The organism is Streptococcus mitis subsp. hohhotensis (assembly GCF_020089495.2).
GTDB classification, from domain to species: Bacteria; Bacillota; Bacilli; order Lactobacillales; family Streptococcaceae; genus Streptococcus; species Streptococcus hohhotensis.
Genome location: NZ_JAIRCA020000005.1, coordinates 1 through 111,596, shown reverse-complemented (window position 1 = coordinate 111,596; position 111,596 = coordinate 1). Strand labels below are relative to the sequence as shown.

Genomic DNA, 111,596 nt, shown 5'->3' with positions numbered 1-111,596 from the left:
TAGTAGACCTCATTTCTAACTCAAACGTCTCACACTTAATTCCACCATAAAAATCCGTTTTAGACTAATTTCCACTTTGGTCAGGTGAGTGGAAGTTACTTTGAGAAGTTACCCATTCCAAATTCCCCAAAACATATTCTATTTTAGGTTTGTGAAAATCACTTTTTTATGGTAGAATGTAAAAGAATGTATGTCATTCGGAATAACAATAAAATGAGGTAAAAACATGGAAATCATGTCGCTTGCGATTGCTGTTTTTGCCGTCATCATTGGTTTAGTCATTGGATATGTCAGCATCTCAGCCAAGATGAAATCATCTCAGGAAGCTGCAGAGTTGATGCTTTTAAATGCTGAACAAGAAGCAACTAATTTACGTGGACAAGCTGAGCGTGAAGCGGATTTACTTGTTAATGAAGCCAAGCGTGAAAGTAAGTCTCTTAAAAAAGAAGCACTATTGGAGGCCAAAGAAGAAGCCAGAAAATACCGTGAAGAAGTGGACGCTGAATTCAAATCAGAACGTCAAGAACTCAAACAAATCGAAAGTCGTTTGACAGAGAGAGCTACTAGCCTTGACCGTAAAGACGACAATTTGACGAGTAAAGAACAAACACTTGAACAAAAAGAACAAAGTATTTCTGATAGAGCGAAAAACCTTGATGCGCGTGAAGAGCAATTAGAGGAAGTCGAAAGACAAAAAGAAGCAGAACTAGAGCGTATTGGTGCCCTGTCTCAGGCAGAAGCACGAGATATTATCTTGGCTCAGACAGAGGAGAACTTGACCAAGGAGATTGCCAGCCGCATTCGTGAAGCTGAGCAAGAGGTCAAGGAACGTTCTGACAAAATGGCCAAGGACATCTTGGTTCAAGCTATGCAACGTATCGCTGGTGAGTATGTAGCGGAGTCGACAAACTCAACAGTTCATCTGCCAGATGATACTATGAAGGGACGCATTATTGGTCGTGAAGGTCGTAACATTCGTACCTTTGAAAGTTTGACAGGGGTCGATGTGATTATCGACGATACACCAGAAGTGGTGACCTTGTCAGGTTTTGACCCGATTCGTCGCGAGATTGCCCGTATGACTATGGAAATGTTGCTCAAGGATGGTCGTATCCACCCAGCTCGTATCGAAGAGTTGGTTGAGAAAAACCGTCAAGAGATTGATAATAAGATCCGTGAATACGGTGAGGCCGCTGCCTATGAGATTGGTGCGCCAAACCTTCATCCAGACTTGATGAAGATTATGGGACGTTTGCAGTTCCGTACTTCATATGGACAAAATGTCTTGCGCCATTCGATTGAGGTTGCTAAGTTGGCTGGTATTATGGCTAGTGAGCTTGGCGAAAACGCGGCTCTTGCCCGTCGTGCTGGATTCCTTCACGATATCGGGAAAGCTATTGACCGCGAGGTTGAAGGTAGCCACGTTGAAATCGGTATGGAATTGGCCCGTAAGTACAAGGAACACCCAGTTGTGGTGAATACGATTGCTAGTCACCACGGCGATGTAGAAGCCGAAAGCGTCATTGCAGTTATCGTTGCTGCAGCAGATGCCTTGAGTGCAGCCCGTCCAGGTGCTCGTAGTGAGTCTCTTGAAAGCTACATCAAGCGTCTTCATGATTTGGAAGAAATTGCTAACGGCTTTGAAGGAGTACAAACTAGCTTTGCCCTTCAAGCAGGACGTGAAATCCGTATCATGGTCAATCCAGGAAAAATCAAGGACGACAAAGTCACAATCTTGGCTCACAAAGTTCGTGAGAAAATTGAAAACAATCTCGATTACCCAGGAAATATCAAGGTAACCGTGATTCGTGAGCTTCGAGCAGTAGACTATGCCAAATAAATAAGAAAGAGCAGTTGAAAAATTACTGCTTTTTTGTTACACTAGATAGAAAGACTGTAAAGGATAATCTGGCTTTTTGCCGTTATTCTAGAGAAATGTTATTTCACAGACTGACTAAAAGGAGACACAATGGCAGACCGAGGCTTACTAATCGTATTTTCTGGTCCTTCAGGGGTTGGAAAAGGAACGGTTAGAAGAGAGATTTTTGAGAGTTCTGAAAACCAATTTCAATACTCTGTATCAATGACGACACGCGCACAACGTCCTGGAGAAGTGGACGGTGTTGATTATTTCTTCCGTACTCGCGAAGAGTTTGAGGAGCTGATTCGTCAAGGACAGATGTTGGAATATGCAGAATATGTCGGCAACTACTATGGAACTCCTCTGACCTACGTAAATGAAACCTTGGACAAGGGAATCGATGTCTTCCTTGAAATTGAAGTTCAAGGAGCTCTTCAGGTCAAGAAAAAGGTTCCAGATGCTGTCTTTATCTTCCTGACACCACCAGATTTGGATGAATTGCAAGATCGTTTGGTAGGACGTGGAACAGACAGTGCAGAAGTGATTGCCCAACGAATCGAAAAAGCCAAGGAAGAAATTGCCCTCATGCGTGAGTATGATTACGCGATTGTCAACGATCAGGTGCCCCTAGCCGCTGAGCGTGTCAAACGTGTTATCGAAGCAGAGCACTTCCGTGTGGACCGTGTCATTGGTCATTATCAGGAGATGTTACCAAAGTCTCCAACTAGCCGATAAAATTTAGAAAATAGGTACAAGCAAATGATGTTAAAACCCTCTATTGATACCTTGCTCGACAAGGTTCCTTCAAAATATTCACTCGTAATCTTGGAAGCAAAACGTGCCCACGAATTAGAAGCAGGTGCGCCAGCAACTCAAGGTTTCAAATCTGAAAAATCAACTCTTCGCGCTTTAGAAGAAATCGAATCAGGAAACGTTACGATTCACCCAGATCCAGAAGGAAAACGTGAAGCAGTGCGTCGCCGTATCGAAGAAGAAAAACGCCGCAAAGAAGAAGAAGAAAAGAAAATCAAAGAGCAAATCGCTAAAGAAAAAGAAGATGGTGAAAAAATTTAAGGTTGGGGGGACTCAATCTTATTTTTTCTATTGCAAGAATGTACTGACAAGGAGGAGGTGAGAAGATGGCCATAGCCAAGATTATTGTAGATGTGCCTTTGATGCAGACGGACCAGCCCTATAGTTACAGGATTCCGGAGGAATTTATGGGAATGTTGGAAGTTGGGATGCGGGTTCATGTGCCTTTTGGTAAGGGGAATCGCCTGATTCAAGGGATTGTTCTTGGTTTGGAGACTCAATCGGATGAAGAAGAGGCAAATCAAGATTTAAAAGATATTGCTGAGGTACTGGATTTTTCTCCTGTACTCACGCAAGAACAACTCTGGCTGGCTGAGGAGCTCCGCAAGTCCGTCTTCTCCTACAAAATCTCCATCCTTAAGGCTATGTTACCGGGATTTCTGAACTCCAGCTATGACAAGATTCTCTATCCTCTGGCAGGTCTGAGTCAGGAAGATCGAGAGCGTCTGTTTGGTTCAGAAGATTCGCTAGCCTTTTCTTCTCTGGATTTAGGTAAGCAAGCAGAAATGATGCGTTTAACTAGAAAAGGCTTGCTTGGTCTGGAATATCAGGCGGTCGATCAAAAGAAGGTCAAGACCCAGTCTTGGTATGAGATTGACCTTGTTCAGTTAGAAGGTGTCGAGATTTCTACACGCGCCAAGAAAAAGTTAGAACTGAGAGACTATCTGCTGTCTCATCCAGAGAGTGCTTCCTTGGCTAGTTTGTTAGAGTCCTACTCGCGGGAGCAAGTCAACTTCTTTGTCGAACAAGGTGCTGTGACCATAGTCCAAAAGGAAGTTCAACGCTCGGCTGCTTATTTTGAAGGCATTGAGGCAAGTCAGCCTTTGGAGTTGAATCCAGAGCAAAGACAGGCGCGTGATGTGGTTATCAGTGCGATTGGCAGTCACCAGCCTCCCTTCCTCCTTCAAGGGATTACAGGAAGTGGGAAGACCGAGGTTTACTTACAGATTATCCAAGGGGCCTTGGACAAGGGCAAGACAGCTATTTTGCTGGTGCCTGAGATTTCCTTGACTCCACAAATGACGGAGCGTTTTATTGCTCGATTTGGTGAGAAAGTGGCTATTCTTCACTCAGGCTTGTCTAATGGTGAAAAGTATGATGAATGGCGCAAGGTAGAACGCGGCGATGCTCAAGTTGTTGTGGGTGCTAGATCGGCCATCTTTGCTCCGCTGAAAAATCTAGGTGTTATGATTATCGATGAGGAGCATGAAGCGACTTATAAGCAAGACAGTAATCCCCGTTACCATGCTAGAGAAGTGGCCATTTTACGGGCTCAGTACAATCAAGCTGCCCTGGTACTTGGTTCAGCAACTCCTAGTCTGGAAAGCCGTGCTCGGGCTGGCAAAGGCGTCTATCAACACTTACGTCTGACCCAACGCGCCAATCCTTTGGCTACAATCCCTGAGGTTCAAGTGATTGACTTTCGAGACTATATCGGACAAAACGAGACGTCAAACTTTACGCCTCCTTTGCTAGAAGCTATTCAGGAATGTCTGGTTAAAAAAGAGCAGGTGGTTCTCATGCTCAATCGCCGTGGTTATTCTAGCTTTGTCATGTGTCGGGAGTGTGGGACCGTTGATACGTGTCCCAACTGTGATATTTCTTTGACCCTGCACATGGATACCAAGACCATGAACTGCCATTATTGTGGTTTTTCTAAGGACATTCCTCAGGTCTGTCCTAACTGTAAGAGTCGCAGTATTCGTTACTACGGGACGGGGACACAGAAGGCTTATGACGAGCTGGCAGAACTCTTTCCCCAGGCCCGTATTCTGCGCATGGATGTGGATACGACTCGTAAGAAAGGTAGTCATCAAGCTCTGCTTGACCAGTTTGGTAGAGGGGAAGCAGATATTTTACTTGGTACTCAGATGATTGCCAAGGGATTGGATTTTCCCAATGTGACTTTGGTCGGAGTGCTCAATGCGGATACGGCCTTGAATCTACCAGATTTCCGTTCTTCTGAGAGAACCTTCCAGCTCTTGACTCAGGTGGCAGGTCGTGCAGGTCGAGCTGAAAAAGCTGGGCAGGTCTTGATTCAGTCTTACAATCCTCAGCACTACGCTATTCGATTTGCAAAAGACCAGGACTACGAAGGTTTTTACGCTTATGAAATGGGAATCAGACGACAACTTGGTTATCCACCTTACTATTTCACCATTGGCATTACCCTTTCTCACAAGAAAGAAGAAGAGGTGGTCAAACGTGCCTATGAAGTTATGAACATTTTGCGGTCAGGATTGTCAGAGACCAGTAACATTCTTGGGCCAACGCCCAAACCCATTGCTCGTACCCACAACCTCTATCATTATCAGATTTTGATTAAATACCGTTTAGAAGATGAGCTGGGGCCGACCCTCAACCAGGTCTTGGCCTTGACTCAAGAACGGGAAAATAGTGAGCTCCGTCTCAGCATTGACCATGAGCCACAGCAATTTTTATAAGAAGGAGAAGATATGACAAAATTAATCTTTATGGGGACCCCCGACTTTTCAGCAACAGTCTTAAAAGGACTTTTGACAGATGACCGTTACGAAATTCTAGCCGTTGTGACCCAGCCAGACCGTGCTGTCGGACGTAAAAAAGTTATCCAAGAAACCCCAGTCAAGCAGGCTGCCAAAGAAGCGGGTCTTCCAATCTACCAACCTGAAAAATTATCTGGAAGTCCAGAGATGGAAGCTATTATGAAGCTAGGAGCGGATGGGATTGTGACAGCTGCTTTTGGGCAGTTTCTCCCAAGTAGACTCCTTGATAGCATGGACTTTGCGGTCAATGTTCATGCATCTCTTCTTCCTAAACATCGTGGTGGAGCGCCAATCCATTATGCCTTGATTCAAGGGGACGAGGAAGCTGGTGTGACCATTATGGAGATGGTTAAGGAAATGGATGCAGGGGATATGATTTCTCGTCGCAGTATTCCTATCACGGATGAGGACAATGTTGGCACCTTGTTTGAGAAATTAGCTCTTGTTGGTCGCGATTTGCTTTTGGACACTTTGCCTGCCTACATTGCTGGTGACATCAAACCTGAACCGCAGGATCCAAGTCAGGTTACTTTCTCGCCAAATATCAAACCCGAGGAAGAAAAGTTGGATTGGAATAAAAGCAATCGTCAACTCTTTAACCAAATCCGTGGAATGAATCCGTGGCCTGTTGCCCATACTTTCCTTAAGGGAGACCGCTTTAAGATTTATGAAGCCCTAACAGTAGATGGTCAGGGAAATCCAGGAGAGATTCTCTCTATCGGCAAGAAAGAATTGATTGTCGCAACGGCTGAAGGAGCTTTGTCTCTCAAACAAGTGCAGCCAGCTGGTAAACCTAAGATGGACATTGCTTCCTTCCTCAACGGTGTTGGACGTACATTGACTGTAGGAGAACGATTTGGTGATTAAAGTAGAAACAGCTAGAAGTTTAGCCCTAGCAGTATTAGAGGATGTTTTTATCAATCAAGCATACTCAAATATCGCCTTAAATAAGCATCTCAAGGGAAGTCAACTTTCTGTAGCAGACAAGGGCTTGGTGACAGAGATTGTCTATGGAACGGTAGCCCGTAAACTGACTCTGGAATGGTACCTATCCCACTTTATCGAAGACAGAGACCAGTTAGATAGTTGGCTTTATGTCCTTCTTCTCATGAGTGCCTACCAGCTCCGCTATTTGGACAAGATTCCAGACCATGCTGTGGTTAATGAAGCAGTGGAATTAGCCAAAGTCCGTAAAAAAGGCAGTGAAAAATTGCTCAACGCCGTCCTTCGCCGTATCTTGCGTGAAGGCTGGCCAGATATTGCTAGCATCAAACGAAAAAACAAGCGTGATTCCATTGCCTATTCTCTCCCAGTTTGGCTAGTTGCCAAGCTCAAGGAAGAATACGGAGAAGAGCGAGCGCAAGCTATCTTTGAAAGCATTTTGGTGCGAAACAAGGCCAGCATTCGTGTAACAGACTTAGGACGAAAAGAGGAAATCCAAGCCTTGTTGGAGGCCAGTGATTCATCCTTGTCTCCTTCTGGTTTGGTTAAGGAGCAGGGGCATTTTGCAGGCCATGATTTGTTTGCGGAGGGAGCCATTACCATCCAAGACGAGTCCAGTCAGCTTGTTGCTCCCACTCTTGATTTACAAGGTGATGAGCAGGTTCTAGATGCCTGTGCGGCTCCGGGTGGGAAAACAGCCCATATAGCCTCTTATCTCACGACAGGTCAGGTTACTGCTCTGGACTTGTACGACCATAAGTTGGACTTAATTCAAGAAAATGCCCAACGTCTATGGGTTGCAGATCGGATTCAAACGCAAAAATTGGATGCCAGAAAGGTACATGAGTTTTTTGGTCAGGATTCATTTGATAAGATTTTGGTAGATGCTCCCTGTTCAGGAATTGGTCTTCTGCGACGCAAACCAGACATCAAATACAATAAAGAAACGGCAGATTTCGCGTCCTTGCAGGAAATTCAGCTAGAAATATTAGGTAGTGTTTGTCAAACACTACGCAAAGGTGGTATAATAACTTATAGTACCTGTACTATTGTCTCAGAGGAGAACTTTCAAGTCGTACAGGCATTTTTAGAAAGTCATCCTGAATTTGAGCAGGTAACACTAGAACATGAATGTAAGAATATCATGAAAGACGGCTGTATCCTCATTACACCTGAATTGTATGGAAGTGATGGATTCTTTATCAGTCAATTTCGCAAGATATCAGATTAGGAAGGAACTAACACATGGAAATTTCATTATTAACAGATGTTGGTCAGAAACGAACAAATAACCAAGACTATGTCAACCACTATGTCAATAGAGCTGGGCGTACCATGATTATCCTAGCTGATGGTATGGGAGGTCATCGCGCAGGGAATATCGCTAGTGAGATGGCGGTAACAGACCTGGGTGTAGCTTGGGTTGATACACAAATCGATACGGTTAATGAAGTGCGTGAATGGTTTGCTAACAACCTTGAGATTGAAAATCAAAGGATTAACCAATTGGGACAAAATGAAGCCTATAAAGGAATGGGAACAACCCTTGAGGCTTTAGCCATTATTGATAATCAGGCTATTTATGCCCACATCGGAGATTCTCGTATCGGTTTGATTCGTGGAGAAGAATACCACCAGTTAACGAGCGACCATTCTTTGGTCAATGAATTGCTTAAGGCTGGTCAATTGACGCCAGAAGAAGCTGCTAGCCATCCACAGAAAAATATTATTACTCAATCTATTGGTCAAAAAGATGAAATTCAGCCTGATTTTGGAATAATCACCCTTGAGCCTGGGGACTATCTCTTACTCAATAGTGATGGCTTGACAAATATGATTTCAGGAAGTGAGATTTCTGATATTGTAACCAGCGATATTTCTTTGGAAGATAAGGCAGCAACCTTGATCCGTTTTGCCAACAATGCAGGTGGTTTAGACAACATCACAGTTGCCCTTATTGCTGTTAATGAGGAGGAAACAGAATGATCCAAATCGGCAAGATTTTTGCCGGGCGGTATCGGATTCTCAAACAGATTGGTCGAGGAGGCATGGCAGATGTTTACTTGGCTAAAGATTTGATTCTAGACGGGGAAGAAGTGGCGGTAAAGGTCCTGAGGACCAACTACCAGACAGACCCGATTGCTGTGGCTCGTTTTCAGCGGGAAGCGAGAGCCATGGCAGATTTGGACCATCCTCATATCGTTCGGATTACAGATATCGGTGAAGAAGAGGGACAACAGTATCTCGCAATGGAATATGTTGCTGGATTAGACCTCAAACGCTATATCAAGGAACATCACCCTCTTTCAAATGAAGAAGCGGTTCGAATCATGGGACAAATCCTCTTGGCTATGCGCTTAGCCCATACTCGAGGAATTGTTCACAGGGATTTGAAACCGCAAAATATCCTTTTGACCCCAGATGGGACTGCCAAAGTTACAGACTTTGGGATTGCAGTAGCCTTTGCAGAGACGAGTCTAACTCAGACCAACTCAATGCTAGGTTCTGTGCATTATTTATCACCAGAGCAGGCGCGTGGTTCTAAAGCAACTGTGCAGAGTGATATCTATGCCATGGGAATTATTTTCTATGAGATGCTGACAGGTCATATTCCTTACGATGGGGATAGCGCAGTGACCATCGCCCTCCAGCATTTCCAGAAACCACTGCCATCGGTTATAGCCGAAAATCCATCTGTGCCTCAGGCTCTAGAAAATGTTGTTATCAAGGCAACTGCTAAGAAATTGACAGATCGCTACAAATCAGTCGCTGAAATGTATGTGGATTTGTCGAGTAGTTTGTCTAATAATCGTCGTAATGAACCAAAGCTAGTCTTTGACGATGCAACTAAGGCAGATACTAAAACTCTTCCTAAAGTTCCACAAAGTACCTTGACTTCTATTCCTAAAGCTCCGGTACAAGAGGGAAGACCTCAGCCTAAGCCCCAGCCTCATCAGACAGAAAAACCAGTACCTAGTCCAAAGCCAACCAAACGGCGTCGCCTGAAAGCACGTTATCCAATTTTATTTGCGACCTTCTTGTTGGTTGTGGCATCCTTAGTATGGATTTTATATAGAACGCCTGCTACCATTGCCGTTCCAAAGGTGGCAGGTCAGACGGTTGCTGAGGCTAAAGAAGCGCTTAAGAAAGCCAATTTTGAGGTTGGTGAAGAAAAAACAGAGGCTAGTGATAAGGTTGAAGAAGGTCGTGTTATTCGTACCGATCCTGACGCTGGTACGACACGCAAAGAAGGAACAAAAATTAATTTGATTGTGTCTTCTGGTCAGCAATCTTTCCAACTTGGAAATTATCTTGGACGAAAATCTAGTGATGTAGTGGCAGAATTGAAAGGCAAGAAGGTTCCAGAAAATCTAATTAAGATTGAGGAAGAAGAATCCAACGAAATCGAAGCCGGTACAATCATGAAACAAAGTTTACCGGAGGGAACAACCTACGATCTTAGCAAGGCAACTCAAATAGTTCTGACTGTTGCTAAAAAAGTAAATTCTATTTCAATGCCAAGTTATATTGGTTCAAGTCTTGAATTCACTAAAATTAATTTGATTCAAATTGTTGGGGTGAAAGAGGCTAATATCGAAGTTGTAGAAGTGTCTAAAGCTCCTGAAGGAACTGCTGAGGGGACTGTTGTAGAGCAAAGTCCAAAAGCGGGTGGAAAAATTGATTTAGCCAGCACACGTATTAAAATTTCGATTTATAAACCCAAAACACCACCATCAAGTTCCTCTTCAACGTCAGTTCCACGTGGTAACCAAGGTTCACCTACTACTCCAAATCAAGGGAATCAACAAGGTGGCCAGCAAGGAAATCAACAAGGAACGGTTCCTACTCCGACTCAACCAAATAGTGAAGGAAACCACGAAAATTCTCGTGATTAAACGAATCTTTGTCATGATTTCATGGCAAAGATTTTTTTTGACTCCAGATTTGTGATAGAATAGAGAGAGTTGATAAAAGGAGGCAAGCATGGAAGAATCAAGAGAATTAAATGCCGTCATCGATGTGATTATGTTAGCTGGAACCATTCTTCTCAAAAGTGGCTCAGAGATTCATCGTGTAGAAGATACCATGATTCGAATTGCGCATTCGCAGGGGATTGTGGATTGTAATGTTCTTGCCATGCCTGCCGCAATCTTTTTCTCCATTGAAAATACCAATATTTCGCGTATGAAGCGCGTGACTTCCTCTTCTTATAACATCGAAAAAGTCTGCGATGTGAATCAGATTTCTCGTCAGTTAGTAGGTGGAAAGCTTGATTTAGAAACAGCCTTTAAGCAATTGACGGCCTTGCAAGCTCAACCTCTTCCCTATACTAAGTTGCAGGTAACTTTGGCTGCGACCTTTAGTGCTCCTTTCTTTTCAATTATGTTTAGTGGAAATATCTACGACGCACTTGGGGCAGGAGTGGCTACCTTATTTGGTTTTGCCTTTTCCCTCTATGTGGAGAAGTTTATCCGAATTCCCTTTGTAACGGCCTTTGCTGGAGCCTTTGTCTTTGGGATGATTGCCCAGTTTTGGGCTCGCTACACAGGTTTTCCTTCAACGGCAGATTTGATTATAGCTGGTGCGGTCATGCCGTTTGTACCAGGGATTGCCTTGACCAATGCGGTCCGTGATATTATGACTAACCACATAAACTCTGGTATGAGCAAGATGTTTGAATCCCTGCTCATTACCCTTGCTTTAGGGGCAGGAACTTCTGTCGCCTTGGTATTGATGAATTAATATGACACTAACAACCTTTTTATTACAAGCAGTAGCAAGTCTTCTTGCTATTATTACCTTTCTAATCGTACTCAATGTTCAGCGGTCCATGCTCTTACCAGGAGGAATTTTGGGCATGGCTGTCTGGCTGATTTATCTCTTGCTCAAGGAACCGACCAATGTTATTGTGGCTACTTTTATTGCAGCCATTATCGGTTCTTGTGTCAGCCAGATTTTAAGTATTCTTTATAAGACACCTGCTGTAGTCTTTATCTTGGCCATCTTGGCACCTCTGGTTCCGGGTTATCTCTCCTATCGGACAACTGCCTTTTTTGTGACGGGAGATTACAGTCATGCCATTGCTAGTGCAACCTTGGTTGTTATGCTGGCTTTGGTGATTTCCATTGGAATGGCTAGCGGAACAGTGATTCTCAGACTGTATTCTCACTTACGAAAACAGCATAAAAGTTAGATTCATAAGGGACTTGATTTGGTGAATCAAGTCTTTTTTCTCTCTTTTACTGCCATTTGTGATAAAATAGTATAGAACGATTTTTTACAATGAATGATAAAACAGAGGTAAATATGACAATCGGTATTGATAAGATTGGTTTTGCGACCAGTCAATATGTCTTGAAATTACAAGACTTAGCAGAAGCGAGGGGAATTGACCCTGAAAAATTAAGCAAAGGACTCTTGCTCAAGGAATTGAGTATTGCGCCCCTAACTGAGGATATCGTGACCTTGGCGGCCAGTGCAAGTGATTCTATTTTAACTGAGCAAGAAAGAGCAGAAATTGATATGGTCATTGTGGCTACTGAGTCAGGAATTGACCAAAGTAAAGCTGCGGCCGTCTTTGTGCATGGTTTGCTGGGCATCCAGCCCTTTGCTCGTAGTTTTGAGATTAAAGAAGCTTGCTATGGAGCGACAGCGGCCCTTCATTATGCAAAACTGCATGTGGAAAATTCTCCAGAGTCCAAGGTCTTGGTCATTGCCAGTGATATTGCCAAATATGGTATTGAAACTCCAGGAGAACCCACTCAGGGTGCTGGAAGTGTGGCCATGTTGATTACACAAAATCCGCGCATTATGGCCTTTAATAATGACAATGTAGCTCAAACCCGTGACATCATGGATTTCTGGCGTCCAAATTACTCGACAACTCCGTATGTAAATGGTGTTTATTCTACCCAACAATATTTGGATAGTTTGAAAACGACTTGGCTTGAATACCAAAAACGCTACCAGCTTACTTTGGATGATTTTGCGGCGGTTTGTTTCCACTTGCCTTATCCTAAATTAGCGCTAAAAGGCTTGAAAAAAATCATGGATAAGAGCCTGCCTCAAGAGAAAAAAGACCTCTTACAAAAGCATTTTGACCAGTCTATTCTCTACAGTCAAAAGGTGGGGAATATCTACACTGGTTCCCTCTTCCTTGGGCTTCTATCTCTCTTGGAAAATACAGATAGCTTGAAGGCTGGAGATAAAATTGCCCTTTATAGTTATGGAAGTGGGGCTGTGGCTGAGTTCTTCAGTGGTGAATTGGTTGAAGGATATGAAGCTTATCTGGATAAAGACCGTTTGAACAAGCTCAACCAACGAACTGCCCTGTCTGTTGCAGACTATGAAAAAGTCTTCTTTGAGGAAGTAGACTTAGATGAAACAAATTCTACCCAGTTTTCTGGCTATGAAAATCAAGATTTTGCCTTGGTTGAAATTGTTGACCACCAACGCCGTTATAGCAAGGTTGAAAAATAATGAAGATAAGTTGGAATGGATTTTCTAAAAAATCATACCAAGAGCGCCTCGAGTTGTTACAAGCTCAGGCGCTCCTTAGTCCTGAGAAGCAAGTGAGTTTGGAGCAGGATGAACAGATAAGTGTGACTGTGGCAGACCAGCTGAGTGAGAATGTGGTGGGAACTTTTTCTCTGCCTTATTCGCTGGTTCCAGAGGTCCTTGTCAATGGTCAGGAATACACAGTTCCCTATGTGACAGAAGAACCGTCCGTGGTTGCTGCGGCCAGCTATGCAAGTAAAATCATCAAGCGAGCAGGTGGCTTTACTGCTCAGGTTCATCAGCGCCAGATGATTGGGCAGGTAGCTCTTTATCAAGTTGCTGAACCTGAACAAGCTCAAGAGAAGATTACAAACAAAAAGACTGAGCTCTTGGAACTTGCCAATCAGGCCTATCCTTCTATCGTCAAACGTGGAGGTGGGGCGCGTGATTTGCATGTAGAGCAGATAAAAGGCGAAACTGACTTTCTCGTTGTTTATCTCCATGTCGATACCCAGGAAGCCATGGGTGCTAATATGCTCAACACCATGCTGGAAGCCTTGAAACCAGTCTTAGAAGAACTCTGTCAGGGACAGAGTCTCATGGGGATTCTGTCAAACTACGCGACCGATTCTCTGGTGACAGCAAGCTGTCGCATCGCCTTTCGTTACTTGAGCCGCCAGAAGGACCAAGGACGAGAAATTGCGGAGAAAATAGCTTTAGCTAACCAGTTTGCGCAGGCTGATCCTTATCGTGCAGCTACTCACAATAAAGGGATTTTTAATGGTATTGATGCCATTTTAATTGCTACTGGTAATGACTGGCGTGCCATCGAATCCGGGGCCCATGCCTTTGCCAGTCGAGATGGACATTACCAAAGTCTTAGTCAATGGACGCTGGACCTTGAAAGAGAAGAATTGGTGGGCCAGATGACCCTGCCCATGCCTGTAGCGACCAAGGGTGGTTCAATTGGTCTCAACCCTCGTGTAGCTCTCAGTCATGAACTACTGGGGAATCCTTCTGCCAAAGAATTAGCCCAGATTATCGTGTCTATCGGACTTGCCCAAAACTTTGCGGCCCTCAAAGCCTTGGTGAGTACAGGGATTCAGCAAGGTCACATGAAATTGCAGGCCAAATCCTTAGCTCTCCTAGCTGGTGCTAGTGAGTCTGAAGTTGCTCCCCTGGTCGAGCGCCTCATCGCAGATAAAATCTTTAACTTAGAAACTGCCCAGCGTTATCTAGAAAACTTAAGATCATAAAAAAACTCAGACCGATCGGTCTGAGTTTTTCTTGTGCTTATACTCTTCGAAAATCAAATTCAAACCACGTCAGCTTCGCCTTGCCGTACTCAAGTACAGCCTGAGGCTAGCTTCCTAGTTTGCTCTTTGATTTTCATTGAGTATTAAATACTTTTTCCTGGTAATAGTGTAACTGGTAAAAAGTAGCCTGTTGTGGCAACTTCCTTGCCTTCGATCTTCTGCAAGAGGAGGTCAACAGTGAGGCAGGCAATCTCTTCCAAGGGTTGCTTAATAGTAGCTAGTTGAGGGTAGTAATTCTCGATAAAGTAGGTACCATCGTAACCGATGACCTTGAGCTCTTCTGGTACAGAAATTCCCAGTTCCTGAGCAATTTTAATGACTAGAATAGCGGTCAAATCATCCGAAGCAAAGATGGCATCTGGTTTTTGATGGGTCAAGATATTCTTGATTTCCATTTCTTTTCTGACGGGCGAAAAGTCACTGGAAACATTGATAATAGGAGCTTTTGGGAGTACAGATGCAAAACCAGCGTGGCGTAGTCCAGTTGGCGAGTTAGAATTGTCATTCCCTGTAATCATAATGATAGACTGGGCGCCTGTCTTAACCAAGGTCTGGGCAGCAAGGACCCCACCAGCATAGTTGTCAGAGGAAACGACAGGAATGTCTGGCGATAGGTTTCGGTCGAAGGAAATAATTGGTGCCGTCACGCGATTGTAGTCTTCGATTCCCAAGTTGTGACTACCCGAAATGATGCCGTCCACCTGATTGGCTTCCAACATTTCGATGTATTCGCGTTCCTTTTCAGAATCGTGCTCACTGTTGCAGATGATGGTCTTGTAACCATTCTTAAAAAGTTGGTGTTCCAGCTTATCAATCAATTCTGCATAGAAAACGTTGGAAATATTGGGGAAAATCAAACCGATTAACTTAGCTGATTTTCCTTGCAAGCTACGAGCTAGGTTGTTGGGTTTATAGCCCAATTCTCGCATGGCTTCATTGACTTTTTGGATGGTTTTCTCAGAGAGATACCCTTTTTTATTGATAACCCGAGAAACGGTAGTAGGGCTGACGCCTGCAAGTTTGGCGACATCAGTTAGTTTTGCGACCATAATCTAATTCATAGTAAGTTCCAGTTGGGTTTCCAGATTTAATCAGGATACCATTTTGGTCCGCATGTGGGAAGACACGACCAGAAAATACTTTTTCTCCTTTATTGATGAAAATTTCAAAGACAGAGTTATCGATGAAGATTGTAGCAGTAGTAGCCTGGTTATCGATTGGGCAAGAACGAGTTGTACCAAATTCTTGGGCATACTGTTCTCCAGCCTGGCTACGATCTACTGTCACTTGACCATTTACAAGGTCAAAGTTGATGGAAAGTCCCTTGCCTTCTTTATCAGCAAGTAAGACAATCTCGCTCTGGCTATTAGCTTCCAAGTTGAGTTCGAGTTCGTAAGTGTTATTGGTTTGAACACGGTTTGAGAAGGCTTCTTCAGAAGCACGAAGGTCCTTGATAGTTGCGACTGGGTATTGGTAGAGTTTGCCGTCTTTGATAGTGAGTTCCTTGACCAAAGAGAAGGTTCCTTGGTGGTCAAAACGGTCAGATGGGTAAGAAACATCTGGCAAGCCAAGCCAGCTAACAGCTAGAGCACGTCCATCAGGAGCGTTGAAGGCTTGAGTAGCATAGGCTTCGAAACCGTAATCCATGTTTTGAAGTTGAGATACATCTACCATTTTGGCATTTTCAGGGTCAAAGGAAGCCCCGATTTTATACATATTTGGATAGATATTGTCGTAGTCTAGAACTTCTTTATCCAATCCTTGTGGGCAGTAGAGAAGCACAGGTTGCTCTCCTACAAAGACCAGATTTGGACATTCCATCATGTAGGCAGTACGGTCGTTAGCAAAGTCAAGGTCGCCAACGGCTTGCCAGTTTGTATAGTCGTTGTCTACAGCCTTGTAGAGACGGACGAAGCCTTTTTTCTCCAAGTCCTGTCCACCGACGATGGCATAATATTGACCTTTAAAGTTAAAAATTTGCGGATCGCGGAAGTGGTCAGTAGAGTCTGCTGGCTGGTCGATCAAGATCTTGTCAATCTTCGTAATCTTGCCATCCTTGTCCATCAAAGCACCGATTTGGTAAGGGTGACGGATCCAGTTTTCATCACGAACATTTCCTGTATAAAATAGGAACAAGTTATCGCCAAACTGCATGGCAGAACCAGAGTAGGCACCGTGGCTATCTAATGGAGTATCTGGTAAAACTTTAATTCCGGTTTCTTTAAAGTGAATCAAATCATCACTTTCTAGCTGTGCCCAAGATTTCAAACCGTGGGCTGCACCAAAAGGAAAATTCTGGTAAAAGAGGATCCATTTGCCATCAAAGTAAGAAAAGCCATTTGGGTCGTTGAGAAGTCCTGTTTTTGGCTCAACATGGTAATGAGTATGCCATGGAGATTGTGCCATATTTTCCTTAATATTTTGAATTTCTTCTTGCGTCCAATCTTCATAGGGTCTATAACGACGCTCAGTTGTCCATTCCATTTATTTTATTCCTCCAAAAATCTTATTACTTTTAATAGTAACCGTTTTCGGTTGAAAAAGCAAGTTTTTTATGTTAAAAAAGAGAAAAAACTGTTAAACGTTTATCACAAATCAAAACCAGAAAATCAATCAACTTTTCAATAAAAGATGAAAGATAATGAAATAAAACCTTTTTAACCAAGACTTTAAACTTATTTTTTTAAGGAACACCTGATAAAACAGTCAAAAACAATCAATCTAAAGCAAGCTTACTAAGTGGATAGAATATTTTTTCTGCAAAACGCTTGACATATTTCTAAAACATGATAAAATAATAGTCGTAGGGCGAATAAAATCGCTTTCAAACAAGAACAAAATTTTATATAAGGAGATTTTTGCAAATGAACAATCAGGAAATTGCAAAAAAAGTCATCGATGCCTTGGGCGGACGTGAAAATGTCAACAGTGTAGCTCACTGTGCGACTCGTCTTCGTGTCATGGTCAAAGATGAAGGAAAAATCAATAAAGAAGTGATTGAGAACTTGGAAAAAGTTCAAGGTGCTTTCTTTAACTCAGGTCAATACCAAATCATCTTTGGTACAGGTACAGTTAACAAAATGTACGATGAAGTTGTTGCACTTGGTTTGCCAACATCATCTAAAGATGACATGAAAGCAGAAGCTGCTAAACAAGGGAACTGGTTCCAACGTGCTATCCGTACTTTCGGTGACGTTTTCGTTCCAATCATCCCAGTTATCGTAGCGACAGGTCTCTTCATGGGTGTGCGTGGTCTTTTCAATGCTCTTGAAATGCCACTTCCAGGAGACTTTGCAACTTACACACAAATCTTGACAGATACAGCCTTCATCATCTTGCCAGGTTTGGTTGTGTGGTCAACCTTCCGTGTATTCGGTGGAAATCCTGCCGTTGGTATCGTTCTTGGTATGATGCTTGTTTCTGGCTCACTTCCAAACGCTTGGGTAGTCGCTTCAGGTGGTGAAGTAACGGCTATGAACTTCTTTGGTTTCATCCCTGTTGTTGGTTTGCAAGGTTCCGTTCTTCCAGCCTTCATCATCGGGGTTGTCGGAGCAAAATTTGAAAAAGCTGTCCGCAAGGTCGTTCCAGATGTCATTGACCTCTTGGTAACACCATTTGTGACACTTTTGGTGATGTCTATCCTTGGACTCTTTGTCATCGGACCAGTCTTCCACATTGTTGAAAACTATATCCTTATTGGTACAAAAGCAATTCTTGGCTTGCCACTTGGTCTTGGTGGTTTCTTGATTGGTGGGGTTCACCAATTGATCGTCGTGTCAGGTGTGCACCACATCTTCAACTTGCTTGAAGTGCAATTACTCGCTGCTGACCATGCTAACCCATTCAACGCTATCATCACTGCGGCTATGACAGCTCAAGGTGCTGCGACTGTTGCGGTTGGTGTTAAAACTAAAAATCCAAAACTGAAAACACTTGCTTTCCCAGCTGCTCTTTCTGCCTTCCTCGGTATTACAGAGCCTGCTATCTTCGGGGTGAACTTGCGCTTCCGTAAACCATTCTTCCTCTCATTGATTGCTGGTGCAATCGGTGGTGGATTGGCTTCTATCCTTGGACTTGCTGGTAATGGTAGTGGTATCACCATCATCCCTGGTACAATGCTTTATGTTGGTAACGGACAACTTGCCCAATACCTTCTTATGGTAGCTGTATCATTTGCACTTGGTTTTGCTCTTACTTACATGTTTGGTTATGAGGATGAAAAAGAAGTTGCTACTGAAGTAGCGACAGAACGTTTGGTCCAAGAAGAAACAACTGGTAACATTCCAGCAGCTCTTCAAAATGAAACACTTGTAACTCCTATCGTTGGTGACGTTGTAGCTCTTGCTGATGTCAATGACCCAGTCTTCTCAAGTGGAGCTATGGGACAAGGTATCGCTGTGAAACCTAGCCAAGGTGTGGTCTATGCACCAGCTGATGCTGAAGTTTCAATCGCCTTTGCAACAGGACACGCCTTTGGTTTGAAAACAACTAATGGTGCTGAAGTCTTGATCCACGTTGGTATCGACACTGTAACAATGAACGGTGAAGGTTTCGAACAAAAAGTTGCCCAAGGTGACAAGGTGAAAGCAGGCGATGTTCTTGGAACATTTGACTCAAACAAAATCGCTGCAGCTGGTCTTGATGATACAACAATGGTTATCGTTACAAACACAGCTGACTTCTCTTCAGTAGCTCCAGTCGCAACAGGTTCAGTTGCGAAGGGGGATGCTGTGATCGAAGTGAAAATCTAATCAATCCTCTCTAATGTGAAAACGAACAAATGACATGTTTGTTCGTTTTTGCTTGAATGGTAAGATTTACAGAGGAAAATCTAAAAAATAGAGAAATTTAGACTTTCCAAATATGCTATAATAAAGAAAATAAAAACAAGAGGTTTATCATGACAAAATTATATGGAAGCTTGGAAGCGGGCGGTACAAAGTTTGTCTGTGCTGTCGGTGATGAAAACTTTAACGTTGTAGAAAAAACACAATTTCCAACAACAACTCCAATCGAAACAATCGATAAAACTATTGAGTTCTTCTCAAAATTCGACAACCTTGCTGGTCTTGCAGTTGGTTCATTTGGTCCGATTGATATTGATAAAAACTCAAAAACTTATGGCTTTATCACAACGACTCCAAAACCAAACTGGGCAAATGTGGAATTGCTTGGTGCCCTTCGTCGCGCCCTAAACGTGCCAATGTACTTCACTACAGACGTAAACAGTTCTGCTTATGGTGAAGTGGTTGCCCGTAACAATGCTGGTGGTCGTATCGAAAACTTGGTTTACTACACAATCGGTACAGGTATCGGTGCAGGTGTTATCCAACGTGGTGAGTTTATCGGCGGTGTGGGTCACCCTGAAATGGGTCATTACTATGTGGCTAGACACCCAATGGATATTGAAAAAGAGTTTAAGGGTGTTTGTCCTTTCCATAAGGGATGTCTGGAAGGCTATGCAGCTGGTCCAAGTTTGGAAGCTCGTACAGGTGTTCGTGGGGAAAATATTGAACTCAACAACCCTGTTTGGGATGTTCAAGCCTACTATATCGCTCAAGCTGCGGTTAATGCGACAGTGACTTTCCGCCCAGACGTGATTGTCTTTGGTGGAGGGGTCATGGCTCAACAACACATGCTGGACCGTGTCCGTGAGAAATTTACAGCTCTTCTCAATGGTTACCTACCAGTACCAGATGTACGTGAATATATCGTGACTCCAGCAGTCGCAGGAAATGGTTCTGCCACACTTGGGAACTTTGTCCTTGCAAAAGAAGTTTCAAAATAAACCACAAAATCCGCTTGGGAAACCAAACGGATTTTTTACATGTCAAAGCATTTGCCAGAAAAAGTCAATAATATAGGTCAGACCGTAGGTATAAACCACGAGGGTAAAGGGCTTAGTCAGAATGATGATGGTCATATAGCGCTTGAAGCTCATCTTGGTCAGGGCAGCTAGCATACAGAGAAAGTCAGCTGGACTAATGGGCCAAATCATCATAAAAATAAAGAAACGGTCAAAACGATTGCCCTTATCCAACCAACCGATATACTTGTCATAGGTGCGCTTGCTGACGACAGACTGGACAAAGGCAGCCCCATAGAGGCGCACCAGATAAAAGATAATGGCACAGCCAATCACGATACCGATATAGTTGTAGATAGTCCCGATGATGTGCCCGTAGATAAAGACCCCAGCCACCGAGGTCAAGGCCCCAGGAATGATAGGGACGACCGTCTGTAAAATCTGTAAAAAGATAAAGAGGGGTGGCCCCCAGATACCTGCCTGCTGGATAAAGGCAGAGAGGGTTTCCTTAGACTGTAAAATCCCAGCCTGATAAGCCCAAATACAGAAAATCAAACTCCCAACCCCACCGACAATCGATGAGATATTGATAATTTGCTGCAGAAGGGGAGAAACAGCTTTCATTTGTGTATCCTGTGACATGTAAACTCCTCATAGATAGTATAACTCTACTATACCATATTTTGGAGGAGAAAGGGGAAGATTGCTTTTGCAATGGGAAGAGTGATGGATTTTGAGGCTAAACATGCTATAATAAAGGGAGCAGGCAAGTAGCAAAGGAGAGAGTATGATACAGGTAAAACCAGAACTGGAGATAGAAAAACAGCTGATCAACCAACTGGTGACTGGGGAGAGTCAATGGACTTACAGAGATGACCTTAAAACAGAAGAGCAATTATGGGAAAACTTCTTTGAAAAGCTAGCCCAGAACAATGTGGCTCTATTGGCAGATCATCCCCTGACAGAACAGGAAAAACGCCAGATAAAGAATCAACTGAACTTTGTTAGCTACTATGATGCGGCCAAGTGGTTGGTCGGCGAAAATGGCATTGCCAAGGTTGAGGTTCAAAGAGAAGATGCTAGTTTAGGGACTATCCGTTTATCCGTCATCTGGCGAGACAATATCGCAGCTGGTAAGTCTAGTTATGAGGTTGTCAACCAAGTCGAGAGAGATAAGATAAATCCTCAGGATCAAGACCGCAGGCTAGATGTGACCCTCTTGATCAATGGCCTTCCAATGATTCAGATCGAGCTTAAAAGTCCCAGAGTTGCTTTTCTAGATGCCTTTCATCAAATCAAGAAGTATGATAGAGAAGGAAAGTTCCGTGGTATTTACTCTAGCTTACAGATGTTTGTTGTGACCAATAAGGTAGACACACGCTATATTGCTGCAGCTAGGGAAAATAAACTCAACAAGCAATTTCTAACCAAGTGGGTGGATAAAGACAACCAACCCATAACGAGCTTAACCAGCTTTGCCCACGAAGTCCTTTCCATCCCTCGTGCCCACCAGATGGTTATGCAGTATTCTGTCCTTGATGATAGCAAGAAGGCTCTCATCCTCCTGCGTCCCTACCAGATCCATGCAATCGAAGCAGTGCAAGAAGCCTCTCGCCAGCAAGCATCAGGCTATGTCTGGCACACGACAGGTTCAGGTAAGACCCTGACTTCTTATAAGGTAGCTCGAAATCTCCTCCAGATTCCATCCATCCAAAAGACGATTTTTGTCGTTGACCGCAGAGACTTGGACCAACAGACTACCTCGTCCTTTCTCTCCTATGCGACCAATGATGTCATTGATATTGATGAGACGGATAATACTCATGATTTGGTCAAGCGACTAGGAAGCAATGATAAGCGTGTGGTGGTAACGACCATCCAGAAAATTACCACCATGATGCGTAAGTTTGAACAAGGTCTTTACCAAAGAGATGCGGATAAAATCAAGGGTCTTCGAGTGGCCTTTGTCGTGGATGAATGCCACCGTGCCGTTACGCCACAAACACAAAAAGACATTAAGGGCTTTTTCCCACAGTCTCTCTGGTATGGTTTTACAGGCACACCTATCTTTAAGGAGAATAAACGCCAGCAGGTCGGTGACCTAGCTCAGACCACCCAACAGCAATACGGTGACCGTCTCCATGAGTATACAGTCAAGGAAGCCATCCATGATGGTGCTGTTTTAGGCTTTAAGGTAGATTATCGCAATACCCTCATCACGGATAAATCTGAAAATGACATACCAGACGCTGTCTATGAGAATGAGGAGCATATGCTGGAAGTCTTGGATGCCATTATCAATAAATCCCGTCAACAGTTAGGCTTCCAAAAGGGAGTAGGTAAGACCTACAATGCCATCCTGACCGTCAAATCCATCCCTCAAGCCCAGGCCTACTATGACCTGCTCAAACGAGTCAAGGCTGGGGAGACGAGAGTTAAGGTGTCGGAAAGGGTTAAGCAGGTCCTTCCAGACTTTCCAAAAGCGACTATCACCTACTCGGTCACAGAAAATGAAGAAGACTCAAGAGCCAACCAAGACCACATGAAGCAGGTTTTAGAAGACTACAACCAAGAGTTTGATACCCACTTTACCATGGCGGATCTTCGTGGCTTTAATACGGATGTCAATAACCGTCTAGCTCGAAAGCGGGACAAATACCTCTATCGCAAGGAACAGTTGGATTTAGTCATCGTGGTCAATCGTCTCTTAACAGGATTTGATGCCCCTTGTCTGTCAACTCTTTTTATTGACCGCAAGCCTATGCAACCGCAGGACTTGATTCAGGCTTTTAGCCGCACCAATCGCATCTTTGACAGCAGTAAGACCTATGGTCATATCATCACTTTCCAAAAGCCTCTAGCCTTTAAGGAATCAGTGGATAATGCCCTCAAGCTCTACTCAAATGGTGGTGAAAACGAGGTCCTAGCTCCGAGCTGGGAAGAGGAAAAGAGAAACTTTTTGCGAAGTTGCAGTGATTTCAAAAATCTTGCTACTGATGACTATGTGAACGGTCTAGATCTCGAGCAAGTCTCTACGCCTGAGTTGAGGAAACTAGCTAAAACCTATCAAGCCTTTGATAAATACCTAGCCTCTATCCGAGTGTATAAAGAGTATGATGAGGAAGAGCTTTACAGTCAGACGGGACTTGATGGAGAAAAGTTGGAAAGGTATCTGGGCCTTTATCGAAATGTCCTTGCAGAATTAAAAAGCCGAGTAGAGGATGATGACGATGGAGAGCCACTTGATATCCACTATGAACTGGAGTCTATCCAAGTAGACGAAATCAACTATGCCTATATCTTAACCTTGATTCAAAGCCTGATTGAACAAGGTCAAAGTCAAGAAAAGAACCTAAGCAATCAAGATAGGGAGGTAGTGGATAACTATATTCAGAGTCTTGAGAAGACCAATCCCAATCTTGCCCAGATCATCACTGAACTGTGGAGAGAAGTTCAAGAGCATCCAGAAAGCTATCGTGGTCAGTCTATCGCAAATATTTTGGATCAGATGATAGAGGATGTCATCCAGCAACATATCCAAGTCTTTAGCAAGCGCTGGTATGTCGGCAAGGATGAACTCCGTTACTATGTCGAACACTACCGTAAGGGAGCTAAAAAACAACTAGGAGAAAGCCAGCTGACTAAGAGCCAGCGCTATCAGGACTATAAACTAGAGGTGGCGGATGCCCTCAATCCTCTTCTCTATAAAAAACAAATCAAGGAAGCCTATACCCAGCTAGTAGAGGAAGTCATTGAGCAATTGAGGGTTGGAAGATAGGTAGTTTTGGAGAAAAAGTATGAATTGGACTACGATTTTTGCAGGAATTGCTGCATTTGTTTCAATTGTGAATGTTTTTGTAACTATTAGAAATAATAAGGCTCAAATACAAGCCCAGATTATCTCAAGTTCTCGTGTTCAGTGGATTAAGGAAGTTAGAGAAATCTACTCGAATTTTATTAAATTAAGTACAGAGTTTCATAATGAGTTATTGTTTTTAAGAGTATGTGATAATGAAGAAAATTTTGATAAAAATTTTAATATGTTGAGAGGAAATTTGTGGTCAAGTTATTATCAATTGATTTCTTATTTTCCCAAGAACGAGAGTGATGGAAGAAACTGCGAGATTGTAAGTATATTTAATGAATTAGTTAATTTTTTGGAAGAAAAGTTGGAGTATTCTTATAGAGATATCACTTTTTCGAAGTTTGTACCAAGTTTTCAGGAATTGCAAAGATATGATGTGCCTGAACAATATAAAGCTATGCTGAATATGGTTTCTGATGAATTTTCTTGTTATATGAAAGCGGAATGGGTGAAAGCAAAATTAGAGGTGGAGCACTAATTTAAGTTTTCTCAGCTATAAAATAAGAGGTGTTGTATAGAAAGGTACAACACCTCTTATTTTTATTTTTTTGTCCCTAGATTGACATCTTTGTCCCATGATGTTATAATTGGTTTAGTATTTTAAATGGAGGTCTAGCAATGAAAAAAAAGCAAGTGATTAACTTAATTAAGTATTTTACAGAGAAGAATGAGTCTGGATTTAGGACCGAAGCATATGAGATAGCAAAATCTTTTGATAAAAATGGAGACTATCAGTTAGCTGAATATATAATGGCATTGCTTTCAGATGCTAATACTTTTGTTCCACAAATGAATGAAGAAGATATTGAATCGTTAAGGAAGATATCACTGCTGAATTTAGAATCATTACCTTTGCCAGAACCTATCTCTAAAGATGTGATTGGAATCGTGAATGCTGTTCGGAGGAATATTGGAGTAAATAAGTTTCTATTTGAAGGGGCACCAGGGACTGGGAAGACAGAGACAACAAAACAAATAACTCGCTTATTGGAACGAGAACTTTATATTGTAGATTTTGAAACAATAGTTGATAGTAAATTAGGACAAACGTCAAAGAATATTGCTTCACTCTTTAAGGAAATAAATAGTTTTTCTAAACCAAACAGAGTAGTTATATTGTTTGATGAAATAGATGCTATCGCTTTAAATAGATTAGATACCAATGACTTGAGAGAAATGGGGAGAGCAACTTCTGCGATATTGAAGGGAATCGACTCACTAAACGATGAGGTTGTTTTAATTGCCACGACTAATCTGTTTGATGTTTTTGATAAGGCTTTAATAAGACGTTTTGATGCAGTAATTAATTTTAATAATTATAGTCAAGATGATTTATTGGATATTTCGAATGTTTTAATGAGTGATATTTTAAGAGATTTTAAACAATCTGGGAAAAATAGTAAATTATTGAGAAAGATTATCTCTCTGATGAAACCAATTCCTTATCCAGGTGAACTGAAGAATATCTTAAAAAGTGCAGTGGCTTTTAGCAGTTTAACTGATAAATACGATTATTTGAGGCGGATCTTTACAAATGCATATAAATCGATAGATGAAGTTTCAATTGAAGAATTAAAAGAGCTTGGTTTCACAGTACGTGAAATAGAAATTTTGAAAGGTATTTCAAAAAGTCAGGTTTCAAGAGAGTTAAAAGGATGTTAAAGAATGAATGAATTATTGCAATTAAAGGGGCGTTTTGAGCAAAAATCAAGTAGTGGTCGACCAGGTTCTCCAAAGTTGTTGGCTAATCAAATTGTAAGTGAAAAAAAAATATTAAAATTAAAAAAAGAGCTTGAAGAACTTAAAGAATATTGGTTAAATATCTCATATTTTGAAGGAGCTTTAATTTCAGTAACTTATGTAGATGTTGTTGCAAAAAGTAGAAGAATGAGAGAACTATTTAAAAAAAATAGTAGAATTCAACCAAATGATTGCGTTGTTGGAGCCAAATTTATTGATAAAACTTCTACAGAGAAGCAACATGTTATTACTTATTACGTAGATTTAGATGTTTTGGATGAATCGATTAATACTTTGAATATAGTTGCATCATTACTTATTAAAGATTTCAATGGAGAGATTTCTACAGAAAAATTAAATTCGATTAGTGACAGGACAGATAATTATGAACCAGGAATAATTGCTAGAACAAAATTTTTACAAGCTATTGTAGACATTAGTTCGATTGAAAATTTTGCAATACCCAAAAATGAACTTGATGAACTAAGAACATCAATTATTAGTATCTTTGATACCAAAGTGCCTACAAGTGAATTATTAAAGAGAGTTGGTTTAAATGTTCCTGATTACAGAGTGATTGATGAGACAACGATATTATTGACTCCGGATCAGTTAGAAATCTTAAATGAAAAGGCTCCTTATCTGATTTCTATGGCTACTACAGATTTATCGAAATTGGATGCTCAGGATTTTGAGATTTTTGATAGCGGGCATAGAATGACAATTCCTTCACCTGCTGATGAACCGGTAGTCGGAGTTATTGATACTATGTTTGATAGTAGTGTTTATTTTTCTGAATGGGTGACATTTCAAGATAAGGTAAATGCCGATATTCCAATTAATCCAACTGATTATGAACACGGTACAGCTGTATCTTCGTTAATTGTTGACGGTGCTTCAATTAATCCGGAATTAGATGATGGTTGTGGCCGTTTTAGAGTTAAACATTTTGGAGTTGCAAGGGGTAGTAAGTTTAGTTCATTTTCTATACTTAAGTCAATTAAAGAAATAGTAGCAGAGAATAGAGATATTAAGGTATGGAATTTATCATTAGGTTCAGCATTAGAAATTCAAAAAAATTTCATTTCTCCAGAAGCTGCTTTGTTAGATAAAATACAATATGAATTTGATGTTATATTTGTGATAGCAGGAACAAATAAAAGAGTGAGCGATAAAGCTAGAATGAAAATAGGGGCACCAGCAGATTCAATAAATTCTCTAGTTGTGAATGCCGTTGATAAGGATAATAAACCAGCGACATACTCTAGAGAAGGTAAAGTGTTGTCCTTCTTTAATAAACCTGATATTTCTTATTTTGGAGGGGATGGGAAAAACAAAATAAGAGTTTGTATGCCTACAGGAGAATATTTTGTAGCAGGAACATCTTTTGCGGCACCTTGGATTACTAGAAAAATGGCATATTTAATCCATAAGATAGGGTTAAGTAGGGAGGTAGCGAAAGCTTTAATTATTGATTCTGCAATATCATGGTCAAAACCAAATAGTTCTATGAATTTAATCGGGTATGGTGTAGTGCCTCAAAAAATCAAAGATGTGCTTAACGCCCAAGATGATGAGATTAAGTTTGTTATATCTGGAGAATCAATCATGTTTGATACATATAATTATAATCTTCCAGTGCCTGTCGTTGATGATAAGCACCCTTACATTGCTAAAGCAACGTTGTGTTATTTTCCCAAGTGTTCTAGGAATCAAGGAGTTGATTATACAAATACAGAATTAGATATTTATTTTGGTAGAGTTAATGGACAGAAAATAATTACTGTGAATGATAATAAACAAAATGATAATGTGTCTCTTTCTGAAACAGATGCTCGAGGATTGTTTAGAAAATGGGATAATATCAAATCAATTATAGAGTACGTTAAGCCAAATGGGCGAGCTAAGAAGGCATATGGTGATGGTTTGTGGGGGTTTAGTCTTAAAACTAAGGAACGACTTAACAACGGTGATGGTAGAGAACTTAGGTTTGGAATAGTTGTAACACTTAAAGAAATGAAAGGGATAAATAGGATTTCTGATTTCATTAGTCAATGTTCTATGCGTGGTTGGCTTGTGAATAGAATTGATATTCAGGAAATGATTGATATTTATAATGTTGCTGAGGGAGAAATTCATTTTGAAGATTAATTTTATTAAAAAAAGCTTGATGAAGGTTAGATAAAAATATGATAAAGCAAGATATTCCTAAAATAAGATTCTATTCCTATCAAGGTGCTTGGACAGAAGATAGAATTGCAGATATAGTCAAAATATCTGCTGGTGGTGATGTAGATAAAGTAAAATTGAAGGAAAGTGGAAAATATCCTGTTATTGCAAATGCTTTGACAAACAAAGGAATCGTTGGATTTTATGAAGATTATAAAGTGAAAGCTCCTGCAGTGACTGTTACGGGTCGTGGAGATGTTGGATATGCAGTAGCAAGACATGAAAATTTTACTCCAATTGTTAGACTTCTGACGCTTCAATCGGAAAAAATTGATGTTGATTATCTTGAAAATCAGATTAATTCTATGAGAATTTTAAATGAATCTACGGGTGTTCCTCAATTGACAGCTCCACAACTTGGGAACTACAAAGTGTATCATCCTAAAATTGAAGAACAATCCGCCATCGGTACCCTTTTCCGTACCCTCGATGACCTTCTGTCTAGCTATAAGGATAATCTCGCTAACTACCAATCTCTCAAGGCAACCATGCTCTCTAAGATGTTTCCCAAAGCTGGACAAACAGTTCCTGAGATTCGTTTGGATGGATTCGAAGGTGAGTGGGAACTAATCAAGTTAGGCGAAGTTTGTGATTTGATTACAAAGGGAACAACGGCAAAATCTCAATCAGAACAAGGAAAGGTAAATTTTGTCAAAGTTGAAAACTTGAAAGATAACGAAATCTATTCTGTTGTTAAGATTTCAGAGGAAGAACATTTGGGAAGTTTGAAGAGATCTATTTTGTTTGAAGGAGATATATTATTTTCGATTGCGGGTACTCTTGGTAGAACTGCAATCGTGAGAAATAATGTTCTTCCAGCTAATACAAATCAAGCTCTTGCAATTATTAGAGGATATAAATTAGATGCTTATTTTTTATTAGTAGTATTATCTGGAGAAGTTGTGAAAGATTATATCCGAAAAAATCCAACAGTAGGTGCACAGCCAAATTTGTCCTTAGAACAAGTTTCATCTTTGAAAATACAAGCTCCTTCCATTGAAGAACAACAAGCCATCGGTGCCTATTTCTCAAACCTCGATAACCTCATCAATTCTTATCAAGAAAAAATTTCTCAGCTTGAGGACTTGAAAAAGAAACTCTTGCAGGATATGTTTATATAAAAGGAGTGCAGTAAAATGTCAAAAGTAAAATTAGAAACTCTAAAGAAAGAAGAAAAACCTGTAGTAGCTATTTGCTATGATTTTGATAAAACGTTGTCTCCTGATGATATGCAAGCCCAAGGATTTATACAGAAGCTTGGGTATGAAATCAGTGAATTTTGGAAGAAATCCAATGGATTTGCCAAGGATAATAATATGGACAAGAATCTTGCCTATATGTTTACGATGAAAACAGAATCTGCAGGAAAGGTTTTATTTACAAATACAGAGTTAGCCAAGTTTGGTTCAGAGGTAGAACTATTCCCAGGAGTCGAAGACTGGTTCGAACGTATTAGAAAGTATGGGGAAGACAAAGGGGTTATTGTAGAGCATTATATCATTTCATCTGGTTTGAAAGAAATGATAGAGGGAACCTCAATTGCTAAGAATGGTGCTTTTAAGAAAATTTACGCAACTTCTTTTTATTGTGATGAAAATGGTGTTGCGGTTTGGCCTGCTCAAGTTGTTAACTATACAAATAAGACTCAATTTCTTTTTAGAATTACCAAAGGTATTTTAGATGTAAATGACGATGCAGTGAATGATTTTTTTGCTGAGAATGATTTACGAGTTCCTTTTAGAAATATGGTTTATTTAGGGGATAGTGATACGGATATTCCATGTATGAAGCTAGTCAAAACAAGAGGTGGCTACTCAATAGGTGTATTCAATCCAAAAACGAATGACAGAAAGAAAGTTCACAAAATGACTCAGGATAATCGTATTGATTATTTTGTTCCAGCGGATTACTCAGAAAATACAGAGCTTGATAAACTAATCAAGACGATTATTAAAAAGACGGCTTATAATGAATTGTTAGAAAACAAGAAAAATGCTAATAAACTTGAAGCAAGCTTAAGAAAGCGAAAAAGAAATCCAAAACTAAGGTAATTGTTTGCTAAATTAAAAGAATACCGATTAGGATTTATCGAAGCTAGTATATTTATATACAAAAAGGAGTTACCATGGTATCTGTAACACAACGTATAAAAGAAATTAACCAACCTCGAGGTGGTTATCTGCCTATCAAGTTATTTTCAGTAGAGCAGTTCGAAGATCACAGAGTTCTGCATTCGGTAGAGTCTATATCTCCTAGTTTAGTGGGGATTTGTGTGGACTACTTGACCCGTTTTATGAAAGGGGTAGAAGCCTGTGATGCTTTCAGAATTTCCCTCATGGGAGTTCATAAGGTTGACATGGGAGACCTAGCAGAAGCACTTCTCGATTTGGTGACAGGATTGGATGACTTATCGATAGAAAGTGCCTGTCGTCTAGCTTCTTTTGATGTTGTTTTTCGTGCAGGGGTTAAGTATTATAAACCTTTTGAAGAAATTATAGTGGATGCTGAAACGATAGAGAATATTCGTATCATGGTGGAGCGAAGTCTTTGCTTTTTTGACCTCTATGGTCCTTTGGTAAAGGATGGCTTTCATTTTCTTGGAGGTTATACAGATACGATTGATAAGGGGGATGGAGATTTTCTTACCAAGGATACATTATGGGACTTTAAGGTGACTAAAACAGCTCCTAATAAAGACCATACACTACAAGTCCTTGTATACTATATCATGGGGCTACATTCCTTTGACTCCGATTTCCTTTCTATCGAAAATCTTGGATTTTATAACCCTCGAAAAAATATCGTTTATCAACTTCCAGTATCTTCTATTCCTTTAGATTTGATTCAAACGATTGAAAATGAAGTGATTTGTTATAAATGATTGCTTGTTTAAAAAAATAATTGTTAAACTTAGAAAGAAACATTATGGAAACAACACAAACTTCCCAGTCGCTTTACCAAGCCCTGTGGAACTCAGCGGATGTTCTCCGCTCTAAGATGGATGCCAATGACTATAAGTCCTATCTTTTGGGCATGGTCTTTTATAAGTACCTGTCAGATAAGATGCTCTTTTTCGTGGCGGAGACTATGGAGGAGGGGAGTGAGAGTCTAGAGGCTGCCCTTGAGGTTTATCGTAACTACTATGAGGATGCGGACACCCACGAGGATCTTCTTGCAGTGATGAAGGACGAACTCAACTATAGTATCAAGCCTGAGTTGACATTTACGGCTCTTGTAGCACATGTCAATGAGGGGACTTTCCAGTTGGAAGATTTGGCTCAAGGTTTTCGTGATATTGAGCAGAGTGATGAACTCTATGAAAACCTCTTTGAAGATATTGACCTCTATTCCAAAAAGCTAGGGGCCACTCCGCAAAAGCAAAACCAAACGGTGGCGGCAGTCATGAAAGAGTTGGCTGTGCTAGATGTAGCTGGTCATGCTGGAGATATGCTGGGGGATGCCTATGAGTATCTGATTGGTCAGTTTGCAACTGACTCGGGTAAGAAGGCTGGTGAGTTCTATACACCTCAGCCTGTTGCCAAACTTATGACTCAGATTGCCTTTTTGGATCGTGAGGACCAGCTAGGCTTTACCATCTATGATCCGACCATGGGGTCCGGCTCTCTCTTGCTCAATGCCAAGAAATACTCTCATAAACCGCAGACAGTGGTCTACTTTGGTCAGGAACTCAATACCTCAACCTATAACTTGGCTCGGATGAACATGATTCTACACGGTGTTCCAGTTGAGAATCAGTTTCTCCACAATGCCGATACCTTGGATGAAGACTGGCCGACTCAAGAGCCAACCAACTTTGACGGTGTTCTCATGAATCCTCCCTACTCTGCCAAGTGGTCAGCAGGCTCTGGCTTTATGGCTGATCCTCGTTTCTCTCCTTTTGGGAAACTGGCACCCCAGTCCAAGGCTGATTTTGCCTTTCTTTTGCATGGTTACTACCATCTCAAGCAGGATAATGGAGTCATGGCTATCGTTCTTCCCCACGGTGTTCTTTTCCGTGGAAATGCGGAGGGAACCATTCGCAAGGCCTTGTTAGAAGAAGGAGCCATTGACACGGTTATCGGTCTACCTGCCAATATCTTCTTTAATACCAGCATTCCGACCACGGTTATCATTCTCAAAAAGAACCGTACCAATCGTGATGTCTACTTTATCGATGCTTCTAAGGAGTTTGATAAGGGGAAAAACCAGAATATCATGACGGATGTTCATATCGAGAAGATTCTGGAAGCCTACAAGTCACGTGAGGAAATTGACAAGTTTGCCCATCTAGCAAGCTATGAAGAAATTGTCGAAAATGACTATAACCTCAATATCCCTCGCTACGTAGATACCTTTGAGGAAGAAGAAGTCGAGCCCCTGACAGATATCGTCAGCAAGATTAACACGACAAATCAAGCAATCCAAAACCAAACCGCTTCCCTACTCGAAATGCTCGGTCAACTACACGGAACCACACCAGAAGCCGATGCTGAACTCAAAAAGTTTTTGAAAGAGTTTGAAGGGTGATGGGCTTAATTAATTCGCTCATTTTATAAATACAACTTTGTTTCCATATTTCCTGGAAACGGATAGAAAACAAGGAGAAACATGGAACAAACTAACCAAAAATCCCAGTGCCAACAACTCTGGGCTAGAAACAAATACCTCGTCTTGAGCCATTCCAGCAATATTTACAATGAGATTCGTCAGTATCTCAAGCAAGAAGAGGTGGAGGTGAGTCTTGTTCAAGAGATGATTGACCGTGCCTGTCAAATCCCAGAACACAGGGGTCAGGTTTGCAATGCTTTTCAGCATATTTGGGGATATTTCAAAAAGAAAGCGACAGAAGCTGAGAGAAAAGACTACATGCTTTTGCTGGATCGCTATCGCTTTGGACAGGCTTCTAAGGAAGATGTGATTGATAAGACTCGAGACTTGCTTAAACGCTATCCAAATACCTACTTGCTGCATTCGACTTTACTGAAAGGAGACTCCTATGAGACTTTGGCATGAGGCTTTGATTTCACAACTTCCTCGTCCTCAACTCTTGGGGCAATATCGAGAGTGTTGCGCCCTGCGTGGCAATGGCTGGGGCAGAAAACATGCGACGGTGGACTATGTCTTTACCCACTCGCCCTATCGTCTCTATGCCTATCATCGCTTGATCATGAAGGAAATGGCTGACCGAGGCTTTAAGGTCAGTCCAGAGTGGCTGGACAAGAACTACCGTGGCAAGACCTGCCCTCCTTATCAAGATTTAGCTGAGGAGAAGCTGAGCAGTCCAATCTACAGCGAACATGACGATGCCTACTATGAGGAGTGTCTGGACAATCTCCGAGAGAAGGGGATCAACCTATAGTCTTTTCTAATAACAAGTCATAGTCACTTATAAGAATTACTAATAACGTGTTTGAGAATTCTAACAAAAATACAGCAAAAAACAAGTTACACAAAGGATTTGAGGCATGTGTCTCAAGTCTTTTTCTTTTGTTTAAAACAGAGATATAGTTTCAAACTATATCAAAGCCTAATTTTTTACAATTATACAGATGATTTCTTTTCTGTTAAGATAGTTTCAACAACAAATTTTGGAGGACACATCATGTCAACTACAATCATCGGTTTCCCTCGTTTGGGCGAATTCCGCGAATTAAAATTTACAACTGAAAAATACTTTAGAAAAGAAATCTCAGAAGAAGAACTCTTGGCAGCAGCAAAAGACTTGCGTGCTAAACACTGGAACATTGTCAAAGAAAAAGGCATCACTGAAATTCCATCAAATGACTTTTCTCACTATGACAACTTCCTAGATGCAGCTTTTCTTTTCAACGTGGTACCTGCTTCAGTTCAAAATTTGGACTTGTCTGATCTTGAGCGCTACTTCGCTTTGGGTCGTGGTTACCAAGGAGAAAAAGGAGACGTTCGCGCCCTTCCAATGAAGAAATGGTTCAACACTAACTACCACTACATCGTTCCTAAGTTTGAAAAAGACACTCAAGTAAAATTGGCTGGTCACAAAATCTTCGATGAGTTCCAAGAAGCAAAAGAACTTGGATTGAACACTCGCCCTGTTCTTGTAGGTCCATTCACTTTCCTTCAATTGTCAGACTTTGAAGAAGGTGTGAAAGCAGAAGACTTCGTAGACAGCTTAGTTGCTGCTTACCAAGAAGTTTTTGCAAAATTGGCTGAACTTGGTGCGACTCGCATCCAATTGGATGAAGCGGCTCTTGTAAAAGACTTGACAGCTGAAGAAAAAGCTCTCTTCTTGAACCTTTACAACAAACTTTTGGCTGACAAAAAAGGTCTTGAAGTATTGCTTCAAACTTACTTCGGAGATGTTCGTGACGTTTACGCTGACCTTGTGAACTTGCCAGTAGATGCTATCGGTCTTGACTTCGTTGAAGGTAAGAAAACTCTTGAACTCGTTAAAGGTGGCTTCCCAGCTGACAAGACTCTTTATGCAGGTATTGTCAATGGTAAAAACATCTGGCGTAACAACTACGAAAAGAGCTTGGCTGTTCTTGAACAAATTCCAGCTGAAAACATTGTCTTGACAAGCTCATGCTCACTTCTTCATGTGCCATTTACAACTGCTAATGAAGAATTTGAACCAGCAATCTTGAACCACTTTGCCTTTGCGGTTGAAAAATTGGATGAAATCCGTGATTTGGATGCTATCCGCAATGGTCAAGGTGCAGAAGCTCTTGCAGCTAACAAAGAACTCTTTGCTACTGAGCGTGTGGGTGAAAATGCGGAACTTCGTGCGCGCATCGCTGGATTGACAGATGCAGACTATACTCGTTTGCCAGCTTTTGCAGAGCGTGAAGCTATCCAAGAAGAAGCTTTCAAACTTCCAGCTCTTCCAACAACAACTATCGGTTCATTCCCTCAAACAAAAGAAGTTCGTGCTAAACGTTTGGCTTACCGTAAAGGTGAATTGTCTCAAGAAGAGTACGATGCTTTCCTTGCTGAAACAATTGACGAATGGATCAAATGGCAAGAAGATATCGACTTTGATGTTCTTGTCCACGGTGAATTTGAGCGTAATGACATGGTTGAGTACTTCGGTCAAAACTTGTCAGGTTACCTCTTCTCTAAAAATGGTTGGGTACAGTCATACGGTATGCGTGGGGTGAAACCACCAATCATCTGGGGTGATGTAACACGTCTTAACCCTATCACTGTCAAATGGTCTAGCTATGCACAAAGCCGTACAAACAAACCTGTTAAAGGTATGTTGACTGGACCTGTTACCATCCTCAACTGGTCATTCCCACGTGAAGACATCTCTATCAAGGATTCTACTCTTCAAATCGCCCTTGCCATCAAGGATGAAGTGCTTGACCTTGAAGCTGCAGGCGTGAAAATCATCCAAATCGACGAGGCTGCTCTTCGTGAGAAATTGCCACTCCGTCGTAGCGACTGGTACGAAGACTACCTTGACTGGGCAATTCCTGCCTTCCGCTTGGTACACTCAACAGTAGCGCCAGATACTCAAATCCACACTCACATGTGTTACTCAGAATTTACAGATATCATCCCAGCTATCGACAACTTGGATGCGGACGTTATCTCATTTGAGGCTAGCCGTTCAAACCTTGAAATCTTGGACGAACTCAAAGCGAAAAACTTCCAAACAGAAGTGGGACCTGGGGTTTACGATATCCACTCACCTCGTGTGCCAAATGAAGGCGAAATCGACAATACAATCGAAGCCATCCTTGCTAAAGTGCCAAGCAAGAAAGTTTGGATCAACCCAGACTGTGGTTTGAAAACACGTGGTATTCCAGAAACAAAAGAAAGCTTGATCCGCCTTGTTGAAGCAGCGAAAGCTGCGCGTGAGAAATTGTAAGATAGGATTTTTCAAGAAGTGCTGTTTGGTCAATCTGCCTGTTTCACTTGGATTCTAGGAATCCAGCTAACGAAAAAACAATTAGAAAAGGATAAGGACTATGTCACGCCAAACACCGTCACTCTCATTTGAAGTGTTCCCTCCCAATCCAGCTGTGGGTAATGATAACATTATTTCTGCTCTTCAAGATATGCAGGAGCTAGCGCCGCACTTTATCAGTGTGACTGCCAGCAATAATAAATTTAATATCAAGGAAACGACGGTCCGTTTGGCTGATTTTATCCAAAATGACTTGGCGATTCCGACTATTGCTCACTTGCCAGCCATCTATTTGACCAAGGACAAGGTTGCTGAAACTATTGCAGACTTGGACAAGGTTGGAGTGCAGAAAATCTTGGCTCTTCGTGGGGATATTATTCCAGATGTGGAACCACAAAAGGATTTCCGCTACGCAACTGACTTGATTGAGTTCATCAAGGAACAAGCCCCTCACTTTGATATTGTTGGTGCTTGTTATCCAGAAGGCCATCCAGATTCACCAAATCAGATTTCAGATATTCAAAATCTTAAGAAGAAAGTAGATGCAGGTTGTTCGAGCCTCGTAACTCAGCTTTTCTTTGACAATGAGCGCTTCTATGATTTCCAAGACAAGTGCATCTTGGCTGGGATTGATGTTCCCATTCATGCAGGGATTATGCCAATTCTGAATCGAAATCAGGCTCTCCGTCTCTTGAAGACTTGTGAGAATATCCATCTTCCACGCAAATTTAAAGCCATTTTAGACAAGTATGAGCATGACCCTGAGTCGCTCAGAGCAGCAGGACTTGCCTATGCAGTGGACCAAATCGTGGACTTGGTAACTCAGGATGTTGCAGGTGTGCATCTCTACACCATGAACAATGCGGATACAGCAAAATACATCCACCAAGCAACTCATGCCTTGTTTAATCATCAGTCTCTCGGATAATAAAAAGCAAACCATTCTTCTCAGGTGAGAGGAATGGTTCCTTTTTAATGGTAAAGACCGCACTTTTTAAGAAAAATATGATAAAATAGACTCTGTACGTACTTGATACAAAGATGAGGATATTAAAAAATAGAATGCATTCTAACTGAAAGGTTTAGATACTTTAGCATCAAATCTTTCTGATGACTAACGGTAGGAAAGAGCGACACGAACGAGTCAAATCGATGTTATTTGACGAGAGAGTTAGTAAAGCATTTAGCTAATTGCCTGATAGCGATTAGCGTGAAAGGATTAGATGCTTTAGCATCAAACCTTTCTAATGATTTGTATCTTGAGTAATTGAACACGGGCTAAATCCCTAGTGAAAAAGATAGATTTCCTGGTGTACATGGTACACTGCGTCAATCTCCTATTTTCATACGGGATTCTTCACGCCCTTTGTATCTTGATTTTTGTAGGCAAGACGTATAATATTATCAATCCAAAGGGGATTAAAATGACAAAACAAGTGTTTCAAACGACTTTTGCGGGTCGTGAGTTAATTGTAGAGACTGGTCAGGTTGCTAAGCAAGCGAATGGCGCAGTTGTCGTACGTTACGGTGAGTCAACTGTCTTGACTGCGGCCGTGATGTCTAAGAAAATGGCAACTGGGGATTTCTTCCCTCTTCAAGTCAACTACGAAGAAAAAATGTATGCAGCTGGGAAGTTTCCTGGTGGCTTTATGAAACGTGAAGGACGTCCTTCAACAGATGCGACTTTGACAGCGCGTTTGATTGACCGTCCAATCCGTCCTATGTTTGCGGAAGGTTTCCGTAACGAAGTCCAAGTCATCAACACCGTGCTTTCTTATGATGAAAATGCTTCTGCACCAATGGCTGCTATGTTTGGTTCATCCTTGGCACTTTCCATTTCAGATATTCCATTTGACGGTCCAATTGCTGGGGTACAGGTGGGTTATGTAGATGGTCAAATCATCATCAATCCAAGTCAAGAACAAGCAGAGCAATCTCTCCTTGAATTGACAGTAGCTGGTACCAAACACGCCATCAACATGGTAGAATCTGGTGCTAAAGAATTGTCAGAAGAAATCATGTTGGAAGCCCTTCTTAAAGGGCACGAAGCAGTTAAAGAATTGATTGCCTTCCAAGAAGAAATCGTTGCCGCAGTTGGTAAGGAAAAAGCAGAAGTGGAATTGCTTCATGTTGACGCTGACTTGCAGGCTGAAATCATCGCAGCCTACAACAGCGACCTTCAAAAAGCGGTTCAAGTAGAAGAAAAATTGGCTCGTGAAGCTGCAACTCAAGCAGTCAAAGACCAAGTAACTGCTGTTTACGAAGAAAAATATGCGAACCACGAAGAATTTGACCGTATCATGCGTGATGTGGCTGAAATTTTGGAACAAATGGAACACGCTGAAGTGCGTCGTTTGATCACAGAAGACAAGGTTCGTCCTGATGGTCGTAAGGTCGATGAAATTCGTCCTTTGGATGCGGTTGTCGACTTCCTTCCTCGTGTGCACGGTTCAGGTCTCTTTACTCGTGGGCAAACTCAAGCCCTTTCAGTTTTGACCTTGGCTCCAATGGGGGAAACTCAAATCATCGATGGTTTGGACCCAGAGTACAAGAAACGCTTTATGCACCACTATAACTTCCCACAATACTCTGTAGGGGAAACAGGTCGTTACGGTGCACCAGGTCGTCGTGAAATCGGTCACGGTGCTCTTGGTGAGCGTGCTCTTGCTCAAGTCTTGCCAAGTTTGGAAGACTTCCCATACGCTATCCGTCTGGTAGCAGAAGTCTTGGAATCAAATGGTTCTTCATCTCAAGCTTCTATCTGTGCGGGAACTCTTGCCCTTATGGCTGGTGGTGTGCCAATCAAGGCTCCAGTAGCTGGTATTGCCATGGGACTTATCTCAGATGGAAACAACTACACTGTATTAACCGATATCCAAGGTTTGGAAGATCACTTTGGAGACATGGACTTCAAGGTTGCAGGTACTCGTGACGGTATTACAGCCCTTCAAATGGATATCAAAATTCAAGGAATCACTGCAGAAATCTTGACTGAAGCACTTGCTCAAGCCAAGAAAGCGCGTTTTGAAATCCTTGATGTGATTGAAGCAACCATTCCAGAAGTTCGTCCAGAATTGGCTCCAACTGCTCCGAAAATTGATACCATCAAGATTGATGTGGACAAGATTAAGATTGTCATCGGTAAAGGTGGAGAAACTATCGACAAGATTATCGCTGAAACAGGCGTTAAGATTGATATCGATGAAGAAGGAAATGTGTCTATCTACTCTAGCGACCAAGATGCTATTAACCGTGCCAAAGAAATCATTGCTGGTTTAGTCCGTGAAGCCAAAGTGGATGAAGTTTACCGTGCTAAAGTCGTTCGTATCGAGAAATTTGGTGCCTTTGTTAACCTCTTTGATAAGACAGATGCCCTTGTTCATATCTCTGAGATGGCTTGGACGCGTACCAATAATGTCGAAGACTTGGTAGCAATCGGGGATGAAGTTGATGTTAAGGTTATCAAGATTGATGAAAAAGGACGTGTGGATGCTTCTATGAAAGCCCTTCTTCCTCGTCCTCCAAAACCTGAACGTGATGAAAAAGGTGAAAAGTCTGAGCGTCCTCACCGACCACGTCATCACAAGGACCACAAACCTAAGAAAGAATTTACAGAAACACCAAAAGATTCAGAATAAGAAAAGGAGAAATGTATGGGATGGTGGCGCGAAACCATTGATATCGTAAAAGAAAATGATCCAGCGGCCCGCACCACTTTGGAGGTTTTGCTGACTTATCCAGGTGTCAAGGCCTTGGCGGCCCACCGTCTTTCGCATTTTCTCTGGAAGCATGGCTTCAAACTCTTGGCTCGTATGCACAGTCAGTTTTGGCGCTTTTGGACTCAGATTGAGATTCATCCAGGTGCCCATATCGAATCAGGTGTCTTTATCGACCACGGATCTGGCCTGGTGATTGGGGAAACAGCGATTGTTGAAAAAGGTGTTCTCCTTTACCACGGAGTAACTCTTGGTGGAACTGGTAAGGATGTTGGCAAACGCCATCCGACCGTGCGAAAGGGAGCTCTCATATCCGCTCATGCTCAAGTTATCGGACCTGTAGAAATCGGTGAAAATGCCAAGGTCGGTGCTGCAGCAGTTGTTGTAGCAGACGTACCTAGTGATGTGACGGTTGTCGGAATTCCAGCTAAGATTGTCCGAGTGCATGGACAAAAGGATGAGCCAGTCATTCACGAAGTCGAAGAAAAACGAGAGTACTATGTCAATAAACTCGAACAGGCCAAAGAAGCCAGTCACAGATCGTCTGGGTTGTAGAGGATACCTATATGATTCAAGCAAGAAACAAGTTAAGCCAAGAGGAGCTATCTGAGGCGAAAAAACTAATTAACTGTTGCCAAAACTATGACGGTACCTATTGTGATCCCTATCTTTCTAACATGCTTAATTTTGACCCAAACATGCCCGCCTTTTTCCTTTATTATGAAAAAGGCGAACTTGTTGGTCTCTTAACTGTCTATGCAGATGATCAAGATGTGGAAGTGACGATACTGGTTCATCCAGCTCATCGCCGTCAGGGGATTGCGCGTGCATTGTTTACTAGTTTTGAGAGAGAAACGGCTTCTTTCCCTATTCGTTCAGTTACTTTACAGACAGAACGTATTTTTCTAGACCGTTATCCTGATTTTGTCATCAATTGGGGATTGGTCGAAGACGAGGATACAGAAACCTGGTTAGGTAAGGATAGAAGACCTTATCCGTTAGCAACTGTTTCCAATCTTGAAGTTTTGTTAGCAGATCGTTCTTATCAGGATCAAATTAGTCAGTTAAAATTTAAGGCATTCTCAGAGGAACATGAGTCTAGAGAGATTGTGGATAGATATGTCGCTGAAGCTCTGAAGGATCCAGAAAGTCGCTTATATATTTTGTTAAAAGATGGTCAGGTTATTGGAACTTGCACGATTGATTTATCGAGCGATACGAATTACTTCTACGGTTTAGCAATATCGGAACCTGAACGTGGAAAAGGCTATGGAAGCTATTTAGCAAAATCCCTTGTCAACCAACTAATTGAGCAAAATGATAAGGAATTTCAGATTGCCGTGGAAGATAGCAATGTAGGTGCCAAACGTTTGTATGAAAAAATTGGCTTTGTCAAACAGACTCAGGTGGTTTATCTGAATGAGAAAGGAGCAAGGGATTCCGAAGTGTAGAGAGATTCGGACTGAAATTCAATTGAACTCTTAGTGATGAAATTAACTGTTCTTGGATTTTGGCTTTCCTGACTATTATTTTATGATTAAAATCTATGACACCATGTCTCGTGATTTGCGAGAATTTGTCCCGATTGAGGATGGCAAAGTCAAGATGTATGTTTGTGGGCCAACCGTGTATAACTATATCCACGTGGGGAATGCTCGTTCGACGGTGGCTTTTGATACCATTCGTCGCTATTTTGAGTATCGTGGGTACGAGGTTGCCTATATTTCCAATTTTACGGATGTGGATGATAAGATTATCAACCGTGCCAAGGAAGAAGGTATCACGCCTCAGGAGGTTGCGGACAAGTACATCGCTGCCTTTCGTGAGGATGTGACGACCTTGGGCGTCAAACCTGCGACTCGCCATCCTCGTGTGGTGGAGTTTATGGCTGACATCATCCGCTTTGTGGAAGACTTGATTGAAAAAGGTTTTGCTTATGAGAGCCAAGGAGATGTCTATTTCCGTGTGGAAAAATCTCATAACTATGCCAAGTTGGCCAATAAAACCTTGGAAGACTTGGAGCTAGGTGCTTCAGGTCGTACCGATGAAGAAACGGCACGTAAGGAAAATCCTGTAGACTTTGCCCTCTGGAAAGCTGCCAAGCCAGGCGAGATTTCTTGGGATAGTCCTTGGGGGTCTGGTCGTCCGGGCTGGCATATTGAGTGTTCGGTCATGTCAACAGAGATTTTAGGTGATACCATTGATATTCACGGTGGTGGAGCCGACCTAGAGTTTCCACACCACACCAATGAAATTGCCCAGTCTGAAGCTAAAACAGGCAAGACTTTTGCTAACTACTGGATGCATAATGGCTTTGTTAATATCGATAATGTCAAGATGTCCAAGTCTTTGGGGAACTTTATCACAGTGCACGATGCCCTCAAAACCCTCGATGGGCAAGTGATTCGTTTCTTCTTTGCGACTCAACACTACCGCAAGCCAATCAACTTTACGGAAAAAGCAGTGCGAGACGCTGAGACCAATCTCAAGTATCTGAAAAACACTTATGAGCAACCATTTACAGGAAAAGTGGATGTCAAAGAGTTACAAGCTTTTAAAGACAAGTTTGTAGCAGCTATGGATGAGGATTTCAACTCTGCCAATGGTATCACAGTTGTCTTTGAAATGGCTAAGTGGATCAACTCTGGCAACTATAATGCAGCGGTTAAGAAAGCTCTTGCGGATATGTTGGAAGTCTTTGGGATTGTCTTTGTTGAGGAAGTTTTGGATGTAGAGATTGAAGACTTGATCCAAAAACGTCAAGAAGCGCGTGCTAATCGTGACTTTGCCATAGCGGACCAAATCCGTGACCAATTGGCAGAACAAGGGATTAAGCTACTTGACACCAAGGATGGAGTGAGGTGGACACGTGATTGATGTCAATCTCATTAACGGGATTGCGTTAGCTTTTGAGGGGGACGCGGTGTATTCCATGTATATTCGCCGTCACCTCATCCTCAAAGGCATGACCAAGCCCAATAAACTTCACCAAGAGGCGACCAAGTATGTCTCAGCCAAGGCTCAGGCTCGCCTGATTTCCCTTATGTTAGAGGAGCAAGTCCTGACGGAAAAAGAAGAAGAAATCTACAAACGTGGTCGTAATACCAATAGCCACACCAAGGCCAAAAATGCCGATGTGGTGACTTACCGTATGTCCACAGGTTTTGAAGCCGTGATGGGCTATCTCCATATGACTGAAAATCTGGAACGTCTTGAGAGCTTGATTTCGTGGTGCATCCAAAAAGTGGAGGGCTAGGACATGATGGCAAAAGAACTACAAGACTGGTTTCCTGAGGCTCAGATTTCAGACCAACCAGTAGAGAAAGAGGGTTATCTAACTCTTCCTTTAGCTTCTCAGCAGTGGATTTTGCTGGAGGAAGCTGGGCTCAGCGAGCGTGAGAAGCAGTTGATTTCTCTTTTGACCCAGCAGGAGCAGGCTCGTTCGCTCAATCCTTGGTATTCTTTTTTGATTGAGGGGAAGGGCCAGGCACCGCAAGCTTTTAAAAAGATTCAGCTTGTTTATTGCCATCTTTCCTATTTTCAGCAGGAAAATCTAGCTTCTTGGCTAGATATGATGCGGACCCTTTTTCCTAACTGTCAGACGGTGCTTCAGGTCGGAGCTCAGGATTATGTTTTCGTGCTGCAACAAGATAAGTACACTTCTGTACGAGCTATTTTAAGTGATACGATTGAAGCGGTTGAGTATGACTTTGGACTTCGTCTGTCAATCATGTTGGGTCAGGTTTGGTCTCAGACAGGCCATCAAGCCCTATCAGACTTAATCAAAGCTGAGCGCGATTTGTTCAAGACTTGGTGGCGTCAGGGTCATCAAGGTGTTCATACTTTTTCTCAGCTCTATCTTTGGAGTATGGGAGAAAGACTCGTGGACTTGAAGGCAATCAAGGAATGCCTGCACCAGATGATTTTGGATCAGGACCAGATTCAGGAAATCATCCTTTCACTGTGGGAAAACAGTGCAGTCCTGACAAAAACAGCTCAACAACTCTATCTGCACCGCAATTCTCTCCAATACAAGATTGATAAATGGGAAGAATTGACAGGGCTACAATTGAAGGAATTGACAGATCTTACCCTGTGTTATCAGTTGATTTTACCAGATATTTTATAAAGTTTTGTGCAAGTTGCACAGAACTTTTTTATTTTTTTGGTCACCTTGCCATAGAAATGTAAAGCGTTTTCATCTATAATAAAACTATCAAAAGACAAAAGGAGTTCACCTCATGGTAGAATTGAATCTTAAAAATATTTACAAAAAATATCCAAACAGCGAACACTACTCAGTTGAAGACTTCAACTTGGACATCAAAGACAAAGAGTTCATCGTTTTCGTAGGACCTTCAGGATGTGGTAAATCAACTACTCTCCGTATGATTGCAGGTCTTGAAGACATCACAGAAGGTACTGCATCTATCGATGGCGTGGTTGTCAACGACGTAGCTCCAAAAGACCGTGACATCGCCATGGTATTCCAAAACTACGCTCTTTACCCACACATGACTGTTTATGACAACATGGCTTTCGGTTTGAAATTGCGTAAATACAGCAAGGAAGATATCGACAAACGTGTACAAGAAGCAGCTGAAATCCTTGGATTGAAAGAGTTCTTGGAACGTAAACCTGCTGACCTTTCTGGTGGTCAACGTCAACGTGTTGCCATGGGTCGTGCGATTGTCCGCGATGCAAAAGTGTTCTTGATGGACGAACCTTTGTCAAACTTGGATGCTAAACTTCGTGTATCAATGCGTGCTGAAATTGCGAAAATCCACCGCCGTATCGGAGCTACAACTATCTACGTAACTCACGACCAAACAGAAGCGATGACACTTGCAGACCGTATCGTTATCATGTCAGCAACTAAGAACCCTGCTGGTACAGGTACTATCGGACGTGTAGAACAAATCGGTACTCCTCAAGAAGTTTACAAAAACCCAGTTAACAAATTCGTTGCAGGATTTATCGGAAGCCCAGCAATGAACTTCATCAACGTGAAATTGGTTGGTAGCGAAATTGTTTCAGATGGTTTCCGCTTGAAAGTGCCAGAAGGAGCATTGAAAGTTCTTCGTGAAAAAGGCTACGAAGGTAAAGAATTGATCTTCGGTATTCGTCCAGAAGACGTGAATGCAGAACCTGCTTTCCTTGAAACATTCCCAGAATCAGTTGTAAAAGCTACTATCTCAGTATCAGAATTGCTTGGTTCAGAATCTCACCTTTACTGCCAAGTTGGTAAAGACGAATTTGTTGCCAAAGTGGATGCTCGTGACTACTTGCAAACAGGTGCAACAGTTGAGCTTGGATTTGACTTGAACAAAGCCCACTTCTTCGATGTAGAAACTGAAAGAACAGTTTACTAAGATAAATGAAACTCAAAACACTGCTAGAAATCTGGCAGTGTTTTTTGCGGTTGAGTAGAAAAAACTCCTGGGACATTCCAGGAGAGTATGAGTAATTATTTGAACTTGAATCCTTCATAAATAAGCTCTACTTTTGGATTTTGTTTCTTAATCTGTTTGGAGAGTGACTTCATCATAGAAAGAGGACCACACATATAGACGCTTGCATGTTCGGGTACTTCTTCTTGATCAAAATTAAGATAGCCATCTTTCCTACTGTCGACTAGATGGAGTTCAAAATTAGGATTTTTCTGAGCATAGTCACGGAGCAAATCTAGGTAGACTGCATTTTCTTCTCCATGGAAGCTATAGTAGAAGTGAACCTGTTTATCTAAAATAGGATGTTCACGGATGTAAGAGATAAAGGGGGTAATCCCAATGCCTCCAGCAATCCAAACCTGATTTTCTCGTCCTTCTTTTATGATCATGTGTCCGTAAGCTCTATCTACGCTTACTTTGCTACCGACTTGAAGATTGTCATAGATATTCTTGGTATGGTCGCCTGAATTTTTAACAGTAAAGTAAAGAGTTTGACCATGACCTCCTGAGATAGAAAAGGGATGCGGAGCACTTTCAAAGCCTTCTTGGAAAATCTTTAGGAAGGCAAATTGTCCTGCTTGATAGTTGAAAGGTCTGCTAAGATGGATTTGAATTTCTCTAGTATCGTGATTTAATCGTTTGAGATTGGTAATTTTCCCTAGATAGGGGAAACCAATCTTTTGATATAGAAAAATGATATAAAAACCAGCTAGCAAGCCTAAAAGGGCATAGCTACCAACAAGAAAACTTAGAAGATTAAATGTAAGGAGACGATTGCCCATCATCATGTAGACGTGAAAGACTCCAAAAATATAGGCTAGATAAACCAGACGGTGAATCCAGCGCCAAGCTTCGTATTGGATGTATTTGCCTAAATAGGCGACAAGGATGATACTGACAAAGATATAGAGAGCAAGATTGCCAAACTGAGCGGCTAAGCGAGAGCCCCACAAACCGCCCATACTAAAGTTATGAAAGATTAGTAGGATGATGGAGAGAAAGGCTGTAAATTTGTGTACGGTGTAGACCTTCTCCAAACCGTGAAACCAGTTTTCTAGTAGTGGGAGACGAGTGGCTAGGATAAAAGTCAGAGATAGGCTTGTTAAAGCTAGTCCTGGAATCATGAATTGGGGAGAAGTGTTCATCCAAGTCAAAATAGTCAAGGCAAAACTAGCTATGATAAAGAGTAGTCCTTTGAGTGATTTCATAAAAAATTCCATTTCATTTAGATTTGATTTGTTGTAAATAAATTTGTTACATTTTATCATAGAAAAAGTATGGTGTCAAATTGAGGTCTATAAATATGCTCTACTCTCATCAAAAAACTCTCCAATTGAACTGGAGAGTGATTGTTTATTCTGCAGCTTGTTGCCAACGTTTTGCTAGCATATGAGACAGGCTAGAAATTGCTAGGTTAAAGCTGAAGTAGATAAGGGCAATCAGGATATAAAGACTGAAAACCTGCTCTGGTTCGAAATAACGGCCCATGAGAATTTGGCTGGCTCCAAAGAGTTCTTGTAGGGCGATAACAGAGTAGAGCAGGCTGGTATCCTTAATCACGGTCACAAACTGAGAAATGATGGCTGGCAGCATTTTACGGATTGCTTGTGGGAGAATGATGTGGTAGAGGATTTGGGCTGAAGTAAATCCTTGTGACATTCCTGCTTCGTACTGTCCCTTGTCTACGGCATTGAGACCACCTCGAATAATCTCAGCTAGGGCCGCTGAGGTAAAGAGGGTAAAGGCAGTGATTCCTGCTGGTGTGGATTTCATCTTGAACACTAAAAAGATAGTGAAAATCCAGAGGAGGTTGGGAACGTTACGCACAAACTCGATGTAAATGCTGGAGATGATTCGCAAGACAGGATTTTTGCCATTTCTCATGACAGCTAGCACCGTTCCGATGAGGGTAGAGAGGACGATGGCAATTAGAGAAATATAGAGGGTCAAGCCAAATCCTTTAAAGATAAAGACTAGGTTATCTGGGGTCAAAACTTCTAAAATGGATTCCATAGTAACCTCCTAAAGCGAATAGGCTTTTTTGTTTGCTTGCTCCATCTTGCGACCAAACTGGGCAACAGGGAAGCATAGAGAGAAGTAGAGCAGGGCAGCGCCTAAAAAGGCTGGAATGTAGTTTCCGTTAAGTGCCGACCAAGACTTGGTCACAAACATCAAGTCCACTCCAGAGATGATAGCGACTGTCGAGGTGTTTTTGATGAGGTTAACAATTTGGTTGGTCAAAGGAGGGAGAATGATACGGAAGGCCTGAGGCAAGATAATTAAGCGCATGGCACTGATATAGGTAAATCCTTGCGACAAGGCAGCCTCCATCTGACCGCTAGGGATGGACTGAATTCCTGAACGAATAACCTCAGCAATATAAGCGCCGTGATAGAGCCCTACGCAGAGTACAGCTGTCCAATAAATTGGAATCATGATGATATGATCACTGATAAGAGGTAGGCCATAAAAAACGATAACAAACTGCACCAAGAGGGGAGTGTTTTGGTAAAATTCCACAAATATGCGAGCTAAGATTCGCAAAATTGGACGTTTGCTGGTTGACATGGCTCCAAAGAAGATGCCTAAAACCATGGCTAGGATAAAGGATCCGATAGCTAGGGCAAGGGTGAAGAGGAAACCATTGAAAAATTGTCCAAAATCCTGAAAATAGGCAGTCCAAGATGATAAATCTGTCATGATGTGTCCTCCTTAATCTGCGGTATGGCTAGATGGTTTGAGCTTGTAACGGTCATAAAGTTTCTGCAAACTACCATCTTTGCTCCATTTAGTAACCAAGTTATCAAGATAATTGTTTAGCTCTGTATTTGATTTCTTGGTAACGATACCGTAGTCAGATGGCTTGAAACTATCATCTAGTAGTACTGTACGCTTGCTGATGTAGCCAGACAGAATCGAGCGGTCAACGGAAAAGGCATCTATACGATGAGCGTGCAGGGAAGTAATCAATTCTGGGTAGGAACCAAGTTCGACGAATTTAAACTTCAGACCTTTCTTTTTACCCAGTTCAGTAATCAGGCGTTGGGTGATGGAACCTTGGGCGACTCCGATGGTTTTGCCATTTAGGTCCTCAATCTTTTTGATTTTGGCAGATTTATTGACCAAAAATCCAGATGCGTCTGTGTAGTAGGGACTGGTAAAGTTGTAGAGTTTTTTGCGTTCGTCTGTGATGGTAAAGGTCGCGATATCCATATCGACCTGTTCATTGTCTAGAAGGGGTCCACGGGTTTGTGCGGTAACAGGCACATAGCGAACTTTGACCTTGAGCTCATCTGCTACCATTTTGGCCAAGTCGGTTTCGATACCAGAATAGGTCCCTGTCTTGGGATCCTTATAGCCAAAGTTGGGAACGTCTTGTTTGACACCGACAACTAGTTCGCCTCTCTTTTGAATATCTGCGACACTGGTATCAGCCTGAACTGGTTTTGCAGCAGCAAGGCCGAAAAGGCTAATCAATAATGCTGATAAAAAGAATTTCTTTTTCATAGGCGCCTCCTTATTTGACTTTGTCACTTTCGTGGTTGATAATTTTACTGAGGAATTGTTGAGCACGAGGTTCGCTTGGATTGTCGAAAAAGTCATCAACATCTGTCGTATCCACTAAAACTTCTCCGTCAGCCATAAAGATGATGCGGTCGGCAACTTCACGGGCAAAGCCCATTTCATGGGTCACGACAATCATATTCATACCATCGTGGGCTAATTTTTGCATAACTGCCAGAACATCGCCGATGGTTTCAGGATCAAGAGCAGATGTTGGCTCATCAAAGAGGAGGAGTTCCGGATGCATAGCGAGTCCACGTGCGATGGCAATTCGTTGTTTTTGTCCACCGGATAGCATGGCTGGATAAGAATCTTTTTTGTCCCACATATTTACAAATTCTAGATATTTTTGGGCTGTTTTTTCAGCTTCTTTTTTATCAATTCCTAGAACTTTTATGGGTGCGAGTGTTACGTTTTCTAACACTGTTTTGTGAGGGTAAAGGTTAAAATGCTGGAAAACCATGCCGACTTCCTTGCGAAGAGGAACCAAATCTTTCTGGCTGGCACCAGCAACTTGGTGCCCATTTACTAGAAGACTTCCTTTGTCTACAGCCTCCAAACCATTAATGGTGCGGATAAGAGTGGATTTTCCAGAACCAGATGGTCCGAGTAGGACAACGACTTGTCCTTTTTCAAAACGGAGATTGATGTCGCGGAGTGCGTGGTAGTCTCCGTAATATTTTTCGACGTGTTCAAATTCTACTAAAGCCATAAGGAATCTCCTTTGTGTTAGATTTTATAACATGATTCTACACCAAAAAAATTGCCTTGTCAAATCATATCTGAAAAAATTCACTAAAATTTTATAAAAAAGCAATCTGGATAGAGAAAAAGCCTAAATCATGTTATAATGAAGCAATAGAATTCTTAGAAAGAGTGGATGTCTTTTTGATAACACCTACTTATGAATGGCAGTTTGCCCCGCAGGTAGAAGATGCGGATTTTACAAAGATAGCCAAGAAGGCTGGACTGGGTCCTGAGGTGGCTCGGTTATTATTTGAGAGAGGGATTCAGAAGCAAGAAAGTTTGAAGAAGTTTTTAGAACCTTCCTTGGAGGACTTGCATGATCCTTATCTGCTCCATGATATGGACAAGGCAGTGGAACGGATTCGTCAGGCCATTGAAGAAGGGGAAAATATTCTCGTCTATGGAGATTACGATGCGGATGGCATGACTTCGGTTTCTATTGTGAAGGAAAGTTTGGAACAGCTTGGTGCTGAGTGCCGTGTTTACTTGCCCAATCGTTTTACAGACGGTTATGGACCTAATGCCAGTGTCTATAAGTACTTCATCGAGCAAGAAGGAATTTCCTTGATTGTGACAGTGGATAATGGAGTTGCTGGTCACGAGGCTATTGAACTGGCTCAGTCGATGGGGGTCGATGTCATTGTGACTGACCACCATTCTATGCCTGAAACCTTACCAGATGCCTATGCTATTGTCCATCCTGAGCATCCAGATGCGGACTATCCTTTTAAATATTTGGCTGGCTGCGGAGTGGCCTTCAAGTTAGCTTGTGCCCTGTTAGAAGAAGTTCAAGTGGAACTGCTTGATTTGGTCGCTATTGGTACCATTGCAGATATGGTTAGTTTGACGGATGAAAACCGCATTTTGGTTCAATACGGCCTGGAAATGTTGGGGCATACTCAACGAATTGGTCTACAAGAAATGATGGATATGGCTGGGATTGCTGCCAACGAAGTGACAGAAGAGACAGTTGGTTTCCAGATTGCCCCTCGTTTGAATGCCTTGGGGCGCTTGGATGATCCTAATCCAGCCATTGATTTGCTTACTGGCTTTGATGATGAGGAAGCGCATGAGATTGCCCTCATGATTCATCAGAAAAACGAAGAGCGCAAGGAGATCGTCCAGTCTATCTATGAAGAAGCTAAGACCATGGTGGACCCTGAGAAGAAGGTCCAAGTCTTGGCCAAGGAAGGTTGGAATCCTGGGGTTCTAGGAATCGTGGCTGGTCGTTTGCTGGAAGAACTAGGGCAGACAGTCATCGTTCTTAATATAGAAGACGGTCGTGCCAAGGGTAGTGCTCGTAGTGTGGAAGCGGTCGATATTTTTGAGGCTCTGGATCCTCATCGAGATCTTTTTATCGCCTTTGGTGGCCATGCTGGTGCAGCTGGCATGACGCTGGAAGTTGAGAAACTTTCAGATTTATCTCAGGTTTTGGAAGACTATGTCCGTGAAAAAGGCGCAGATGCTGCTGGCAAGAATAAGTTAAACCTCGATGAAGAGTTGGATTTGGAGACTTTGAGTCTTGAAACAGTCAAGAATTTTGAACGTTTAGCTCCCTTTGGAATGGACAATCAGAAACCAGTCTTTTATATTAAGGATTTTCAGGTTGAAAGTGCCCGTACCATGGGGGCAGGCAATGCCCATCTCAAGCTGAAAATCTCTAAGGGGGAAGCGAGTTTTGAAGTGGTAGCCTTCGGTCAAGGCAGATGGGCGACAGAGTTTTCTCAAACCAAGAATCTAGAGCTGGCAGTCAAATTGTCTGTCAACCAATGGAATGGCCAAACTGCCCTGCAATTGATGATGGTGGATGCGCGTGTGGAGGGTGTTCAACTTTTTAACATCCGTGGGAAGAATGCAGTCTTGCCAGAAGGGGTTCCAGTCTTGGATTTTGCTGGGGAATTGCCAAATCTGGCGGATAGTGAAGCTGTTGTCGTACAAACCATTCCTGAAGATATTACTCAGCTGAAGACCATTTTTCAGGAACAGAATTTCTCTGCTGTCTATTTCAAAAATGACATTTACAAGGCCTATTATCTAACAGGCTATGGGACTAGAGAGCAGTTTGCTAAATTGTACAAGACCATCTACCAGTTTCCAGAGTTTGATATTCGCTATAAGCTCAAGGATTTAGCGACTTATCTCAATATCCAACAAATCTTGCTGGTCAAGATGATTCAAGTGTTTGAAGAACTAGGCTTTGTGATGATCAAAGATGGTGTCATGACGGTCAATAAAGAGGCACCAAAGCGGGAAATTGGAGAAAGTCAGATTTACCAAAATCTCAAACAAACCGTCAAGGACCAAGAAATGATGGCGCTGGGTACCGTGCAAGAAATTTATGACTTTTTAATGGAAAAAGAATAGCAGATAGGAAAGAGTTGGGAAACCAGCTCTTTTTTGAAAACAAATCTTCATTTTGAAAATCATCAAAAAAATGGTATAATGGTAGGAAAAGATTCGGCTAAAAGTAGTGCTTTTAGAATAAAAGGGCAAGTAACCCTATAATCAAAATAAATTAAGCTTTCGGAGGAAAAATGAGTAATATCAGTTTAACAACACTTGGTGGTGTACGTGAAAATGGGAAAAATATGTATATCGCTGAAATCGATGGGTCTATTTTCGTTTTGGATGCAGGTCTAAAATATCCTGAAAATGAACAACTAGGGGTGGATGTGGTCATTCCCAATATGGACTACCTTTTTGAAAATAGCGACCGTATCGCTGGGGTTTTCTTGACCCACGGACATGCCGATGCCATCGGCGCGCTGCCTTATCTCTTGGCTGAAGCTAAGGTACCTGTATTTGGTTCTGAGTTGACTATTGAGTTGGCCAAGCTCTTTGTCAAAGGAAATGACGCAGTTAAGAAATTCAATGATTTTCATGTCATTGATGAGGATACGGAGATTGATTTTGGAGGGACTGTAGTTTCCTTCTTCCGTACGACCCACTCTATCCCAGAAAGTTTGGGTGTTGTCTTGAAGACAGCTGAAGGTAGTATCGTTTATACAGGTGACTTCAAATTTGACCAGACAGCTAGTGAATCCTATGCGACAGACTTCGCTCGTTTGGCAGAAATCGGTCGTGATGGAGTTCTGGCTCTTCTTAGCGATTCAGCCAATGCGGACAGTAATATCCAAGTGGCTAGCGAAAGTGAGGTTGGGGACGAAATCACTCAAACCATTTCTGATTGGGATGGACGTATTATCGTTGCAGCAGTAGCTAGCAACCTCTCTCGTATTCAGCAGGTGTTTGACGCTGCGGATGCAACAGGCCGTCGTGTGGTCTTGACAGGATTTGATATTGAAAATATCGTCCGCACTGCTATTCGCCTCAAGAAATTGTCTTTAGCTAACGAAAGTCTTTTGATTAAGCCAAAAGATATGTCTCGCTTTGAAGACCATGAGTTGATTATCCTTGAGACAGGTCGTATGGGTGAGCCTATCAATGGTCTTCGCAAGATGTCGATTGGTCGCCACCGTTATGTGGAAATCAAGGACGGTGATTTGGTCTATATCGTAACCACTCCGTCTATCGCCAAGGAAGCGGTCGTTGCGCGTGTGGAAAACATGATTTACCAAGCTGGTGGGGTTGTCAAACTGATCACTCAAAGCTTGCGTGTGTCAGGCCACGGAAATGCGCGTGATTTGCAGTTGATGATCAATCTCTTGCAACCCAAGTATCTCTTCCCAATTCAAGGGGAATACCGTGAGTTGGATGCCCATGCTAAGGCTGCTATGGCAGTTGGTATGTTGCCAGAACGCATTTTTATTCCTAAAAAGGGAACCAGCATGGCTTATGAGAATGGAGACTTTGTCCCAGCTGGAGCGGTTTCAGCAGGGGATGTCTTGATTGATGGAAATGCCATTGGTGATGTTGGTAATGTGGTTCTTCGTGACCGTAAGGTCTTGTCAGAGGATGGTATTTTCATCGTCGCAATTACCGTTAACCGTCGTGAGAAGAAAATTGTGGCTAAGGCTCGTGTTCACACGCGTGGATTCGTTTATCTCAAGAAGAGCCGTGATATTCTCCGTGAAAGTTCAGAATTGATTAACCAGACGGTAGAAGACTATCTTCAAGGAGATGACTTTGACTGGGCAGATCTTAAAGGGAAGGTTCGTGATAATCTGACCAAGTATCTCTTTGACCAAACCAAACGTCGTCCAGCTATTTTACCAGTGGTGATGGAAGCGAAATAATCTTTGAAATAAACAGAGAGAAAGCCGAGTTTTGGCTTTTTCTTATCGGAAAATAGAAGGAGCAAATCATGGCAGTAATGAAAATCGAGTATTACTCACAAGTTTTGGATATGGAGTGGGGAGTGAATGTCCTCTATCCTGATGCCAATCGAGTAGAAGAACCAGATTGTAAAGACATTCCAGTCTTGTACCTCTTGCACGGGATGTCTGGTAATCATAATAGTTGGCTCAAGCGGACCAATGTAGAACGCTTGCTTCGGGGGACTAATCTCATAGTCGTCATGCCCAATACCAGCAACGGTTGGTACACCAATACCCAGTATGGTTTTGACTATTACACAGCTCTAGCAGAGGAATTACCACAGGTTCTAAAACGTTTCTTCCCTAACATGACCAGCAAGCGTGAAAAGACCTTTATCGCTGGCCTCTCTATGGGAGGTTACGGCTGTTTCAAACTGGCTCTTGCAACAAATCGTTTTTCTCACGCAGCTAGTTTTTCAGGTGCCCTTAGCTTTCAAGAGTTTTCTCCTGAGAGTCAAAATCTGGGAACACCTGCTTATTGGAGAGGTGTGTTTGGGGAGATTAAAGATTGGACAGCTAGTCCCTATTCTCTTGAAAGTCTGGCTAAAAAATCGGATAAAAAGACCAAGCTTTGGGCTTGGTGTGGCGAGCAGGATTTCTTGTATGAAGCCAATAATCTAGCAGTGAAAAATCTCAAAAAACTAGGTTTTGATGTGACCTATAGCCATAGTGCTGGAACTCACGAGTGGTACTACTGGGAAAAACAATTGGAACGTTTTTTAGCAATCCTACCAATTGATTTCAAATTAGAAGAGAGATTGACTTAGTTGGAACTTTGGCGTAGGGTAGTGGAACTAAAGTAAAATATGTTTTCACTAGACTTTTCAAACGAAAGTAGTAGAATAGTAATAAAATACTGGAGGAAAGAGAGTAGGAAATGTACCGTTATCAAATTGGCATTCCCACATTAGAATATGATCAGTTTGTCAAAGAACATGAATTAGCCAATGTATTACAAAGTAGTGCTTGGGAAAAAGTGAAATCTGATTGGAATCATGAGAGACTTGGGATTTATGAAGGGGAAAAATTACTGGCTGTGGCTAGTATTCTCATAAAGTCTCTGCCTTTGGGGTATAAAATGTTTTACATCCCAAGAGGTCCCATATTGGATTATAGGGATACAGAACTTTTAAAGTTTGTCCTGCAGTCTATTAAGTCTTATGCTCGCAGTAAGAGAGCGGTTTTTGTGACTTTTGACCCAAGTATTTGCCTATCTCAACATTTGGTCAATCAAGATAAAACAGAATATCCTGAAAATCTGGCTATTACTAATAGTTTGCAACAAATGGGAGTAAGGTGGTCAGGAAAAACGGAGGAAATGGGGGACACCATTCAACCTCGTATTCAGGCGAAAATATACAAGCAACATTTTGCGGAAGATAAACTTTCTAAATCAACAAGACAAGCTATCCGAACGGCTCGAAACAAAGGGCTTGAGATTCAATATGGTGGACTAGAACTATTAGATTCGTTTTCGGAGTTGATGAAAAAAACCGAGAAGCGAAAAGAGATTCATTTGAGGAATGAAGACTATTATAAAAAATTGTTAGACAATTTTAAGGACAAGGCCTATATCACCTTGGCAACCTTGGATGTCTCTAAACGTTCGCAAGAATTGGAAGAACAGTTAGCGAAAAATAGAGCCTTGGAAGAGACCTTTACTGAGTCGACTCGCACTTCAAAAGTAGAAGCGCAGAAGAAGGAAAAAGAACGTTTGTTAGAGGAATTGACTTTCTTGCAGGAATATATAGATGCAAGTCAAGTAAGAGTTCCTTTAGCGGCTACCTTGACTTTAGAATTCGGACAAACTTCTGTCAATCTATACGCAGGAATGGATGAAGATTTTAGACGTTACAATGCACCGATTTTAACTTGGTATGAAACAGCTCGCTATGCCTTTGAGCGAGGTATGGTGTGGCAAAATTTAGGTGGTGTTGAAAACTCTCTTAATGGTGGGCTTTATCATTTTAAGGAAAAATTTAATCCAACGATTGAAGAATACTTGGGTGAATTCACAATGCCTACCCATCCTCTCTATCCTCTGTTAAGACTTGCTCTTGATTTCCGTAAAACATTAAGAAAAAAACATAGAAAGTAAGTATATGGCACTAACAACACTCACGAAAGAAGAGTTTCAGGCTTATTCTGATCAGGTTTCTTCTCGTTCCTTTATGCAATCTGTCCAGATGGGGGACTTGCTAGAAAAAAGAGGGGCTCAAATTGTTTATCTTGCTTTGAAACAAGAAGGAGAAATTCAAGTTGCAGCTCTGGTTTATAGCTTACCCATGCTAGGTGGTCTGCATATGGAGCTCAATTCGGGGCCGATTTATACCCAACAAGATGCCCTTCCAGTTTTTTATGCGGAGTTAAAAGAATATGCCAAGCAAAATGGTGTATTAGAGTTGCTTGTAAAACCTTATGAAACTTATCAAACTTTTGATAGCCAAGGTAATCCAATAGATGCTGAGAAAAAAACTATTATTCAAGGTTTGACTGATTTGGGTTATCAATTTGATGGATTGACGACAGGGTATCCAGGTGGAGAAGTCAGCTGGCATTACATTAAAGATTTGCAAGATTATGATGCTGTTTCCTTATTGAAATCCTTTAATAAAAATAGTATTCGCAACATTCAATCAGCTTTTGATTTTAATCTTCTTGTTCGAAATGCAGAACGGGAAGAAATTCCAACATTCAAAAAAATTATTGAAGAAACAGGTAAAAGACAAGGTTTTAAGGATAAGAATTTAGATTATTACATGAAATTGTATGATGTGTTTGGAGATAAGGCGGATTTTCTAATTGCTGAAGTCAATCCGCAACAGTCTATAGATGCTTTAAATGTGAAGATGGCTAATCTTGACAAGGAGTCGAAACAATTTGATCAGCAATACCAAGCCTTGCAAAAGAAAAAAGATTTTCTAACTAGCTTGGATAGTGAGTCTGACAATGTTGCTCTAGCTTGTGCTTTAATAATCTATACAAATACAGAAGCGACTTACTTGTTTGGGGGGTCGTACGCAGAGTACCAGAAGTTCTCAGCTCCATTTTTACTTCAATATCATGCGATGAAGCAGACAATGCAACGAAACATCAATCAATACAACTTCCTAGGCATTCAAGGGATTTTTGATGGAAGTGATGGTGTTTTGCGTTTTAAACAGAATTTTAATGGCTATATTGTACGAAAAGTGGGTACTTTCCGTTACCATCCATCACCTTTAAAATACAAAGCAATTCAGTTATTCAAAAAAATATTAGGACGTTAATACTCTTCGAAAATCTCTTCAAACCACGTTAGCGTCCATCTGCAACCTCAAAACAGTGTTTTGAGCTGACTTCGTCAGTCTTATCTACAACCTCAAAGCAGTACTTTGAGCAACTTGCGGCTAGCTTCCTAGTTTGCTCTTTGATTTTTATTGAGTATAAGATAAAAAAGTCAGTATTTAGCTTTCTTTCAGCTTGTTTTAGTAAAATAGTCTTTATTTGCTAGAAAGGTGGAGAGACATGCGCTGGCTTTTTCGTTTGATAGGGGCTTTCTTTTCTTTTGTGTGGCGTTTGTTTTGGCGCCTGGTTAGGACAGTTGTTCTCTTATGTGCTCTTGCTTTTGGTTTTCTCTGGTATCTGAACGGGGATTTTCAAGGAGCGTTAAAGCAAGCAGAGCGGTCAGTCAAGATTGGCCAGCAAAGTATCGACCAATGGGGAAAAACAGGGCAACTGCCTAAGTTGAGCCAGACAGATAGCCACCAACACTCTGAAGGAAGGTGGCCACAGGCTTCTGCTCGTGTTTACTTGGATCCCCAGATGGATTCACGCTTTCAAGAGGCGTATTTAGAAGCCATTCAGAATTGGAATCAAACTGGTGCTTTTAACTTTGAAATTGTCACCGAGTCTAGCAAGGCAGATATCTTGGCTACTGAGATGAATGACGGAGGCACTCCTGTGGCAGGAGAGGCGGAAAGTCAGACTAATCTCTTAACAGGGCAATTCTTGTCTGTCACGGTTCGGTTGAATCATTATTATCTGTCCAATCCTAACTATGGTTATTCCCATGAGCGCATTGTTCATACGGCAGAACATGAGTTGGGGCATGCGATTGGCTTGGACCATACAGATGAGAAGTCTGTGATGCAACCTGCAGGTTCCTTTTATGGTATCCAGGAAGAGGATGTTGCAAACCTCCGAAAAATATATGAGACTAATGAGTAGGGAACTATCTTTCCCTACTTTTTTGCTATAATGGAACTATGAATAACTTGATTAAATCAAAACTAGAGCTCTTGCCGACCAGCCCTGGTTGCTACATTCACAAGGATAAAAACGGCACCATTATCTATGTAGGAAAGGCTAAAAATCTGCGCAACCGTGTGAGGTCTTATTTCCGTGGAAGTCATGATACCAAAACAGAGGCCTTGGTGTCTGAAATTGTGGATTTTGAATTTATCGTTACTGAGTCCAATATCGAGGCACTTCTCCTAGAAATCAATCTCATCAAGGAAAACAAGCCCAAGTACAATATCATGCTCAAGGATGATAAGTCTTATCCTTTCATCAAAATCACCAATGAGCGCTATCCACGCTTGATTATCACCCGTCAGGTCAAGAAGGACGGAGGTCTCTACTTTGGACCTTATCCAGACGTGGGAGCAGCTAATGAAATCAAGCGGCTACTGGATCGAATTTTCCCTTTTCGTAAATGTACCAATCCACCGTCTAAGGTCTGTTTTTACTACCATATCGGCCAATGTATGGCCCACACCATCTGTAAGAAGGATGAGGACTATTTCAAGTCCATGGCTCAGGAGGTTTCTGATTTTCTGAAAGGACAGGATGACAAAATCATCGATGACCTTAAGGGCAAGATGGCAACGGCAGCCCAGACTATGGAATTTGAACGTGCAGCGGAATACCGTGACCTGATTCAGGCTATTGGAACGCTCCGGACCAAGCAACGGGTCATGGCCAAGGATCTCCAAAATCGCGATGTTTTTGGCTACTATGTGGACAAGGGCTGGATGTGTGTGCAGGTTTTCTTTGTCCGTCAGGGCAAGCTCATCGAGCGAGACGTCAACCTCTTTCCCTACTACAATGATCCGGATGAGGACTTTTTGACCTACGTAGGACAATTTTATCAAGAAAAATCTCACTTGGTTCCCAATGAAGTGTTGATACCGCAGGATATTGATGAAGAAGCCGTTCAGGCCTTGGTGGATACCAAGATTCTCAAACCCCAACGTGGAGAGAAAAAACAGCTGGTCAATCTAGCCATAAAAAATGCCCGTGTCAGTCTGGAGCAGAAATTTAACCTGCTAGAGAAATCTGTTGAAAAGACCCAAGGAGCTATTGAAAATCTGGGACGCTTGCTCCAAATTCCGACACCAGTTCGTATCGAGTCCTTCGATAACTCTAATATCATGGGAACCAGTCCTGTTTCGGCCATGGTGGTCTTTGTCAATGGCAAACCGAGTAAGAAGGATTATCGTAAGTATAAAATTAAGACTGTGGTTGGGCCAGACGACTATGCCAGCATGAGAGAGGTCATTCGCAGACGCTATGGTCGAGTCCAACGTGATGGCTTGACTCCGCCAGATTTGATTGTGATTGATGGAGGACAAGGGCAAGTCAATATCGCCAAGCAAGTCATCCAAGAGGAGCTGGGCTTGGATATCCCCATTGCAGGTCTGCAAAAGAATGACAAGCACCAAACTCATGAATTGCTCTTTGGAGATCCGCTGGAAGTGGTGGACTTGTCTCGTAATTCTCAGGAATTTTTCCTCCTTCAGCGCATCCAAGATGAGGTGCACCGCTTTGCTATCACTTTCCACCGCCAACTGCGCTCCAAAAATTCCTTTTCATCTCAATTGGATGGGATTGACGGTCTGGGACCTAAACGCAAGCAGAATCTCATGAAGCATTTCAAGTCTTTGACTAAAATCAAGGAAGCCAGTGTGGATGAGATTGTCGAAGTTGGGGTACCAAGAGCAGTCGCAGAAGCAGTGCAGAGGAAGTTGAACCCGCAGGCAGAAGAGGAATTGGCTCTGGTGGCGGAAGAAAGAGTAGATTACCAAACGGAAGGAAAAACATCATGAACCATAAAATTGCAATTTTATCAGATATTCATGGTAATGCGACAGCCTTAGAAGCAGCGATTGCAGAATCCTTAGCAAAATCTTGATTAACATGTCAATCAAGATTTTGCGAATAGTATATTGTGATAGAATGGAAAGTCAGTTATGATACCTATAGAAAAATCAAATCCGTTTGAAGTTGAAAAAATTTGTTTAGAATTATATAAAAAAATGAATTTTCGAAATTATCCTGAATTTAAAAATGATTTAAATAGTTGGGTAGCCAGCAATGTACCAAAACTAGCAAGAGAAAAAGATGCTTTTCTAAAGATAATGACTGGTGAGTATTCATTTTTAGAGAACATTAAAGAATTCTTGCATAATTTCTTAGATAAAGAACCTAGATTAGCAGAGTATCTAAAAAAATCCTACGAAAAGATTGATTCCGAACTAAGAAAGAAAATAATTGACTCAAAGAATATTTCAGTATGTCCGTATTGTAATCGTAATTATATAAGTTCAACATATAAATTCCTTCAATGTAATAACTGTAATCAAGAGTTATTGGTAATTGATGGGACTGAAAAAGAATGTCTGGGTTGCAAACAAGAAATTAACGGTCAGACTAAAGTAGTAAATACTGCTCAACTCGACCATTTTTTTCCAAAAGACAGCTATCCACTATTTGCTGTTTCATTTTATAATTTAATCCCTAGTTGTTATAGTTGTAATCATGTGAAATCAAATAAGGATTTAGAATATAGTCCCTATGATACTAGTTTTTCATTCGATGATGTAAAATTTACATACATTCCAAAGTCTGCTGATGAGATTGAAATCAAAATCATTTCATATGATTCGGATTTTAAAATTGGCATTGGTGATTTGGGTATAGAGGAGCTATATCAAAGCCACATTGATGTAGTAAATGAATTGATTTGGAAAAAAGAAGTATACACAGATAGTTATAGAGAAGGTTTGTCAAAAATCTTAAATCAAACAGATCTTGAATTAAGTGCGGCTGAGTTGAATCGCTTTATAACAGGTTACTACACAGACAAAGAAAATTATGGGAAAAGACCGCTTTCAAAGATGGTTACAGATATTAGCAAAGAAATTGGACTAGTAGGAGAAGAAGAATGAAATTAATTGCCTTGGTGATTAAACAGTATGATGAGTTTTTTAAGAATCAGATTTTTAATTTTTCAGACGAATATAAAGTAAGTTTTGATTTTGAAACGAATGAATTAAAAATTGATAAAAATCCAGACTATATTGAAAACTTTTATGGAGAGTCTATTTATAATATTTTACCTATAGTTGGTATAAATGGTGTGGGAAAAAGTACAATTTTAAATCTAATAGGCTATTATCATCGAGCGGAAGATCAAAACAAAGATATAAATCAATTTTTCTGTATATATTTAGATACTAATGGTAAATTTTATCTATTCGATAAAAATTTTGATTTATCGTCAATTACTATAGAAGGTCTAGCAACAGATCAAGTTGATATAAATGGATACTGTGATGATCAAAAGAGAGATAAGTTGATTTATATCATGAACGAAGATAGACGTCCAAGCGGAAGCTACGGAGGTTCATCATTATTAGATGTTCACTTAGCAGAATCTTCTAGATGGTATATTTTGAATGGTATTTTTGAAGCTTATGAAGTATTATATTCTCGAGGATTAGTTTCTTCGTCATATAAATTTAGTTTTGGAGTCAGTAAGTATGATATTCCAGATAAATATTTAAATGGTTGGGAAAATAGAGAGTTTTTCTCCTGTCTCATTTTGAAAATAATTGTGAAGATTTGTAAAGACTTTAAGTATTGCTTAAGAGATGAAGAAATTGAAATATATTTTATAGATGGTAATTATTTGAACCTATTTGATAAAATAAAAACAGAAATAGAAACAGAAGAAATGAACGAATTTCTGAATTTATTAGTCGATTTTTTAAATAATTTAGAACAATTTATTCATAAGTATAAGACAAAAGAATACAGTGATAGTACGAAAAGTCGGATAGTTGAGATTGGATATGTAGAAAAGAATTTTGATAATCGAATCGAATTTGAAAAACTATATCTAGACTATGAAAAATTAGAAAAGAATGCAATAGATTTGAAGTACTATGATTTTAGAGTAATAGATGACTTTTATTATAATATGTCTACTGGTGAAACAAATATATTAAAAGTGATGAGTTATGTAAAGTGGTTACAAATGAATCCCTCTCAAGGGCCATGTCAATTAGTAGTGGATGAATTAGAATCGGGTATGCATCTCGAATGGTCTAGAACCTTAATAAATTTTTTAGTCAACTATATAAATGAAATCAATAGAATAGTAGGAATGAACTTCCAACTCATCTTCACAACTCATTCTCCTTACATGCTTTCGGATATTAAACCAGGAAATGTGATTATGCTTGAAAAGAATCAAGAAACTGGATATTCAGAAGGTAAAGTTCTTCAAAATACTTTCGCTAAGAATATCCAAGAAATCATGAAGGAAAATTTGATCGATAACATTTATGGTGATTTTGCTTTAGCAAAGATTAATTCTATGATAAGTAGACTGAATGGGGAAGAAGGAGATGAAGAAGAACTATTAAAAGAAATTCATTTAATCAGCGAGCCTATTCTTCGTAATAAATTATTAGAGATGTATGATAAGAAATACAATACCTCAGAATTTAGTATTGAAAAACAACTACTAAAATTGGGTCTCACTGATGAACAACGCCAGAAGGTCAGAACAATGATTGAAGAAAATACAAGGGATACATAATTTATGTAAACAAATAGCTTGAAATACTAATGTAAACGAATATTAGAAAGTAATAATATGAACCATAAAATCGCAATTTTATCAGATATTCATGGCAATACAACTGCCCTAGAAGCAGTGATTGCAGATGCTAAAAATCAAGGAGTCAGTGAATACTGGCTTCTGGGAGATATTTTTCTTCCCGGCCCCGGTGCAAATGACTTGGTCGCCCTGTTAAAGGACCTTCCTATCACAGCCAGTGTTCGAGGTAATTGGGACGATAGTGTCCTGGAGGCTTTGGATGGCGAATACGGTTTGGGACATCCGCAAGAAATCCAGCTCATGCGCATGACCCAGTTTTTGATGGAGCGAATGGATCCTGCAACGATTGTCTGGCTACGAAGCTTGCCTTTGATGGAAAAGAAAGAAGTTGACGGGCTACGCTTTTCTATCTCTCATAATTTACCTGACAAAAATTATGGTGGTGACTTGTTGGTTGAGAATGATACAGATAAATTTGACCAACTCCTAGATGAGGAAACGGACGTGGCAGTCTATGGTCATGTCCACAAGCAGTTGCTTCGTTATGGAAGTCAAGGGCAACAAATCATCAATCCGGGTACGATTGGTATGCCCTATTTTAATTGGGAAAAGTTAAAAAACCACCGTGCCCAGTATGCCGTGATAGAAGTTGAAGATGGGGAATTGGTCAATATCCAATTTCGTAAAGTTGCTTATGACTATGAAGCGGAGTTAGAATTGGCCAAGTCCAAGGGGCTTCCCTTTATCGAAATGTATGAAGAGCTGCGCCGTGAAGACAACTATCAGGGGCACAATCTGGAATTATTAGCTAGCTTAATAGAAAAGCATGGGTATGTAGAAGATGTGAAGAATTTTTTTGATTTTTTGTAAAAGTTTCCTAAAACAACCAATGCAAACTAAAAAAACGATTGGCTGGTCCAATCGTTTTTAGTATATCTTATTGTAACTGAGATTGATCTGGGAGATAAGAACCACCTAGATAGGTATTGCTAAGTTTTTCAAGTGTTCCGTCTTGATAGAGTTCTTTGAGCGCTTTATCAAATTTCTCTTTAAACTCTTTTTGGTCGCTTGAGAAAACGATATAGTTGTTGGGACTATCGGCAGAAGGTAAATCAATGACTGAGAGATCTAAGCCACGGTCCTTGATAATCTTTTGAACCGATACCTTGTCAAAAACTAGGAAATCAAATTCACCGTTAGAGAGGTCTAGGATTCGTTTACCGATATCCTCTCCAGAAAAATCGATAGTAGCGGGATTGTCAGTGTGCTTTTGATTCCAGTTATTGATGAATTGAGCGTTTGAAGTTCCGGTATCCTCTTGTGTTGTTTTGCCAGCGATTTGGTCAAGTGAAGTCAGAGGATTTTTCTTGTTGCTGACAAGGACGAGGGGATTGTTTGAAATTGGAAGTGAGTAAAGGTATTTTTCAGCACGCTCTTTTGTATAACTCAAGTTATTGGCTGCAGCTTGATAGTGACCAGAATCAAGTCCTGGAAAGATGCTCTCCCAAGCAGTTCTTTGGAATTGAATCTCGTAGTCGCTGAGTTTTTCATCTACTGCTTTTAGAACTTCGATGTCGAAGCCTGTCAGATTGCCCTTGTCTTCGTAGTCAAATGGCGGCACATCACCAGCTGTAGCAACGACGATTGTCTTTTGAGAGCTAGTCTCTTTGGGTGTGGCTTGATTCCCACAGGCAACCAAAAATGGTAGGATGGCTAATAATAGGCTAAATTTTTTCATAATGTCTCCATTCAAATGTAAAGTACTTGTTAGTTTATCAGAAACTGTCCCGATGAACCAATATATATTTTTTATGGCTGCCATAAAAAATCTTAATCATGAAAAATCCCTGCAAGCTCTTTCAAATTATGGTAGAATGGAAGCAGTAGAATTAGAAAAGGAAATCGATCATGAAATTTCTCGAATTAAATAAAAAACGTCATGCGACTAAGCATTTCACTGATAAGCCGGTTGATCCCAAAGATGTGCGTACGGCTATCGAAATCGCAACCTTGGCTCCAAGTGCCCACAATAGCCAGCCTTGGAAATTTGTGGTCGTTCGTGAGAAAAATGCTGAACTGGCAAAGTTGGCTTACGGTTCCAGCTTTGAGCAGGTATCATCAGCGCCTGTAACTATTGCCTTATTTACAGATACGGACTTAGCCAAACGTGCTCGCAAGATTGCCCGTGTTGGTGGTGCTCATAACTTTTCTGAAGAGCAACTTCAATACTTCGTGAAGAATTTGCCTGCTGAATTTGCCCGTTACAATGAACAACAAGTCAGCGACTACCTAGCCCTCAATGCAGGTTTGGTTGCTATGAACTTGGTTTTGGCTCTTACAGACCAAGGAATCGGATCAAATCTGATTCTTGGTTTTGACAAATCAAAAGTCAACGAAGTTTTGGAAATCGAAGACCGCTTCCGCCCAGAACTCTTGATTACAGTGGGATACACAGACGAAAAATTGGAACCAAGCTACCGCTTGCCAGTAGATGAAATCATCGAGAAAAGATAGAAAGAAGAAAAAATGACAGCAATTGATTTTACAGCAGAAGTAGAAAAACGCAAAGAAGACCTCTTGGCTGACTTGTTTAGCCTTTTGGAAATCAACTCAGAACGTGATGATAGCAAGGTTGATGCTGAGCATCCATTTGGACCTGGGCCGGTAAAAGCCTTGGAAAAATTCCTTGAAATCGCAGACCGCGATGGCTACCCAACTAAAAATGTTGACAACTACGCAGGACATTTTGAGTTTGGTGATGGAGAAGAAGTTCTCGGAATTTTTGCCCACATGGACGTGGTGCCAGCTGGTAGCGGTTGGGACACAGACCCTTACACACCAACGATCAAAGACGGTCGCCTTTATGCGCGTGGGGCATCAGATGACAAGGGTCCTACAACAGCTTGTTACTATGGTTTGAAAATCATCAAAGAATTGGGTCTTCCAACTTCTAAGAAAGTTCGCTTCATCGTCGGAACTGATGAAGAATCAGGCTGGGCAGACATGGACTACTACTTCGAGCACGTGGGACTTGCCAAACCAGACTTCGGTTTCTCTCCAGACGCTGAATTCCCTATCATTAATGGTGAAAAAGGAAACATCACAGAATACCTTCACTTTGCAGGAGAAAATGCAGGTGCTGCCCGTCTTCACAGCTTTACAGGTGGTTTGCGTGAAAACATGGTACCAGAATCAGCAACAGCAGTCGTTTCAGGTGATTTGGCTGACTTGCAAGCTAAACTAGATGCCTTTGTTGCAGAACATAAACTTAGAGGAGAACTCCAAGAAGAAGCTGGCCAATACAAGGTGACCATCATTGGTAAATCAGCCCACGGTGCTATGCCTGCTTCAGGTGTCAATGGTGCGACTTACCTAGCTCTCTTCCTTAGCCAGTTTGACTTTGCAGGTCCAGCCAAAGATTACCTTGACATCGCTGGTAAGATTCTCTTGAACGATCATGAGGGTGAAAATCTCAAGATTGCTCATGTGGATGAAAAGATGGGTGCCCTTTCTATGAATGCAGGCGTCTTCCGCTTTGATGAAACAAGCGCTGATAATACCATTGCCCTTAACATCCGCTATCCAAAAGGAACAAGTCCAGAACAAATCAAGTCAATTCTTGAAAACTTGCCAGTTGCTTCTGTTAGCCTTTCTGAGCACGGTCACACCCCTCACTATGTTCCAATGGAAGATCCACTTGTGCAAACCTTGTTGAATGTTTATGAAAAACAAACTGGTCTTAAAGGTCACGAGCAAGTTATCGGTGGTGGAACCTTTGGTCGTTTGCTCGAACGCGGAGTTGCCTACGGTGCCATGTTCCCAGACTCAATTGACACCATGCACCAAGCCAATGAATTTATCGCCTTGGACGATCTCTTCCGAGCTGCAGCAATCTATGCCGAAGCTATTTACGAATTGATCAAATAAAACGATAGAAGTCTGAGATTGTATGCTTAGACTTCTTTTTGGAGGGAAAGTAGATGTCTCAAATTGAAGGAATCAAGCAGGCTATTATGGCAGATCCGCAGAATGCTACCTTTACAAAGCGTGGCATCGAGCCTCTCTTTGCAGCGCCAAAGACTGCTCGCATCAATATCATTGGTCAGGCACCTGGACTTAAAACCCAAGAAGCAGGCCTTTACTGGAAGGACAAAAGTGGTGATCGTTTGCGGAACTGGCTAGGTGTGGATGAAGATACCTTTTACAATTCAGGCTATTTTGCTGTTTTGCCTATGGATTTCTACTTTCCAGGGCATGGCAAGTCAGGTGATTTACCACCTCGAGCAGGATTTGCCGAAAAATGGCATCCACAGCTCTTGCAAGAATTACCAGATATTCAATTGACCCTCTTGATTGGCCAGTATGCCCAAGCCTACTATTTACAAGAGAAAATCAGTGGCAAGGTAACAGAACGAGTAAAACATTACCAGAACTACTTGCCAACCTATTTTCCACTAGTTCACCCCTCACCACGAAATCAAATCTGGATGGCCAAAAATCCTTGGTTTGAGTCAGAAGTGGTGCCAGACTTGAAAAAAAGAATTAAAACCATTTTATAGTCAATGAAAATCAAAGAGCAAACTAGGAAGCTAGCCGCAGGCTGTACTTGAGTACGGTAAGGCGACGCTGACGTGGTTTGAATTTGATTTTCGAAGAGTATTAGGAGAAAAAGAATGAAAGAAATTAGCTTTGACGAATTTTACCAGCTTTACCAAAACGACCAACTTTCTCTAGTGGACGTGAGAGAAGTGGATGAGTTTGAAGCTCTTCATCTAGAAGGTGCCCACAACCTACCGCTGAGTCAGTTAGCTGATAGCTATAATCAGTTGGACAAGAACCAGTTGCATTATGTCATTTGTAAATCTGGGATGAGATCGGCGCGTGCTTGCCAATTCCTAGCTGAACAAGGTTATGAGGTTATCAATATCCAAGGTGGTATGACTGCCTTTGAAGAACTTTGAACATTAGAATTTTCTCCTACTTGGTGTGATCTAGGTAGGAGAATGTTATTTTTAGATAATTCTTATTTTTGTGAATCTTGAAAACATTCAATATTTACTTCGTGAAGCTTTTTTCATACTCCTATTCATGATATACTAGGTCAGTATTTTATAAATATGAAGGAGATTTACATGGCTAAAAAAGGTGCCCTAACAGGTTTACTCCTGTTTGGAATATTTTTTGGTGCGGGGAACTTGATTTTTCCGCCTTCTCTGGGTGCTCTATCTGGAGAACATTTTCTTCCTGCTATCGCAGGTTTTGTCTTTTCAGGCGTCGGTATCGCCGTCTTGACCCTTATTATTGGAACGCTAAATCCTAAAGGATATATCTACGAGATTTCAACGAAGATAGCGCCTTGGTTTGCGACTCTTTACCTCTCAGTTCTTTACTTGTCAATCGGTCCATTCTTTGCTATCCCACGTACTGCTACAACAGCTTACGAAGTAGGGATCAGCCCCCTTTTATCGGATGCAAATAAAGGACTTGGCTTGATTGTCTTTACTATTCTGTATTTTGCAGCAGCTTATCTAATTTCGCTCAATCCATCAAAAATCTTGGATCGTATTGGCCGTATTTTAACGCCAGTCTTTGCGATTTTGATTGTTATCTTGGTTGTTTTAGGAGCTTTCAAATACGGTGGAACAAGTCCTCAAGCTGCTTCAGCTGCTTATCAAGCTTCTGCCTTTGGTACAGGTTTCCTAGAAGGTTACAATACCTTGGACGCCCTTGCTTCAGTTGCCTTTAGCGTAATCGCAGTTCAAACCTTGAAACAACTTGGATTTTCAAGTAAGAAAGAATACATTTCAACTATTTGGGTTGTTGGTATCGTTGTAGCCCTTGCCTTCAGCGCTCTTTACATCGGTTTAGGTTTCCTTGGAAATCATTTCCCGGTACCAGCTGAGGCGATGAAGGGTGGAACACCAGGTGTTTACATCTTGTCACAAGCTACTCAAGAAATCTTTGGTTCAACAGCTCAACTCTTCCTTGCAGCTATGGTTACTGTAACCTGCTTCACAACAACAGTTGGTTTGATTGTGTCAACAGCTGAGTTCTTTAATGAACGCTTCCCACAAATCAGCTACAAGGTTTATGCGACAGCCTTTACTTTGATTGGATTTGCCATTGCCAATTTAGGTCTTGATGCGATTATCAAGTACTCCATTCCAGTACTGGTTATCTTGTACCCAATCACCATTGCTATCGTTATGATTGTCATTGTCAACAAATTTGTAGCTCTTTCAAAATCAGGTATGCAGTTGACAATTGCTGTGGTTACAGCTATTGCCATTGCAAGCGTACTAGGAAGCTCGTTTAAGGTTGAGTTTCTTGCAAACCTTGTCAACGCTCTTCCTTTTGCCAAGGCATCACTCCCATGGTTGGTACCAGCCATTGTCGGAATCTTGCTCTCATTGGTTCTACCAAACAAGCAAGAAAGCGATGTTTTTGAAATGGAATAATCATTAAAATCACTTTTGTAGTCAAGGCTACAGGAGTGATTTTCTTTTTTTATCCGATGATAAATGTGTTATAATAGGTAGCAAAAGAGGTGAAGAAATGAATCAAACAGTAGAATATATCAAAGAACTGACAGCCATTGCGTCGCCAACAGGCTTCACTCGTGAGATTTCGGACTATTTAGTCAAGACTCTAGAAGGTTTTGGGTATCAGCCAGTTCGTACAGCCAAGGGCGGTGTCAATGTGACCATTAAAGGTCAAAATGATGAACAACACCGCTATGTGACTGCCCATGTAGATACGCTTGGTGCTATTGTCCGTGCTGTCAAACCAGACGGCCGTCTTAAATTGGATCGTATCGGTGGTTTCCCTTGGAACATGATCGAAGGAGAAAACTGTATCGTTCATGTGGCTAGCACAGGTGAAAAAGTATCAGGCACCATCCTCATCCACCAAACTTCTTGCCATGTCTACAAGGATGCAGGAACTGCAGAACGTACCCAGGACAATATGGAAGTGCGTTTGGACGCCAAAGTAACCAATGAAAAAGAAACTCGTGCCTTGGGGATTGAGGTCGGTGATTTTATCAGTTTTGACCCACGAACTGTCGTGACAGAGACAGGCTTTATTAAGTCTCGTCATTTGGACGATAAGGTCAGCGCAGCGATTTTGCTTAACCTGCTTCGTATCTATAAGGAAGAGAAGATTGAATTGCCAGTTACAACTCATTTTGCTTTTTCAGTCTTTGAAGAAGTGGGACATGGGGCTAATTCTAATATTCCTGCTCAGGTAGTAGAATATCTGGCTGTGGATATGGGAGCTATGGGAGATGACCAGCAGACAGATGAGTACACAGTATCCATCTGTGTCAAGGATGCTTCAGGTCCTTATCACTATGACTTCCGTCAACATTTGGTTGCTTTGGCTAAAGAGCAAGATATTCCTTTTAAGCTGGACATCTATCCATTTTATGGTTCGGACGCTTCAGCAGCTATGTCTGCAGGGGCAGAAGTCAAACACGCTCTTCTCGGAGCTGGTATCGAGTCTAGTCATTCTTATGAGCGTACTCATATTGACTCGGTGGTCGCAACGGAGCGTATGGTTGATGCTTATCTTAAGAACGCATTGGTAGACTAATATGTGTTTGATTTGCCAGAGAATTGAGCTCATTAAAGTTGGGAAAAATCCTTACTTTGTCAAAGAGTTGGAAACAGGCTATCTTGTGATTGGAGATCACCAGTATTTTTCAGGCTATAGTCTCTTTCTAGCCAAGGAACACGTCACGGAATTGCACCATTTAGAAAAGGAAATGAGACTCCGTTTTCTAGAGGAAATGAGTCTAGTCCAAGAGGCAGTTGCTAAGGTCTTCTCTGCTGAGAAAATGAATATCGAACTTCTAGGCAATGGCGATGCCCACCTCCACTGGCATCTGTTTCCTAGACGAAGAGGTGATATGAATGGTTACGGTCTCAATGGACGTGGTCCAGTTTGGTGGGTTCCCTTTGAAGAAATGACCTCAGAAACATGTCAAGCAAAACCAGATGAGATTAAACAATTAGTCAAACGTTTATCGTCAGAAGTAGATAAATTATTAGAAATAAAGGAGTAGAAATGAAAAAAAGATATCTTGTCTTGACAGCCTTGCTAGCCTTGAGTTTAGCAGCTTGTTCACAGGAAAAAACAAAAAATGAAGATGGAGCGGCTAAAACAGAACAAACAGCCAAAGCTGATGGAGCAGTCGGCAGTAAATCTCAGGGAACTTCCCAGAAAAAAGCAGAAGTGGTCAACAAAGGAGACTACTACAGCATCCAAGGGAAATACGATGAAATCATCGTAGCCAACAAACACTATCCATTGTCTAAAGACTATAATCCAGGGGAAAATCCAACAGCCAAGGCAGAGTTGGTCAAACTCATCAAAGCTATGCAAGAGGCAGGTTTCTCCATTAGCGACCATTACAGTGGCTTTAGAAGTTATGAAACTCAGACCAAGCTCTATCAAGATTATGTCAATCAAGATGGGAAAGAAGCTGCCGACCGTTATTCTGCCCGTCCTGGCTATAGCGAGCACCAGACAGGCTTGGCTTTTGATGTGATTGGGACAAATGGTGATTTGGTGACAGAAGAAAAAGCGGCCCAATGGCTCTTGGACCATGCGGCTGATTATGGTTTTGTTGTTCGTTATCTCAAAGGCAAGGAAAAGGAAACAGGCTATATGGCTGAAGAATGGCACCTTCGTTATGTCGGAAAAGAAGCAAAAGAAATAGCTGCAAGTGGTCTCAGTTTGGAAGAGTATTACGGCTTTGAAGGCGGAGATTACGTCGATTAAAAAATAAACTTTTCTCTTGCAATTTCAGATAAATAGTGTATAATAGATGGGTATGTGAAAAGCATACTTGTGGGAGGTAAAAATCTTTAATTACCGCCAAAACCACAAAGGAGGATTTAAAAATGGCTAAAAAAGTCGAAAAACTTGTAAAATTGCAAATCCCTGCTGGTAAAGCTACACCAGCTCCACCGGTTGGACCTGCTCTTGGTCAAGCTGGTATCAACATCATGGGATTCACAAAAGAGTTCAACGCTCGTACAGCTGACCAAGCTGGTATGATCATTCCAGTTGTTATCTCAGTTTACGAAGATAAATCATTTACTTTCATCACTAAAACACCACCAGCTGCTGTTCTTTTGAAAAAAGCTGCAGGTGTTGAAAAAGGATCAGGTACACCTAACAAAACTAAAGTTGCTACAGTTACTCGTGCACAAGTACAAGAAATTGCAGAAACTAAGATGCCAGATTTGAACGCAGCAAACGTAGAGTCTGCAATGCGTATGATCGAAGGTACTGCTCGTTCTATGGGATTCACTGTTGTTGACTAATCAATAACACAGTAGAAAATCTCACAGCAGTCTATTAGTTGCTTTTCATACTAGGCAAGTGACTGAAGCTTGTACTTGGGTACAGCAAGGGAACTTAAGGCCGTAGGAAAAGGAAAGTAATAGACTGAAAACCCGCAAGACTTCATCATTTCGAGGAGTGACGTGGGAGATGAAAATCGATTGAACCACTTACAAGGAGAATAGAAAATGGCTAAAAAAAGCAAACAACTTCGTGCTGCTCTTGAGAAAATCGACAGCACAAAAGCATACAGCGTAGAAGAAGCTGTAGCACTTGCAAAAGAAACTAACTTTGCAAAATTTGACGCAACTGTAGAAGTTGCTTACAACTTGAACATCGACGTTAAAAAAGCTGACCAACAAATCCGTGGAGCAATGGTATTGCCAAACGGTACTGGTAAAACTTCACGCGTTCTTGTTTTCGCACGTGGTGCAAAAGCTGAAGAAGCAAAAGCTGCTGGTGCAGACTTTGTTGGTGAAGATGACCTTGTTGCTAAAATCAACGACGGTTGGTTGGACTTCGACGTAGTTATCGCTACACCTGACATGATGGCTCTTGTTGGACGTCTTGGACGTGTCCTTGGACCACGTAACTTGATGCCAAACCCTAAAACTGGTACTGTAACAATGGATGTTGCTAAAGCAGTTGAAGAGTCTAAAGGTGGTAAAATCACTTACCGTGCTGACCGTGCAGGTAACGTTCAAGCAATCATCGGTAAAGTATCATTTGAAGCTGAAAAATTGGTTGAAAACTTCAAAGCTTTCAACGAAACAATCCAAAAAGCAAAACCAGCTACAGCTAAAGGAACTTACGTAACAAACTTGACTATCACAACTACTCAAGGTGTTGGTATCAAAGTTGACGTAAACTCACTTTAATCAGTAGTTTATATCAGAGAACGAGTGCGAAAGTGCTCGTTTTTTTGGTGTACGACGGGCATGTCGTATATCTGATGTGTAAGTCCTCGGTGGGCACCTGCTACCGGTGAACCCAATATCGATTCCCAAGCCTGACTATCGTGAGGTAGCGGGGAGAGGAAGGGATAGTGAAATCGTGGCTTTACGAACAGGAAGGTGGTGGTTCGTATAGCGGATGAAGATGAGAGCAATTCCAAAGTACAAAAATAGTCGTAACCTGAATGTGTAAATGATGGGAGAAGTTGAATTCGAACTAATAGATTTATGCTATAGTCATGGTGGTTTGTATGCTTTTGATTCTAGTTTATCAAACAATAGATTAGAATTGTCAGACAATATCATTTTATGTTATAATGAAGAAAAAAACAGAGGTGTTCAAATGTCAGAAGCAGGTCATAAGTTTTTAGCAAAACTGGGGAAAAAACGCTTACGCCCAGGTGGAAAACGTGCCACAGATTGGTTAATTGCGGAAGGAGGATTTTCAAAAGAAAAGAGAATACTAGAAGTTGCGTGTAATAGGGGAACTACAGCAATTGAGTTGGCACAGCGTTTTGGTTGTAAGATAACTGCTGTTGATATGGATGCTCAAGCTTTAGAAGTGGCAAAAAAATCTGCTGAAACGGCAGGTGTTGCTCATTTAATCAGTTTTGAAAGAGCAAATGGAATGAAACTTCCTTATGAAGATGCTAGTTTTGATATTGTTATAAATGAAGCTATGCTGACTATGCAAGCCGATCAAGCTAAGAAAAAATGTGTAATGGAATATCTAAGGGTTTTAAAACCTGAAGGTCTTCTCCTGACACATGATGTGCTTCTTAAGGAAGCTAAAGAGTCCGTCAGACAGGAATTGTCGCAAGCGATTCATGTAAATGTAGGTCCTTTAACTCAAGATGGTTGGGAAGAGGTGATGATAGAATCAGGTTATTGTGATGTGAAAGTATTGACTGGTGAAATGACATTAATGAAATTATCGGGTATGATTTATGACGAAGGTTGGCTAGGAACCTTGAAAATTTGTGTAAATGCTTGTAAAAAGGAGAATAGAAAGCAGTTTTTGACTATGTATAAAATGTTTAATAAGAATAAAAAGAACTTGGGCTTTATTGCTATGGCTAGTTATAAATCGTCAAATCGTTAGATAATTATTGATGTTAACTTTTCCTTTTTTCTTTCTTAAAAAATATGCTATAATAGAGAGTAAAAACTTTGAAAGAAAGAAAAAGATGAATTTAAAAGATTACATTGCAACAATTGAAAATTATCCAAAGGAAGGAATTACCTTCCGTGATATTAGTCCTTTGATGGCTGATGGGAATGCTTATAGCTACGCTGTTCGTGAAATCGTTCAGTATGCGACTGACAAGAAAATTGACATGATTGTAGGTCCTGAGGCTCGTGGATTTATCGTGGGCTGTCCAGTTGCCTTTGAGTTGGGAATTGGTTTCGCGCCTGTTCGTAAGCCAGGTAAATTGCCACGCGAAGTCATTTCTGCTGACTATGAAAAAGAGTATGGCGTTGATACCTTGACTATGCACGCAGATGCCATCAAGCCAGGTCAACGTGTTCTTATCGTAGACGACCTCTTAGCAACAGGTGGAACTGTTAAGGCAACTATCGAAATGATTGAAAAACTTGGTGGTGTTGTAGCAGGTTGTGCCTTCCTTGTTGAATTGGATGAATTGAACGGTCGTGAAAAAATCGGTGACTACGATTACAAAGTTCTCATGCATTATTAATGAAAAACAGTCCCTAGGGCTGTTTTCTCTACATTAGGATATAAAAATAGACTATATCTAGTTAGAGAAAAACTATAATTGAAAACTATATCTTCTTGCAGTATAATAAAAGGACTAGGTGTTTGAGATTTGGCTTCAAACATATGCAATGATTCCTGAAAGAATACAGTTAGGAGAGGGTTATGCCGATTCGAATTGATAAAAAATTACCAGCTGTTGAGATTTTACGGACAGAGAACATCTTTGTCATGGATGATCAACGTGCGGCCCACCAAGATATCCGTCCTTTGAAGATTTTAATCTTAAATCTTATGCCACAAAAAATGGTCACAGAGACCCAGTTGTTGCGCCATTTGGCTAATACACCCCTGCAACTGGATATTGATTTTCTCTATATGGAAAGCCACCGTTCTAAGACAACTCGTTCAGAGCACATGGAGACCTTTTATAAAACTTTTCCTGAAGTTAAGGATGAGTATTTTGATGGCATGATTATCACGGGTGCTCCAGTTGAGCATTTACCATTTGAGGAAGTGGACTATTGGGAGGAATTCAGTCAGGTACTTGAGTGGTCTAAGACTCATGTCTATTCGACCCTTCATATCTGTTGGGGAGCTCAGGCTGGTCTTTATCTGCGCTATGGAGTGGAAAAATACCATATGGACAGTAAGTTATCGGGTATCTATCCTCAGGACACCTTAAAGGAAGGTCATCTTCTATTTAGAGGTTTTGACGATAGCTATGTATCCCCTCATTCTCGGCATACGGAGATTTCTAAGGAAGAGATCTTAAACAAAACCAATCTCGAGATTTTATCAGAAGGACCTCAGGTTGGGGTTTCGATTTTGGCCAGTCGTGATTTGCGAGAAATTTATAGTTTTGGGCATTTGGAATATGACCGTGATACCTTGGCAAAAGAGTATTTCCGAGATCGTGATGCAGGTTTGGATCCACATATTCCAGAAAATTACTTTAAGGATGATGATGTCAACCAGACACCTTGTCTTTGTTGGTCTTCATCTGCAGCTCTCTTTTTCAGTAACTGGGTGAATTATGCGGTCTATCAGGAGACACCTTTTGACTGGAGAAAGATAGAAGATGATGCATCTGCATATGGATATTTATAAGAGGAATTATGACATATTTAGACGCTTTTAAATCAGGGAACTTGGTTTTACCGAGTGCCCTGCTCTTGCATTTTAAGGAACTCTTTCCTTCTAGCGATGATTTTCTAGTCTGGCAATTTTTCTATTTGCAAAATACGACTGGCATAGAAGAAATGTCTCCAAGCCAGATTGCTGACAGGATTGGCAAGGAAATTTCAGATGTCAACCAGTCCATCTCTAATCTGACGGAGAGGGGACTACTTCAGTATCGAACGATTGAATTGAATGGTGAAATCGAATTGCTTTTTGATGCTAGTTTGGCCTTGGAACGCTTGGATGACTTGCTTGGAGCTACTGCTTCGAGTTCAGACCAGTTGACACCTCAAAACCAGCTCAAGGATTTGGTAGAAACCTTCCAGCAGGAGTTGGGACGCCTGTTGACACCTTTTGAAATTGAAGATTTGACTAAGACACTAAAAGAAGATGGAACCAGTGCTGACTTGATTAAGGAAGCTCTTCGTGAAGCTGTTTTAAATGGAAAAGCAAATTGGAAGTACATCCAGGCCATTTTGAGAAACTGGCGCCATGAAGGCATCAAAAGTGTGGCCCAAATCGAGGCTAAGAGGGCAGAAAGAGAAGCCAGCAATCCTCAGTTGACACAGGTATCTGCAGATTTCAGAAATGCTATGGATCTTTGGAAGGATTAATCCATGCAAGCAGGCTTGAAATCCGAGTAAGATTTGCAAGCTGTGTTTAATTGTGATAAAATAAATAGAAAATAAATTGAAAAAAGAGGTATGTGAAATGTCACGTAAACCATTTATCGCTGGTAACTGGAAAATGAACAAAAATCCAGAAGAAGCTAAAGCATTCGTTGAAGCAGTTGCATCAAAACTTCCTTCATCAGATCTTGTTGAAGCAGGAATCGCAGCTCCTGCAGTTGATTTGACAACTGTTCTTGCTGCTGCTAAAGGTTCAAACCTTAAAGTTGCTGCTCAAAATTGCTACTTTGAAAATGCAGGTGCTTTCACTGGTGAAACTAGCCCACAAGTTTTGAAAGAAATCGGTACTGAATACGTTGTTATCGGTCACTCAGAACGCCGTGACTACTTCCATGAAACTGACGAAGATATCAATAAAAAAGCAAAAGCAATCTTTGCAAACGGTATGCTTCCAATCATCTGTTGTGGTGAATCACTTGAAACTTATGAAGCTGGTAAAGCTGCTGAATTCGTAGGTGCTCAAGTATCTGCTGCATTGGCTGGATTGACTGCTGAACAAGTTGCTGCATCAGTTATCGCTTACGAGCCAATCTGGGCTATCGGTACTGGTAAATCAGCTTCACAAGACGATGCACAAAAAATGTGTAAAGTTGTTCGTGACGTTGTAGCTGCTGACTTTGGTCAAGAAGTTGCAGACAAAGTTCGTGTTCAATACGGTGGTTCTGTTAAATCTGAAAACGTTGCTTCATACATGGCTTGCCCAGACGTTGACGGTGCCCTTGTTGGTGGTGCGTCACTTGAAGCAGAAAGCTTCTTGGCTTTGCTTGACTTTGTAAAATAATCAGTAGCAAAAGCTAGGTGGAACAGCATTCAGATGTCTGTTCCATTTTTTATAGGAGAGGAAAGATTGAAAACAAAGATTGGAAAAATTGGATTAGCAAGCGCTTTTTTGATTGGACTAGTTGTCAATCAAGTGCCTGCCAATGAAACTGAAGTGAAAGCATCTTCAGAAGAAAGCAGTGTTCAAGCTTATTCTAGTAAGGTAGAAGAAAAGAAATCAGAAACGACTACAAGTCAAAAAGAAGAAGAGAAAAAGGTTGAGACTTCTTCTAGTCAGCGTCAAGAGAAAAAGGAAGAAGTCAAAGAGACGCGAGCTAGTAGTCAGAAAGAAGAAAGTAAGCCAAATTCAACATCAGCAAACTGGGAAGGTGACTTCTATGTAAAAGCAGATGGTTCAAAAGCTAAGAGTGAGTGGATTTTTGATAACTACTATAAGGCTTGGTTTTATATTAAGTCAGACGGTCGTTATGCTCAAAATGAGTGGCAGGGCAATTACTACCTAAAATCAGGTGGCTATATGGCTAAGAATGAATGGGTTTATGATAACGCCTATAAGAATTGGTTTTACCTGAAGTCTGATGGTTCTTATGCTAACCAGGAATGGCATTCTGTTGGAGGTAAATGGTACTATTTTAAAAAATGGGGCTATTTAGCTAAAAGCCAATGGCAAGGAAGTTATTTCCTAAATGGTCAAGGTGCCATGATGCAAAATGAATGGCTTTATGATCCAGCCTATTCGTCTTACTTCTATTTCAAATCTGATGGTTCTTATGCAAATCAAGAGTGGCAAAAGGTAGACGGCAAGTGGTACTATTTCAAGAAGTGGGGTTACATGGCCAAAGATGAGTGGCAGGGTAACTACTATTTGACAGGAAGTGGTGCTATGGCGACTGGTGAATTAGTCATGGATGATGCTCGCTATATTTTTTCTGACTCAGGTGAGTTAAAAGAAAAGAAAGACTTGAATGTTGGCTGGGTTCACCGAAATGGCAGACGTTATTTCTTTAACCATCGTGAAGAACAAGTTGGGACTGATCAAGTTAAAAAGGTCATCGATGTCAGTGAACACAATGGTCGTATCAGTGACTGGAAAAAAGTCATTGATGATAATGGAGTAGATGGAGTAATTGTTCGTTTGGGTTATAGTGGAATTGAAGACAAGGAATTGGCTCATAATATTAAGGAGTTAAACCGTCTTGGAATTCCTTACGGTGTTTACCTTTATACTTATGCTGAAAATGAGACCGATGCTGAGAATGATGCTAATCAAACCATTGAACTCTTGAAAAAATACAAGATGAACTTGTCTTACCCTATCTACTACGATGTTGAGAACTGGGAATATGTCAATAAGACCAAGAGAGCTCCAAGTGATACTGGAACCTGGGTCAAGATTATCAACAAGTATATGGCAACAATGAAGCAGGCTGGTTATCAAAATGTGAATGTTTATAGCTACCGTCAACTTTTGCAAACTCGTTTGAATCATCCTGATATTTTGCAACATGTTAACTGGGTAGCAGCCTATACTGATGCGCTTGATTGGACAAATCCTCATTATTCAGGAGAAAAAGGTTGGCAATATACTTCGTCTGAATACTTAAAAGGAATTCGTGGTCGTGTTGACGTCAGCGTTTGGTATTAAGATATAAGTTTGAGAAAGGAGTGTGCAAGAAAATTGCATCCCTTTTTTCTTTATTTTGTCTCAGTTAATACTCTTTGAAAATCAAATTCAAACCACGTCAACGTCACCTTGCCGTACTCAAGTACAGCCTGCGGCTAGTTTCCTAGTTTGTTCTTTGATTTTCATTGAGTATAAGAGAGGTGTAAGGGGACTGGGTTTTATTCTAAAAAATTCTTAAATTATCAGTCTATTGCAACTTTTCTCATGTGAGTCATTTGGCTTGCTATTGGTTATTCTTAGTAGTATACTAAGATAGTAATCATTAAGAAGTGATTACAAATAATAATGAATGAGGTAAAAACAATGGTAGAATTGAAAAAAGAAGCAGTAAAAGATGTAACATCATTAACAAAAGCAGCGCCAGTAGCATTGGCAAAAACGAAGGAAGTCTTGAACCAAGCTGTTGCTGATTTGTACGTAGCTCATGTGGCTTTGCACCAAGTACACTGGTATATGCGTGGTCGTGGTTTCCTTGTATGGCATCCAAAAATGGATGAGTATATGGAAGCTCTTGATGGTCAATTGGATGAAATCAGTGAGCGTTTGATCACACTTGGGGGAAGCCCATTCTCTACTTTGACAGAGTTCCTTCAAAACAGTGAAATCGAAGAAGAAGCTGGTGAATACCGTAATGTTGAAGAAAGCTTGGAACGTGTGCTTGCTATCTACCGTTACTTGTCAGAACTTTTCCAAAAAGGTTTGGATGTTACTGATGAAGAAGGTGACGATGTAACAAACGGTATCTTCTCAGACGCTAAGACTGAAACTGACAAAACAATCTGGATGCTTGCAGCAGAACTTGGACAAGCACCTGGTTTGTAAGAAATAGAATAATCATATAAAAATCTGTAGGATGCATCTTACGGATTTTTTTCTATTTTGTAAGCTATTCCAAACCAGTCTTTTTTTGAGTTTTTTGATAAAATAGTACTATCAGTAAAAAGGATGGAAGCATGACTAAGAAAATCGTAGCTATTTGGGCCCAGGATGAAGAGGGTGTGATTGGTAAGGACAATCGCCTGCCTTGGCATTTGCCAGCAGAACTGCAACACTTCAAAGAAACAACTCTGAATCATGCTATCTTGATGGGGCGTGTGACCTTTGATGGAATAGGGCGTCGCTTGCTTCCCAAACGGGAGACCTTGATTTTGACTCGTAACCCAGAAGAAAAGATAGACGGGGTTGCTACTTTTTATGATGTTCAGTCTGTCTTGGACTGGTATCAGGCTCAAGATAAGAATCTTTATATTCTAGGTGGAAAGCAAATTTTTCAAGCTTTTGAACCCTACCTTGACGAAGTGATTGTGACTCACATTCATGCTCGGGTGGAAGGAGATACCTATTTCCCTGAAGAATTTGACTTGTCTCTTTTTGAGACAGTTTCAAGCAAATTCTATAGCAAAGATGAGAAAAATCCTTATGATTTTACCATCCAATACCGCAAGAGAAAGGAAGTCTAATGGAACGTAGTATATTTGGTTTTTTCACAGCCATGCTGTGTTTGGTCTGCTTGCTTGCAGGGGCACAGGCTTTTCGTAAAAAGCGCTATGGACTTTCTGTCCTGCTCTGGTTAAATGCATTTACCAATTTGGTCAATAGTATCCATGCTTTTTACATGACCTTATTTTAGATAGAATGACAGTATAGAATAGAACGGAAGGAAATCATGCCTACAACTAGGAATAATGATATGATGGTTTATTGCTCATTTTGTGGCAAAAGCCAAGAAGAAGTACAAAAAATAATCGCTGGGAACAACGCCTTTATCTGTAATGAATGTGTGGAGTTGGCTCAGGAAATCATTCGAGAGGAGTTGGCGGAAGAAGTCTTGGCAGACTTGTCTGAAGTTCCAAAACCAATCGAACTCCTCCATATCTTGAACCACTATGTAATCGGTCAAGATCGTGCAAAACGTGCTTTAGCAGTAGCAGTATACAACCACTACAAACGCATCAATTTCCACGATACGCGTGAAGAGTCAGAAGATGTGGATTTGCAGAAGTCAAACATCTTGATGATTGGCCCAACTGGTTCAGGGAAAACTTTCCTTGCTCAGACCTTGGCTAAGAGCTTGAATGTACCTTTTGCGATCGCAGATGCGACAGCTCTTACTGAGGCTGGTTATGTTGGTGAGGACGTGGAAAATATCCTCCTCAAACTCCTGCAGGCTGCTGACTTTAATATTGAACGTGCAGAGCGTGGGATTATCTATGTGGATGAAATTGACAAGATTGCCAAGAAGAGTGAGAATGTATCGATCACACGTGATGTTTCTGGTGAAGGGGTGCAACAAGCCCTCCTCAAGATTATCGAGGGAACCGTTGCTAGCGTGCCGCCTCAAGGTGGACGCAAGCATCCACAACAAGAGATGATTCAAGTGGATACTAAAAATATCCTCTTCATCGTGGGTGGTGCCTTTGATGGCATTGAAGAAATCGTCAAACAACGTCTTGGTGAAAAAGTCATCGGATTTGGTCAAAACAATAAAGCGATTGATGAAAATAGCTCTTACATGCAAGAAATCATCGCAGAAGATATTCAAAAATTTGGTATTATCCCTGAGTTGATTGGACGTTTGCCTGTCTTTGCTGCTCTTGAACAATTGACAGTAGATGATTTGGTGCGTATTTTGAAAGAGCCAAGAAATGCCTTGGTCAAACAATACCAAACCTTGCTGTCTTATGATGATGTTGAGTTGGAATTTGACGACGAAGCTCTTCAAGAGATTGCCAATAAGGCCATCGAACGCAAAACGGGTGCGCGTGGTCTTCGCTCGATTATTGAAGAAACCATGTTAGATGTCATGTTTGAAGTACCGAGTCAGGAAAATGTTAAATTGGTCCGCATCACAAAAGAAGCTGTCGATGGAACGGATAAACCAATCCTAGAAACAGCCTAGAGGTGACTATGGAACTTAATACACACAATGCAGAAATCTTGCTCAGTGCGGCGAATAAATCCCACTATCCGCAGGATGAACTGCCAGAGATTGCCCTAGCAGGGCGTTCAAATGTTGGTAAATCTAGCTTTATCAATACCATGCTGAACCGCAAGAATCTAGCTCGAACATCAGGGAAACCTGGTAAAACCCAGCTTCTCAACTTCTTTAACATTGATGACAAAATGCGCTTTGTGGATGTGCCTGGTTATGGCTATGCCCGCGTTTCCAAGAAGGAACGTGAAAAGTGGGGGCGCATGATTGAGGAGTACTTAACGACTCGGGAAAATCTCCGTGCAGTGGTTAGTCTAGTTGACCTCCGTCATGACCCGTCAGCAGATGATGTGCAGATGTACGAATTTCTCAAGTATTACGAGATTCCGGTTATTATCGTTGCGACCAAGGCGGACAAGATTCCTCGTGGTAAATGGAACAAGCACGAATCAGCAATCAAAAAGAAATTAAATTTTGACCCAAGTGATGATTTCATCCTCTTTTCATCTGTCAGCAAGGCAGGGATGGATGAGGCTTGGGATGCAATCTTAGAAAAATTGTGAGGAAAAGAAAATGGCAAAAACAATTCATACAGACAAAGCCCCAAAGGCTATCGGACCATATGTTCAAGGAAAAATCGTTGGCAACCTTTTGTTTGCTAGTGGTCAAGTTCCTCTCTCTCCTGAAACTGGGGAAATCGTTGGAGAAACAATCCAAGAACAGACAGAACAAGTCTTGAAAAACATTGGTGCTATTTTGGCAGAGGCAGGAACTGACTTTGACCATGTTGTCAAAACAACTTGTTTCTTGAGCGATATGAACGACTTTGTTCCTTTTAATGAGGTTTACCAAACGGCCTTTAAAGAGGAATTTCCAGCTCGTTCAGCTGTGGAGGTAGCTCGTCTTCCTCGTGATGTAAAAGTCGAAATCGAAGTCATCGCAGAGATTGGATAAGCTAGTTGAAGTTTGGTTCTGCCAAACTTCTTTTGATATAAGGAGAAAAAGATGACAAAGAAACAACTTCATTTGGTGATTGTGACAGGAATGAGTGGTGCAGGGAAAACAGTTGCCATTCAGTCCTTCGAAGATTTGGGTTATTTTACTATTGATAATATGCCGCCAGCTCTCTTGCCTAAGTTTTTGCAGTTGGTGGAAACAAAGGAAGACGACCATAAGTTGGCCTTGGTAGTAGATATGCGTAGCCGTTCTTTCTTCTCAGAGATTCAAGCTGTTTTGGATGAGTTGGAAAACAAGGAAGAACTGGACTTTAAAATTCTCTTTTTGGATGCAGCTGATAAGGAATTGGTCGCTCGTTACAAGGAAACCAGACGGAGTCACCCATTAGCAGCAGATGGACGGATTTTGGATGGAATCAAGCTGGAACGTGAACTCTTGGCGCCTTTGAAAAATATGAGCCAAAATGTGGTGGATACGACTGAACTCACTCCACGTGAGCTACGTAAAACCCTTGCAGAGCAGTTTTCAGATCAAGAACAAGCCCAGTCTTTCCGTATCGAAGTCATGTCTTTTGGCTTTAAATATGGAATCCCGATTGATGCGGACTTGGTCTTTGATGTCCGTTTTTTACCAAATCCCTACTACCTTCCAGAACTGCGAAACCAAACGGGTGTAGATGAACCAGTTTATGACTATGTCATGAATCACCCTGAGTCAGAAGACTTCTATCAACATTTGTTGGCCTTGATTGAGCCGATTTTGCCAAGTTACCAAAAGGAAGGTAAGTCCGTTTTGACCATTGCCATGGGTTGTACGGGTGGGCAACACCGTAGTGTGGCCTTTGCTAAACGCTTGGCGCAGGACTTATCCAAGACTTGGCCTGTCAATGAAGGGCATCGTGACAAAGACCGAAGAAAGGAAACGGTAAACCGTTCATGAGAAAACCAAAGATAACGGTGATTGGTGGAGGGACTGGGATCCCCGTCATTCTTAAAAGTTTGCGTGAAAAAGATGTGGAAATCGCTGCTATCGTAACGGTGGCGGATGATGGTGGTTCATCAGGTGAACTCCGAAAAAATATGCAGCAATTGACACCGCCAGGTGATCTTCGCAATGTCCTTGTGGCCATGTCGGATATGCCTAAGTTTTATGAGAAAGTCTTTCAGTACCGCTTTTCTGAAGATGCTGGAGCCTTTGCTGGCCATCCATTGGGAAATCTCATTATCGCTGGTCTGTCAGAAATGCAGGGTTCGACCTATAATGCCATGCAGTTGCTGAGCAAATTTTTCCATACAACTGGAAAGATTTATCCTTCCAGTGACCATCCTTTGACCCTGCACGCAGTCTTTCAGGATGGGACAAAAGTGGCTGGAGAGAGTCATATTGCAGACCATCCAGGCATGATTGACCATGTCTATGTGAGCAATACCCTCAATGATGATACGCCTCTGGCTAGCCGTCGAGTAGTACAGACCATTCTTGAAAGTGACATGATTGTCCTAGGGCCAGGTTCCCTCTTTACCTCTATTTTGCCCAATATCGTGATTAAAGAAATCGGGCAGGCGCTTTTGGAAACTAAGGCAGAAATCGCCTATGTCTGCAATATCATGACCCAACGTGGGGAGACGGAACACTTTACAGATAGTGATCACGTGGAAGTCTTGCATCGTCACCTTGGCCGACCTTTTATTGATACTGTCTTGGTGAATATCGAAAAAGTGCCACAGGAATATATGAATTCCAACCGTTTTGATGAATACTTGGTGCAGGTTGACCATGATTTTGCTGGTCTTAGTAAGCAAGTTCCGCGTGTGATTTCATCCAACTTCCTTCGTCTGGAAAATGGAGGTGCTTTCCACGATGGGGATTTGATTGTGGATGAGTTGATGCGGATTATACAGGTGAGAAAATGAGTTTCACAGTAGCAGTAAAAGAAGAAATCCTAGGTCAACACCATCTGAGCCGGCATGAATTATCTGCCATTATCAAGATGTCTGGTAGTATCGGTCTCTCAACTTCGGGCTTGACCTTGTCAGTTGTGACAGAAAATGCCAAGCTGGCTCGTCACCTCTATGAGTCCTTTCTCCATTTCTATGAAATCAAATCAGAAATTCGCCACCACCAAAGAAGTAATCTTCGCAAGAATCGGGTCTATACTGTTTTTACAGATGAAAAGGTACAGGACTTGCTGAGTGATTTGCACTTGGCGGACTCCTTCTTTGGCCTGGAAACAGGCATTGATGAGGCAATTTTATCGGATGAGGAAGCAGGCCGTGCTTATCTCTGTGGCGCTTTCTTAGCGAATGGAAGCATTCGTGACCCTGAGTCAGGCAAGTACCAGTTGGAAATCAGTTCTGTTTATCTGGACCACGCGCAAGGGATTGCCTCCCTTCTCCAGCAATTTTTACTGGATGCCAAGGTGCTTGAACGTAAGAAGGGAGCTGTGACCTATCTCCAGCGTGCCGAAGACATTATGGACTTCTTGATAGTAATCGGAGCCATGCAGGCGCGTGATGATTTTGAGCGGGTTAAGATTTTGCGAGAAACTCGTAACGACCTCAATCGAGCCAATAATGCGGAGACAGCTAATATCGCTCGGACAGTTTCTGCCAGCATAAAGACTATCAACAATATCAGTAAAATCAAAGATATCATGGGCTTAGAAAATCTGCCAGTGGATTTGCAGGAGGTAGCGCAACTGCGGATTCAGCACCCAGACTACTCTATCCAACAGTTGGCAGATAGCCTCAGTACCCCTCTGACCAAAAGTGGTGTCAACCACAGACTCAGAAAGATAAATAAATTAGCCGATGAGTTATAAAGATATAAAACACCTCTTTCTTGACAATTGAACAGAGCATGTGAGATAATAAAGAGGAATTGAGAAGTTCTAGCATTTTAGTGCTAACAGAAATCCCCTCGGTACTGCAATACCGAGGGGATTTTTTTCTGGGTTAGATAGCACTAACCAGGAAGGTTACTTGTCGAAGTGATCGACTAGCCAACGAGTCACCAGCCATGAGATGATACTCTCGATGACTGCGATAAGTACTATTTTGAGAAGTTCTAGTATCTGTAATACCTCCTTTTCCAAGGAGTATCGTTAGTGCCATCGTTATTATATCACATGCTCTATCAATTTGATAGGACATTTTTGCTTTTTGAAAAAGAAGGGGAAAGGCAAAAAGCAATGTCATTAAGTTAAGAAATTTAGCTCTTTAAAATCAAAAACGCATAATATCAGATATTGAAAACCGTGATACTATGCGTTTTATTGTGAGAAAATTTATTTCATTTTCTCCTGAAATTGAGTTTTTACCCAGTCTCTAATGAGTTATTTCCAAGTGACCAGTTCGCTCCAAACGCTAACATTCGATATAGTAGAGGTTTCACCAGCTGGAACCCATTTGTTGGTGCCTAAGTATCTAACTTCTAGTTTACGAACGTTTACTGTGTAAGATGCTTTTAGTCTAATATAACCATAAGTGTAGGGTGGTACGTTATGGGAGACTGAGTGATTTAAACTAAGTCCAGCTCCAGACTCCGGAGCAGAAAAGCTAACACCTGCACCTACAGTCAGAGTAGCTCCAGCTTTTCCACCATAGGCAGTTGAACTTACAGGACCTGATGTGGTGCTTTTCTTGTAAGAGTGAGAGTATTTAGTTCTATAGTCTGCAACACCAGTTGCATTAGAACGAGTCTGATACGTAGATTTAGACTCTAAATAGGCGTCTCTAAGTTCAGTTGTATAAAATGACAATAACTCTCCTGTGTTGATATCTTTTACAATACGATTAGATACAATTTCATAATTTGTACCAGGATAGACATCAGCAAAAACCGTAGATGTTGTGACTAAGAATAATAGACTTGATAGTAGAGAGAAAAACAATAGTTTCAGTTTAATCATAACAAATTTTTTCTTCATGAGTAAAAGATTATTTTTTCAATCCTTTGAAAGTTATAATGCAACCCGAAATAATACTGAGAGTTCCTACAGGTCTCCAATATAGTTGCCAAAAGAATAAATTTATTCTTTCTTTCAGTGTCGCATAGGGTTCGGCATAATAGGGGTTGATGTGAAATAATAAAAAACCAAAACATAAAACTATGATTCCAGTTAAGAATAAAATGTCCTTATTTACTTTCCTCATAAAACCTCCTTTTATTTTATTTAAAGCGCTTTCTATTATTAGTATACGTCAAAAAAAAGAAAAAAACAAGTCTATTTATTTATTTTTTTATATGGTATAATAGAATAGTTGGAGAGTTTTTATATAGCTTTAAAAGGCTGATATGAATACTTTGTATAATCTAATGATTCTTCAAAAAATTTCTTATTCAAACAAGAGCAAAGAGAAGGTGGGCTGCATATCAGAAGTTAGATGTATTTCTGTCTAACTTTTGAGGTGTAGTTCATTTTAAAACCACGAATCCTATGTGACTCGTGGTTCTTTTTTATAAACTGGTTGAGTGTTTTGGCTGCACTTTTTGCTCAGGGTCAATGTAGTTGATGGCATTGTTGACAGCGGTTGGAGCTTCTCCGAGGCCTGTCGCAATCAGGTCAATTTTTCCGTCATAGTAGCAGCAGTCTCCGATAGCATAGATACCTGATTGGCTAGATTCTTGCTTGCTGTTGACAATAATCTTGTGACGATTGAGGTCCAGACCCCAGTTTTTGAGGTTACCGACAGAAGATTTGAAACCATAGTTGACAAAGAGGTGGTCTAGGTCAATCGTTTCTGTTTCATCAGATTTAACTTTTGTGATTTCAAGTTTATCGAGCGTTTTTCTATCTCCAAGGAGTTTGCTAGGGACGAATGGTGTCTTGATGGTTACAGATGATTCCTGCAAGGCTTGGACACTGTGCTCCAAGGCGCGGAAATTATCTCTGCGGTGGACAAGGGTAGTTGGTGCGATTTTTTCAAAAGCCAAAGCCCAATCTACAGCTGAGTCTCCTCCACCAAGAATTGTCACTTTCTTCCCAGCATATTGCTGGATGTTGGAAACGTGGTAGTGGATATTTTCATAGCCCTCAACGCCTTCTAGTTCCAGCGGACGTGGTTTAAAGGCACCGCCACCCATAGCGATGATAACAGTTTTAGACAGGTGACTTCCTTTAGAAGTGGTAATGGCAAAGCCTTCTTCTTGTTTTTCAATCTCAAGAACCGTTTCATTGAGATGAATAGGGGTATCAAAGCCGTTTAACTGTTCAATCAAGCGGTTGGTCAACTCTTCTCCAGTTAGGTTTGGGAAACCTGGTACGTCTAGGATTTCCTTTTCAGGGTAGAGAATAGCAGGCTGTCCACCTAGTTGGGGAAGGGAGTCGATGATTTGAACGTTAGCTTGGCGTAGGTGGGCATAGAAGGCCGCAAAAAGACCGACAGGACCACCACCTACAATAGTGATATCATAGAGTTGGGACATGGTTTCTCCTTTGTTTTTTCTAGTCAGTTTATTTTATCATATTTTTCCTTAATTTAAAATGAAGTAGGATAGGGAAAAAAATGCCAGAAAAATGGTATAATAGAGAGGAACGTGTTTGGACAGAGAGGAGACAGCAGATGAACTTTCAACAATTATCCAACCTGCAATATTGGACTAGCTTGTTTTCTAGTCCTTGGAGTATTGCCATCAATCTGTTTGATATTTTGATTGTGACCTATGTTTTGTATCGTTTTACAAAAGCGATAGCTGGCACCAAGATTATGATTTTGGTGCGAGGGGTCTTGATTTTTGTATTAGCCCAGGTCGTGGCCAATATCCTTGGTTTAACAACGATTTCTTGGTTGATTAATCAGATTATCACCTATGGAGTTATTGCTGCGGTTGTTATCTTCTCTCCAGAGATTCGGACTGGTTTGGAACGCTTGGGAAGGGCGACAGATTTCTTTTCTACTACTCAAATTAGTGCAGAAGAGAAAATGATTCGTGCCTTTGTTAAGTCAGTTGAATACATGAGTCCCCGTAAGATCGGTGCTTTGGTTGCCATTCAACGAGTTCGGACCTTGCAAGAATACATTGCGACAGGGATTCCCTTGGATGCCAAAATTTCGGCAGAACTCCTCATCAATATTTTTATTCCCAACACTCCTCTACATGATGGTGCTGTGATTGTTAGAGAAAATCGGATTGCAGTCACCTCTGCCTATCTGCCCTTGACAGAAAGTACAGGGATTTCCAAGGAATTTGGGACCAGACACCGGGCGGCTATCGGTTTATCAGAAGTATCCGATGCCTTGACCTTCATTGTCTCAGAGGAAACAGGTGGCATTTCTATTACCTATAACGGTGTTTTCAAGCATGATTTGACGATTGAAGAATTTGAAGCAGAGCTACGAGCAATTCTTTTGCCAGCTGTTGAGGAAAAAGTCAGTTTTAAGGACCGTTTGCTAGGAGGTTGGAAATATGAGAAAAAATAGTCTATATATCATTTCATCTCTCTTTTTTGCTTGTGTCTTATTCATCTATGCAACATCGACTAATTTTCAAAATAACAATACCGCAAGACAGGTCAAATCAGAAACCTACACCAATACGATAACGAACGTTCCTATCGATATTCACTATGATGATGACCAGTATTTCATTAGCGGATTTGCATCAGAGGTTTCAGTTGTACTGACAGGTGCCAATCGTGTGACCTTGGCCAGTGAAATGCAGGAAAGCACTCGTAAGTTTAAGGTCACAGCGGATTTGACAGATGCTAGTGTTGGAACGATTGAAGTTCCTTTGAACATTGAAAATCTTCCTAGTGGATTGACTGCTGTGGCAACGCCTCAAAAGATTACAGTGAAAGTTGGGAAGAAGGTTAAGCGAGATGGGATGATTGTTGTGCCACAAGTTGACCAAAGCCAGATTGATCCCAAGCTACAACTTGATAGTGTAACCGTGTCAAATGAACGCGTTTCGGTCACGACTGACCAGGAAACATTAGCTAAGATTGACAAAGTTATTGCGCTTTTACCAACCAGCGAACGCATAACAGGTAATTACAGTGGCTCAGTACCTTTGCAGGCAATCGACCGCAACGGGGTAGTCTTACCAGTAGTTATCACTCCGTTTGATACAACAATGAAGGTCACTACAAAACCAGTAGCACCAAGTTCAAGCACAAGCAGTTCGTCAGAGACATCTTCGTCAACAAAAGCAACTAGTTCAAAAACGAATTAAAAATAGGAAAAGGATTTTATAAAAATGGGTAAATATTTTGGGACTGATGGAGTCCGTGGAGAAGCTAACGTAGAATTAACGCCAGAATTGGCCTTTAAACTAGGACGTTTTGGAGGCTATGTTCTCAGCCAACATGAAACGGAAGCACCGAAAGTCTTTGTAGGACGTGACACACGTATTTCAGGGGAAATGCTGGAATCGGCCTTGGTAGCAGGTCTCCTCTCTGTAGGGATTCACGTATATAAACTAGGCGTTCTGGCAACACCAGCAGTAGCTTACTTGGTTAAAACTGAGGGAGCTAGTGCAGGTGTCATGATTTCTGCTAGCCACAACCCAGCCCTTGATAATGGGATTAAGTTCTTTGGTGGTGATGGCTTCAAACTAGATGACGAAAAAGAAGCAGAAATTGAAGCCTTGCTAGATGCTGAGGAAGACACTCTTCCTCGTCCAAGTGCAGAAGGATTGGGAACCTTGGTAGATTATCCAGAAGGCTTGCGTAAGTATGAAGGATACCTTGTTTCAACTGGAACTCCTCTTGATGGAATGAAGGTTGCCTTGGATACAGCTAATGGAGCAGCTTCTACCAGTGCCCGTCAAATCTTTGCAGACCTTGGTGCTCAATTAACAGTTATCGGGGAAACACCAGATGGTCTTAACATCAACCTTAATGTTGGTTCAACCCACCCAGAAGCCCTGCAAGAAGTGGTCAAAGAAAGTGGCTCAGCTATTGGTTTGGCCTTTGACGGAGACAGTGACCGTTTGATTGCTGTTGATGAAAATGGTGAGATCGTTGATGGTGACAAGATCATGTACATCATCGGGAAATACCTTTCTGAAAAAGGACAATTGGCTCAAAATACAATCGTGACAACTGTTATGTCTAACCTTGGTTTCCACAAGGCCTTGGATCGTGAAGGTATTAACAAGGCAGTTACTGCAGTCGGTGATCGTTACGTTGTTGAAGAAATGAGAAAATCAGGCTACAACCTCGGTGGTGAACAGTCTGGTCACGTCATCTTGATGGATTACAATACAACAGGTGATGGTCAATTATCAGCTGTCCAATTGACAAAAATCATGAAGGAAACTGGTAAGAGCTTGTCAGAGTTGGCTGCAGAAGTAACCATCTATCCACAAAAATTAGTCAACATTCGAGTGGAAAATGCCATGAAGGAAAAGGCTATGGAAGTGCCAGCTATCAAGGCAATCATCGAGAAGATGGAAGAAGAAATGGCAGGGAATGGCCGTATCCTTGTTCGCCCAAGTGGAACAGAGCCCCTTTTGCGTGTTATGGCAGAAGCGCCTACAACAGAAGAAGTGGACTACTATGTTGATACCATCGCAGATGTAGTTCGAGCTGAAATCGGGATTGACTAAATCCTAGAAAACTAGATGAAAATAAAAAATTATGGTACAATAGCTTATAATATTGTAGCCGAGGGAGAAAGACATGAATCTTAAACGTGAACAAGAATTTGTTAGTCAGTATCATTTTGATGCGCGTAATTTTGAATGGGAAAATGAAAATGGAGCTCCTGAAACTAAGGTGGATGTGAACTTCCAATTGCTCCAACATGATCAAGAAAATCAAGTGACTTCCTTGATTGTCATCTTGACCTTTATGATTGTATTTGATAAGTTTGTCATCAGTGGAACCATTTCACAGGTAAATCACATCGATGGCCGTATTGTCAATGAACCAAGTGAATTGAGCCAAGAAGAAGTGGAAACTTTGGCTCGCCCAAGTTTGAACATGCTCAACCGTTTGACTTACGAAGTAACTGAAATTGCATTAGACTTACCAGGAATCAATTTGGAGTTCTAATATGAAACTAGCTGTTATCACAGATTCTTCTGCCTATCTCAGTGCAGAGACCTTGCAAAGAGAAGATTTATTTGTCTTGGATATTCCTGTCAATATTGATGGTGAGGAGTATGTCGAAGGCATCAATCTGACTGCTGAGGAATTTTACCAAAAAATGGCTCAGGCTTCTGAATTGCCTAAGACTAGTCAACCAAGTATTGCCAAGTTAGATGAAATCTTAACTTCGCTCAAAGAACAAGGTTATACCCATGCTTTGGGGCTTTTCCTATCTTCTGGAATTTCAGGTTTTTACCAAAATATCCAGTATATGATAGATGAATACGAGGGCTTAACCATTGCTTTTCCAGACACTTTGATTACAAGTGCTCCTCTAGGTATCATGGTTGAAAGCGTCTTTAATTGGCGTGACCAGGGCGATGATTTTGCCAGCATTCAGGATAAGCTAGCCATTCAAATCAGCCGTACGTCAGCCTTTATCATGGTAGATGATTTGGATCATTTGGTGAAAGGTGGACGTCTTTCAAATGGGGCTGCGATTTTGGGTAATCTGCTTAGCATTAAGCCAATCCTCTATTTCAATGACCAAGGTGTGATTGAAGTTTACGAAAAAGTTCGTACTGAAAAGAAAGCAACCAAACGCTTAATTGAAATTATCAAGGAAACAACGGCTTCAGGCCAATATCGGGTCATTGTCATTCACGGAAATGCTCCTGAAAAGGCTGAAGAGTTGCGTCAACACTTGCTTGAATCTGGAGTGGGTACGGATATTTCACTAGCTACATTTGGTAGTGTCATTGGGACACACCTAGGATCAGGAAGCATTGCTCTGGGTTATATTCCAGTGATTTAGTTGGCGCTTCTAGGCTAGTTAAGATGCCTTGTATCTTAGCAATTGAACACGGACTATCTGCCTCATGAAAAAAGATGCCTGTCTGGCCTTTCGTGGAAAGTCAGCGCAATTCCCTATTTTTCATGGGTAGCTAATGTCCTTTGTATCTTGATAATTGAACACGCCTGGAACCCTCTGTGAAAAAGATAGATTTTCCAAGGAGTAGACACTTCTTGATCAAAACTCCTATTTTCACTTTGTGTTCCTACAGGCTTTGTATCTTAGCAATTGAACACGGACTACCTGCCTCATGAAAAAAGATGCCTGTCTGGCCTTTCGTGGAAAGTCAGCGCCATTCCCTATTTTTCATGGGCAGCCAACGTCCTTTGTATCTTAGACAGGAGTAGAGATGAGTATTCGAGTAATTATTGCTGGTTTTAAGGGAAAGATGGGCCAAGCTGCTTGTCAGATGGTCTTGGCTGATCCAGACTTGGACTTGGTAGCAGTTTTGGATCCCTTTGAGTCTGAATCAGAATGGCAGGGTATTCCTGTTTTCAAGGATAAGGTTGATTTAGCAGGCTTTGAAGCGGATGTCTGGGTAGATTTTACTACTCCAACTGTTGCCTACGAAAATACACGCTTTGCTCTTGAAAATGGATTTGCTCCAGTAGTTGGGACAACCGGCTTTACTAGTGAAGAAATTGCAGAGTTAAAAGCATTTTCCCGTGCCCAAGATTTGGGTGGCTTGATCGCTCCTAACTTTGCCTTGGGTGCTGTCTTGCTCATGCAATTTGCGACGCAGGCTGCCAAATATTTCCCAAATGTGGAGATTATTGAGCTCCATCATGACAAGAAAAAGGATGCTCCGAGTGGAACAGCTATTAAAACAGCTGAGTTAATGGCAGAAGTTCGAGAGTCTACTCAGCAAGGTGCGCCTGATGAGGAAGAATTGATTGCAGGTGCCCGTGGTGCTGACTTTGATGGCATGCGTATTCATTCAGTTCGTTTGCCAGGTTTGGTAGCTCATCAGGAAGTCATCTTTGGCAATCAAGGAGAAGGATTGACCCTCCGTCATGACTCCTATGATCGCAGCTCCTTCATGACAGGGGTGAATTTGGGAATCAAAGAAGTTGTCAAGCGTCATGAGCTTGTCTATGGATTAGAACACTTATTATGAGATTAACGCAAATGCCTTCTGAATTTCAGAAGGCTTTACCAGTATTAGAAAAAATTAAAGAAGCAGGATTTGAAGCCTATTTTGTTGGGGGTTCTGTTCGAGACGCCCTCCTCAATCGTCCTATCCATGATGTGGATATTGCGACGTCTTCTTATCCAGAAGAGACCAAGCAGATTTTTCCGCGAACAGCCGATATCGGAATCGAGCATGGAACCGTCTTGGTCTTAGATGGGGATGAGGAGTATGAGGTAACCACCTTTCGGACAGAAGATGTCTATGTGGACTATCGCAGACCCAGTGCGGTCTCCTTTGTTCGTTCGCTAGAAGAAGACCTCAAGCGTCGTGATTTTACAGTTAATGCCTTTGCCTTGGACGAGACAGGGGAAATCATTGACTTGTTCCATGGGCTAGAAGATTTGGAAAAGCAAGTCTTACGAGCAGTTGGAGTGGCAAGTGAGCGTTTTAACGAAGATGCTTTGCGGATTATGCGTGGTTTCCGTTTTCAGGCCAGTCTTGGCTTTGAACTTGAGACAGAAACGTTTAAAGCAATGAAAACCTTGACGCCACTTTTGGAGAAAATTTCTGTGGAGCGTACCTTCGTTGAGTTTGATAAACTCTTGCTGGCTCCATTTTGGAGAAGGGGCTTGGCTTCCATGATTGAGAGTCAAGCTTATGACTATCTCCCCGATATGGCAGCTAGCCAGGACAAGCTCAATAGACTGTTTGATTTGGAGACTGATTTCACCTTTGAATCTTCAGAGCAAGCCTGGGCGGCTCTACTGTGGGCTTTGGAGATTGAAAATGCGCAGCCATTTTTGAAAGCTTGGAAGACATCACGCCAGTTTGCCAAGCAGGTGCAGGATTTGTTGATTATTTTGGCTCTGCGTGAAAAGGGAGAATTGAGCAAGCGCGATTGTTACCGCTTTGAATTGGATTTGCTTTTACAAGCTGAAAATCTTCGTCAGGCTCAAGGAAAAGAAGTTAATCCACAAGCCATCACAGAAACCTACCAGAGTCTGACCATTCATGATAAGAAAGAAATTCAGATTAATGGTGGCATTTTGATTAAGGAATATGGCTATCAACCAGGTCCAGATTTGGGAGAGATTTTAACAGAGATTGAATATGCCATTGTCGATGGAGAATTGGAAAATGATCGTCAAGCCATCCATGCTTATCTGAGGGAGAAAAAATGAGTGATTTTATCGTTGAAAAACTAAGTAAATCCGTCGGTGACAAGACCGTTTTTAAGGATATTTCCTTTATTATCCATGACCTAGACAGAATTGGTTTGATTGGTGTCAATGGGACTGGCAAGACCACCCTTTTGGATGTCCTTTCTGGTGTTTCTGGCTTTGATGGGGATGTCAGTCCCTTTTCAGCTAAGAATGATTACCAGATTGGTTACTTGACTCAGGATCCTGATTTTGATGATAGCAAGACGGTCTTGGATACGGTTTTATCTAGCGACCTCAAGGAAATCCAGCTGATTCGTGAGTATGAGTTGATCATGCTCAACTATAGTGAGGACAAGCAGGCGCGTTTGGAACGGGTCATGGCAGAAATGGACTCTCTCCAAGCTTGGGAAATTGAGAGTCAGGTCAAGACGGTTCTTAGCAAGCTGGGAATTCAGGACTTATCTACTCCTGTTGGGGAATTGTCAGGTGGTCTGAGAAGACGGGTCCAGTTGGCGCAAGTCTTACTTGGCAACAACGACCTCTTGCTTTTGGATGAGCCGACCAACCATTTGGACATTGCGACCATCGAGTGGCTGACTCTTTTCTTGAAAAATTCCAAGAAGACAGTTCTCTTTATCACCCACGATCGCTATTTCTTAGACGCTTTGTCAACACGGATTTTCGAGTTGGACCGAGCAGGATTGACTGAGTATCAAGGAAATTATCAGGACTATGTTCGCCTTAAGGCGGAACAAGATGAGCGTGACGCAGCTCTTCTCCACAAAAAGGAACAACTTTATAAGCAAGAATTGGCCTGGATGCGTAGACAACCGCAGGCGCGTGCGACCAAGCAACAGGCTCGTATCAATCGTTTCCATGACTTGAAAAAGGAAGTTTCAGGTGGCGTTGCTGAGACAGACTTGACCATGAACTTCGAAACCAGTCGGATTGGGAAGAAAGTCATCGAGTTTCAGGATGTTTCCTTTGCTTATGAAAACAAGCCCATTTTGCAAGATTTTAATCTCTTGGTGCAGGCCAAAGACCGTATTGGAATCGTTGGGGACAACGGTGTGGGGAAATCAACCCTGCTCAACCTGATTGCAGGAAGTCTTGAGCCGACAGCAGGTCAAGTTGTGATTGGGGAAACAGTTCGCATCGCCTATTTCTCTCAGCAAATTGAGGGTTTGGATGAAAGCAAGCGTGTTATCAATTACCTGCAAGAAGTGGCAGAAGAGGTCAAGACCAGCGGTGGTTCTACGACTTCCATTGCAGAATTGCTAGAGCAGTTCCTTTTCCCACGCTCGACGCATGGAACCTTGATTGAGAAATTGTCTGGGGGAGAGAAAAAACGTCTTTATCTCCTCAAACTTCTCTTGGAAAAACCAAATGTTCTTCTCTTGGATGAGCCGACCAATGATTTGGATATTGCAACCTTGACAGTTTTGGAGAATTTCTTGCAGAGCTTTGCAGGGCCTGTCTTGACAGTTAGCCATGACCGCTATTTCTTGGATAAGGTAGCGACCAAGATTCTCGCTTTTGAGGATGGCAAGATTCGTCCTTTCTTTGGTCATTACACCGACTATCTAGATGAAAAAGCCTTTGAAACAGATATGGCCAATCAAGTGCAAAAGGCCGAAAAGGAAAAAGTGGTCAAGGTTCGAGAAGACAAGAAACGCATGACCTACCAAGAAAAGCAGGAGTGGGCAAGCATTGAAGGCGATATTGAAAACTTGGAAAATCGTATCGCTGCTATTGAAGAGGAGATGCAGGCCAACGGCTCTGATTTTGGCAAACTAGCTACTCTTCAAAAAGAACTGGATGAGAAAAACGAAGCACTCCTTGAAAAATACGAACGCTATGAATACCTAAGTGACTTTGATAACTAGAAGAATAGAAAAATCCCGTCTCATGACAGGATTTCTCTATTCTTTTTTGGTTTCTTGATGAAAGATATTTTGCCAAGTTTCGTGGCGACGCCAGATACTGGTATGGACAATTCCGTCCAATTCATAGCTGATGAGTTTTGTTTTCTGACTGATGGAAGTGATTTGGATGTCCTTGATAGCTGAATTCAAGTCTTTTTCGGCTTTATAGGCCTCTTTATCCATCTGCTCTCCATCCTGACGAATATAGACAAAATCATCAGCCAAGAGTTCTTCCAGTTGATTTCCTTGGTCAATCAATTGTTCACGCATAAGCAATTTTTTATAGACATTGTCTAAAACTTCATCTTCAGGGATAGGTGCTGGCTCGATATGGACATCGGTATCAAAGACTCCAAAACGTTCCTCCAGCATAGACTCGACCTGATCCGCAATTTCATGGCTTTCAAAAACAGACAAGTCAGGATTCATTTCTAGTGTAATATCAAGGTAGATGTTGCTACCGTAGGTGCGACCTCTTTGCGACTTAACCTTGCTGATCTTGGGAATTTCCATGATAGCCTTTTGATAGTCCTCAAGCAGACGGTCGTCAAAGCCATCCGAAAGGCTAAAGGAAGACTCGATGAAGATATCATAGGCAGTTTTCAAGATAAAGAAAGTGATGATGATGGCAACCAGTTTATCCACAATGGGATAATTGAAACTGCTAGCCAGGATGGCAATGGTAGTACCAAGTGAGGTAACAGCGTCAGAAAGATTGTCTTTGGCGGCAGCCTTCAGTGCCTTAGAGTTGGATTTCTTACTGAGGCCAGTATTGTAGAGATAGACTAGAAACATAATCGCTGCAGACATAATTCCTAGAGTTGCACCCAGAGGGTCAATGACTGTTTCTTCACGACTGAGAATCTTCTGAATGGTATCCCGAAGTACATCGAAACCAACATAGAACATGATAATGGAAGTGATTAAGCTAGCCAAATCCTCAATCTTCCAGTGGCCAAAACGGTGGTCTCGGTCAGCAGGCTGGCGCGCCATTCGAATCCCAATCAGAAGAGCAACATTTCCAATGATGTCCGATACGTTGTTAAAACCATCGGCCACCAAACTGGATGAATGAAGAAGATGCCCGGTTGCTAATTTTGCTGCAGACAAGAGCAGGTAGGTCGAAATACTGATAATGGCCCCACGCTCAGCTAACTTGAGATTTGAGATAGATTGCTTCATTCAACTTCCTTTCTAGTCATATAGCATTCTACCATTATACTGGTTTTCAAGGGAAAATTCAAATAAGTCAGTTTTTACTCTTTGAAAACTTTTCAAAATTTGGTATAATAGAACTACTCAAGGGAGTAGCTGGCAGAAACCTGTGATAGTGTCGTCATTCCGAATTTTATACTGAAAAGTATGCTTTCCGGCACTATCTTAAACAGCGAGACTTGTTATGATTAACAGGTCTCTTTTTGTTTGTCGTGAAAAGATATGACAGAAAGAGAGTCTGTTTTGCACACAATGTCAAGGAGGAGACACATGTCAAAAGAACAAAAACGCCAAGCGTTTTACACTCAGAGTCCTGAAGAGGTCTTGAAGGCTGTGGATGCGACCGAGCAAGGTTTGTCATCAAGTGAGGCGGAAAAGCGTCTTGCTGAATTTGGCCACAATGAACTCGAAGAAGGCGAGAAACGATCAATCCTGGTCAAATTTATCGAGCAATTTAAGGATTTGATGATTATCATCCTAGTTGCGGCAGCTATTTTGTCAGTTGTGACTTCTGGTGGGGAAGATATCGCAGATGCCATTATCATCCTAGCCGTGGTTATCATCAACGCTGCCTTTGGTGTTTACCAAGAAGGAAAAGCAGAAGAAGCTATCGAAGCCCTCAAATCCATGTCTAGTCCAGCTGCCCGCGTTCTTCGTGATGGTCATATGGCTGAGATTGATTCTAAAGAATTGGTACCAGGTGATATCGTTGCCCTCGAAGCAGGTGATGTAGTACCAGCAGACCTACGTTTGCTAGAAGCCAACTCTCTTAAAATCGAAGAAGCAGCTCTTACAGGTGAGTCTGTGCCAGTCGAAAAAGACTTGACAGTTGAACTTGCTGCAGATGCTGGTATTGGTGATCGTGTCAATATGGCTTTCCAAAACTCAAATGTGACTTATGGTCGTGGTCTTGGAGTTGTTGTCAATACAGGTATGTACACGGAAGTTGGTCATATCGCTGGCATGCTCCAAGATGCAGATGAGACAGACACACCACTTAAACAAAACTTGAACAACCTTTCTAAGGTCTTGACTTATGCAATTTTGGTCATTGCCCTTGTTACTTTTGTAGTTGGTGTTTTCATTCAAGGGAAAAATCCACTCGGTGAGTTGATGACCTCTGTTGCCCTTGCCGTTGCAGCCATTCCAGAAGGTCTCCCAGCTATCGTAACTATCGTTCTTGCCCTTGGTACTCAAGTTTTGGCAAAACGTAACTCTATTGTTCGTAAGTTGCCAGCAGTTGAAACACTTGGTTCAACTGAAATCATCGCTTCTGATAAGACTGGTACGCTGACTATGAACAAGATGACAGTTGAAAAAGTCTTCTACGATGCAGTCCTACATGACTCAGCTGATGACATTGAACTGGGTCTTGAAATGCCTCTTCTTCGTTCAGTCGTCTTGGCAAATGATACGAAAATCGATGTGGAAGGTAACTTGATTGGTGACCCAACTGAAACAGCCTTTATCCAATATGCCTTGGACAAGGGTTACGATGTCAAAGGTTTCTTAGAGAAATATCCTCGTGTGGCTGAGTTGCCATTTGATTCTGACCGTAAGCTTATGTCAACGGTTCACCCATTGCCAGACGGTAAATTCCTTGTAGCAGTCAAGGGTGCGCCAGACCAACTCTTGAAACGTTGTGTTCTTCGTGACAAAGCTGGGGATATTGCTCCGATTGATGAGAAGGTTACAAACCTCATTCATACAAACAACTCTGAAATGGCCCACCAAGCCTTGCGTGTCCTTGCAGGTGCTTATAAGATTATTGACAGTATTCCAGAAAATCTTACTTCTGAAGAGCTTGAAAATGATTTAATCTTTACTGGTTTGATCGGAATGATTGACCCTGAACGTCCTGAAGCCGCAGAAGCTGTTCGTGTAGCTAAGGAAGCAGGTATTCGTCCAATCATGATTACAGGTGACCACCAAGACACTGCAGAAGCTATTGCTAAACGTTTGGGAATCATAGATGCAAATGATACAGAGGGCCATGTTTTAACTGGTGCTGAACTCAATGAACTGTCAGATGAAGAATTTGAAAAAGTAGTTGGTCAATACTCTGTTTACGCGCGTGTGTCTCCAGAACACAAGGTTCGTATCGTTAAAGCTTGGCAAAAACAAGGTAAAGTCGTTGCCATGACAGGTGACGGTGTCAATGATGCCCCAGCTTTGAAAACAGCCGATATCGGTATTGGTATGGGAATCACTGGTACAGAGGTTTCTAAGGGGGCTTCTGACATGATACTTGCAGATGATAACTTTGCGACTATTATCGTTGCAGTTGAAGAAGGACGTAAGGTCTTCTCAAACATTCAAAAGACTATTCAGTACCTGCTTTCTGCCAATACTGCTGAAGTATTAACCATCTTCCTATCAACCTTGTTTGGTTGGGATGTCTTACAGCCAGTTCATCTTTTGTGGATCAACTTGGTAACCGATACTTTCCCAGCTATCGCTCTAGGTGTTGAACCTGCTGAGCCTGGTGTCATGAACCATAAACCACGTGGACGTAAGGCAAGCTTCTTCTCAGGTGGTGTTTTCAGTTCTATCATCTATCAAGGTGTACTCCAAGCAGCTATTGTTATGAGTGTTTATGGTCTTGCCCTTCTTTACCCAGTTCACGTGGGTGACAATCATGCCATTCATGCTGATGCCCTTACTATGGCCTTTGCAACCCTTGGCTTGATTCAGCTCTTCCATGCCTACAATGTGAAATCTGTTTACCAATCCATCTTGACAGTTGGTCCATTCAAGTCTAAGACCTTCAACTGGTCTATCTTGGTATCCTTCATCCTTCTCATGGCAACAATCGTGGTAGAACCACTTGAAGGAATCTTCCACGTAACCAAACTAGACTTGTCACAATGGGGAATCGTTATGGGCGGAAGCTTCTCAATGATTATCATCGTCGAAATTGTTAAGTTTGTTCAACGTAAACTCGGTTTTGACAAGAATGCGATTTAAAAAAAAGTCATCTTCGGATGGCTTTTTGCTACAGTTGAGGGAAAGGGCTTGCAGTTATCGACTTTTGTGCTATAATTGCTATAATATAGTAAAAAACAAGAGGAGTGTGAGGAAGTGGAAAAGAAAATTGTGAAGGATATTTTGTTTTTATCTCAGGTATCTCAGCTGGCAAGTCAGGATGATCTGTATCTTGCCAGAGATTTGCAGGATACACTCTTAGCAAATCGTGAGACTTGTGTCGGTCTAGCTGCCAATATGATTGGGGTGCAGAAGCGCGTGATTATTTTTAATCTGGGCTTGGTTCCTGTGGTCATGTTTAACCCAGTGCTCCTGTCCTTTGAAGGACCTTATGAGACAGAGGAAGGCTGTTTGTCCTTGACAGGTGTGAGACCAACTAAGCGTTTTGAAACCATAAGGGTTGCTTATCGTGACAGCAAGTGGCAGGAACAGACCATTACCTTGACAGGATTCCCAGCTCAGATTTGCCAGCATGAACTGGATCACTTGGAAGGACGAATCATTTAGGAGGAAAGCAAATGAAACGAATAGTCTTTGAACTTATTTTTATCGCAACGACCTGGTATATCTTTTTACCGCCTCTTAACCTGACTAGCTGGGAATTTCTCTTTTTCCTCTGTGGGCATTTGCTGCTTGTAGCAATCTTATTTGGCTTTGGCAATGGGATAAACCTTGTCAAAACGGTTCATGTGCGCCACGGCAAGGCGGAAGCTGCCTTAAATCTTGAGGGTTTCAAAATCAATCAGTTAGGGAAAATCCTTTTAGCTTCTATTGGAGGAATTCTTCTCTTAGCAGCCTTGGTTTCCTTGGTGACTTCCAGCATTTTTCAGGCTAAAAATTATGCCAATGTAGTCACGGTGACGGAAAAAGACTTTACTGAATTTCCTAAGACTGATACCAGTAAGGTTCCTATTTTAGATAGAAGTACTGCTGAAAAAATTGGGGACCGCTACTTGGGTTCCCTAACAGATAAGGTGTCGCAATACGTAGCGGCAGATACCTATACCCAACTGACGATTGATGGGAAGCCTTATCGGGTTACACCACTAGAATATGCAGACCCTATCAAGTGGTTTAATAATCAGGCCAAGGGAATCGGCGAATATATTAAGGTGGATATGGTAACCGGGAATGCAGACTTGGTGGACTTGAAGACACCAATCAAGTATTCGGACTCGGAGTATTTTAACCGCGATGTCAAGCGTCACCTGCGCTTGAAGTACCCAACTAAAATCTTCAAGACTCCATCTTTTGAGGTGGATGATAAGGGCAATCCTTTCTATGTGGCGACGGTTTACCAAAAGCAATTTGGACTTGCAGTTCCTCGTCCTGTTTCAGTCATTATCTTGGATGCCACAAATGGAGAAACCAAGGAATACAGCTTGTCAGATGTTCCAGAATGGGTAGATAGGGTCTATCCAGCTGAGGAAACCATTGAGCAAATCAACTACAACGGCAAGTACAAGGACGGTTTCTGGAATGCCATGATTTCCAAGAAAAACGTGACCCAGACTACCAAGGGATATAATTATTTGTCTATCGGCAATGACATCTACCTCTACACAGGTGTGACATCGGCCAATGCAGATGAAAGTAATCTTGGTTTCATTCTTGAAAATATGCGAACAGGAGAAATCACTAAGTACAACTTGGCTTCTGCGACCGAAGAATCAGCACGTGAATCAGCCGAAGGTGCTGTTCAGGAGAAATCCTACAAGGCAACCTTCCCAATCCTCATCAATCTCAATGACAAGCCTCTCTACATCATGGGCTTGAAGGACAATGCTGGCTTGGTCAAAGAGTATGCTTTGGTGGACGCAGTCGAGTACCAAAACGTTATCGTAGCTACGACAGTGGAAGAGCTACTCAGCAAGTACGCCAATAAAAACGACCTTGAAATTGATAATGCAACAACAGAAAGCATCAAGGGTGTGGTAGCAGACCTCAAATCAGCTGTTATCAAAGGTGATACTGTCTACTTCTTTAAAGTTGATGGCAAGATATACAAGGTCAAGGCCTCAGTATCAGATGACCTTCCTTACCTTGAAAATGGTAAAACGTTCGAAGGTCAAGTAGGAAAAGATAATTATCTCAAGACCTTTAAAGTGCAGTAATACTCTTCGAAAATCAAATTCAAACCACGTCAACGTCGCCTTGCCGTACTCAAGTACAGCCTGCGGCTAGTTTCCTAGTTTGCTCTTTGATTTTCATTGAGTATAAAAAAGGTTTATTTAAGAAGTATATGTTATAATAAGGTAAATTAAGCCTAAAGGAGGACAAAGAAATGGGTTTTTATTTGATGCTTGCTTCAATGCTACTCGGACTGCTCGCTTTGAAGATAGGTTTTTCTCAGTTCAAGGAGAAAAAAGATAAATTCTTATCTATCTTAACAAGCTTAGCTGGCACAGCCCTTGTTCTCGTGGCTATCTGGTTAGGATGGCCCAAATAAACAGAGAAACCTCGGTCAAACCGAGGTTTTTCAGATGAATTTCTTGGTAGTGGCTAAAAAATATGCTACACTATTAATATGAAAATTTTAATCCCAACAGCAAAAGAAATGAACACAGACTTGCCGAGTATCGAGGCAACTCCTTTAAGACCAGAAAGTCAGGCCGTACTTGATACCTTGGCTCTCTATTCTGCTAGTCAATTGGAGAGTTTTTACAAAGTTTCAGCTGAGAAGGCTGCGGAAGAATTTCAAAATATCCAAGCTTTAAAAAACCAAACTGCTCAACACTATCCAGCTCTGACACTTTTTGATGGGCTCATGTATCGCCATATCAAGCGAGATAAATTGACCGAGGCAGAACAAGCCTATCTTGAAAATCATGTACTCATCACTTCGGCTTTGTACGGTGTCATTCCAGCCTTGTCACCTATGGCTCCTCACCGTTTGGACTTTTTGATGAAATTAAAAGTCTCTGGTAAGACTTTGAAGAGTCATTGGAAGGCAGCTTATGATGAAGCTCTGAAGAAGGAAGAAGTGATTTTCTCTCTATTGTCATCCGAGTTTGAGACCGTATTTTCTAAGGAAATCCGAGAAAAAATGGTGACCTTCAAATTCATGGAGGATAGAGGTGGGCAGCTGAAGATACATTCAACTATTTCTAAGAAAGCCCGTGGTGCCTTCCTGACAGCCCTGATAGAAAATCAAGTACAGACGGTAGAGGAAGCTCATCACTTAAGCTTTGCAGGATTTAACTACCTAGAAGACCTGTCCCAGCCGCAGGAATTGGTTTTTGTTAAGGAAGTATAGAAATCAGATATTTTGTATTGGACAATATGTATCATCAGCTATTTTATACTCTTCGAAAATCAAATTCAAACCACGTCAGCTTCGCCTTGTCGTACTCAAGTACAGCCTACGGCTAGCTTCCTAGTTTGCTCTTTGATTTTCATTGAGTATTAGTTTATAAATGAGAAAAAAGCGAACAAGCTAGTCTTCTGAGTGTCAGAAAAGTAGTCGTGTTCGCTTTTATTATGTTAGTTACTTTAGTTACTTGATAGCATTGACCAAGTCTTGAGCTTGTTTTTCAAGTGAATTTAGGACTGTTTCTTCGAGAACCAATTTTCCATCTGCCCAGGCAGAGTCGTTAACACGTGCAGCGGTGAAATCACCAACGACTTGTGTACGGATAAATGGCAAGAGATCCTTGTAAATAGCGAAAAGTTGATCGTGACCTGCATTGGCTACAGATGATACTGTGACAAACTTTTCTTGAAGGGCAGAAGCACCACGTGTATCAGACAAGTCAAGGGCACGAGATAGCCAGTCAAGCAAGTTTTTCACTGTTCCAGGGATAGAGAAGTTGTAGACTGGAGAGAAGATCCAGATAGCATCCGCAGCGAGAACTGCTTCACGAGCAGTAGCTACAGCTGGATGTGTTGGAACTTCCAAATCTTGGCTGAAGAGAGGAAGGGCTGAATAATCAAGGTAGCTAATTTCCGCTTTACCAGCAAGTGCTTTCTCAGCTTCGAGAGCCATTTGGTGGTTGAAAGAACCTTGACGTAGTGATCCGACGATAAATAATACTTTTTTAGACATGATGTGTCTCCTTTTTCTTAAATTTCCGAGAAGTCTCTCGTTGTTATAAAATATATTACAACAAAACAAAAGGACTTGCAAGAAATTTGCTCAGACTTTATTTGAAAATTATAAAATTGCTGAAACTCTAGTCACTTGCGACTGGAATGCATTTGATTTTCTATGAGTATTCCTATATTCTCTTGTAATATGATGACATAAGTGCTAAAATAAACAAGAAAACTCGCAATAGAAACCGTAGAACGGCTATTTTCCGATATCATTTCATAAATCATTAAAGGAACAATAATGGCATTGAAGAATGCTTCTAAAAGGGGTGGAGATTATGTAAGGCAAAGATTAACAAGTGACGGACAAAAGAAATAATAATACACTTGTTAAAGGAGAAAAGATGTTAATAAGAAATTATCGGAAAAATATTGGCCTGATGGCCGGAGTTGAGTTTTTTGCATTTTTAGGGATTACCAGCTTTTGGATTCTCTTTCTCAGTCAAAACGGAATGTCTCTTTGGCAGATTGGACTTCTGGAAAGTATTTTTCATATGACCAGTCTTCTCTGTGAAATTCCATCTGGTATGTTAGCTGATCGCTATTCCTATAAGACCAACCTTTATTTAAGTCGAATAGCAGGAATTGTGTCTTCTATTCTTATGTTGGCTGGGCAGGGAAATTTTGGGATTTATGCCCTAGCTATGGCGGTGAGTGCCTTGTCTTATAATTTTGATTCAGGAACAAGCGCAGCAATGGTCTATGACTCGGCTGTAGAGGCTGGACTAAAGGAGCGTTACTTATCTATTTCAAGTTTTATGTCAGGAGTAGCAGAAGGAACTCGGTCTTTGGGGACAGTGTTGGCGGGATTTTTTGTCCATGGTCAATTGCACCTGACCTACTATATCATGATTGCCACTTCTATCATAGTTCTTTTCCTGATTTGGATGTTGAAAGAGCCCAGTGTCAAGCTAGAAAAAGCTGATAGTGTGACCATGAAACAGATTATTTGGACTGTTAAGGATGAGTTGAAGCGAAATCCCATGCTTTTCAACTGGATGATTTTGTCTCAGATTGTCGGAACACTCATGTGCATGTTTTATTTTTACTATCAAAATCAGTTACCAGATTTAAGTGGTTGGCAAATTTCAGCAGTTATGCTACTTGGTAGTCTCTTGAATATCGTCGCAGTCTATCTAGCGAGTAAGATTGGAAAGAAATATGCTGCCTTGAAGCTTTTCCCTATCCTCGTGCTGCTGACTGGCGTCACCTATATGTTGTCCTACTTTGGAACACCTCTAATCTATATTTTGGTCTATTTGATTAGTAATGCTCTATATGCTCTTTTTCAGCCGATTTTTGACAATGATTTGCAAGAGCGGCTCCCAAGTGAAGTAAGGGCAACCATGCTGAGTGTCTACTCTATGATGTTTAGCTTGAGTATGATTGTGTTCTTCCCACTGACAGGGTGGTTGATTGACAATTTAGGCTTTGTAGTAACATTTCTTTATCTAGGATTCTTTTTAGTCATGATTAGCCTTCTATTGCCTGTATTTTTAGGAAAAATGGCTAAAAGAATAGATGATAAAATAATTCCATAGATTAAAAGAACTTACGAAAACTTGAGTACTAAGCTCAGGTTTTTTAATAGGTTGATTTTGGAGCTGTATCTTTACTTTTCTTGCTCGGTTTTAAACAAGAAAAATCTGTTTTGTTTTAAGGAAGAAATAATATAGGTTTGTTCTTGCATTCACTTGTAATAAAGCCCAATAGATGGTAAAATAGACGAGTGAAAAAAAGACAAAATAAAGCAAAAAATAATCTACTGTGGCAGTATGGTCTAGGGATGACGATTTTGTTTGTGGTTATCAGTGCTTCCTTTCTATATCTGGTTTCTCTCGGGATGAAACCCTACCAAACAGCTAAAAGTGAAGGAGAAAAATTAGCTCAGCAGTATGCAGGATTAGAGCAGGCTGATCAGGTTGATTTATACAATGGCTTGGAATCCTATTACAGCGTTCTTGGTCATAATAAACAGCAAGAAGCGCTTGCTGTCCTGATTGGTAAAGATGACCATAAGATTTACGTTTATCAGCTAAATCAGGGTATTTCACAAGAAAAAGCTGAAGCTCTTTCTAAGGAAAAAGGAGCTGGCGAAATTGACAAGATTACCTTTGGCCGTTATCAAGACAAGCCAATCTGGGAAGTCAAGTCAGGCTCTGATTTTTATCTAGTAGATTTTGAAACAGGAGCATTGGTCAATAAGGAGGGCCTATGAAACTATCCAACCGTGTTTTAGAAATGGAAGAAAGTGTTACTTTAGCTAGTGATGCGAGAGCAAAAAAATTAAAAGCTCAAGGTAAGGATGTCCTTTTCTTGACCTTGGGACAACCAGATTTTCACACCCCTGAAAATATTCAGGATGCAGCAGTTAAAGCTATTCGGGAAGGACAGGCTTCCTTCTATACAGTAGCTTCAGGTCTACCAGAATTAAAAGCTGCGGTGAACACCTACTTCGAGCGCTACTATGGCTATTCTGTCGCAAGTAACGAGGTTACCTTTGCTACAGGTGCCAAGTTCTCCCTCTATACTTTCTTTATGGCTGTAATTAATCCTTTAGATGAGGTTATTATTCCAACTCCATACTGGGTTAGTTATGGAGATCAGGTCAAGATGGCAGAAGGGATTCCAGTTTTTGTTCAAGCTAAAGAAGACAATGATTTTAAAGTTACGGTGGATCAACTAGAACTAGTTAGGACAGATAAGACAAAGGTTTTGGTTCTCAATTCACCATCTAATCCGACTGGTATGATTTATACTCGTGAAGAATTACTAGCTATCGGAAATTGGGCAGTTGAGCATGACATTCTGATTTTAGCTGATGATATATACGGTCGCCTTGTTTATAATGGAAATGAATTTGTTCCAATCTCAAGTCTATCAGAAGCAATTCGTAAGCAAACCATTGTCATTAACGGTGTATCAAAAGCTTATGCCATGACAGGTTGGCGGGTAGGTTATGCAGTGGGTGATCCAGAAATCATTGCTGCTATGAGCAAATTGACAGGTCAAACAACTTCTAACCTAACTGCTGTTTCACAATATGCAACCATCGAAGCCCTAACTGGACCGCAAGATTCTGTGGAAGTTATGCGTCAAGCATTTGAAGAACGTCTCAATACCATCTATCCACTCTTGTGTGAAGTCCCTGGTTTTGAAGTTGTCAAACCACAAGGAGCCTTCTACCTCTTCCCAAATGTCAAAAAGGCAATGGAGATGAAAGGCTATACGGATGTGACAGAATTTACAATCGCTATCCTAGAAGAAGCTGAAGTGGCCTTGGTAACAGGAGCAGGCTTTGGAGCGCCAGAAAATGTGCGCCTTAGCTATGCGACAGACCTAGATACGCTTAAAGAAGCAGTTAAACGCTTGAAAGCATTTATGGGTAGTGAGAATGATTGATCATTTTGAAATTAAGGTAAAGGATTTACAAATTTCAGAAGGATTTTATAGAAGTTTTCTCGCTCCTTTGGGCTATAAATTGGCTTTTAAGACTACTTCTCTAATCAGTTTTCTTGCCCCAAACAGCCCTCATCCTGATGGTGATTTTTGGCTGGCTCAGGGGACACAAGATCCTATTCACTTTGCTTTTTTAGCAGAAAATAAGGAAGAGGTTCAGGCTTGTTATGAGGCTGGCTTAGAGGCAGGTGGGCGAGACAATGGAACTCCTGGTTATCGCAGTGAGCAACCGATTTACTACGCTGCTTTTATGATTGACCCAGATGGGAACAATATAGAAGTGGTTTGCCATAAAGAATAAAAAAGAAAAGGAAAAACAATGACAAAACGTGTAACGATTATTGATGTAAAAGACTATGTTGGTCAGGAAGTGACGATTGGCGCTTGGGTTGCCAACAAATCAGGAAAAGGGAAAATCGCCTTCTTGCAATTACGCGATGGAACTGCCTTCTTCCAAGGTGTGGCCTTTAAACCAAACTTTGTAGAAAAATTTGGTGAAGAAGTAGGATTTGAGAAGTTTGATGTTATCAAACGTTTGAGCCAAGAAACGTCTGTTTATGTGACAGGTATTGTCAAAGAAGACGAACGTTCTAAGTTTGGCTATGAGTTGGACATTACAGACATCGAAGTGATCGGTGAATCTCAAGACTACCCAATTACACCAAAAGAACACGGAACAGACTTCTTGATGGACAACCGTCACTTGTGGCTCCGTTCTCGTAAGCAAGTAGCGGTGATGCAAATTCGTAACGCTATCATCTACGCAACTTATGAGTTCTTCGACAAGAACGGCTTCATGAAGTTTGATAGCCCAATTCTTTCAGGAAATGCGGCTGAAGATTCAACAGAACTCTTTGAAACTGACTACTTCGGAACTCCAGCCTACTTGAGCCAGTCAGGTCAGCTTTACTTGGAAGCGGGTGCGATGGCTCTTGGTCGTGTCTTTGACTTTGGTCCAGTATTCCGTGCTGAAAAATCAAAAACACGCCGTCACTTGACTGAGTTCTGGATGATGGATGCTGAGTACTCATACTTGACACATGATGAGTCGCTTGACTTGCAAGAAGCTTATGTGAAAGCTCTTCTTCAAGGTGTTCTTGATCGCGCGCCTCAAGCCTTGGAAACCTTGGAACGTGATACAGAGCTCTTGAAACGCTACATTGCAGAGCCCTTCAAACGTATCACTTATGATCAAGCCATTGACCTTTTACAAGAGCATGAAAATGATGAAGATGCTGACTACGAGCATCTTGAGCATGGTGATGACTTTGGTTCACCACATGAAACTTGGATCTCAAACCACTTTGGTGTGCCAACATTTGTCATGAACTACCCAGCAGCCATCAAGGCTTTCTACATGAAACCAGTTCCTGGAAATCCAGAGCGTGTGCTTTGTGCAGACTTGCTTGCTCCAGAAGGCTATGGAGAAATTATCGGTGGATCTATGCGTGAGGAAGACTACGATGCCCTTGTCGCAAAAATGGATGAACTTGGCATGGATCGTACAGAATATGAATTCTACCTTGACCTTCGTAAATACGGTACAGTTCCACACGGAGGATTTGGTATCGGTATCGAACGTATGGTAACCTTTGCAGCAGGAACAAAACACATCCGTGAAGCTATCCCATTCCCACGTATGTTGCACCGTATTAAACCGTAAAAATAGGAAACGCCCATGTGGCGTTTTTTCGAATTCCAGAGTTTTTACTTGCGTAAAAAATTTTTTTCTAGTATAATAGTTTATTGTGAGCGAACCTCACTTACCCCTTGCAAAGTCTTGGGGTCATTAGACCAAAAGGAGGAACATATCAATGGCTAAATACGAAATTCTTTATATCATTCGTCCAAACATTGAAGAAGAAGCTAAAAACGCTTTGGTAGCACGTTTTGACTCTATTTTGACTGACAACGGTGCAACTGTTGTTGAATCAAAAACTTGGGAAAAACGCCGTCTTGCATACGAAATCAAAGATTTCCGTGAAGGACTTTACCACATCGTTAACGTTGAAGCAAACGACGATGCAGCTCTTAAAGAGTTTGACCGTCTTTCAAAAATCAACGCTGACATTCTTCGTCACATGATCGTCAAAACTGACGCGTAAGAAGGTAAACTATGATTAACAATGTTGTACTTGTAGGGCGTATGACACGTGACGCTGAGTTGCGTTATACCCCATCAAATGTAGCAGTTGCGACTTTTACTCTTGCAGTAAACCGTACATTTAAGAGTCAAAATGGCGAACGTGAGGCTGATTTTATCAATGTCGTTATGTGGCGCCAACAGGCTGAAAACCTTGCTAACTGGGCTAAAAAAGGCTCACTTATCGGGGTGACAGGTCGTATCCAGACTCGTAGTTACGATAACCAGCAAGGACAACGTGTCTACGTGACAGAGGTCGTGGCTGAGAATTTCCAAATGTTGGAAAGCCGTAGTGTGCGTGAGGGTCACACAGGTGGAGCTTATTCTGCACCAACTGCAAACTATTCAGCACCTACAAATTCAGTACCAGACTTTTCACGTGATGAAAATCCATTTGGAGCAACAAATCCTTTGGATATTTCAGATGATGATTTACCATTCTAATGGACAAGTAAAATTATAAAGGAGAAAAAACATGGCTCAACAACGTCGTGGCGGATTCAAACGCCGTAAAAAAGTTGATTACATCGCAGCAAACAAAATTGAATATGTTGATTACAAAGATACTGAGCTTCTTAGCCGTTTCGTTTCAGAACGTGGGAAAATCCTTCCTCGTCGTGTAACAGGAACTTCAGCTAAAAACCAACGTAAAGTAACAACAGCTATCAAACGCGCTCGCGTAATGGCTTTGATGCCTTTCGTAAACGAAGATTAAAGAAAAGACCCCGACGGGTCTTTTTTTCACGAGCCTTGAAATGAGAGAGCGAGTTGGGGTCCAGTGGACCTCTTTTTCATGAGCTTGAAAACAAGAAAGCGAATTAAGACCCGGGAGTCCACTGAAAAAACAGGTCTCTTACTTTTAATGAAATGAAAACCGAGGAATCTCTCGTTAATTTGAGCGAATTCCTCGGTTATTTTGTATTTATTAAGGTCATAATTCG

Annotated in this window: 102 protein-coding genes and 2 pseudogenes; 90 read left to right on the top strand and 14 right to left on the bottom strand. The window is 41.4% G+C overall.

The genetic code is table 11. From position 1 onward, the window contains the following. The first annotated feature begins 226 nt into the window (after positions 1-226). From K4Z77_RS03535 to K4Z77_RS03480, 12 genes are all read left to right on the top strand, one after another. Positions 227-1,840 (top strand): ribonuclease Y, encoded by a 1,614-nt coding sequence (locus tag K4Z77_RS03535; protein ID WP_224218458.1) that lies wholly within the window; start codon positions 227-229, stop codon positions 1,838-1,840. A gap of 129 nt (positions 1,841-1,969) precedes the next feature. Continuing rightward, entirely contained in the window at positions 1,970-2,596 is a 627-nt protein-coding gene (gmk, locus tag K4Z77_RS03530; protein WP_000775040.1) for a guanylate kinase, read from the top strand. Positions 2,597-2,620: 24 nt separating this feature from the next. Beyond that, complete coding sequence (gene rpoZ, locus K4Z77_RS03525; RefSeq protein ID WP_000979235.1) at positions 2,621-2,935, top strand: DNA-directed RNA polymerase subunit omega; 315 nt, start codon at positions 2,621-2,623, stop codon at positions 2,933-2,935. Positions 2,936-3,000: 65 nt separating this feature from the next. Then, positions 3,001-5,397 (top strand): primosomal protein N', encoded by a 2,397-nt coding sequence (locus tag K4Z77_RS03520; RefSeq protein WP_224218457.1) that lies wholly within the window; start codon positions 3,001-3,003, stop codon positions 5,395-5,397. Between the two features lie 12 nt (positions 5,398-5,409). Further along, positions 5,410-6,345, top strand: a complete 936-nt coding sequence (fmt, locus tag K4Z77_RS03515) for a methionyl-tRNA formyltransferase (protein ID WP_224218456.1) — start codon at positions 5,410-5,412, stop codon at positions 6,343-6,345. Continuing rightward, complete coding sequence (gene rsmB / locus K4Z77_RS03510; protein ID WP_224218455.1) at positions 6,338-7,651, top strand: 16S rRNA (cytosine(967)-C(5))-methyltransferase RsmB; 1,314 nt, start codon at positions 6,338-6,340, stop codon at positions 7,649-7,651. The genes fmt and rsmB overlap by 8 nt, the downstream gene beginning before the upstream one ends. Positions 7,652-7,665: 14 nt before the next feature. Continuing rightward, positions 7,666-8,406, top strand: coding sequence for a Stp1/IreP family PP2C-type Ser/Thr phosphatase (locus tag K4Z77_RS03505; RefSeq protein WP_224218454.1), 741 nt, complete (start codon positions 7,666-7,668; stop codon positions 8,404-8,406). Continuing rightward, on the top strand, positions 8,403-10,316 hold the full coding sequence (gene pknB, locus K4Z77_RS03500; protein ID WP_070479796.1) for a Stk1 family PASTA domain-containing Ser/Thr kinase: 1,914 nt from the start codon (positions 8,403-8,405) through the stop codon (positions 10,314-10,316). The genes K4Z77_RS03505 and pknB overlap by 4 nt, the downstream gene beginning before the upstream one ends. 88 nt (positions 10,317-10,404) lie before the next feature. Beyond that, positions 10,405-11,163, top strand: coding sequence for a threonine/serine exporter family protein (locus K4Z77_RS03495; RefSeq protein ID WP_084925579.1), 759 nt, complete (start codon positions 10,405-10,407; stop codon positions 11,161-11,163). A 1-nt stretch (position 11,164) separates the two neighbouring features. Continuing rightward, positions 11,165-11,614 carry a threonine/serine exporter family protein gene (locus K4Z77_RS03490; protein WP_033689218.1) on the top strand — a complete coding sequence of 150 codons (450 nt, stop codon included), beginning with the start codon at positions 11,165-11,167 and terminating at the stop codon, positions 11,612-11,614. A gap of 113 nt (positions 11,615-11,727) precedes the next feature. Next, positions 11,728-12,900, top strand: a complete 1,173-nt coding sequence (locus K4Z77_RS03485) for a hydroxymethylglutaryl-CoA synthase (RefSeq protein WP_049546599.1) — start codon at positions 11,728-11,730, stop codon at positions 12,898-12,900. Next, positions 12,900-14,174, top strand: a complete 1,275-nt coding sequence (locus K4Z77_RS03480) for a hydroxymethylglutaryl-CoA reductase, degradative (RefSeq protein WP_224218453.1) — start codon at positions 12,900-12,902, stop codon at positions 14,172-14,174. The genes K4Z77_RS03485 and K4Z77_RS03480 overlap by 1 nt, the downstream gene beginning before the upstream one ends. A gap of 143 nt (positions 14,175-14,317) precedes the next feature. Here the strand turns inward: K4Z77_RS03480 and K4Z77_RS03475 are convergent, their stop codons facing one another. Next, entirely contained in the window at positions 14,318-15,283 is a 966-nt protein-coding gene (locus tag K4Z77_RS03475; RefSeq protein ID WP_084886730.1) for a LacI family DNA-binding transcriptional regulator, read from the bottom strand. After that, positions 15,264-16,718, bottom strand: a complete 1,455-nt coding sequence (locus K4Z77_RS03470; protein WP_224218452.1) for a sucrose-6-phosphate hydrolase — start codon at positions 16,716-16,718, stop codon at positions 15,264-15,266. The genes K4Z77_RS03475 and K4Z77_RS03470 overlap by 20 nt, the downstream gene beginning before the upstream one ends. A gap of 380 nt (positions 16,719-17,098) precedes the next feature. On the opposite strand from K4Z77_RS03470, the gene K4Z77_RS03465 reads away from it, so the two are divergent. Further along, a complete protein-coding gene (locus tag K4Z77_RS03465; RefSeq protein WP_224218451.1) occupies positions 17,099-18,985 on the top strand; it encodes a sucrose-specific PTS transporter subunit IIBC in 1,887 nt (628 codons plus the stop codon). A 149-nt stretch (positions 18,986-19,134) separates the two neighbouring features. Further along, entirely contained in the window at positions 19,135-20,022 is an 888-nt protein-coding gene (gene scrK / locus K4Z77_RS03460) for a fructokinase ScrK (protein ID WP_224218450.1), read from the top strand. A 42-nt stretch (positions 20,023-20,064) separates the two neighbouring features. Here the strand turns inward: scrK and K4Z77_RS03455 are convergent, their stop codons facing one another. After that, the gene (locus tag K4Z77_RS03455; RefSeq protein WP_224218449.1) at positions 20,065-20,682 is read right to left on the bottom strand and encodes a TVP38/TMEM64 family protein; all 618 of its coding nucleotides are present in this window, start codon (positions 20,680-20,682) and stop codon (positions 20,065-20,067) included. 145 nt (positions 20,683-20,827) lie between these two features. Here K4Z77_RS03455 and K4Z77_RS03450 point away from each other — a divergent pair, with 145 nt between their 5' ends. The 19 genes and pseudogenes from K4Z77_RS03450 (at position 20,828) to K4Z77_RS03360 (ending at position 44,853) form a co-directional block, all read left to right on the top strand. Beyond that, positions 20,828-23,818: a type I restriction endonuclease subunit R gene (locus K4Z77_RS03450; RefSeq protein ID WP_224218448.1), complete on the top strand. Its 2,991-nt coding sequence runs from the start codon at positions 20,828-20,830 to the stop codon at positions 23,816-23,818. A gap of 19 nt (positions 23,819-23,837) precedes the next feature. Continuing rightward, a complete protein-coding gene (locus K4Z77_RS03445) occupies positions 23,838-24,383 on the top strand; it encodes a hypothetical protein (RefSeq protein ID WP_224218447.1) in 546 nt (181 codons plus the stop codon). Positions 24,384-24,523: 140 nt separating this feature from the next. After that, positions 24,524-25,567, top strand: a complete 1,044-nt coding sequence (locus K4Z77_RS03440; RefSeq protein ID WP_224218446.1) for an AAA family ATPase — start codon at positions 24,524-24,526, stop codon at positions 25,565-25,567. A 3-nt stretch (positions 25,568-25,570) separates the two neighbouring features. Next, positions 25,571-27,796, top strand: a complete 2,226-nt coding sequence (locus K4Z77_RS03435; protein ID WP_224218445.1) for a S8 family peptidase — start codon at positions 25,571-25,573, stop codon at positions 27,794-27,796. Between the two features lie 38 nt (positions 27,797-27,834). Continuing rightward, positions 27,835-28,995: a restriction endonuclease subunit S gene (locus K4Z77_RS03430; protein WP_224218444.1), complete on the top strand. Its 1,161-nt coding sequence runs from the start codon at positions 27,835-27,837 to the stop codon at positions 28,993-28,995. A gap of 15 nt (positions 28,996-29,010) precedes the next feature. After that, positions 29,011-29,907: pseudogene (locus K4Z77_RS03425) on the top strand (HAD family hydrolase); the annotation flags it as partial. Between the two features lie 92 nt (positions 29,908-29,999). Further along, a complete protein-coding gene (locus K4Z77_RS03420) occupies positions 30,000-30,755 on the top strand; it encodes a hypothetical protein (protein ID WP_224218443.1) in 756 nt (251 codons plus the stop codon). 44 nt (positions 30,756-30,799) lie between these two features. Next, positions 30,800-32,401, top strand: a complete 1,602-nt coding sequence (locus tag K4Z77_RS03415) for a type I restriction-modification system subunit M (RefSeq protein WP_224218442.1) — start codon at positions 30,800-30,802, stop codon at positions 32,399-32,401. 81 nt (positions 32,402-32,482) lie between these two features. After that, the gene (locus K4Z77_RS03410) at positions 32,483-32,887 is read left to right on the top strand and encodes a YbgA family protein (RefSeq protein WP_224218441.1); all 405 of its coding nucleotides are present in this window, start codon (positions 32,483-32,485) and stop codon (positions 32,885-32,887) included. Next, positions 32,871-33,233: a TIGR02328 family protein gene (locus tag K4Z77_RS03405; protein WP_224218440.1), complete on the top strand. Its 363-nt coding sequence runs from the start codon at positions 32,871-32,873 to the stop codon at positions 33,231-33,233. The genes K4Z77_RS03410 and K4Z77_RS03405 overlap by 17 nt, the downstream gene beginning before the upstream one ends. A 243-nt stretch (positions 33,234-33,476) precedes the next feature. Continuing rightward, positions 33,477-35,726, top strand: a complete 2,250-nt coding sequence (gene metE, locus K4Z77_RS03400; protein WP_224218439.1) for a 5-methyltetrahydropteroyltriglutamate--homocysteine S-methyltransferase — start codon at positions 33,477-33,479, stop codon at positions 35,724-35,726. A 100-nt stretch (positions 35,727-35,826) separates the two neighbouring features. Further along, complete coding sequence (metF, locus tag K4Z77_RS03395) at positions 35,827-36,693, top strand: methylenetetrahydrofolate reductase [NAD(P)H] (RefSeq protein ID WP_000089966.1); 867 nt, start codon at positions 35,827-35,829, stop codon at positions 36,691-36,693. 496 nt (positions 36,694-37,189) lie between these two features. Beyond that, positions 37,190-39,403: a polyribonucleotide nucleotidyltransferase gene (pnp, locus tag K4Z77_RS03390; RefSeq protein WP_224218438.1), complete on the top strand. Its 2,214-nt coding sequence runs from the start codon at positions 37,190-37,192 to the stop codon at positions 39,401-39,403. Positions 39,404-39,418: 15 nt separating this feature from the next. Next, a complete protein-coding gene (cysE, locus tag K4Z77_RS03385) occupies positions 39,419-40,036 on the top strand; it encodes a serine O-acetyltransferase (protein WP_049550743.1) in 618 nt (205 codons plus the stop codon). A gap of 11 nt (positions 40,037-40,047) precedes the next feature. After that, on the top strand, positions 40,048-40,932 hold the full coding sequence (locus K4Z77_RS03380) for a GNAT family N-acetyltransferase (RefSeq protein WP_049550744.1): 885 nt from the start codon (positions 40,048-40,050) through the stop codon (positions 40,930-40,932). 82 nt (positions 40,933-41,014) lie between these two features. Next, positions 41,015-42,358 (top strand): cysteine--tRNA ligase, encoded by a 1,344-nt coding sequence (gene cysS / locus K4Z77_RS03375; RefSeq protein WP_224218437.1) that lies wholly within the window; start codon positions 41,015-41,017, stop codon positions 42,356-42,358. Beyond that, complete coding sequence (locus K4Z77_RS03370; RefSeq protein ID WP_000567927.1) at positions 42,351-42,737, top strand: Mini-ribonuclease 3; 387 nt, start codon at positions 42,351-42,353, stop codon at positions 42,735-42,737. Before cysS ends, K4Z77_RS03370 begins: the two co-directional genes overlap by 8 nt. Positions 42,738-42,740: 3 nt before the next feature. Next, positions 42,741-43,610: a helix-turn-helix domain-containing protein gene (locus K4Z77_RS03365; protein WP_101776477.1), complete on the top strand. Its 870-nt coding sequence runs from the start codon at positions 42,741-42,743 to the stop codon at positions 43,608-43,610. A 112-nt stretch (positions 43,611-43,722) separates the two neighbouring features. Further along, positions 43,723-44,853: an ABC transporter ATP-binding protein gene (locus tag K4Z77_RS03360; RefSeq protein WP_000229953.1), complete on the top strand. Its 1,131-nt coding sequence runs from the start codon at positions 43,723-43,725 to the stop codon at positions 44,851-44,853. Between the two features lie 95 nt (positions 44,854-44,948). Here K4Z77_RS03360 and K4Z77_RS03355 read toward each other — a convergent pair whose 3' ends face one another. From K4Z77_RS03355 to K4Z77_RS03335, 5 genes are all read right to left on the bottom strand, one after another. After that, entirely contained in the window at positions 44,949-46,139 is a 1,191-nt protein-coding gene (locus K4Z77_RS03355) for a ferredoxin reductase family protein (protein ID WP_224218436.1), read from the bottom strand. Positions 46,140-46,284: 145 nt separating this feature from the next. Next, positions 46,285-46,944: an amino acid ABC transporter permease gene (locus K4Z77_RS03350; protein ID WP_000443889.1), complete on the bottom strand. Its 660-nt coding sequence runs from the start codon at positions 46,942-46,944 to the stop codon at positions 46,285-46,287. Between the two features lie 9 nt (positions 46,945-46,953). Beyond that, positions 46,954-47,631 (bottom strand): amino acid ABC transporter permease, encoded by a 678-nt coding sequence (locus K4Z77_RS03345; protein WP_000131137.1) that lies wholly within the window; start codon positions 47,629-47,631, stop codon positions 46,954-46,956. A 12-nt stretch (positions 47,632-47,643) separates the two neighbouring features. Further along, positions 47,644-48,438: a transporter substrate-binding domain-containing protein gene (locus K4Z77_RS03340; RefSeq protein ID WP_080978017.1), complete on the bottom strand. Its 795-nt coding sequence runs from the start codon at positions 48,436-48,438 to the stop codon at positions 47,644-47,646. A gap of 10 nt (positions 48,439-48,448) precedes the next feature. Next, positions 48,449-49,207 (bottom strand): amino acid ABC transporter ATP-binding protein, encoded by a 759-nt coding sequence (locus K4Z77_RS03335; RefSeq protein WP_001229569.1) that lies wholly within the window; start codon positions 49,205-49,207, stop codon positions 48,449-48,451. Between the two features lie 176 nt (positions 49,208-49,383). Between K4Z77_RS03335 and recJ the strand changes: the two genes are divergently transcribed. The 11 genes and pseudogenes from recJ (at position 49,384) to K4Z77_RS03285 (ending at position 63,279) form a co-directional block, all read left to right on the top strand. Further along, complete coding sequence (gene recJ, locus K4Z77_RS03330) at positions 49,384-51,606, top strand: single-stranded-DNA-specific exonuclease RecJ (protein ID WP_224218435.1); 2,223 nt, start codon at positions 49,384-49,386, stop codon at positions 51,604-51,606. A gap of 170 nt (positions 51,607-51,776) precedes the next feature. Continuing rightward, complete coding sequence (locus K4Z77_RS03325) at positions 51,777-53,438, top strand: ribonuclease J (RefSeq protein ID WP_101784458.1); 1,662 nt, start codon at positions 51,777-51,779, stop codon at positions 53,436-53,438. A 68-nt stretch (positions 53,439-53,506) separates the two neighbouring features. Beyond that, positions 53,507-54,286: an alpha/beta hydrolase gene (locus K4Z77_RS03320; protein ID WP_224218434.1), complete on the top strand. Its 780-nt coding sequence runs from the start codon at positions 53,507-53,509 to the stop codon at positions 54,284-54,286. A 110-nt stretch (positions 54,287-54,396) separates the two neighbouring features. Continuing rightward, complete coding sequence (gene murM, locus K4Z77_RS03315; protein WP_224218433.1) at positions 54,397-55,617, top strand: peptidoglycan bridge formation alanyltransferase MurM; 1,221 nt, start codon at positions 54,397-54,399, stop codon at positions 55,615-55,617. 4 nt (positions 55,618-55,621) lie between these two features. Further along, complete coding sequence (locus tag K4Z77_RS03310) at positions 55,622-56,788, top strand: aminoacyltransferase (RefSeq protein ID WP_224218432.1); 1,167 nt, start codon at positions 55,622-55,624, stop codon at positions 56,786-56,788. A gap of 238 nt (positions 56,789-57,026) precedes the next feature. After that, a complete protein-coding gene (locus K4Z77_RS03305) occupies positions 57,027-57,728 on the top strand; it encodes a M57 family metalloprotease (protein WP_224218431.1) in 702 nt (233 codons plus the stop codon). Between the two features lie 38 nt (positions 57,729-57,766). Next, on the top strand, positions 57,767-59,608 hold the full coding sequence (uvrC, locus tag K4Z77_RS03300) for an excinuclease ABC subunit UvrC (protein ID WP_219966896.1): 1,842 nt from the start codon (positions 57,767-57,769) through the stop codon (positions 59,606-59,608). Next, positions 59,605-59,679 (top strand): annotated as a pseudogene (locus tag K4Z77_RS09755) (metallophosphoesterase family protein); the annotation flags it as partial. The gene uvrC and the pseudogene K4Z77_RS09755, both read left to right, overlap by 4 nt. 73 nt (positions 59,680-59,752) lie before the next feature. After that, positions 59,753-60,730 (top strand): hypothetical protein, encoded by a 978-nt coding sequence (locus K4Z77_RS03295; protein ID WP_224218430.1) that lies wholly within the window; start codon positions 59,753-59,755, stop codon positions 60,728-60,730. Then, positions 60,727-62,388, top strand: coding sequence for an AAA family ATPase (locus K4Z77_RS03290; protein ID WP_219966894.1), 1,662 nt, complete (start codon positions 60,727-60,729; stop codon positions 62,386-62,388). The genes K4Z77_RS03295 and K4Z77_RS03290 overlap by 4 nt, the downstream gene beginning before the upstream one ends. Before the next feature lie 57 nt (positions 62,389-62,445). After that, complete coding sequence (locus K4Z77_RS03285) at positions 62,446-63,279, top strand: metallophosphoesterase family protein (RefSeq protein WP_224218429.1); 834 nt, start codon at positions 62,446-62,448, stop codon at positions 63,277-63,279. A gap of 67 nt (positions 63,280-63,346) precedes the next feature. Here K4Z77_RS03285 and K4Z77_RS03280 read toward each other — a convergent pair whose 3' ends face one another. Further along, positions 63,347-64,147 (bottom strand): amino acid ABC transporter substrate-binding protein, encoded by an 801-nt coding sequence (locus K4Z77_RS03280; RefSeq protein ID WP_049534088.1) that lies wholly within the window; start codon positions 64,145-64,147, stop codon positions 63,347-63,349. 170 nt (positions 64,148-64,317) lie between these two features. Between K4Z77_RS03280 and K4Z77_RS03275 the strand changes: the two genes are divergently transcribed. From K4Z77_RS03275 to whiA, 25 genes are all read left to right on the top strand, one after another. Continuing rightward, positions 64,318-64,923: a nitroreductase family protein gene (locus K4Z77_RS03275; protein WP_224218428.1), complete on the top strand. Its 606-nt coding sequence runs from the start codon at positions 64,318-64,320 to the stop codon at positions 64,921-64,923. Between the two features lie 12 nt (positions 64,924-64,935). Beyond that, positions 64,936-66,336, top strand: a complete 1,401-nt coding sequence (gene pepV / locus K4Z77_RS03270; RefSeq protein ID WP_000125061.1) for a dipeptidase PepV — start codon at positions 64,936-64,938, stop codon at positions 66,334-66,336. A 53-nt stretch (positions 66,337-66,389) separates the two neighbouring features. Next, the gene (locus K4Z77_RS03265; RefSeq protein ID WP_224218427.1) at positions 66,390-66,968 is read left to right on the top strand and encodes a uracil-DNA glycosylase family protein; all 579 of its coding nucleotides are present in this window, start codon (positions 66,390-66,392) and stop codon (positions 66,966-66,968) included. Positions 66,969-67,082: 114 nt separating this feature from the next. Further along, the gene (locus K4Z77_RS03260; RefSeq protein WP_224218426.1) at positions 67,083-67,370 is read left to right on the top strand and encodes a rhodanese-like domain-containing protein; all 288 of its coding nucleotides are present in this window, start codon (positions 67,083-67,085) and stop codon (positions 67,368-67,370) included. A 171-nt stretch (positions 67,371-67,541) separates the two neighbouring features. Beyond that, positions 67,542-68,867, top strand: a complete 1,326-nt coding sequence (gene brnQ / locus K4Z77_RS03255; protein WP_224218425.1) for a branched-chain amino acid transport system II carrier protein — start codon at positions 67,542-67,544, stop codon at positions 68,865-68,867. Positions 68,868-68,964: 97 nt separating this feature from the next. Continuing rightward, positions 68,965-70,002, top strand: a complete 1,038-nt coding sequence (locus tag K4Z77_RS03250) for a M42 family metallopeptidase (protein ID WP_224218424.1) — start codon at positions 68,965-68,967, stop codon at positions 70,000-70,002. Position 70,003: 1 nt separating this feature from the next. Further along, positions 70,004-70,474 (top strand): HIT family protein, encoded by a 471-nt coding sequence (locus K4Z77_RS03245; RefSeq protein ID WP_224218423.1) that lies wholly within the window; start codon positions 70,004-70,006, stop codon positions 70,472-70,474. A gap of 2 nt (positions 70,475-70,476) precedes the next feature. Beyond that, on the top strand, positions 70,477-71,193 hold the full coding sequence (gene ldcB, locus K4Z77_RS03240) for an LD-carboxypeptidase LdcB/DacB (protein WP_224218422.1): 717 nt from the start codon (positions 70,477-70,479) through the stop codon (positions 71,191-71,193). A gap of 122 nt (positions 71,194-71,315) precedes the next feature. Next, complete coding sequence (gene rplK / locus K4Z77_RS03235; RefSeq protein ID WP_001085807.1) at positions 71,316-71,741, top strand: 50S ribosomal protein L11; 426 nt, start codon at positions 71,316-71,318, stop codon at positions 71,739-71,741. 207 nt (positions 71,742-71,948) lie between these two features. Continuing rightward, positions 71,949-72,638: a 50S ribosomal protein L1 gene (gene rplA, locus K4Z77_RS03230; protein ID WP_001085675.1), complete on the top strand. Its 690-nt coding sequence runs from the start codon at positions 71,949-71,951 to the stop codon at positions 72,636-72,638. Between the two features lie 418 nt (positions 72,639-73,056). Next, positions 73,057-73,815: a class I SAM-dependent methyltransferase gene (locus K4Z77_RS03225; RefSeq protein ID WP_224218459.1), complete on the top strand. Its 759-nt coding sequence runs from the start codon at positions 73,057-73,059 to the stop codon at positions 73,813-73,815. Positions 73,816-73,900: 85 nt separating this feature from the next. Further along, the gene (locus tag K4Z77_RS03220) at positions 73,901-74,413 is read left to right on the top strand and encodes an adenine phosphoribosyltransferase (RefSeq protein ID WP_001049318.1); all 513 of its coding nucleotides are present in this window, start codon (positions 73,901-73,903) and stop codon (positions 74,411-74,413) included. Positions 74,414-74,595: 182 nt separating this feature from the next. Next, a complete protein-coding gene (gene metA / locus K4Z77_RS03215; protein WP_224218421.1) occupies positions 74,596-75,540 on the top strand; it encodes a homoserine O-acetyltransferase MetA in 945 nt (314 codons plus the stop codon). Between the two features lie 8 nt (positions 75,541-75,548). After that, positions 75,549-76,226, top strand: coding sequence for a DnaD domain-containing protein (locus K4Z77_RS03210; protein ID WP_224218420.1), 678 nt, complete (start codon positions 75,549-75,551; stop codon positions 76,224-76,226). 97 nt (positions 76,227-76,323) lie between these two features. Further along, positions 76,324-77,082 (top strand): triose-phosphate isomerase, encoded by a 759-nt coding sequence (gene tpiA, locus K4Z77_RS03205; RefSeq protein ID WP_224218419.1) that lies wholly within the window; start codon positions 76,324-76,326, stop codon positions 77,080-77,082. Positions 77,083-77,115: 33 nt separating this feature from the next. Then, positions 77,116-78,726, top strand: coding sequence for a GH25 family lysozyme (gene lytC, locus K4Z77_RS03200; protein WP_224218418.1), 1,611 nt, complete (start codon positions 77,116-77,118; stop codon positions 78,724-78,726). Between the two features lie 342 nt (positions 78,727-79,068). Continuing rightward, positions 79,069-79,587, top strand: coding sequence for a Dps family protein (locus K4Z77_RS03195; protein WP_004237560.1), 519 nt, complete (start codon positions 79,069-79,071; stop codon positions 79,585-79,587). A 131-nt stretch (positions 79,588-79,718) separates the two neighbouring features. Beyond that, on the top strand, positions 79,719-80,225 hold the full coding sequence (locus K4Z77_RS03190) for a dihydrofolate reductase (RefSeq protein ID WP_224218417.1): 507 nt from the start codon (positions 79,719-79,721) through the stop codon (positions 80,223-80,225). Beyond that, on the top strand, positions 80,225-80,395 hold the full coding sequence (locus K4Z77_RS03185) for a hypothetical protein (protein ID WP_000442260.1): 171 nt from the start codon (positions 80,225-80,227) through the stop codon (positions 80,393-80,395). Before K4Z77_RS03190 ends, K4Z77_RS03185 begins: the two co-directional genes overlap by 1 nt. Before the next feature lie 36 nt (positions 80,396-80,431). After that, a complete protein-coding gene (gene clpX / locus K4Z77_RS03180) occupies positions 80,432-81,664 on the top strand; it encodes an ATP-dependent Clp protease ATP-binding subunit ClpX (RefSeq protein ID WP_025169664.1) in 1,233 nt (410 codons plus the stop codon). Positions 81,665-81,672: 8 nt separating this feature from the next. Further along, the gene (gene yihA, locus K4Z77_RS03175) at positions 81,673-82,260 is read left to right on the top strand and encodes a ribosome biogenesis GTP-binding protein YihA/YsxC (protein WP_000422605.1); all 588 of its coding nucleotides are present in this window, start codon (positions 81,673-81,675) and stop codon (positions 82,258-82,260) included. A 10-nt stretch (positions 82,261-82,270) separates the two neighbouring features. Continuing rightward, the gene (locus K4Z77_RS03170) at positions 82,271-82,651 is read left to right on the top strand and encodes a RidA family protein (protein ID WP_001140420.1); all 381 of its coding nucleotides are present in this window, start codon (positions 82,271-82,273) and stop codon (positions 82,649-82,651) included. A gap of 51 nt (positions 82,652-82,702) precedes the next feature. Beyond that, entirely contained in the window at positions 82,703-83,593 is an 891-nt protein-coding gene (gene rapZ / locus K4Z77_RS03165; protein ID WP_023943686.1) for an RNase adapter RapZ, read from the top strand. Beyond that, entirely contained in the window at positions 83,590-84,567 is a 978-nt protein-coding gene (locus K4Z77_RS03160; protein WP_224218416.1) for a YvcK family protein, read from the top strand. The genes rapZ and K4Z77_RS03160 overlap by 4 nt, the downstream gene beginning before the upstream one ends. After that, positions 84,564-85,475 (top strand): DNA-binding protein WhiA, encoded by a 912-nt coding sequence (gene whiA, locus K4Z77_RS03155; protein ID WP_224218415.1) that lies wholly within the window; start codon positions 84,564-84,566, stop codon positions 85,473-85,475. Before K4Z77_RS03160 ends, whiA begins: the two co-directional genes overlap by 4 nt. A 133-nt stretch (positions 85,476-85,608) precedes the next feature. On the opposite strand, the gene K4Z77_RS03150 is transcribed toward whiA, so the two are convergent. From K4Z77_RS03150 to K4Z77_RS03140, 3 genes are all read right to left on the bottom strand, one after another. Next, positions 85,609-85,767: a hypothetical protein gene (locus K4Z77_RS03150; RefSeq protein ID WP_157768876.1), complete on the bottom strand. Its 159-nt coding sequence runs from the start codon at positions 85,765-85,767 to the stop codon at positions 85,609-85,611. 221 nt (positions 85,768-85,988) lie between these two features. Continuing rightward, complete coding sequence (locus K4Z77_RS03145) at positions 85,989-86,564, bottom strand: hypothetical protein (protein ID WP_000593540.1); 576 nt, start codon at positions 86,562-86,564, stop codon at positions 85,989-85,991. A gap of 548 nt (positions 86,565-87,112) precedes the next feature. Next, positions 87,113-88,081, bottom strand: a complete 969-nt coding sequence (locus K4Z77_RS03140; protein WP_033677886.1) for an NAD(P)/FAD-dependent oxidoreductase — start codon at positions 88,079-88,081, stop codon at positions 87,113-87,115. 137 nt (positions 88,082-88,218) lie between these two features. Here K4Z77_RS03140 and cdaA point away from each other — a divergent pair, with 137 nt between their 5' ends. The 8 genes from cdaA (at position 88,219) to K4Z77_RS03100 (ending at position 96,722) form a co-directional block, all read left to right on the top strand. Next, on the top strand, positions 88,219-89,076 hold the full coding sequence (gene cdaA, locus K4Z77_RS03135) for a diadenylate cyclase CdaA (protein WP_224218414.1): 858 nt from the start codon (positions 88,219-88,221) through the stop codon (positions 89,074-89,076). Beyond that, positions 89,063-89,827 carry a CdaR family protein gene (locus K4Z77_RS03130; protein WP_023943694.1) on the top strand — a complete coding sequence of 255 codons (765 nt, stop codon included), beginning with the start codon at positions 89,063-89,065 and terminating at the stop codon, positions 89,825-89,827. The genes cdaA and K4Z77_RS03130 overlap by 14 nt, the downstream gene beginning before the upstream one ends. Positions 89,828-89,851: 24 nt before the next feature. Next, complete coding sequence (glmM, locus tag K4Z77_RS03125) at positions 89,852-91,204, top strand: phosphoglucosamine mutase (RefSeq protein WP_033677880.1); 1,353 nt, start codon at positions 89,852-89,854, stop codon at positions 91,202-91,204. 73 nt (positions 91,205-91,277) lie between these two features. Continuing rightward, positions 91,278-91,652, top strand: a complete 375-nt coding sequence (locus tag K4Z77_RS03120) for a DUF1149 family protein (RefSeq protein ID WP_001050088.1) — start codon at positions 91,278-91,280, stop codon at positions 91,650-91,652. Between the two features lies 1 nt (position 91,653). Beyond that, positions 91,654-92,502: a DegV family protein gene (locus tag K4Z77_RS03115; RefSeq protein ID WP_033680549.1), complete on the top strand. Its 849-nt coding sequence runs from the start codon at positions 91,654-91,656 to the stop codon at positions 92,500-92,502. Between the two features lie 388 nt (positions 92,503-92,890). Next, entirely contained in the window at positions 92,891-93,658 is a 768-nt protein-coding gene (gene dapB, locus K4Z77_RS03110) for a 4-hydroxy-tetrahydrodipicolinate reductase (protein WP_224218413.1), read from the top strand. Further along, positions 93,655-94,854, top strand: coding sequence for a CCA tRNA nucleotidyltransferase (locus K4Z77_RS03105; RefSeq protein ID WP_281460373.1), 1,200 nt, complete (start codon positions 93,655-93,657; stop codon positions 94,852-94,854). The genes dapB and K4Z77_RS03105 overlap by 4 nt, the downstream gene beginning before the upstream one ends. Next, positions 94,851-96,722 carry an ABC-F family ATP-binding cassette domain-containing protein gene (locus K4Z77_RS03100; protein ID WP_224218411.1) on the top strand — a complete coding sequence of 624 codons (1,872 nt, stop codon included), beginning with the start codon at positions 94,851-94,853 and terminating at the stop codon, positions 96,720-96,722. The genes K4Z77_RS03105 and K4Z77_RS03100 overlap by 4 nt, the downstream gene beginning before the upstream one ends. Positions 96,723-96,758: 36 nt before the next feature. Here the strand turns inward: K4Z77_RS03100 and mntE are convergent, their stop codons facing one another. Continuing rightward, positions 96,759-97,943, bottom strand: a complete 1,185-nt coding sequence (gene mntE / locus K4Z77_RS03095; RefSeq protein WP_224218410.1) for a CDF family manganese efflux transporter MntE — start codon at positions 97,941-97,943, stop codon at positions 96,759-96,761. A gap of 303 nt (positions 97,944-98,246) precedes the next feature. Between mntE and K4Z77_RS03090 the strand changes: the two genes are divergently transcribed. The 5 genes from K4Z77_RS03090 (at position 98,247) to yaaA (ending at position 104,217) form a co-directional block, all read left to right on the top strand. Then, entirely contained in the window at positions 98,247-100,943 is a 2,697-nt protein-coding gene (locus K4Z77_RS03090; RefSeq protein WP_224218409.1) for a cation-translocating P-type ATPase, read from the top strand. A gap of 114 nt (positions 100,944-101,057) precedes the next feature. After that, positions 101,058-101,468: a peptide deformylase gene (locus tag K4Z77_RS03085; protein ID WP_224218408.1), complete on the top strand. Its 411-nt coding sequence runs from the start codon at positions 101,058-101,060 to the stop codon at positions 101,466-101,468. An 11-nt stretch (positions 101,469-101,479) separates the two neighbouring features. Then, positions 101,480-103,075 (top strand): hypothetical protein, encoded by a 1,596-nt coding sequence (locus tag K4Z77_RS03080; protein WP_224218407.1) that lies wholly within the window; start codon positions 101,480-101,482, stop codon positions 103,073-103,075. A 170-nt stretch (positions 103,076-103,245) separates the two neighbouring features. Further along, positions 103,246-103,410: a YczI family protein gene (locus K4Z77_RS03075; protein ID WP_224218406.1), complete on the top strand. Its 165-nt coding sequence runs from the start codon at positions 103,246-103,248 to the stop codon at positions 103,408-103,410. 78 nt (positions 103,411-103,488) lie between these two features. Continuing rightward, positions 103,489-104,217: a peroxide stress protein YaaA gene (gene yaaA, locus K4Z77_RS03070; RefSeq protein WP_224218405.1), complete on the top strand. Its 729-nt coding sequence runs from the start codon at positions 103,489-103,491 to the stop codon at positions 104,215-104,217. Between the two features lie 240 nt (positions 104,218-104,457). Here the strand turns inward: yaaA and K4Z77_RS03065 are convergent, their stop codons facing one another. Then, positions 104,458-105,006, bottom strand: coding sequence for an NADPH-dependent FMN reductase (locus K4Z77_RS03065; protein ID WP_153192162.1), 549 nt, complete (start codon positions 105,004-105,006; stop codon positions 104,458-104,460). Between the two features lie 391 nt (positions 105,007-105,397). Between K4Z77_RS03065 and K4Z77_RS03060 the strand changes: the two genes are divergently transcribed. The 8 genes from K4Z77_RS03060 (at position 105,398) to rpsR (ending at position 111,370) form a co-directional block, all read left to right on the top strand. Then, a complete protein-coding gene (locus K4Z77_RS03060) occupies positions 105,398-106,594 on the top strand; it encodes an MFS transporter (RefSeq protein WP_224218404.1) in 1,197 nt (398 codons plus the stop codon). Between the two features lie 188 nt (positions 106,595-106,782). Further along, on the top strand, positions 106,783-107,271 hold the full coding sequence (locus tag K4Z77_RS03055; protein ID WP_224218403.1) for a cell wall elongation regulator TseB-like domain-containing protein: 489 nt from the start codon (positions 106,783-106,785) through the stop codon (positions 107,269-107,271). After that, on the top strand, positions 107,268-108,455 hold the full coding sequence (locus tag K4Z77_RS03050) for a pyridoxal phosphate-dependent aminotransferase (RefSeq protein ID WP_224218402.1): 1,188 nt from the start codon (positions 107,268-107,270) through the stop codon (positions 108,453-108,455). The genes K4Z77_RS03055 and K4Z77_RS03050 overlap by 4 nt, the downstream gene beginning before the upstream one ends. Further along, positions 108,448-108,813 (top strand): VOC family protein, encoded by a 366-nt coding sequence (locus K4Z77_RS03045; protein ID WP_224218401.1) that lies wholly within the window; start codon positions 108,448-108,450, stop codon positions 108,811-108,813. The genes K4Z77_RS03050 and K4Z77_RS03045 overlap by 8 nt, the downstream gene beginning before the upstream one ends. 18 nt (positions 108,814-108,831) lie before the next feature. After that, positions 108,832-110,175, top strand: coding sequence for an asparagine--tRNA ligase (asnS, locus tag K4Z77_RS03040; protein ID WP_000167141.1), 1,344 nt, complete (start codon positions 108,832-108,834; stop codon positions 110,173-110,175). Positions 110,176-110,326: 151 nt separating this feature from the next. After that, a complete protein-coding gene (gene rpsF / locus K4Z77_RS03035) occupies positions 110,327-110,617 on the top strand; it encodes a 30S ribosomal protein S6 (RefSeq protein WP_001151784.1) in 291 nt (96 codons plus the stop codon). 11 nt (positions 110,618-110,628) lie between these two features. Continuing rightward, complete coding sequence (gene ssbA / locus K4Z77_RS03030) at positions 110,629-111,099, top strand: single-stranded DNA-binding protein SsbA (protein ID WP_000609606.1); 471 nt, start codon at positions 110,629-110,631, stop codon at positions 111,097-111,099. Positions 111,100-111,130: 31 nt separating this feature from the next. Continuing rightward, complete coding sequence (gene rpsR / locus K4Z77_RS03025; protein WP_000068664.1) at positions 111,131-111,370, top strand: 30S ribosomal protein S18; 240 nt, start codon at positions 111,131-111,133, stop codon at positions 111,368-111,370. Positions 111,371-111,596 lie beyond the last annotated feature (226 nt).

Coding starts and splice junctions, on each gene's coding strand:
- K4Z77_RS03140 (WP_033677886.1), bottom strand. CDS start 88,081: ATGTCCCAACTCTATGATATCACTATTGTAGGTGGTGGTCCTGTCGGT.
- rpsR (WP_000068664.1), top strand. CDS start 111,131: ATGGCTCAACAACGTCGTGGCGGATTCAAACGCCGTAAAAAAGTTGAT.
- K4Z77_RS03045 (WP_224218401.1), top strand. CDS start 108,448: ATGATTGATCATTTTGAAATTAAGGTAAAGGATTTACAAATTTCAGAA.
- clpX (WP_025169664.1), top strand. CDS start 80,432: ATGCCTACAACTAGGAATAATGATATGATGGTTTATTGCTCATTTTGT.
- K4Z77_RS03440 (WP_224218446.1), top strand. CDS start 24,524: ATGAAAAAAAAGCAAGTGATTAACTTAATTAAGTATTTTACAGAGAAG.
- K4Z77_RS03290 (WP_219966894.1), top strand. CDS start 60,727: ATGAAATTAATTGCCTTGGTGATTAAACAGTATGATGAGTTTTTTAAG.
- K4Z77_RS03495 (WP_084925579.1), top strand. CDS start 10,405: ATGGAAGAATCAAGAGAATTAAATGCCGTCATCGATGTGATTATGTTA.
- K4Z77_RS03415 (WP_224218442.1), top strand. CDS start 30,800: ATGGAAACAACACAAACTTCCCAGTCGCTTTACCAAGCCCTGTGGAAC.
- K4Z77_RS03075 (WP_224218406.1), top strand. CDS start 103,246: ATGGGTTTTTATTTGATGCTTGCTTCAATGCTACTCGGACTGCTCGCT.
- K4Z77_RS03220 (WP_001049318.1), top strand. CDS start 73,901: ATGAATTTAAAAGATTACATTGCAACAATTGAAAATTATCCAAAGGAA.
- rplA (WP_001085675.1), top strand. CDS start 71,949: ATGGCTAAAAAAAGCAAACAACTTCGTGCTGCTCTTGAGAAAATCGAC.
- K4Z77_RS03420 (WP_224218443.1), top strand. CDS start 30,000: ATGGTATCTGTAACACAACGTATAAAAGAAATTAACCAACCTCGAGGT.
- K4Z77_RS03275 (WP_224218428.1), top strand. CDS start 64,318: ATGAAATTTCTCGAATTAAATAAAAAACGTCATGCGACTAAGCATTTC.
- K4Z77_RS03100 (WP_224218411.1), top strand. CDS start 94,851: ATGAGTGATTTTATCGTTGAAAAACTAAGTAAATCCGTCGGTGACAAG.
- K4Z77_RS03345 (WP_000131137.1), bottom strand. CDS start 47,631: ATGACAGATTTATCATCTTGGACTGCCTATTTTCAGGATTTTGGACAA.
- K4Z77_RS03115 (WP_033680549.1), top strand. CDS start 91,654: ATGAAACTAGCTGTTATCACAGATTCTTCTGCCTATCTCAGTGCAGAG.
- K4Z77_RS03265 (WP_224218427.1), top strand. CDS start 66,390: ATGTCTCAAATTGAAGGAATCAAGCAGGCTATTATGGCAGATCCGCAG.
- K4Z77_RS03450 (WP_224218448.1), top strand. CDS start 20,828: ATGATACAGGTAAAACCAGAACTGGAGATAGAAAAACAGCTGATCAAC.
- K4Z77_RS03410 (WP_224218441.1), top strand. CDS start 32,483: ATGGAACAAACTAACCAAAAATCCCAGTGCCAACAACTCTGGGCTAGA.
- glmM (WP_033677880.1), top strand. CDS start 89,852: ATGGGTAAATATTTTGGGACTGATGGAGTCCGTGGAGAAGCTAACGTA.
- rplK (WP_001085807.1), top strand. CDS start 71,316: ATGGCTAAAAAAGTCGAAAAACTTGTAAAATTGCAAATCCCTGCTGGT.
- K4Z77_RS03225 (WP_224218459.1), top strand. CDS start 73,057: ATGTCAGAAGCAGGTCATAAGTTTTTAGCAAAACTGGGGAAAAAACGC.
- dapB (WP_224218413.1), top strand. CDS start 92,891: ATGAGTATTCGAGTAATTATTGCTGGTTTTAAGGGAAAGATGGGCCAA.
- K4Z77_RS03050 (WP_224218402.1), top strand. CDS start 107,268: ATGAAACTATCCAACCGTGTTTTAGAAATGGAAGAAAGTGTTACTTTA.
- cysE (WP_049550743.1), top strand. CDS start 39,419: ATGGGATGGTGGCGCGAAACCATTGATATCGTAAAAGAAAATGATCCA.
- K4Z77_RS03360 (WP_000229953.1), top strand. CDS start 43,723: ATGGTAGAATTGAATCTTAAAAATATTTACAAAAAATATCCAAACAGC.
- pknB (WP_070479796.1), top strand. CDS start 8,403: ATGATCCAAATCGGCAAGATTTTTGCCGGGCGGTATCGGATTCTCAAA.
- K4Z77_RS03435 (WP_224218445.1), top strand. CDS start 25,571: ATGAATGAATTATTGCAATTAAAGGGGCGTTTTGAGCAAAAATCAAGT.
- K4Z77_RS03065 (WP_153192162.1), bottom strand. CDS start 105,006: ATGTCTAAAAAAGTATTATTTATCGTCGGATCACTACGTCAAGGTTCT.
- K4Z77_RS03305 (WP_224218431.1), top strand. CDS start 57,027: ATGCGCTGGCTTTTTCGTTTGATAGGGGCTTTCTTTTCTTTTGTGTGG.
- K4Z77_RS03335 (WP_001229569.1), bottom strand. CDS start 49,207: ATGGCTTTAGTAGAATTTGAACACGTCGAAAAATATTACGGAGACTAC.
- murM (WP_224218433.1), top strand. CDS start 54,397: ATGTACCGTTATCAAATTGGCATTCCCACATTAGAATATGATCAGTTT.
- K4Z77_RS03245 (WP_224218423.1), top strand. CDS start 70,004: ATGTGTTTGATTTGCCAGAGAATTGAGCTCATTAAAGTTGGGAAAAAT.
- K4Z77_RS03170 (WP_001140420.1), top strand. CDS start 82,271: ATGGCAAAAACAATTCATACAGACAAAGCCCCAAAGGCTATCGGACCA.
- mntE (WP_224218410.1), bottom strand. CDS start 97,943: ATGAAGCAATCTATCTCAAATCTCAAGTTAGCTGAGCGTGGGGCCATT.
- K4Z77_RS03430 (WP_224218444.1), top strand. CDS start 27,835: ATGATAAAGCAAGATATTCCTAAAATAAGATTCTATTCCTATCAAGGT.
- K4Z77_RS03320 (WP_224218434.1), top strand. CDS start 53,507: ATGGCAGTAATGAAAATCGAGTATTACTCACAAGTTTTGGATATGGAG.
- K4Z77_RS03355 (WP_224218436.1), bottom strand. CDS start 46,139: ATGAAATCACTCAAAGGACTACTCTTTATCATAGCTAGTTTTGCCTTG.
- yihA (WP_000422605.1), top strand. CDS start 81,673: ATGGAACTTAATACACACAATGCAGAAATCTTGCTCAGTGCGGCGAAT.
- K4Z77_RS03490 (WP_033689218.1), top strand. CDS start 11,165: ATGACACTAACAACCTTTTTATTACAAGCAGTAGCAAGTCTTCTTGCT.
- asnS (WP_000167141.1), top strand. CDS start 108,832: ATGACAAAACGTGTAACGATTATTGATGTAAAAGACTATGTTGGTCAG.
- metF (WP_000089966.1), top strand. CDS start 35,827: ATGTCACGCCAAACACCGTCACTCTCATTTGAAGTGTTCCCTCCCAAT.
- pnp (WP_224218438.1), top strand. CDS start 37,190: ATGACAAAACAAGTGTTTCAAACGACTTTTGCGGGTCGTGAGTTAATT.
- uvrC (WP_219966896.1), top strand. CDS start 57,767: ATGAATAACTTGATTAAATCAAAACTAGAGCTCTTGCCGACCAGCCCT.
- K4Z77_RS03285 (WP_224218429.1), top strand. CDS start 62,446: ATGAACCATAAAATCGCAATTTTATCAGATATTCATGGCAATACAACT.
- K4Z77_RS03455 (WP_224218449.1), bottom strand. CDS start 20,682: ATGTCACAGGATACACAAATGAAAGCTGTTTCTCCCCTTCTGCAGCAA.
- K4Z77_RS03520 (WP_224218457.1), top strand. CDS start 3,001: ATGGCCATAGCCAAGATTATTGTAGATGTGCCTTTGATGCAGACGGAC.
- K4Z77_RS03325 (WP_101784458.1), top strand. CDS start 51,777: ATGAGTAATATCAGTTTAACAACACTTGGTGGTGTACGTGAAAATGGG.
- rpsF (WP_001151784.1), top strand. CDS start 110,327: ATGGCTAAATACGAAATTCTTTATATCATTCGTCCAAACATTGAAGAA.
- rapZ (WP_023943686.1), top strand. CDS start 82,703: ATGACAAAGAAACAACTTCATTTGGTGATTGTGACAGGAATGAGTGGT.
- K4Z77_RS03250 (WP_224218424.1), top strand. CDS start 68,965: ATGAATCAAACAGTAGAATATATCAAAGAACTGACAGCCATTGCGTCG.
- K4Z77_RS03190 (WP_224218417.1), top strand. CDS start 79,719: ATGACTAAGAAAATCGTAGCTATTTGGGCCCAGGATGAAGAGGGTGTG.
- gmk (WP_000775040.1), top strand. CDS start 1,970: ATGGCAGACCGAGGCTTACTAATCGTATTTTCTGGTCCTTCAGGGGTT.
- rpoZ (WP_000979235.1), top strand. CDS start 2,621: ATGATGTTAAAACCCTCTATTGATACCTTGCTCGACAAGGTTCCTTCA.
- K4Z77_RS03380 (WP_049550744.1), top strand. CDS start 40,048: ATGATTCAAGCAAGAAACAAGTTAAGCCAAGAGGAGCTATCTGAGGCG.
- K4Z77_RS03485 (WP_049546599.1), top strand. CDS start 11,728: ATGACAATCGGTATTGATAAGATTGGTTTTGCGACCAGTCAATATGTC.
- K4Z77_RS03105 (WP_281460373.1), top strand. CDS start 93,655: ATGAGATTAACGCAAATGCCTTCTGAATTTCAGAAGGCTTTACCAGTA.
- K4Z77_RS03130 (WP_023943694.1), top strand. CDS start 89,063: ATGAGAAAAAATAGTCTATATATCATTTCATCTCTCTTTTTTGCTTGT.
- K4Z77_RS03480 (WP_224218453.1), top strand. CDS start 12,900: ATGAAGATAAGTTGGAATGGATTTTCTAAAAAATCATACCAAGAGCGC.
- lytC (WP_224218418.1), top strand. CDS start 77,116: ATGTCTGTTCCATTTTTTATAGGAGAGGAAAGATTGAAAACAAAGATT.
- K4Z77_RS03185 (WP_000442260.1), top strand. CDS start 80,225: ATGGAACGTAGTATATTTGGTTTTTTCACAGCCATGCTGTGTTTGGTC.
- K4Z77_RS03090 (WP_224218409.1), top strand. CDS start 98,247: ATGTCAAAAGAACAAAAACGCCAAGCGTTTTACACTCAGAGTCCTGAA.
- ssbA (WP_000609606.1), top strand. CDS start 110,629: ATGATTAACAATGTTGTACTTGTAGGGCGTATGACACGTGACGCTGAG.
- K4Z77_RS03475 (WP_084886730.1), bottom strand. CDS start 15,283: ATGGTCGCAAAACTAACTGATGTCGCCAAACTTGCAGGCGTCAGCCCT.
- whiA (WP_224218415.1), top strand. CDS start 84,564: ATGAGTTTCACAGTAGCAGTAAAAGAAGAAATCCTAGGTCAACACCAT.
- K4Z77_RS03340 (WP_080978017.1), bottom strand. CDS start 48,438: ATGAAAAAGAAATTCTTTTTATCAGCATTATTGATTAGCCTTTTCGGC.
- brnQ (WP_224218425.1), top strand. CDS start 67,542: ATGGCTAAAAAAGGTGCCCTAACAGGTTTACTCCTGTTTGGAATATTT.
- metA (WP_224218421.1), top strand. CDS start 74,596: ATGCCGATTCGAATTGATAAAAAATTACCAGCTGTTGAGATTTTACGG.
- K4Z77_RS03365 (WP_101776477.1), top strand. CDS start 42,741: ATGATGGCAAAAGAACTACAAGACTGGTTTCCTGAGGCTCAGATTTCA.
- ldcB (WP_224218422.1), top strand. CDS start 70,477: ATGAAAAAAAGATATCTTGTCTTGACAGCCTTGCTAGCCTTGAGTTTA.
- scrK (WP_224218450.1), top strand. CDS start 19,135: ATGACAAAATTATATGGAAGCTTGGAAGCGGGCGGTACAAAGTTTGTC.
- fmt (WP_224218456.1), top strand. CDS start 5,410: ATGACAAAATTAATCTTTATGGGGACCCCCGACTTTTCAGCAACAGTC.
- pepV (WP_000125061.1), top strand. CDS start 64,936: ATGACAGCAATTGATTTTACAGCAGAAGTAGAAAAACGCAAAGAAGAC.
- K4Z77_RS03060 (WP_224218404.1), top strand. CDS start 105,398: ATGTTAATAAGAAATTATCGGAAAAATATTGGCCTGATGGCCGGAGTT.
- K4Z77_RS03470 (WP_224218452.1), bottom strand. CDS start 16,718: ATGGAATGGACAACTGAGCGTCGTTATAGACCCTATGAAGATTGGACG.
- metE (WP_224218439.1), top strand. CDS start 33,477: ATGTCAACTACAATCATCGGTTTCCCTCGTTTGGGCGAATTCCGCGAA.
- K4Z77_RS03505 (WP_224218454.1), top strand. CDS start 7,666: ATGGAAATTTCATTATTAACAGATGTTGGTCAGAAACGAACAAATAAC.
- K4Z77_RS03465 (WP_224218451.1), top strand. CDS start 17,099: ATGAACAATCAGGAAATTGCAAAAAAAGTCATCGATGCCTTGGGCGGA.
- K4Z77_RS03210 (WP_224218420.1), top strand. CDS start 75,549: ATGACATATTTAGACGCTTTTAAATCAGGGAACTTGGTTTTACCGAGT.
- K4Z77_RS03150 (WP_157768876.1), bottom strand. CDS start 85,767: ATGGCACTAACGATACTCCTTGGAAAAGGAGGTATTACAGATACTAGA.
- tpiA (WP_224218419.1), top strand. CDS start 76,324: ATGTCACGTAAACCATTTATCGCTGGTAACTGGAAAATGAACAAAAAT.
- yaaA (WP_224218405.1), top strand. CDS start 103,489: ATGAAAATTTTAATCCCAACAGCAAAAGAAATGAACACAGACTTGCCG.
- K4Z77_RS03260 (WP_224218426.1), top strand. CDS start 67,083: ATGAAAGAAATTAGCTTTGACGAATTTTACCAGCTTTACCAAAACGAC.
- K4Z77_RS03145 (WP_000593540.1), bottom strand. CDS start 86,564: ATGATTAAACTGAAACTATTGTTTTTCTCTCTACTATCAAGTCTATTA.
- K4Z77_RS03080 (WP_224218407.1), top strand. CDS start 101,480: ATGAAACGAATAGTCTTTGAACTTATTTTTATCGCAACGACCTGGTAT.
- K4Z77_RS03535 (WP_224218458.1), top strand. CDS start 227: ATGGAAATCATGTCGCTTGCGATTGCTGTTTTTGCCGTCATCATTGGT.
- K4Z77_RS03310 (WP_224218432.1), top strand. CDS start 55,622: ATGGCACTAACAACACTCACGAAAGAAGAGTTTCAGGCTTATTCTGAT.
- K4Z77_RS03280 (WP_049534088.1), bottom strand. CDS start 64,147: ATGAAAAAATTTAGCCTATTATTAGCCATCCTACCATTTTTGGTTGCC.
- K4Z77_RS03405 (WP_224218440.1), top strand. CDS start 32,871: ATGAGACTTTGGCATGAGGCTTTGATTTCACAACTTCCTCGTCCTCAA.
- K4Z77_RS03195 (WP_004237560.1), top strand. CDS start 79,069: ATGGTAGAATTGAAAAAAGAAGCAGTAAAAGATGTAACATCATTAACA.
- K4Z77_RS03295 (WP_224218430.1), top strand. CDS start 59,753: ATGATACCTATAGAAAAATCAAATCCGTTTGAAGTTGAAAAAATTTGT.
- cdaA (WP_224218414.1), top strand. CDS start 88,219: ATGAACTTTCAACAATTATCCAACCTGCAATATTGGACTAGCTTGTTT.
- cysS (WP_224218437.1), top strand. CDS start 41,015: ATGATTAAAATCTATGACACCATGTCTCGTGATTTGCGAGAATTTGTC.
- K4Z77_RS03445 (WP_224218447.1), top strand. CDS start 23,838: ATGAATTGGACTACGATTTTTGCAGGAATTGCTGCATTTGTTTCAATT.
- K4Z77_RS03120 (WP_001050088.1), top strand. CDS start 91,278: ATGAATCTTAAACGTGAACAAGAATTTGTTAGTCAGTATCATTTTGAT.
- K4Z77_RS03350 (WP_000443889.1), bottom strand. CDS start 46,944: ATGGAATCCATTTTAGAAGTTTTGACCCCAGATAACCTAGTCTTTATC.
- K4Z77_RS03160 (WP_224218416.1), top strand. CDS start 83,590: ATGAGAAAACCAAAGATAACGGTGATTGGTGGAGGGACTGGGATCCCC.